Consider the following 115,343-nt stretch of genomic DNA (forward strand, 5'->3'; position numbering starts at 1 on the left):
TTCCGTGCCATAACGAAGAGGCTTCGGTCGCAAAGGTCGTCGCCGACCTACAGGCCGCCGTGCCGGGGATCGTCGTCTATGTCTACGACAATCTGAGTACGGACTCCACCGCCGAGCGGGCCCGCGAAGCCGGCGCCATCGTTCGGTTCGAGAACACCAAGGGCAAGGGCAACGTTGTGCGCCGCGCCTTCGCCGACATCGAGGCCGACGTGTACCTGATGGTCGACGGCGACGACACCTACGAGGCGTCGGCCGCGCCGCTGATGATCAAGACGCTGCTGGACGGCCCCTTCGACCATGTCCTGGGCGTGCGCAGACAGGACGAAGGCGCATCGGCGTACCGGGCGGGCCACGAGACCGGTAACAAGGTGCTCAACGGCGTCGTCGGAAAGGTGTTCGGCGAGAACGTCGAAGACATGCTCTCCGGCTTCCGGGTGTTCTCTCGGCGCTTCGTGAAGAGCTTCCCGGCGGTCTCCCGCGAGTTCGAAATCGAGACCGAGCTGACCGTCCACTCGCTGCATCTGCGCGTACCGAGGACCGCGGTGCCGGTCGGCTTCCGTGATCGTCCAGCGGGCAGCGAGAGCAAGCTGCGGACCTATCATGACGGTTTCAAGATTCTCGCCCTGATCATCGGGCTGGCCAGACATGAGCGGCCGGTCGCGTTCTACGGCCTGGTTGGCACGCTGAGCTGGCTGGTCTCGATCATCCTGACCATTCCGATCGTGGTCGAGTTCTACAACACCCACGAGGTGCCCCGGTTCCCGACTCTGTTCCTCGGCTTCACCCTGCTGTTGCTCGGCAGTCTGGCCTGGACGGCCGGCCTGATCCTCGACGGCATCCGCCGCTCGCGTCACGAGGCCGCACGCCTCGTCTACCTGCGATACGCGGCAGTGAGCGCGGATGACCTACCCGCGAACGACAACGGCGGTGACGCGCGCGGCGCTGGAGCCGAGCGTTGACGCCATCAGCGGATCGGGCTGCCGCGCAGACCGAGGTGCGCACCACTTCCCCGGACACCGCGCCACTGCCCACGGTGGACACCGCGCCACTGCCCGCCGCTGAACTGGACGCAGCCGGCACAGCTGACGCGAACCAGCAGCCCGAGGGTGCCCTGCGCAGGTTCGCGCAGCGGGTCACCACGCGTTTCGGCGCGGCGACGGTCGCCTTCACCGTGCTCGTCGCGATCTTCGGCGGGCTGTTCAGTGTCCTCACCCCGCCGTTTTGGGGCCATGACGAGATCACTCAGTTCGGCCGGGCCTACCAGGTGGCGCACGGCGGGTTCGGTCCGCAGCGAATTCACGACGACCGCGGCGTCGCCTATGGCGGCGACGTTCCATCCAGCATCACCGCGCTGATGGGCTACGCGCTGAAGGACTACACGACCAACCCGGACGAGCCGGACCCGATGGTGGGTAACCCCGGCGGCTATGAGCGCCTGGCCAGTGCCGACGTCTCCGACGCCACCGAACCGGTCTGGTTCACCAATACCGCCGCCTACTCCCCGGTCCCGTACGTGCCCGCCGCGATCGGCATCCGGCTGTCCGAGCTGTTCGGACTCGACGTCGGCGGACTGGTCCTGCTCACCCGGCTCGCCGGGCTGCTGGCCTACCTCACGGTGGTCGGGTTCGGTCTGTTCGCGCTGCGCGCACACCGGGTGCAATGGCTGGCATTCACCATCGCGGTGCTACCGATCGCGGTGTTCCAGGCGGGCACGGTCACGGCCGACACCATGACCAACGCATTGGCCATAATGGTCTCGGCGCTGCTGGTGAAGGCGCTGTTCCGCGGCGAGCGGCTCGGCCGGGTAGAGGTCGGCGCGTTGCTCGCCGCGACCATCCTGCTTCCGGTGAGCAAACCGACCTATGTGCTGCTCGCGCTGCTGATCGTGCTGGTTCCCGCCGACCGCTTCGGGTTCACCGGGCCGCGGCGCTGGATCCCGCTCGGCTTCGCCGCCGTGGGCGCGCTCGTCTTCGCGCTCTGGATGAAGATCGCCGCGCCGACCGGCGATGGCATGGGTCTGATGCGGCCCTCGCACCAGTGGCACTCGGTGCGCCCGGGTGACCAGCTCAGCGGCATTCTCGGCAACCCGCTGGAATTCGTGCACGTATTCGGCGAGAGCATCGCGCTGCGCGACCAGCGCTGGTTCAGCCAGTTCTTCGGCGAACTCGGCTTCGCCTACATCGACGTTCCCGCCGTCTCCATGTTGGCCTGCCTGCTCGCACTCGCGGTGAGCCTCGGTATCGCCGATCGGATGAACGCCGCCACTGCCGACTTTCGGCGCACCCTGATCGTCGCGCTCACCGTGGCGGCGAGCGTGGCGATGATCTACGTGACGCTCTACATGTCGTTCACACCGGTCGGCTACTACATCATCGACGGTGTGCAGGGACGCTACTTCGTGCCGCTGGCGATCATCGCGCTCGCGGTGGTGTTGCGCTGGATGCCGCTGCGGCTCACCGATGTCGCGGGGAGGACTCCGAAGACGGGCCCGGCCGTCACGGTGATCGTGGCCTCGACTGTCGCGCTCATCGCCGCCGCGGCGAAGTACTACACCATCGTTTGGGGCTGACCCGCAACGGGATTCGCGCAGCGCGTGCTCGGGTCAGTCCCGAACCGCGCTGATCGTCTGCTCGCCCGCCGTGACATACGCACGTTCGGTGCCGGCCTTGTCCGGGCGCCACCAGGATTCGTTGTCCCGGTACCACCGGATCGTCGCAACCAACCCGGCGCGGAAATCCGCATAGCGCGGTTCCCAGCCGAGTTCGGTGCGCAGCAGGGACGCGTCGATCGCGTAGCGCTGATCGTGACCGGGTCGATCGGTGACGTGATCGAAGTCGTCCGGTTCCCGACCGAACGACTGCAGGATCATCTGGACCACGGATTTGTTGTCCAGTTCGCCGTCCGCGCCGATCAGGTAGGTCTGCCCGATCCGGCCGCGCTGCAGGATATCCCACACGGCACGGTTGTGGTCGTCGACGTGGATCCAGTCACGCACCTGGTGTCCCGCGCCGTAGAGCCGGGGACGGACCCCATCGATCAGGTTGGTGATCTGGCGCGGGATGAACTTCTCCACGTGCTGGTAGGGCCCGTAGTTGTTGCTGCAGTTGGAGATCGTGGCACGCACGCCGAACGACCTGGTCCAGGCGCGCACCAGCAGATCGCTCGCGGCCTTGGTGGCCGAGTAGGGACTCGACGGGTTGTACGGGGTGGTCTCCGTGAACGAGGGAGCCTCCGGCGTCAGGTCGCCGTACACCTCGTCGGTGGACACATGGTGGTAGCGCACATCGTGCCGGCGCACCGCCTGCAGCAGCGAATAGGTGCCGACGATATTGGTCTGCAGGAACGGCCACGGCTCGGCGAGCGAGTTGTCGTTGTGCGATTCGGCGGCGAAGTGAACCACCGCGTCGACGCCGCTGACCAGTTCGTCGACCAGGTCGAGGTCGGCAATGTCGCCGTGCACGAAATCGATACGGTCGGTGACCGGATCCAGGGAAGCCTTGTTCCCGGCATAGGTCAACGCGTCGAGGACGGTGACGGTCGTGTCGGGATGGTCGGACACGGTCTGCTGGACGAAGTTCGCGCCGATGAATCCGGCGCCGCCGGTGACGAGCAATCGCACGACCACGACTCTACGTGCCGATCGGTCGTGCCGACGACGAACACTGTCGGCGGTGTCGCGGCATCGAACGCGGTCCCCACACTGTGAACCTTATCTCACACCCTTCGCGAGAATTCGGACAATCGGTTTGCTTACATAGTGAAACACCCCGGTCAGCGCATGCTTTTCCGCACCTCCCCCTGCCACGGGTCGCAATGGTGAACAAAATTTGAATAAACCGTCACAACGGGTTCACCACACGTTTGCTGGTCTAGATTTTGCTCTGCTAGTCCCCCCGAACGCTTCACATCGAGGTTCCAAAAAAATGCTGATGAGGAAATTTGCCGCGACGTCGGCGCTGGTGATTGCCGCCCTAGGCGTCACCGCAGGCACCGTGAACGCCGCACCGGCCCCCGAGGCCGACAACAGTGCGGTGAACTTCACCGCCCAGACCGTCGATTCGAAGTCCATCATCACGACCGATGCCGGTTCCATGGTCGTCGAGGATGACACTTTCAAGATCAAGGCCGCCAACGGCGACGTGCTTGCCGGCGCGCCGCTGACCTTCCGGTTGGACGACTTCGAGTTCCCGATCGCTGCCGAGATCGCGGACCACACCGCCACCCTGACCCCGCAGTTCGACTTGGAGCACGCGTCTTACAAGCCGGTCGCCCTTCCGTACGAGAACCAGGCGCCGTGGAAGACCGAGTACGACCGTGAACAGGCGGCGTGGAACCGCATGAAGGACACCATCTCGACCGGTGCCACCCTCGCCACCCTGATCGGTGGCCTCGGTGGCGCGGCCGTCGGTTGCGTCCTCGGCGGCATCGCCGGTGCGACCGTCGCGGCGGCGACCATCATCGGCCTGTTCGGCGCCTTCCTCCCGAGCGCGGTCATCGGCTGCTTCGGCGGCATCATCGCGGTCGGCGCCCTCGGCACCGTCGCGGGCCAGCTGCTGATCACCGCTCCGGTCGCGATCGGTGCGGCGATCCAGTACTTCACCACGATCAACCAGCCGTTCGTCGCGCCGAAGTAACCACAGCCGCACTCGCACAACAGAAACAAGTCGGGAGACCCCGTCCGCATCACAGCGGGCGGGGTTTCTTCTCCCGCCTCCACGGCCGTTTGCCAGCTGAATAAATACGGAATGCCACGTGGAAATAGCGGACCCTTGTGACCGGTTGCTCGATGACACTGAGAAACGGTCGTAGTCGATGAATCAGCTACCGAATATTCGGATTCGAAATCGTTCGCGGCCGACCCGACTACCCAACACCGCAGTACCGGTATGCGCAATCAGCATCGCTTGGTACCGATATCGCGATCGTTCGGCTCCACGCAGACGCGAGCCCCGTCCCGGCTGCCGCGGGGCGGGGCTCGCCTGGGCAGGCGCAGACATTTCACGCGATCTGCGCCTGCTGGCTCTCTGCTATCCGGGCACGCACGAACCGCGACGCCCGGGCCAGTGCCGCCCTGCTCTCCGGCAGGTTCGGCGCGATACTCATGAAGGCGTGCACCTGACCACGCCACAGTTCCAGCGAATTCGGCACACCCGCCGCGGTGAGCCGCTGCGTCATCAGTTCGCAGTCGAACCGCAGCACCTCATCCTCAGCAGCGATCAGCAGCACTGGTGGAAGCGCGGAAAGTGCCGCGTTCACCGGAGAGAGCCGCGGGTCGAGCATGCCGTCCGTCTCGGCGCCGATGCGCACCACCGCCTTCAACGCCGACAACGGTATGTACGGATCACGCGTGACGTTCAGGTAGTTCCGCTTCGCCGTATAGTCCAGGTCGAGCAGTGGGCTCAGCCCGACCAGCCCGCCGGGAGCGGGCAGGCCGGACTCGAGCGCGCATAGTGCGGTCGCGAAGGCCAGGTATCCGCCGGCGGAGTCACCTGCGAAGACGATCCGCGCCGGGTCCGCACCGTGGCGCAGCAACCAGCGGTAGGCGGTCAGGCAGTCTTGCACCGACTGGGCGATGCTTCTGTCAGGCAGTTGGCGGTACTCGACGTTGACCACTGGAAGCCCGGTGCGACGAGCCAGGCTCGCCGCCACCGGCCGGTGGCTGCGGGTACTGCAGATCGCGAAACCACCGCCGTGCAGATACAGCACAACACCGTGTCGCAATGCGCGGGCTGCACCGGCCGGACGGACGATCTCCAGGTGGAAACCGTTGAGTGACACCTGCTCCCGGTCGATCCCACGAGGCATGGGTCGCAGCCCCGCCAGTCCGTGCACCGCCGCGGCGGCGATCGGAATGGTCGCCCTGGTTACCGGCAACGTCCGCAGCACCGGCCGAACCACCCCCATACAGGCCGCCAGCAGCAGGCGCGATTGCGCACTCGGTCCGGCCGGATTCATCACAATGCCGGGTGCACCGACTTCGGTCGCTGACATCGCGCACCTACCTCACAACTGGTGCGCCGAGTCACGACCGGACCGGGCTGCCGGGCGAGCTGTCGGCGCTGACAACTCGTGGTGTCGTTTCCGAACACCAGGCATGACGTGATCTATGCAACAGAATCACCCTTTCGGTGCCGAAGCTAAACATCCGTAATCAAATCGAGGACTTCTCGGAACCTCACCGAATCCCGGCGCGGGGAGACTGGCACACTTCAAGGCATGCGCGGAATCATCTTGGCTGGCGGCACCGGCACCCGGCTGCACCCGATCACGCGCGGGGTGAGCAAGCAACTGGTCCCGGTCTACGACAAACCCATGGTCTACTACCCCCTCTCCACGCTCATGCTCGCGGGGATCGAGGACATTCTGGTGATCACCACCCCGGAGGACGCCCACGCATTCGTGCGGCTGCTCGGCGACGGGTCCCAGTTCGGTCTGTCCATCAGCTATGTGGTCCAGCCCGAGCCGGATGGCCTTGCCAGGGCCTTCGTCCTCGGCGCCGACCACATCGGCGCCGACTGCGCCGCGCTCGTGCTCGGCGACAACATCTTTCACGGCCCCGGCCTCGGTACCAGCCTCAACCGCTTCGACAAGATCGACGGTGGCGCGGTCTTCGCCTACTGGGTGTCGGACCCAGCGGCATACGGCGTCGTGGAGTTCACCGATGGCAGGGCGGTGTCCATCGAAGAGAAGCCGAAGACACCGCGCTCGAATTACGCCATCCCCGGGCTGTACTTCTACGACAACGATGTGGTGGAGATCGCTCGCTCACTACGTCCCTCGGCACGCGGCGAGTACGAAATCACCGACATCAATCGCACCTACCTGGAGCAGGATCGGTTGCAGGTGGACGTACTCGCCCGCGGTACCGCCTGGCTGGACACCGGAACCTTCGATTCCCTGTTGGACGCGGCCAATTACGTGCGCACCATCGAAGAGCGGCAAGGCCTCAAGATCGGTGTCCCCGAGGAGGCGGCCTGGCGGATGGGCTTCATCGACGATGACCAACTGCGCGCGCTCGCCGAACCGATGGTCCGGTCCGGCTATGGCAGTTACCTGCTCGGATTGCTCGACCGCGGACGGGATTGGTGAGCATGGAGTTCCGCGAACTGGCGGTGCCCGGAGCCTGGGTGATCACCCCGCGCCAACATGGCGACGACCGCGGCATGTTCCTGGAGGGTTTCAAAGCCTCCGAGTTCGAGAAGGCGACCGGCCGACAGTTCGACCTGAAGCAGGTGAACTGCTCGGTGTCGGCGGCGGGAGTGCTGCGCGGCATCCACTACACCGAGGATCCGCCGGGTCAGGCGAAATACGTGAGCTGCGTGCGCGGCGCGTTCCTCGACGTTGTCGTCGACCTGCGCCCTGGCTCACCGACCTACGGCCGCTGGGACAGCGTGCTGCTCGACGACGTCGACCGGCGCTCGGTGTTTCTGTCCGAGGGGCTCGGCCACGCGATCCTCTCGTTGGAGGACCGGTCGACCGTTACCTATCTGTGCTCGCTCGAGTACCAGCCCGAGTTCGACCGCGACATCGACGCCTTCGACCCCACACTGGGGATCGAATGGCCGGAGGTGGGCCGCGATGGCAGCACACTCACCTTCATCCGCTCCGCCAAGGACACGGTCGCCCCGCCGTTCTCCTGATGTGCCGAGCGCCATCACCCGGTCGAAGTGATGGCGCTCGGCTTCGCGACCCGCCGGATCAGCCGACCAGTTCCAACTCCCGCTCCTGCACGTCGACCGCCTGCTCCTGCCTGCGGTACTTCGGCACAAAGGCGAGCAACGCGACGAGCGCGCCGACGATGGCCACGCCTGCGGCGAACGCCAGACCAGGACGGTAGGTTTCGAGCATTCCGGCCGCGGAGATGTCGGCGTGCGCTCCGGAGGCGATGATCGCCGTGGTCACCGCGAGCACGATGGCCGCGCCGACTTGCATGGAGGTTTGCAGCACGCCTGCCGCCAGTCCCTGCTCGTCGTCATCGATGCCGTTGGTGGCCTGGATGTTGATGGCGGGGAAGCCTACCCAGCCGATACCGATGAGCAGTACCGCGGGCAGCAGCATTGTCAGGTAGGACGGCGCGGTATCCAGCCGTAGGAACAGCAGATAGCCGACGGCCATGACGACCATGGTGACCGCGATGATCGGCCCGGTGCCGAACCGGTCCACCATCTTGTCGGAGAAGAACGCCGACCCCACGACCAGCAGTCCGACCGGCAGCAGCGCCATCGCCAGTTTCAACGGCGACCAGCCGAGGGTGTCCTGTAGGTACAGGGTGACGATGAACTGCCAGCTGAAATAGGAGCCCGCCACCGCGACGATGGCGAGGCTGGCGCGCACCAACGAGGTTTTCCGCAGGATGCCCAGGCGCACCAGCGGGTACCGCACGCGCTTCTCCACGGTGACGAACCCGGCGAACAGGGCCACGACCGCGACGAACGAGCCGATGGTGCGCGGCGAGGTCCAGCCCGCTTCCGGTGCGGAGACCACGGTGTAGACCAGCAGCAGCATGGCCGCGGTGGACAGCAGTGCACCGAGGAGGTCGTGTCCGCCTTCTTCGGCGGGCTTGTCCTTCGGCACCAGTACGTAGGCGGCGGCCAGGGCGGCGAGCGCAATCGGCACCGGAAGCAGGAAGGTCCATCGCCAGCCGACACCGGTCATCAAACCGCCGAACAGCAGACCAGAGGAGTAGCCGCCGGCGCCGAACACGGTGTAGATGGACAGCGCCTTGTTCCTGGCGGGCCCTTCGGCGAAGTTGGTCGTGATGATGGACAAGCCGGTCGGCGCGGTGAACGCGGCGGCGAGGCCCTTGACGAAACGGGTGAGAATCAGCAGCGGACCGGAGCTGACCAGGCCACCTGCCAGCGAGGCGATCGCGAACACCGCGAGCGCGATCAGGAAGACCTTGCGACGGCCGAGCAGGTCGGCGGTGCGTCCGCCGAGTAGCAGCAAACCGCCGTAACCGAGGATGTAGCCGCTCACCAACCACTGCAGGGTAGCGGTCGAGAGATCGAGTTCTGTGCCAATGGACGGTAGCGCGACGCCGATCATCGACACGTCGAGACCATCGAGGAACAGCACGATGCACAGGGTGATCAGCATGCCCCAGAGCCGGGTTGACCATGTGGTCGGATCGGGCGCATGAGCGGCCGAGAGCCTTGCTGGTGAAGTCATGGGCGGTACATTACATGCGTGCGCATTAAATGCCAACACATCTAATGCAGTTGCATACAAAGTCGCGGAGCACTATTATGGGGCCATGTCGAAGCCGTCGACCATGGACCCAGCCCGGCGCACCGTCGCGCCGACCGGGCTGGTTGGGGAGTGGCGTGAGCTGCTCGACCGACACGCGACGGTAAGCTGCGCACTCGAGAAAGCGCTCCAGGGACAGCATCGAATCGGACTCAGCGAGTTCGAGACGCTCGACCGGATGATCGACGCCAACTGCGGCGACTACCGCATGAGCGACCTGGCCAATGACATCTACCTGAGCCAGAGCGCGCTGTCGCGGGCCGTTGCCCGCCTGGAGCGCGATGGCCTGGTGCGGCGCAGCATGTGCACCGATGACCGCCGCGCCGTGTTCGTCTGCCTGACCGACAAGGGCCGCGAGGTCTACGAACAGGCTCTGCCGACCCACCGCGCCGTGTTGAGCGACACCTGGGAATCGGCGGGGCCTGTCCACGTGCCAGCCCTAGCCTAGGCACCGTAGCGACGGCTGCCGGAGAAGGTATCGCACTCCGTCATGGCGCGCAGCGGCCGCGCTCCCGGCCCGTTCCAAGCCGTGCGACCATTCTTCCCGACATCCGCGGCGGATCCTCCGGGCACCCGAACCGCATTGTTTTACAGCAAAACTGACCAGCTCATGGCGCGTGGCGCAATCAGCCATCACTCCGGGGCCGAGCTTTGTCCGCGCCGGCCGCCATTTCACGAGTCAACTGCGTCGCCCACGCTTGCGAAGCCGCCAGAACTGCACCGCTCGAACGTCTTCGAAGCGCTGACCGATCGACTCGGCACGTGATCCACCGTGATTCCGCGCCGCGCTTCTCCGCGTTCGGCGCCGCATTTCCCGGGGGCGCGGCTATGCCTTCGAATTCGTCACTCATGCCGAAAGCCGCTCGGTTCGCACCGGCCCCTATCCAGCCGGAAAACGCCCGTGGCCAGGAAGTTATCGCCTTCGCACCACAGCCGACAGCATCCACAGCAGCCTCCCAGCATCGACACAGCGAGCGATGAGGTCGAAGGCCGAAAGTAGCCGCGTGGCAACAACTGCGAGCGGCCTACGGAGCCCGGCGGAACGCGGTCCACCCACGCTCGAAAATGAGACGTAGGCGACACTCCGGAAATAGTTTCGAAGATCGCGTAACGCTGCCGACGTCCTCCGCCGATACGACCCATGAATGCAGGACCAGATCCACCCCGGGGAATGGAGAAGACAGTGCGCACCACGTTTCCGACTTCCGTCTCGGCGGCCGACATGACCGCCGCTGCGCAGGACTACGCCCAGCGCGGATGGACGGTTGCCGAAACGGCCAACGGTCTCAGCCTGATCACCGATGAGGACGTGTCCGGCATCGAGGTCACCGGCGAACTGGCCGGCGAGGTCCGCCGCTTCTTGCGGGCGAACAACCTGTCCGGTCCGGTGATCGAGATCCCGGGCGCCGAGCGTCGTGAGATCCACCTGGTCACCGGTGTACAAAAGGCCGCGATGGCGCTCGCGGCACTGCGCGAGGCGGGCGCCACCGTATACACCGACGGCGCGGGCATCCCGCTGCCGCCCACCCAGCTCTCCGCCGGTTCGGCCTGCTGGGGCGTCTCGCCCGCCGAGGCCCGTTGGGTGCCGCCGGTGGTCGCGATCAGCGCCGCCGTGCGGGCCACGACCACGTCGCACCAGGCGAAACTGACCATCGCCTGCTGAGCCGCGCATGTCCCGACCCGTCGCACCCGCTGAACACAGGCAGGGGCCGCAGGTCGGATAACCGCTCTATTCGGGTCCAGCAATCATCGGGCCGAGCGAAGACGAACCAGCGTCCGACCAGACTGTCGACGACCGGTTTCCATGCCTGCGCCGTCGATCCCACCCCGGTAACGCAGCCGGATGCCTGTCATTCGGCGTCGTCGAATTGATCGTTCCTCTTTCAGTTCCACTATGAGGGGCCCAAGATGGGGTATGGCCCCGATCACGGACTCGCGTACGCTGCTGCGGACCTGCCCGCTCTGCGAGGCGGTCTGTGGACTCGAACTCACCCTGGACCTCGAGGACCACGTGACCTCGGTCCGCGGCGACCGGCAGGATCCCTTCAGTAGCGGGTTTCTCTGCCCGAAGGGAGCCAGCTTCGGCCACCTCGACGAGGACCCGGACCGGATCATCGATCCGCTGATCCGTGACCGTGCCACCGACACCTGGCGCACCGCGTCGTGGACCGAGGCCCTCGACCTCATCGCCGAGCGTTTCCCCGCGATCATGGCCGAACACGGAAATCAGGCTGCCGGCGTATATCTGGGAAATCCGAACGCGCACACCGTGGCAGGCGCCCTGTATGTGCCGATTCTGCTGCGCGCGCTGGGCACCAGAAACATCTACTCGGCGAGCACGGCCGACCAGATGCCCAAGCAGGTTGCCAGCGGGCTGATGTTCGGCGATCCGTGGACCGTGCCGGTGCCCGACCTGGACCGCACCGACTATCTGCTGATGCTCGGCGCGAACCCGCTGGAATCCAATGGCTCGCTGTGCACCGCACCGGACTTTCCCGGTCGGCTGAAGGCACTGCGGCGCAGGGGCGGCCGCTTCGTCGTGGTCGATCCCCGGGTAACGCGCACTGCGAAACTGGCCGACGAGCACCTGTTCATCCGACCGGGCGCCGACGCGTACCTGCTGTTCGGCATCGTGCATACGCTGTTCGCGGAAAACTTGACCGACGTACGGGTCGAGGCCACCGGAGTCGACGAACTGCGCACGACCGCAGCGGCATTCGATCCGGACACGGTGGCGGCCCGCACCGGAGTGCCGGCACCGACCGTCATCCGGCTCGCCCGTGAGCTGGCCGCCGCGCCGACCGCGGCCGTCTACGCCCGGATCGGCACCTGCACGGCTGAATTCGGCACGATCACGCAGTGGCTCGTCGAGGCGATCAACATGCTGACCGGAAATCTCGACACCCCCGGCGGCGCCATGTTCGCCACCGCGGCGGCGGGTGGCATCGCACGCAGCAGGCCGTTTCGCACCGGGCGCTGGACCAGCCGGGTCCGGGAACTGCCGGAGGCCATGGGTGAACTGCCGGTGGCCACGCTGGCCGAGGAGATCACCACTCCAGGCACCGGACAGATCCGCGCGCTGGTGACCGTAGCCGGGAACCCGGTGCTGTCCGCACCGAGCGGGGCGCGTTTGGACACCGCGTTCGCCCAGCTCGACTTCATGGTCAGCGTCGACCGGTATCTGAACGAGACCACGAGGCACGCCGACGTGATTTTGCCGCCGCCGCGTCCGACCCAGTCACCGCACTACGACTTCGCGCTGCTGCGATTCGCGGTCCGTAACTACACACGCTATTCGCGCCCGCTGGTGCCCCTGGGCGACCGGCCATCGGAGTCTGCGATCCTCGCCCGGCTCGCCGCCGCGCTGACCGGCCGCGCGCACGACGGCTCCGACGGCGTAGACCCGCTCACCGCGGCAGACGAACTCGTCATCGCGGGCACCCTGCACAAGGCCGGGTTCGCGAATCGGCGCGCCGAGTTGCACGGCGAGAACAGCACCGAGCAGCGCATCGATCTGATGCTGCGACTCGGGCCGTACGGCGAGTGGAACGGCGGCACGCTGAATCTGCAAGTGTTGCTGGACAATCCACACGGCATCGACCTCGGTCCGTTGCAGCCGCGCCTGCCGGGAGTCCTACGGACGGCGACCGAACAGGTGGACCTGGCACCGGCGCCGCTACTCGCGGACGTCGCGCGGATGCGCGCGAGACTCACCGACGCGGCGCCGGAGATCGTGTTGATCGGGCGGCGCCAGCTGCGGTCCAACAACAGCTGGATGCACAACATCGCATCGCTGGTCGGCGGTTCCAATCGCTGCACACTGCACATCAACCCAGCCGATGTCGCGCGGCTCGGCCTGGGCGACCAGGCAGTGGTGAAGTCCGCCGCGGGAACGCTGACGGTTCCACTGGAGCCGACCGAGACGATCATGCCCGGCGTGGTGAGTCTGCCGCACGGCTGGGGTCACAGCGACAGCGCGCAGACCGTAGCCCGCGCGCACGCCGGGGTGAACGCCAACGTGCTCACCGACGACTCCGTGGTCGACGTGCCCTCGGGCAACGCCGTGTTCAACGGGGTACCGGTCACCCTGATCCCGGTCTGAGGCCGGTCGCTCCCGCTCGAGTGGCTCGACCGACCGGAACAGTTCCAGCCGGGCGGACACACCTGAACCCGAACCAGCTCCGTCCACGGCCGCCCACGGGTACGACAAGTCGTCCTTTACCGCCGAAAGGTGCGCCGATCCTACGGCCATCCGCTTGGATTACCGCAGGTCAGACGAGTGGCTGCGGCTAACGTAGATGATCGAGGATGTAATGCCGCAACGAGGCGGTAGCCCTGCTCTCGGTGCGGGCCGTCGACCAGGTCAACACAATGGGGCGGGATGCGGGCGGGATGCCGATCGGGATTTCGATCGAGTCGGTCGCGTCCGGCGCGGCGGCCAGGATGCACACCCCGAATCCGGCGGCGGCGAGGCCGCGTAGCGTGGCGGCGTCCGTGCTTTCGAAGACGATGTGCGGGGTGAACCCGGCAAGAGCGCAGAGCTGTTCGGTCATGGCCCGCAGGCCGTATCCGCGCGGCAGGGCGAGGAAGTTGTCCGAAGCGACCTCGGCAAGCGCTACCTGACCGCGCGTGGCCAGCGGATGCTCGGGCGGGACGACAAGCACGAGCGGCTCAGTGCCCACCTGCGCGGTGGCGAACTCCGGGGAATTCGGCGCGGGCGAGGTCAGGCACAGATCGATGGTGCCTTCGCGCAGTGCATCGATCAGGAACTCGGATCCTCCTTGATGAAGGGTGATCTTCACGTCGGAGTGGCTGCCGCGGTAAGCGCGCAGAATTTCCGGCACCATGCGAGACCCCAGGTTGTTGAGAAATCCGAGGGCCACCACGCCCCCGTCGGTATCCAGGTTCTCGGCAACATCTGTGCTGGCCCGCTCGAGGCCCTCCGAGCATCGTTGCAGCGCATGCTGGAGAGATCGTCCGTGGCGGGTCAATCGGACAGACCGGCCGACACGGCTGGTCAGCGGCACCCCGAGTTGACGTTCCCATCGAACCAACGCACGGCTGAGGCTGGACTGAGCGACTCCCAGTTCCGCTGCGGCGTGTGTCAAGTTTTCGTGACGGGCTATCGCGAGGAACTGAACCAGCGGTGCGGCGAAAACGTCCGCCAGGTCGGGCTTGGTGCGGCGGAGGCCAGGCATCTGCTCATTATGCGCGCGCGCATCGATAGCTCGCCAAATCGCATTGGACGCATCAGTCAGACGCTGACAAGCTCGCAACCGTGTTCATCACTGCGCGATGCGATCGCGAGCATTCGATATCGACGAACGAACTCGGCATCGACAGACTGCCGCACATCACCGCGGTGGACCCGGTAGCCGTCTTCGGCCCTGTCGGCAGCGGAGTGGCCGGCCCGATGCCGGCTTCGATCCGATGACATGGGGTCATGCGGTGATCATTTTGATCGCCGGGATCTGGGCCGGCGCCATCAACTCGGTGGTCGGTTCCGGCACGTTGGTGACGTTCCCGGTGCTGGTAGCGCTCGGCTATTCGCCGCTGACCGCGACCACTTCGAACGCGATCGGGGTGGCACCGGGCTCGATCAGCGGCGCGATCGGGTACCGCAAGGTGCTGACGGGGTTCTGGCCACAGGTGGCCCGGCTCTCGGTAGCCTCGTTCCTGGGCGCGATCTGCGGCGCGATCCTGCTGCTGTCACTGCCGAAGGACGCGTTCGAGTCGATAGTTCCGGCACTCGTCGGCCTCGCCGTCGTGCTGGTAATCATTCAACCCAAGGTCTCCCGTTGGATCGCGAAACGCCGGGCGGTCGCAGGCGTAGCGGGCGCGGACCCCGATGGGATCCCCGCGCTGCTGCTGTTCTTCACGTTCCTGATCGGTATCTACGGCGGGTATTTCACCGCCGCGCAGGGCGTGTTGCTCATGGCGGTGATGGGTATGACACTGTCCGAGCCGTTGCAGCGGCTCAACGGCGCGCGAAACGTCCTATCCGCCATCGTGAACGTCGTCGCGGGCACGATTTACGCTTTCGTCGCGCCGATCAGCTGGCCTGTTGTCGCCATTCTCGCGATCGGTTCGACCCTCGGCGGGCAGATCGGCGCGAGGATCGGGCTCGAATTGAAGCCCGCCGTGCTGCGCGGCGTGATCGTCGTGGTTGGTGTCGCCGCAATGGTTCACCTGGTCACGGTCCCGAACTGAGGTCCGTACCACACCAGCAAAGTAGGCTCCGCGCGGGAATACACTCGACTATCAGCCGTTGTGACCGCAAGGATCGGAGAGCACGGTGACCCACGTGACATATGACAAGAAGATCACTGGCCTTGTGGTGATCGATCCTTACAACGATTTCATTTCCGAGGGCGGCAAACTGTGGAATCGTTTGAAAGGTGTTGCCGAGGCCAATCAGTGTGTCCCGCATATGATGCGAGTCCTCGAAGCTGCCCGACAGGCAGACATCCGCGTTTTCTATGCGCTGCATCATCGATATCGCCTCGGCGATTACGAGACCTGGAAGTACATCGCGCCGATTCAGAAGGCAGCGTGGTCGAACAAGACTTTCGAATACGGCACGTGGGGTGGCGAGATCCGCCCCGAGTTCCAGCCTCGACCAGGAGATATCGTGGCCCTGGAACATTGGTGTTCCAGCGGTTTCGCCAATACAGATCTGGATTTGCAGCTCAAGAAACACGGCATTCACCAGCTCATCGTCATAGGACTCATTGCCCATACCTGCGTCGAGGCGACCGTTCGCTACGCCGCTGAACTCGGCTACCAGCTCACGATGGTGACGGACGCGACCGCGGATTACTCGGAAACAGAAATGCACGCCGCACTAGAAGTCAATATCCCGAACTACGCCACCGCCATGGTGACCACCACCGAGATCGTCGACTCAATTTCTTCGATGCGAACTGTATAGCCGAGTTTGTTCGGCGAGCGTAGTCATAAGGCGGGCGATACGGCACCGGTCAACCACCATTCGACTACCGTCGACGACTCTCGACGGCAGCATCTGCGGGGTGGTCGGGAAGGGGATGGACAGCAGTTACGGCGAACTGGAGGTAATTGGGCCTCGAGGTATCGCCGGAGCGGCGCCGATCTTGAAGATCACCGCGCGTTGGACGACGAAGTTGATCACCGTCGCGGTGCCCTGGGCGACGACGAAGGCAAAAGGCTGGCGCCACCAGACCTCGTCGAAGGCGTGGTAGAGCGCAGAGTTGATGCCTACCTGCACCGCGAAGGTGAGGGCGTAGAGCGCGACCACCGCGAAGAAACGGATCCGGCTGGGTGGGGCTTGGAAGGTCCACCGGCGGTTGATCAGATAGGCGGTGGTGGTGCCCGCGACGAAGCTGATCGACTTCGCGATGCTGACCGGAAGGCCGACCAGGTTCAACAGCAGACTGTATAGCCCGTAGTCGACAACGGCAGACAACCCACCGGTGACGGTGAACCGGACGATCTGCGTCTTGAGGTCGACATCGGTGCCACCGGGCTCGTCGACCAACGGCAGTTCGGCCGGAAGCGGCAGGTGGGGTTCGGCTTGCACGCCGACGAGCGTAGCGCCGACCGGGGCGGAACGTAGATCCGGTGCTGAACCGACGCATACGTCCCTACCTCCGCGCCTGGCGACGACGACCGGATCCCGCGTTATACCTGTAACCTCTATGCCGATGTCCACGAAAGCTCCGACCGCCACCACGACAACCGGGAACGACAGCGGCGCCGTCGTCACAAAGGACGGCCCCGCCGCGGTGAACGCGTTCGCACTTCCGACGCGCACCCGAACGTTGACCGGGTGGGGTCGCACCGCACCGACCTCCTCCGAAGTGCTCTCGACCAGCGATCCCGAACTGATCGCCAAGGCTGTCGCCATGGTCGCCGAGGACAATGACAGCAAGCCCGCCCACCTACGCCGCGGTGTGATCGCACGCGGCCTCGGGCGCTCCTACGGCGACCACGCGCAGAACGCGGGCGGCTTGGTCGTCGACATGACCGCGCTACACAACATCCATCGGATCGACCGCGACACCAGGATCGTCGATGTCGATGGTGGCGTCAGCCTCGACCAGCTCATGAAGGCCGCGCTACCGTTCGGCCTCTGGGTGCCGGTGCTCCCGGGCACCCGCCAGGTGACCATCGGCGGCGCCATCGCCTCCGATATCCACGGCAAGAACCACCACAGCGAGGGAAGCTTCGGCAACCACGTCCGCTCGATCGATCTGCTCACCGCCGACGGGCAGGTGCAGCACCTCACCCCGAAGCGCAACGCCAAGCTGTTCTGGGCGACCGTCGGCGGCAACGGCCTCACCGGCATCATCCTGCGCGCGACCATCGAGATGGCGCCGACCGAGACGGCCTATTTCCGCAACGACGGCGTGAAGACCGCGACCCTCGATGAGACCATTGCCGCACACAGCGACGGCAGCGAGGCCGACTACACTTACTCGAGTGCGTGGTTCGACGTGATCAGCCCGCTGCCCAAGTTGGGCAGGGCCACCATCACCCGCGGCCGGCTGGCCAAGGTCGACGAACTGCCCAAGCGGCTGCAAAGCAAGCCGCTGAAGTTCGACGCCCCGCAGCTGATGACGGTGCCGGACATCTTCCCGAACTGGACCATGAACAAGCTGACGCTGATGTCCATCGGCGAGGCGTACTACCGGATGGGCGGCAACTACACCGGCAAGGTGCAGAACCTGACGCAGTTCTACCACCCGCTGGACATGATCTCGGAGTGGAACCGCGGCTACGGCTCCAATGGCTTCCTGCAGTACCAGTTCGTGGTGCCGACCGAGGCCGTCGAGGAGTTCAAGCGGATCATCATCGACATCCAGGCGTCGGGGCACTATTCGGCACTGAACGTGTTCAAGCTGTTCGGCCCGGGCAACCACGCTCCACTGAGCTTCCCGATGCCGGGCTGGAACATCTGCGTCGATTTCCCGATCAAGCCAGGCCTGAACCAGCTGGTCGGCGAGTTGGACCGGCGGGTGCTGGAGTTCGGCGGGCGGCTGTACACCGCGAAGGACTCGCGGACCACCGCCGAGACGTTCCATCAGATGTACCCGCGGATCGACGAGTGGATCAAGATCCGCCGCAGTGTCGATCCCACAGGCGTTTTCATGTCCGATATGGCGAGAAGGCTGGAGCTGCAGTGACAGTAGGATCGGCGAAATGATCAATGCCGTTGGCAACCCGCAGTCGATTCTGCTGCTGGGTGGAACTTCGGAAATCGGCTTGGCAATCTGCGCGGAGTACCTGAAGAAGGGACCCGCGCGCGTCATTCTCGCGGCGCTGCCGGGTGATCCGTTGCGTGAGGACGCGGTCGCTCAGATGAAGGCGGCCGGCGCGAGCGAAGTCGAGATCATCGATTTCGACGCACTCGACACCGGCAGCCACCCGAAGGTGATCGACGCGGCCTGGGACACCGGTGACGTGGACGTCGCGATCGTCGCGTTCGCCCTGGACGGCGATCCCGAAGAGCTGTGGCAGAACCAGCGCAAGGCCGTGCAGGTCGCCTCGATCAACTACACCGCGGCGGTTTCCGTCGGCGTGCTGCTCGGCGAGAAGATGAAGGCGCAGGGCTTCGGGCGGATCATCGCCATGTCCTCCGTCGCCGGTGAGCGGGTGCGGCGCTCGAACTTCGTCTACGGCTCGACCAAGGCCGGCTTGGACGGCTTCTACCTGGGGCTCGGCGAGGCGCTGCGCAAGCACGGTCCGCGCGTGCTGGTGATCCGGCCCGGCATGGTCCGGACCCGATTCTCGGCGCACGTCAAAGAGGCTCCGCTGACCGTCGACAAGGAAGACATCGCGGTGCTGGCGGTCTCGGCGTCGCAGAAAGGCAAGGAGCTCGTCTGGGCGCCGGGGCCCTTCCGCTACGTGATGATGATCCTGCGGCACATTCCGCGGCCGGTCTTCCGCAGACTGCCGATCTGATCCAGCGATCGAGCTCGGACCTGGTGCCCGCGTGATCCTCGATCACGCGGGCACCTATCGTTCGAGGGAGTCGACCCCCAGTGAATCCGGAGGCGCCATGCGAGTCATCGAGTGCGGAGCGGTCCGTTGAGCACGGCGACCGCGACGGACGAAGCGCACCCGCGCTCCGTGGATCCGGCGCCTAGGCCGCGACGGTTGGCTCCGCTGGCGCGGCAGATCGCCTCCGGCCTCGGGGAGGCGGCGCTGGCCGCGGTCGTCGCCGCGGTCGTCGCCGCGGTCGGGCTGATCGCGTTCTCGATGGTGCACTGGCCCGCGTTCAACTCCTCCAACGTGACCCGGGCGCTGACCACGGTCGGACAGGTGGTCGCGGCCGCTGTGCTGGCATCGGCGATCGCGCTGCTGCGCAGGCACAAGTGGCCATGGGTCGCGAAACTGTTGTCCTGGGTGGGCATTTCGACATTTGTCACGGTCACGCTCGGCATGCCACTCGCCGCGACCAAGCTGTATCTATTCGGCGTCTCAGTGGACCAGGAGTTTCGCACCGAGTTCCTCACCCGGCTCACCGACTCCGCCGCACTGCGCGATATGACCTACGCGCAACTGCCGCCGTACTACCCCGCGGGCTGGTTCTGGATCGGCGGGCGCGTGGCGAACCTGCTGGGGATCGCCGGCTGGGAGGTGTTCAAGCCGTACGCGATCGGCTTCCTCGCGGTGTCCGCGGTAGTCGCACTTGTGCTGTGGTCGAAGTTGATTCGCGCGGACTGGGCGGTCGGCGTCGCCGCGGCGATCACCGCGGTCGCGGTGGCGTACGCGGCGCCGGAAGCCTATGGCGCCGTCATCGTGATCGTGCTCCCGCCAGCGCTCGTCCTCGCCTGGGGTGCGCTGCACCGACCACTGGAACACGGGCGGGCGGGCACGACGGTCTCGACGGAAGGTGCTACCGGACGCCACACGGCTGGCGGCTGGGGCGCGGTTGTCGGTTCCGGATTGTTCCTCGGCGTGGCGGCCACGTTCTACACCCTCTACTTCGGCGTCGCCGCGTTCGCGATCGGGTTGATGGGCTTGACCGCGGCCGTTCTCGCCGTGCGAGAGCAGCGCACAGCCCGTAACCACGACGCGGCGGGTTCCGTTCGCCCGGTCTGGCGCGCCGCCGTGGCGCCGCTGCTGCGGTTGGTGGCGATCGGGGCGATTGCCGGGCTGGTCGCGTTGATCGTGTGGACGCCGTATCTGCTGAAGGCACTGCGCGGCACGACCGCGAGTACCGGTACCGCGCTGCACTACCTGCCCGAGTCGGGTGCGCGACTGCCGCTGCCGATGTTCGAGTTCTCCCTGGTCGGCGCCCTGTGCATGGTCGGAACCGTGTGGCTGGTCGTGCGCGCCGCCTCGTCGAGGCGGGCACAGGCACTCGCGATCGGTGTGCTGGCGATCTACCTGTGGACACTGCTGTCGATGGCGGCGACCGCGGCGGGCACCACACTCTTGTCGTTCCGGCTGGAGCCGATCCTGCTCGTCTTGCTCGCCACCGCGGGCGCGTTCGGGTTCGTGGAGGGCGCGCGGGGGATCTACCGGGCGTTGAACGAACCGAACCGGTTCCGGTTCGCGGTCGTCGTTGTCGCGATGGTCGGGGCGCTGGCGTTCACCCAGAACATTCCGCACATCCTCGGGGCCGAGATCACCACCGCCTACACCGATACCGACGGCGATGGGCAGCGCGCCGACCAGCGACCGGCCTCCGCGGTGTCGTACTACCGCCAAGTGGACGCGGCGCTCACCGCGCAGACCGGGCGGCCGCGCTCGGACACCGTGGTCCTGACCGCCGACACCAGTTTCCTTTCCTTCTATCCCTACTTCGGCTTCCAAGCGCTCACCTCGCACTACGCCAACCCGCTTGCCGACTTCGCGGGCCGGGCGGCGGCCATCGAGCGCTGGAGCAAGGTGAAGACTCCGGACGCACTGCTGGACGCACTGGCCGCGAGCCCATGGCGCGCACCGGATGCGTTCCTGTTCCGGCACAGTGGCGACGCCTACACACTGCGACTGGCCAAGGACGTCTACCCGAACGACCCGAACGTGGCGCGATACTCGGTGACCTTTCCCAAGAAGTTGTTCGCCGACCCCCGGTTCACCACCACCGATATCGGCCCGTTCACCCTCGTCACCGTTCGCCGTTGAACGGACGCTGACGTCCGAGCGCCCCTCTGCGCGGTGGGGAGGGTTGAACCCGTCGACAGTGGATAACCCCTCCGATTGTCAGTCCACGCACAGTGTGGTCGGTTACGGAGGGCGGCTGGTTCAGCGCTGTCGAGGAGTGATGCGCAGGTGGAACGGGCACAAGAGGTCGCACCCGCCGAGCTTGCGGGGACGACTGGGGTAGGCGTCGCGACAAGCGAACCGACACCGACCGAAGTGCTCCGCAACCCACCCCGCCCGCGCACACGTCGGTTCCCGCGAATCCGCGTCCACCGCACCGACCTGCTCGTCGCGACCGGCTACCTGGCGCTGGCAGCCACGGTGCTGTCGGGGCAGTGGCGTGACACCGACAGCGGCTACCTGATCAAGAGCGGTCAGGACCAGACGATGTGGGAATGGTTCTTCGCGGTGACCGCGCACTCGGTGGCCGCCCTGCACAGCCCGCTCGGCACCGACCTGCAGAACTTCCCCGCCGGGGTGAACATGATGGCCAATACGGCCATGTTCGGCGTCGGCGTGCCGCTGACCCCGGTCACCCTGCTGTTCGGGCCCACCGTCACCTTCGTGCTCGTGCTCACCCTCGGGCTGGCCGGGACGGCGTTCGCCTGGCATCGGCTGTTGCACCGCGAACTCGTCGCCTCGAGGTCTGCGGCCTTCCTCGGCGGGCTGTTCTGCGGTTTCGCGCCCGCGATGATCTCGCACGCCAGTGCGCACCCGAATTTCGTTGTGCTGATGCTGCTTCCGATCATCGCCGGACAGCTGATCCGGATGACGCGGCGGGCGAGCGCGGCCGGACCGGACCGGCCGCGCCGGCGGGTCCGCGATGCGGTGGCGCTGGGACTGCTCGTCGCGCTGCAGATTGCGCTGGGGGAGGAACCGCTGCTCATCTTCGCGCTGGCCTTCGCTCTGTTCGCCGTCGTCTATCACCTGCACGCGCCGCGCGTCATCGGTCGCATTCTGCACGGCATCACCCCCACTCTGGCCCTGGCCGCGGTGATCACGCTGGTACTCACCGAGATCCCGCTGTGGTGGCAGTTCTTCGGGCCGCAGAGTTATCGCTCGATCGACCACGGCCCGATGGGCAACGACCTGCGGGCCCTGGTGCAGTTCCCGTCCGAATCGCTGGGCGGCGTCTTCTCACCCGGCCAGAACGTGGCGATCAACCCGACCGAGCAGAACGCGTACTTCGGATGGCCGCTGCTGCTGCTGGTCGCGAGCACGGTGGCACTGCTGTGGCGCGACCGGGTGGTGCGGGCCGCGGCCGTGGTGATCACCGTTTTCGGCGTGCTCTCGCTCGGCTCGGTCGCCATGATCGGCAAGAAATCCACCGGCATCGAACTGCCGTGGCAGTGGGCCGAACATGTGCCACTGCTCAGCACGGTGCTGGAGTCCAGGCTGTCGATGGCCGCGATCCCGGCCATCGCGGCGGTGCTCGCGCTGGCCACCGACCGGGCGGTGGCGACCTGGAAGCAGTCGGTGGTGGACTGGAAGCCGCTGGCCTGGTTCGCGGCCCTCGTCGGCGCACTGCTGCCGTTGACCCCGACCATCCTTCCGGTGACCCAACGGGCCCCGACGCCGGACTTCTTCGCGGACGGGGCGATCCAGCGGTACGTCACAGGCGGTTCGGTGGTCATGGTGCCGCCGCCGCGTCCGCCCGACGCGCGGGCGCTGCGCTGGCAAGCCGACGCCGACTTCGATTTCCCACTCGCCGGCGGCTATTTCGTCGGGCCGACCGGCACCACCAAGAAAGGGATCTACGGCCCGGAGGCCCGGGCGACGACCACCCTGCTGGTGCGGGCGCAGGACACCGGGGTGGTGCCGCCGATCGACGCCGAGACCCGCGTTAGCGCGATGTCGGATCTGTGGTTCTGGCAGGCGGACGTGCTGGTGCTGCCCACGACCAAGAACCGTGACGTGCTGCGCGAGACCGTCACGCAACTGCTCGGATTCGCGCCGACCCAGGTGGACGATGTCTGGTTGTGGGACGTCCGCGCACTGCGGTAGTCGCCGATCACAGCACGCGGTCTATACCATCAACCCCCGTGCGACCGGACCGATCTTCTCGAGCGTTCACCCGTATCCGCCTGATCGCCCTCGTTTCCGGATTTCTCGGATTCGTGCTGGCGCTGTCGACCCCGCTGCTGCCCGTGCGTCAGGACCGGGCCACGCTGGACTGGCCCCAGCCAGGCGCCGCGAGCGTCGCGGCGCCCCTGGTGTCCTACGAGCCCCTGCGGTTGACCGCGACGCTGCCTTGCTCGTTGCTGCGGGAGGTGGGGGCGGCGGGCACTGTGCTGTCCACGGTGCCCGCGTCGTCCGGTCAGGCGGCCACCAAGGGGTTGGTCGTCTCGGTCGCAGACGGGGCGGTGTCAGCAGTGCTGCGCGATATCCCGCTGCTGTCGGCCCCGCTCGCCGAAGTCGGGTCCTGCGCGACACTCACCGTCGAATCGAGCGCGGCCGCTACGACCGTGCAGATCACCGGGGTGTCTCGACAGGACGGCACACCGTTCCGGTCGACGGTCACCCGAGACATCCGGCCGCAGGTGGTCGGGGTGTTCACCGATTTGGACGCCGGCCGCCTCGGCGGCGCGGAACTGCACGCGGACATCGACTCGCGTTTTTCCTCGACTCCGACCGCGATGAAGCTGGCCGCGATGATCGCCGCGGCCGTGTTCACCCTGATCGCACTGATCGCACTGCACCTGCTCGACACCAGCGACGGTCGCACGCCGCGCCGATTCCTGCCCGCGCACTGGTGGCGGGTCACGGTCGCGGACATTGTCGTGGTCGGCCTACTGGCGCTGTGGCACTTCATCGGAGCCAACACCTCAGACGACGGATACATCCTCAATATGGCCCGCGTCTCCGGGCACGCGGGCTATATGGCGAACTACTACCGGTGGTTCGCGGTACCCGAGGCGCCGTTCGGCTGGTCCTACGAGGTGCTCGCCTGGCTGACCCGCGTCTCCGATGCCAGCCCGTGGATGCGGCTGCCGACCCTGATCGCGGGCGTCGTGTGCTGGCTGGTGATCAGCAGGGAGGTGCTGCCCAGGCTCGGTGCCCGGGTGCGGCGGAACAAGGTGGCACTGTGGACCGCGGGCCTGGTGTTCCTGGCGTTTTGGCTGCCCTATGACAACGGTCTGCGACCCGAGCCGCTGATCGCGGCGGGCGCGCTGCTCACCTGGTGCTCGATCGAACGCGCCATCGCGACCGGGCGGCTGCTGCCCGCCGCGGTCGCGGTGCTGATCGCCGCCTTCTCACTCGCGGCGGGGCCGACCGGTCTGATCTGCATCGCAGCCCTGATCGCGGGCTCACGGCCGGTACTGCTGATCATCATCAAGCGGGCCCGTGGCACCGTCCCGACGCGGACCGGCCCGGACGCCGACGCGGCAGCCTCCGGTTCCAGCACTGCTGACGCCGCGGTGAACGCCGCGGCGGGCACGCGCCGCCCGACCGTCGCGAACACGGTCTTCCGTTTCGCCGCACTGCTCGCGCCGGGATTCGCCGCGGGCACGCTGGTCCTCGTGGTGATCTTCGCCGACCAGACGCTGTCGACGGTGCTGGAAGCGACACGGGTGCGCACCATCGTCGGCCCGAACGTGGCCTGGTTCGACGAGCGCACTCGGTGGGACTCGCTGCTGATGCTCTCCCCCGACGGCTCGCTGGCGCGACGGTTCGGCGTCTTGGTCATGCTGCTGTGCCTGCTGGTCTGTGTACTACAGGTATTGCGCAAGGGACGCATTCCCGGCACCTCGCGCGGGCCGTCGGTGCGCATTCTCGGCATCGTGTTCGCATCGCTGTTGCTGATGATGTTCACACCCACCAAGTGGACCCACCATTTCGGCGTCTATGCCGGGCTGGCCGGGTCGCTCGCCGCCCTCGCGGCGGTCGCGGTGGGCACCAACGGCATTCGCTCGCCGCGCAACCGCTCGTTGTTCGCGGCCGCGGTGCTGTTCCTGCTCGCGGTAACGTTCACCGGATCCAACGGTTGGTGGTACGTGTCCAGTTACGGTGTGCCGTGGTGGGACAAAGCTCCGCTGATCGCGGGCAAGGGGCTGTCCACGCTGTTCCTAGGGCTCAGCGGCGTAGCATTGCTGGTGGCGATCTGGCAGCACTACCGCGAACCGTATCGGCGCGAGAATGTCTCGGCTGCAACACGTTTCGACCGGTGGGCCTCCACGCCGCTGACCATCGCCGCCGCGCTACTCGTGCTGTTCGAGGTCGCCTCGCTGGCCAAGGCCGCGATCACGCAGTATCCCGCGTATTCGATCACCAAATCGAATCTACAATCGCTGCACGGTGATTCGTGTGGTCTGGCGACGGAGGTGCTGGTGGAAACCGACACCGCGGACTCGCTGCTGCTGCCCTACACCGGTTCCCCCGCGGACGGATTGGCCGCGAAGAATAAGGGATTCACGCCGAACGGGGTCGCCCGCGACCTCACCGCCGACGCCGAAGAGACGGTCGGCGGCGGTGCGAACTCGGTGGAATCCGACTCCGAGAACAAGACGACCAAGACCACCGGCGCCGGCACCGGCGGCGGCACCACCGAACAGCAGGGCATCAATGGCAGCACCGTCGCGCTGCCGTTCGGGCTCGACCCAGCCAAGACACCGGTGCTCGGCAGCTACCAGGACGGTGAGCAGCAGCAGACCCAGTTGACCACGCAGTGGTACCGGCTCGACCTGACCGACAGCGTGCGTCATGATCCCGCCTACCGGGTACTGGCGATCACCGCGGCGGGCCGCATCCGCTCGGTCGACGCCGACGGCGTGCTCACCTACGGCCAGGAACTGCATCTCGAATACGGCGTCCGCGGCGCGGACGGCGAGGTCCGCACGCTCGGCTCGATCGACCCGCTGGACATCGGCCCCGCGCCGTCCTGGCGAAACCTGCGGGTGCCGCTGGACCGGCTGCCCGCCGAGGTGAACGCGGTGCGCTTGGTCGCGGTGGACAACGACATCACGCCGAAGCAATGGCTGGCGATCACCCCGCCCCGGCTGCCCAAGCTGGCCACGCTGAATTCGGTGGTCGGCGCACACGACCCGGCGCTGCTGGACTGGCACGTCGGACTGGCCTTCCCGTGTCAGCGCACGTTCGACCATCGTGACGGCGTGGCCGAGGTCCCGCGCTGGCGCATCCTGCCCGACCGAGTCGGCTCCGACGCCTCCAACGCCTGGCAGGACGATATCGGCGGCGGCCCGCTCGGCTGGACGGGTCTGCTGCTGAAGTCGCAGACCGTGCCCAGCTATCTCGACCACGACTGGTCACGGGACTGGGGCTCGCTGGAGAAGTACACGCCCTATGATCCGAACGCCAAGCCGGCCGCCATCGATGTCACCGTCGAAACCCGTAGCGGAATGGCCGGTGACAACCCGATCCGAGTCCGCTGACGAGAGGCGGGGTGCCAACAATATGCGCCCCGCCTCCGCTTGCCAATGCGTCTGCTTCGTGATGCGTCACCGATGTGCGCAGCTCAGCGGAAACCTCACCAGCTATTGCTCCGCGAACCGACAGCATCGGCATGTCCGGGGCCGTCACCTAACCCGACGGTGATATCGACGACAAACCGTATCCAGTAACGCCGACCTCGCAAACCACGACTTCCTTGGTGACGCTGGCCCTCGGGGGGGCCTGTCCGTCCAGTTGTCACTATGGAATGGGATCAGGGAATGGGTTTACGCGAGTTCTTCGCGCGGCATCGCATGGCTTCGGCCGTTGTCGCGCCGGCAGTGCTGGGGGTGACGGCGATCGTCGCCGCCTCATGGGCATTGACATCTCCACCGCAGACCAGGGATACGCAACTCACGTCGTCCGTCACGGAGTGCCACGACATGGTGACCATCTCGGTCGCCGGCCGCGGCGACACTCCGGTCGCCGGGACCACCAAGATGCTCGTCGGGGCGAACGGTGAAGAATTGCCCGCCGCGCTGTCCGGCGACCACAACAGCAATTGGGTCGATCCGGTCGTCAACGCACCGGCCGATGCGGTCGATCCCGGGTCGTACGCGGCGGTCTACATCGCCTACCCCGCGAATATGGCCAGCTATGAAGACGCCGTCACCACCGGTGTCGCGAATACCGAACAGGTGATGCGGCAGATCAGCGCGGCGTGCCCCGATACCAAGTTCTCGATCGTCGGATACAGCGAGGGCGCCGATGTCGTCCGCCGGGTCGCGATGAACATCGGTCATCAGGAGGCCGACCGGGATGGCGGCTACGGGATCGTCGATCCGACCGATGTCGTCGGTGTCGTCATCCTCGCCGACGCCGGCCGGTCAGCGGGGGAGGGGCCGTTCCCCGGCGCGAAGGACCCGTTCGGCAATCCTGACGGCTTCGATCAGCAATATCAGAACGGCACGAACCCGGCGCCGGGTAAAGGGGCGCTACCGGGCACCAGCGGGGATTTCGGTGCGCTGAACGGCAAGATCGCATCGTTCTGCTCCGACGGCGATCTCACCTGCGCGGCGCCGGAGAACATCTCGCTGTTGCAATTGGCGGTCAATGTCGGTCGGCAGTTGAACGTCGACGCGCTGGAACGAGACGGCCTCACGCCGGCGACCGGACAGGACGTCGCGGTCGTCCTCAGCGATATCGCACTCGCGGCGTTCGCCGACATACAGTCGCAGCCGAACTGGATGCGGAGCGACGAGACCTTCCTCCAGGTGCTGCTGCGGGTGTCGGATCCGGCATACAAACCAGGCCAGACGCCGAAGTCCCCGGCGAACGCGGCATCGATCTCGACCAACGACATGTCGCCGTTGGCTTACCTGCCGCAGAAGGTGCTGAACGAGATCATCGGTCTGATCGTGACAAACCAGAACACGGTCCCCGTGATCATGAGCGATCCCTACCAGCTCACGCTGGGACCGAACGGAACAGGTCATCACTTCGACTACTGGCGCGACGCGGACGCTGCCGACGGCAAACCATTGACTTCCGCCGAGTACGCGGCCGCCTGGCTCACCCACCTGGCGAAGCAGGCGCAAGCGGGGACGCCGGTCGACCCGAGTGCCAAGCCGCAAGCGGCGGATCTCGCCGATGCGTACAAGGTGGTGGCCGCCACGTCTGCGGCACCGACGAGCCAACCGACCAAGGCGGCGGGCGCGTCACCGACGACCACCCGTGCTGCCGCCGCGAAGACCGGTGTCAGCAGCGAATCAACGACCCCGGCGCCTACCTCCGCGACGCCGACAACCACAACGCCGGCGACCGCAACGCCGACGACTTCGTTGCCGACGACCGCGGCATCGACGACATCGGCCCCGGTTTCCGAGAACCTCGTGACGGTCACACCACCAGTGGCAACTACACCGGCTCCCTCGCCGGTCGCGACACCCGCTGAGACCACCCGGCCGACCACCACGACAACGGAATCCACGACGCCGACCACCAGCGCACGGTGTGGACGTCACAACGACCGCCACGGCGAACCGTCGACCTGTGCGAGTAGCCGCGACGCTCAATTGCCGGCGGCGTGAGTTGATGCCGACATCTCCCGAAACTCCTGCGATCAACGACCTCCCGGTTGCCGACCGTCGGAATTCCGAGTTCTAGCTTCCATTTCCAGCTAGTCGGTTCTGAGCTCGGCCGGTTCAGTTAGACATCGTTCGACCTGAACCGCAGCCAGCTCGGGCCGCTCGGCCGCCACACCCCGCACCTCGTACTCCAACCTGGTCCGGCCACTTCCCCTCGGAAAGGCCTGAGCCATGCACAGTCTATGGCTACTGAATATGGCTTGGGCAGCCCCCATATCACTACGCTCGAGCGATCGAACGAGGGGTCGGGGCGCACAAGTGGCCTCCTTGCCGCCGGGAACTGGATCTGTCGGATCATCCGATCATCTGGCTAAGCTCCGGGACGTCGAAAGCGAGCGGAGCATGTCAGAGAGCAAGAGCGTCCCCGTCTTGGCGCACCGATCGGCGGTCGCGCGATGACGCGACGCGGGTGGGCGCTGTTCCTCGCGATGGGTGTGATCTGGGGTCTGCCCTACGCGATGATCCGGATCGCGGTTGCGGATCTGGACCCGATCGTCGTCGCGTTCGGACGGACGCTGATCGGCGGGCTGATCTTGTTGCCGATCGCGCTGTATACCAAGACACTTGGCCCGGTATTCCGCCGCTGGCGGCCGCTACTGCTCTACACCCTGGCGGAGATCACCGGTCCGTGGGTCCTCATCGGGTACGCGGAAACCACATTGAACAGTTCGACCGTCGGGCTGCTGATCGCCGCCGTCCCCTTGATCGCGGTAGTGATCGTGACCGTGCTGGGCCACGACAGATTCGACGCGCGCCGAATAGTCGGCCTGATGATCGGCTTCGGCGGCGTCGCGACGCTCATCGGGATGGACATCGACCTGTCCAATCCCGCGGCCATCGGCGCGATCGGGCTGACGACGATTGGATACGCGGTCGGCCCGATCGTCATCAACCGCGCGCTGGCCGACCTCCCACCAATGGGTGTGGTGACCGCCTCGCTGCTGCTCGCCGCTGCGATCTACGCCCCGTTCGCGAGCTGGCGGTGGCCGACGCGCATCACCGCCGACTCGGGTTGGTCGGTGCTCGGCCTCGCCATACTCTGCACGGCGGTCGCCTTTCTGTTCTTCTTCGCGCTGATCTCCGAGGTGGGCCCGGCCCGCGCCACCGTCGTCGCCTATATCAATCCGGGGGTGGCTATGCTGCTCGGCATCGTGGCGCTCGACGAGCCGATGACCGCGGGTATGGCGATCGGCTTTCCGTTGGTCATCCTGGGCTCGATTCTCGGCACCGCCCGCAGCCGCGACACGACCACATCGCACGTGGTCCCCGCCGCGCCGGAGGCCATTGCCGGATTACCCGAGAGGTAATCGCGCTGCGGCGCATCCCGTGCTGAGAATGAGAACGTGCCGCCCGACCGCCGTGGCGCTCTCATTAGGAAGGACCCGCCGATGTCTGCGCTCCCGCCACAACCCACCCGTGTGGTCGTCGAGGATTTGTTGCGTCGGATCGGTTCCGGTGATCCAGAGGCTATCGCGCAGTTGTACGCCGAACACACAGACTGGAAACTGGACTGGCCGTGCGCCGAACACGGTCGCGCGGCAACACCGTGGATTCGGCACCGCTCGACCAGGGCCGATGCGGCAGCGCACTTCCGCGCGATCGCCGAGCACCATGTGCCGGAGGAGGCGGCGACGCACGTCGAGCGCGTTCTGGTCGACGGCGACGACGCGGTAGTGCTCGGCGAGATCCGGCAGACCGCACGCCGCACCGGACGCGCGTACCGCGCACGCTTCGCCCTGCGTCTCACGGTGCAGAACGGCCTGATCACCCGCCATCACGTGTACGAGGACAGCCTGTCCGTCGCCCAGGCATTCGACCCGGCAGCGGGCGATGAGGTAATACCGGGCACAGGGTGCGGGACTGCACATACCCTGCCAGGGTGCAGGATTCCACCGATCATTCCGCAGCGACAGAACTCGCTGATATAACGACCACCCGCGCCGGCTATGACGGCGTCGCTCAGCTGTATGCGGATCTTTTCAAGCACAACCTCGAAAGTCGAGCTCTCGACCGGGCGATGCTCGCCGCATTCGCCGAATCGGTGGCCGATCTGAGTTCCGGCCCGGTGGCCGATCTCGGTTGCGGCCCAGGACAGGTAGCCGCGCACCTCGCAACACTGGGTGCGGAGGTCTTCGGGATCGATCTCTCGGCACGCATGGTCGCGCTCGCTCGCGCGGAATTTCCACACCTTTCCTTCGACCAGGGTTCGATGGAGCGGCTATCGATCGACGATGGCGCCCTCGGCGGGATAGTCGCCTGGTATTCCCTGATCCACCTTCCGCCTGATCGCGTGCCGATGGTGTTTCGCGAGTTCCATCGAGTGCTCGCCGACCATGGTCACGTGCTGCTGGCATTTCAAACCGCCGACCTGCCCGACACGGTGGAAGCCTTCGACCACAAAGTGGCTCGCGCCTATCGGTGGGCGCCCAAGCGCCTCGCGCGGTTGCTCACCGATGCCGGGTTCACCGTGATCGCCCGCATGGTCCGCGAGCCGCGTCCTGACGAACGGTTCGGCCAGGCATTCCTGCTGGCGTCAAAGGTCCGGTGATTCACCGAACACGCTGGGTCCGGTCCGGGTAGCGCGCCGACTTCGTCCAACGGACCTACGAAATCCTTTGGGCCACACCATCATCGTTACGACCTTTCGCAAACTTCCGGGAGCCCTGCTCGGCGCACCTCGGCTGGTGTGGACATAGGACGGGATATCCAACTCGACCATCACCTCCGGCGCCCACGACGATCGGCCGAATCGCGCGAAGGGTCCGCCGGCATGCGCACATCCGGGCAGGTGACTTGCTGACCCACGCGCCGCAATGGCAGTTATTTCTACACTCGCCGGCGACGAGCGGCCACTGCCGCGCTGATCGGCCCCTTAGGCCCCGGGTGGGGCGCCAGCGACCTGTCGTTCGACCGCGCAGCCACCTGATCGCGGCGCGGCCGATCGCCCGGTATGGCACGCGAATATCCCCGACTAAACTAGAACGTGTTACCGTCAATGCACGGTGTCGCAACCAGTCGAAGAGGCCGGGGCCGCATTATGGCGATATCTGCGGCTTGCGGCCGATTCGACGTGCAGTGACCACCGCGGATGAGGCAGTATTTATGTAACTCGTTCTACGACATTTGCGCCGCGCCGTTCGCGGCGGAGCAGCGAGGGAGACCAGCACGCTATGCGAACTGAAATCTGCGAACGGCTCGGGATCGAATTTCCCCTCTTCGCGTTCACCCATTGCCGCGACGTGGCGGCCGCGGTCAGCAACGCCGGCGGGCTCGGCGTGCTAGGCGCGGTCGGCTTCGCCGCCGAAGAACTCGAGGTCGAACTCACCTGGCTCGACGAGCACGTTCCGGGCGTCTACGGCGTGGACCTGGTGATTCCGTCCAAGTACGAGGGCAAGGGGATCGACGGCCTGACCCCCGAGCAGTTAGAGGCCAAGCTGGCCGAGATGGTCCCACAGGGACACCGCGACTTTGCCGAGAAGATCCTCGCCGATCATGGTGTTCCACATTTGCCCGAGGGCGAACGGCACAGCCAGCTCCTCGGCTGGACCGCGACCACCGCGGGCCCGCAGGTGGAAGTGATCCTGCGGCATCCGAAGGCGAAGCTGGTGGCCAACGCACTCGGCACCCCGCCCGCGGAGGTGATCAGGCAGGTGCAGGCCTCCGGCAGGCTGATCGGCGCGCTGTGCGGCTCGGTCAAGCACGCGCTCGACCACAAGAACGCGGGCTTGGACTTCGTGGTCTGTCAGGGCACCGAAGGCGGCGGACACTGCGGCGAGATCTCGTCACTCGTGTTGTGGCCGCAGGTGATCGACGCCGTCGGCGATCTCCCGGTGCTCGCGGCGGGTGGCATCGGCAACGGTCGGCAGGTGGCCGCCGCGCTGGCGATGGGCGCCGCGGGCGCCTGGACCGGATCCCTGTGGCTGACCGTCGAGGAGGCGAATGTGCCACCCGCACAGATGCAGACCTATATCGAAGCAAGCAGTCACGACACCGTGCGTTCTCGCGCGTGGACCGGCAAGCCCGCCCGCATGCTGCGCAACGACTGGACCGACGCCTGGGAGCGGGCCGACACCCCCGACCCCCTACCGATGCCGCTACAGATGATGGTCGCGCTGGATGGCGTCAAACGCGGACACAGCTACCCGGAGGCCGCCAAGGACGTCAATTTCAATCCGGTCGGCCAGATCGTCGGCATGATGAATCGGGTGGAACGCTCCGCTGACGTGGTGAACCGACTGGTGGAGGAGTACGTCGAGGCCTGCGACCGCCTCGACAAGCTCAACGGCGGGCGCTGACCACCCGGAAATTCGGCCACGACCTCGGGTCGATCGCGCTGCCCCCCAGAAAAACTCGCGCATCGCGGTCGGTCCATTCGCCGCGTCGCGAACACACATGGCAAACCGAGGCATAACCGAACCCGGCTGTGACCAGATCGCATTCTCGGCGGCGCCGACCAGGTCGGTAGTTCGGCAACGCAGACGCCACGAGAGGGTTATTTGTCTGAGACAATAAACGCCCACATCCGCGCCGGCAGCCGATATAAGGCCCGAACCAACGAGTAAGACTCAGCACATGAACCATTCGCGACTCAGACGGTTCGTGCAGTGTACGAAACCCCGCTACGCCGTGGCGGCGTGCACCGCTCCGGACTGCTCTGCTACCGCACCGATGATCTCCTCGAACCGCAGAACGACCTTCTCGTGATACGTCCCGAGCAGGTCTTCGAACAGAGCGATCTGCGCGTCGGATGGTCCGGAGCCGGAGTCCCACACCGCGGCAAGTGCCCGCCACACCAACACGTGCAGATCCGGGGCGCCGGCGAAGTACGCCTCGACCGCTTCCGGCACCTCGAGCACCATCGCACCGATCGAATTCAAGATCGCCCGCTGCATGGTGCGGCCGAGCGCGGAGAGCAGCCTACGCACCAGTGCGACCTCGATGGCGAGAATCTGCGAAAAGTCCGGATCATCCTGGCGGGCCAGAGTTTCGAGCTCGTCGATCGATGCCTTCAGCTCGGCCGCATCGGCCTTGTGCGCGCTGCCGGTATACGCGAGTAGCGTCTCGAGCACCAGAGTGCGCTCGACCTCGACGATGTCGCGGAACATCTCGATCGCGAGATCCGGCATCGGGATCGAGAACCGGAACAGTTGGCGATATACCTCGACGCCGCCCGTCCGACGGACATCACGAATCGTAAATCCCTTGCCGCGCTCAGCCTCGGCGAAGCCGTACGACTCCAGCCGGCCTAAAGTCAGCTGTGCGGTAGCACGATTCATGTCGAATTCCTCGGCGACCTGACGCACCGACGGCATGAGATCTCCCGGCTGATATTCCCCCGCGGCAACCCGGCGCGCCAGCTCATCGGCAACGTCGGCGACCACCGTCTGGGATCCCATCGAAGTCACCTTTCGACTGCTCTCGTACACGTCCCAGACAGTCTAAGGCCTACCGAGGGGTACCGCACCTCTCCCATCGGGCGCCACGTCGCGCGCCTGGACATCGAGGCGTAGCCACACGCCCGCCCCACGGTTACCGAAATGGTCAGTGCGACAACCAGTCCCGCCACTGCGGTGCTATCAGCGCGGTGATCTCGTCGTAGCCCGCCGCGCCAGGATGCGCCCCATCACCGGCGCGCACCTCGGCCATCCACCGTCCGTTCTCGCGCAGTTGCTGGTGTACGCGCACATACGGAACACCGGTCAACGCGCAGGTCCGGGCTAATCGCTCATCGAGCGCGGCGGTGCGGATATTGTGGTCGGCGTCGTCGATCGGGGGCGGGGCGACCATCAACACCCGCCAACCACGCTCGCCGGCCTGTTCGAGCAACTTCGCCGCGGTGGCCACCGACTCATCGGGGTCCACCCGCGGACGGCCGTTGTCTTGCATCGCGTCATTCACGCCGAACGACAGCACGATTCGCGCATCAACGCCCTCGGGAAGCCGGGGGCCGCACTCGGCGAGCCACCGGCCACGGACCTCAGCCGAGGTCTGTCGACGAACGCCGAGGTTGTAGGCAGTGAGCGGCATGCCCTCCGCGTGCGACATGGCTGCGAGACGACCCGGCCAGCCGAGGCATCGAGGGTCGCCGACACCGGCGACGAACGAATCTCCGACGAAACACACACGGACGTCCGCGTTCATCCTGCGATCGTCGCACGGATTACGGCCTATCCGGGCCGGGCAATATGATCGCCGAGAGTTCGACCGGGAGGGAGTGAACGTGACAGCCGAGCCGGCGCTCGCGACACCAGCCATTCCGCAGTGGTTCGCGGAGTTGTTCGCCCACCGGCGCTGGGTCCGCCGCACCCAACCGTTTCCGCATGTGTACGCACGCGATGTCTTCGTCCCCGAGTTCTATCAACGGCTGACCGACGAACTGGACCGGGTGCGCGACCATCCCGCGCTGTTCGGGTCGATCGCCGAGGGATACAGCGCGGACGGGGTCCGGCTGGCCGAGGTGCGCGACGGTCCCCTCGCGGTATTCACCTCACGCGAGTGGCATGACTTGATCGCCAGGGTCGGCGGAGTCGACGCGACCGGCGATGTCGAGGGATCCGTACACCACCACTCCCCGGGTAGCCCGTTCGGCTGGCCGCACAACGATCTGAATCCGGCCTGGTTCCCCGGAGCAGCACCAGGCGCCGACGAGGTGCGGCTGCCGGACGACACCGTGGATACCAAAACCGGGGATCGAGCCCCGGGCGTGGTGGCACGAGAGACCGTGCGCGCTGTCGCGGTACTGTTCTATTTCGGCAATCCGGGCTGGGCGCCCGGTGACGGCGGCGAGACCGCCCTCTACGATCACGTCGCGGACGCTGGCGCGCTGCCTTCGGTGACTTTGGTACCGCCTCTCGATAATTCGCTCATCCTGTTCGAGGTGACGCCACGCACATGGCACACCTTCGCAGGCAACAACGTCAGGGACCGCAACAGCGTGGTGATGTGGGTCCATCGCGCCAAGGACGATGCCGAGCGACGCTGGGGAGGAGAACAGATTGTCCACTGGTGAACGACGGGTCTGCCTGCTCACCGGGGCAAGCGGCACACTGGGCGATGCCTTCTGCCGTGCCTACTACCGGGATTACGACATCGTCGCCGTGTGCCGCACGCGCACGCCGGCCGCGCCGTCACAGCTGGAATGGTTCGTCGATCCGTTCGCGCCGAAAACTGCGTTACCGGAGAATGATCGGCGCTTGTTCGTAGTGCGTGCCGACCTGACTCAGCCTGGCGAGGTGGAGCGCGTGGTCGACCTCGCGCTCGCCCGGTTCGGCCACGTCGATCTGCTGGTGAACAACGCCGCGCAGGTTCGGCTGCACCCGCGCGGCATCGTCGACGGGGACGCCGCACTGGAGCAGTTCGATCCGCATTTCATGCTCAATGTTGGTGTGCCGCTGCATCTTTCGGCACGTCTCGCCCAGCGTTGCTGGCTGCACCGCGGCGCGGAGAACCGCGCACGCAACCGCAATATCGTCAACGTCTCCAGTATTTCCGGCTCGGAAGTGTATCCCGGACAGACCGTGTACTCGGCGTCGAAAGCCGCACTCAACCAGGTGACCCGCAGTGTCGCCGCCGAGTTCGCCGAGTTCGGCGTCCGTGCCAATGCCATCGCACCCAATAGTTTTCCCGCCCTGGTGTCCACTGAGCGGGTCGCGCAGGCGATCGTCGAATTGGACGCGAGCACCGTGTCCGGTGGTGTGTACGGGGTCGGCGTCGAGCCGGACGCAGCGTCGGGGAGCCGGAGCGTCCGACTCCCCGACGCCATGCCCACCTGAGCGCAACGCCTGCTATCCGGTCGAACCGATGCCGGTGACCGTTTCGGACAGCGTCCACAGACGCTGCGCGAGATCGGCGTCGATCGCCTGTTTGTTACGCGGCGGTTCCAGGTCGAAACGGTGGAAGTATTGCCCGTTGATCGCCGCGGCGTTCGCGGCGGTGGCCAAGTGCACCAACGGCTCGGCGCCCTGGTCGGCGCGCAGGACGAACGGGCGCGACAGTGGTGACCGGATGAGCCTGCCGAGCCCGAATGGGGCGTTGTCGTACACATGGGTGGCGACCGCGCCGGGATGGAACGCCACGGCGGTGAGGTAGGTGTCCGCGGCGCGACGGGCCAACTCTCTGGTGAACAGGATGGTGGCCAGTTTCGTCGCCGCGTATGTGCCGAGTTGGTTGAACGACCCCGCAGGCGCGTTGATCGTATTCAAGTCCAGCCTTGCCATCCGGTAGGTCGTGCTCGCGGTGTTCACCACTCTGGCCCGCGACTGCTGCAAGCGTTCCAGCAGCAGGTTGGTCAGCAGAAACGGCGACAGATGGTTCACCTGGAAAGTCAGCTCGTTGCCGTCGACGGTGATAGTGCGCTCGCGCCAAGCGCCGCCCGCGTTGTTGGCGAGCACGTCGATCCGCGGGTAACGGTCGAGCAGCGCGGCGGCCAGTTCGCGCACCTCGTCGAAGCAGGCGAAATCGGCGATGAACGAGACGCCTGCGACCCGCGCGGCGACCTCGGCCGTGCGTTGCGGCGTCCGCCCGACCACAGCGACGGTGGCGCCACGGTCGGCGAACCGGGCCGCCGCCGCGGCGCCGATGCCGGAACTCGCACCGGTCACCACCACGGTCATCCCGGTCAGATCCGGTTCCTGCAGTGCCATTTATGCCTCCAGAGCATCGGCTACCGACCCGATCGTTATCGGTTCGCCCGTATTCGGCAAGACCACACGCCTATTGCTCGACCAGTCATGGTGGACCCGACACCACTCGCCGGTATGCCCAGAACTCCGCCGCGCCATGAACCGTCGGCTCGCAACGGTAGGTTAGGCGCACCCACGACCGGCGAAAGGCGCGGAGAGGCGGAGGAGACATGCGAGTCGACGGGCGGGAGATCCCGGTCACCGGCAACCTGCTACAGCCGCTGGTCCGGCGGACAAGTGACATCGTCCGCGTCGTCCTCGCGGCGCTGTGGGTCGCGGTCGTCATCGCGGCGTCGCTGATCACCCGGCCGGAATGGCTGGCGCTGGAGCGTTCGGTTTCCAATATCGTCGGGTTCCTCAACCCGGACCAATCGAACCTGGTGTATCTGGTCTACGGCACCGCGATCCTGGCACTGCCGTTCGCCATCCTGATCGAACTGATCATCACCAGGCAATGGAAGCTGTTGGCGGGCTACACCGCGGCCGGTCTGGGAGCCCTGCTGCTGCTGTCCATCACCGGCACGGGGCTGTCCGCGCCGAAGTGGCACCTGCAGGTGCCCGACCGATTGGACACCTTCCTCTCCCAATTCCTCGACGACCCTCGCTGGATCGCGATGCTCGCGGCAGTGCTCACCGTCTCCAGTCCGTGGCTACCCACTCGGCCACGGCGTTGGCTGTGGGTGCTGCTGCTCGCGTTCGCGCCCATCCACCTGGTGGTCAGTACCGTCGTACCCGCACGGGCGATGTTCGGCCTCGCGGTCGGCTGGCTGGTCGGCGCGGTGATCGTGCTCGCGGTCGGCACGCCCGCGCTGGAGGTGCCGCTCGACGCCGCCGTCCGGGTGCTCGCCAAGCGCGGGCATACGGTTACCGGGTTCACGGTGGTGCATCCGGCGGGCCGAGGGCCACTGGTGCTGGCCGCGGCCATCGATGGTCCGGAGCGCGAGTTGATCATCGAGTTGTACGGAAAGAACCAGCGCAGTTTCGGTGCGCTGCGCCAGCTGTGGCGCTGGCTCACCTTCCGCACGAGCGAAACCGCGGCGCTACACGGTTCCATGCACCGCGTCGTCGAGCACCGCGCGCTGATGGCGATCGCGGTGGGCGACCTCGGACTGGCCAGTTGCACCCCGGTCGGGGTCGCGGCACTCTCGCGCGGCTGGGTACTCTTCGCGCACACCAAGCCGCGGGGAACATCGATCACCGAACTGCCCAGCGACGTGCTACCCGAGGTGTGGCAAGCTTTGGACGCACTGCATCGGGGCCAGATGGCACACGGTGACTTACGCCCGACCGATATCCGAATCGAGAACGGCGCCACCATCTTCAGCGGCTTCGGCAGCGCCGAGTTCGGCGCGTCGGACGCTCAGTTGCAGTCGGACATCGCACAGTTACTCGTCTCGACCACCGCGGTCTTCGGCAAGGAATCCGCCGTTCGGGCCGCGATCGACGTCCTCGGCGGACAACGGGTGCTCACCGCGGCGAGTCGACTGACCAAATCCGCCATACCGACCGGGATCCGCAAGGCGATACCGGAATGGAAGGCGGCACTCTCCAGTGCCCGCGAGGAGGTACGCAAGCAAACCGGGCAGGACCGGATCGAGGCCGAGCAGATCACCCGGTTCTCCCGTAACCAGATCATTCAGCTGGTGTTGCTGATCGGACTCGTGTACGTCGCCTATCCGTTCATCAGCGCGGTGCCGACCTTCTTCACCCAACTGAAGACGGCCAACTGGTGGTGGGCGGTGTTCGGGCTGGCGGTCTCGGCACTGACCTATGTCGGTGCGGCGGCTGCCCTGTGGGCCTGTGCCTCCCGTGCCGTCAGCTTCCGGAATCTGCTGATCATGCAGATCGCCAACACCTTCGCCGCGACGACCACACCGGCACGGGTCGGCGGCCTCGCGTTGAGCGTGCGCTTCCTACAGAAGGGCGGTATCGGCGCGGTACGAGCCACCGCCGCGGTGGCGCTACAGCAAGCGGTGCAGGTGATCACACACATCAGCCTGCTCGTCGCATTCAGCATCGCGGCGGGCACCTCGACGGATCTCTCGCACTTCGTCCCCGACGCGACGGTGCTGTATCTGCTGGCCGGTGTCGGCGTAGGAATCGTCGGCACGTTCATGTTCGTACCGAAATTGCGCCGCTGGCTGAACACCTCGGTTCGTCCGCAGTTGCAGGAGGTGCTCGGTGAACTCGTCGACCTCGCGCGTGACCCGAAGAGATTCTCGGTGATCATTCTCGGCTGCGCGGCGATCACCCTGGGGCTCGCGGGCGCGCTGTGGGCCAGCGTGGCGGCGTTCGGCGGTGGCACCACATTCATCACCGTCACCATCGTCACCATGATCGGTGGCACGCTGGCCTCGGCCGCTCCGACCCCCGGCGGGGTCGGAGCGGTCGAGGCCGCGCTGATCGGCGGGTTGGCCGCGTTCGGCCTGCCCGCGGGTGTCGCGGTGCCGTCCGTGCTGCTGTACCGCGTACTCACGTGCTGGCTTCCGGTCTTCTGCGGATGGCCGACCATGCGCTGGCTGGCGGCGAGGAATTTGGTCTAGGGCTTGGCGGCTAGCAGGACACCGGTCGCCGGCCGAACCGCGATGAACTCGACGGACTCGAATCCCGCTGCGCGCAGCATATCTCGATAGCCGCGGATATCGACGGCAGACACCGGGTCACCGAGATCACGCGCGGCGGCGTGCGCGCGGTGCACGGCGACGCGCGCCATGACACGCATGACCGAGCGAAGGATCGGGCCGGTTGGATGGGTGTCGGCGAGTAGCAGTCTGCCACCTGGTCTCAGCACCCGGAACATCTGCGCGACTGCGGCAGGACGATACGCTGCGGGGATGTGGTGCATGGCGAAGGTCGAGGTCACCACATCCACCGAGGTATCGGGCAGCGGGAGTGATTGCGCCGTACCGAGTTCGAACCGGCAGTTCGCCAGTCCACGAGACCGTGCGGTGGCGTAGCCGATCATCTGATCGGACGGATCCACCCCGGTGACGCGCCCGGCCTGGCAAGCCAGGACGCGAGCGAGATCTCCTGGGCCGCATCCGATATCGACGACCGACGCACCGGGCACCGGGCAGGCCAGCCGGGCGAGTCGAGCATTCAGACGGCCGCCACGGCCGAGCAGAAACGCCGCCTTGAGCATCCGATATCGCCGGGGCTGGGTGAGCAAGACGCCGACTTCGGTGGTGTCGTCCAGGGGAGGAATGGAAGGGTGGGGTTCGTTTCCGGTCATGGATTCATGTTCGGGCGACGCCGCCTCGGCGACCAGAGACAATGCGGCGGACACCGTCCGGAACCGGACGGATTCGCGACATTTGTTCGGGAGGTACCTTGTCAGTCGGGCAGTCTGCGGGACGCGGCACCGACCGCCGGGTTCGGCGCACCAGGAACATGCTGCACCAGGCACTGATCGAACTCATGCTCGAACGCGGCTACGACCGGATCACCGTCCGCGACATCCTGATCCGCGCCGACGTCGGGCGGTCCACGTTCTACACGCACTACCGTGACAAGGATGACCTGCTCATGCTGAGCAGCACCGACTACCTGCGCACAGCGGTGTCCGCGACAGCCGCGGACACCGACACCTCCGAACCGCTCGCGCCGGTCCGGACTCTGTTCCGGCTGGCCGCCGACAATCCTGAGGTGTACCGGGCACTACTCGGCCGCAAGAGCGGCGCCGTGCTGCTCCGCACAACCAAGGAGATAGTCGCCGAGATCATCGCCGAACGGCTGCGCGATCAGCTCGACATGTCCGAAGCAGAGTTTTCCGCGATCATGACATTCCTGTCCTGGGGCGTGATCGGACTGCTCGGCGCCATCGCCGAGGCCGACCCGCCGCTCGCGGCCGACGAGGCGTACCAGCGCTTGACCCGACTGGTCGGCCCGGGCCTGACCAACCGGGTTCGATCTGGCGACTGAGTCCGAGGCCGTCGGGCATCAGCTTCTGGTGACAGTCGCGGAGATCTACGGTCACGTCGGTTCGGCGGCGCGCTCAGGGAGTGCGGTCGTTCGCCTGGCCACGTCAGCCTTGCCCGAGCAGCCCCAACGCACGCTCAGCGGTCACGCTGCCCGCTGTGACCAGTTCGAGGTCGGCCAGCGCGGCTTCGTGCGTTCCTGCGCTGGCCGCGGCCACGCAATCGGCCACCGGATGCACGGTGAACCCGAGATCGGTGCCGTGGCGCGCAGTCTGCTCGACGGTGAGGTTGGTCGCGACCCCGGTAACGAACAGTGTCCGGATGCCCTGGTCGGTCAACCACTCCGGAAGCTTGCTCCCGGCCAGCCCGGACAGTTTCTGATTGTCGAACACTTCGGTCGGCTGGGCCGCCATCTCCGAAATGATTGCCGTGCCGGATGAATCGGGCCGGAACTCGGTCTGCGCCGCACCTACCGAGCGCATGAAGCCGGTGTTGCGCACGAATTCACCCTCGCCCACCGGAATGGTGAACCGGGTGAAGACCACGGGCACTCCGAGTGCGAGTGCCGCCGCGTGGAACTCGATCGCGCGCGGCATCACGCCGCTGGCCGCCACGGGCGCGGCCAGCATGGGGCCGAAAAAGCCCTCCGGCCGAATGACATTCACCTGCCAGTGCAGGGCGAGCACCGCGGCGCGGACACGTCGAATCGCCATGGGACGACCCTACGCATCCGCGACGACTCCCGTCATTCGATTCACGTGAAACCGACCGCTGTCCCGTTCAGGACGAATACTCCTTGCGCAGTTGTGCTTTCACTACCTTGCCGCTCGCGTTGCGGGGCAGCTCTGGCACCAGCACCAGGCCTTTGGGGTGTTTGTAGCGGGCCAGGTTCTCGTTCAGGAACGGCTCCAACTCGGCGAGAGTCAACTCGTCATCGGGGTTGTGCAGCGCCACAACCGCGACCGGCACCTCGCCCCACTTCTGGTGCGCACGTCCCAGCACGGCGGCCTCCCGGATCTTCGGGTGCGCGAACAGAACATTCTCCACCTCGGCGCAATAGATGTTCTCGCCGCCGGAGATGATCATGTCCTTCTTGCGATCCACCACATAGACGAAGCCCTCCTCGTCCTGACGAACCAAGTCGCCGGAGTGGAACCAGCCGCCCGCGAAGGCCTCCGCGGTCTCCTCCGGCTTGTTCCAGTAGCACTGCATGAGAGTCGGTCCGCGGTAGACGATTTCGCCGACCTCGCCGGGCGCGACGTCGTTCATCTCCTCGTCGACGATGCGTACCTGGATCGTCGGGATGGGTGTGCCGACCGAGCCGATCTTGCGGATCGCGTCCTTGCCCTCCAGCACGCAGGTGACCGGCGACATCTCGGTCTGGCCGAACAGCGCCACGTTGCGCGCGTTCGGGAAGCAGTCGGCCATGGCGCGCAGCACAGTGTCCGACGCGGGCGCGGCTCCCCAGCTCAGCACCTCGAGCGCGAGCGAGCGTTCGCGCACGGTCGGGTGGTCGCAGACCAGCTGCCACTGCGCGGGCACACAGAACGCCGAGGTGGCCCCCTCACGCTCGAGCACGTCCAGGAACTCACCGGCGTCGAAGGCGCCGAGCGGGTGCAACACGGTCTTCGCGCCGAGCTGGAAAGCCGGTGCGAAACTGCCGAGTCCAGCGATATGAAACAGCGGCGAGGTGCACAGTCCGACCGAATCCGGTGTGATCGTGAGGGCCCGGATAGCGGTCAGCGCCTGCGCGTTCATGTTCGCGTGGGTCAGCACCGCGCCCTTCGGGCTGCCTGTGGTGCCCGAGGTGTACATGATCAGGCTCGGGGTGTCCTCGGGGATATCCCGCGGGGTGTGTGGCTCGCCTGCCTCCGCGAGCAGGTCATCGAAACCGGTCACGCCGTCACCGGACTTGCCGCCGATCACCACGCAGGTGGCCAGAGCGGGCGCCTGCGCCCGCACGGCGGTGGCCAGCGGCCGCAACACGGCGTCGGTGACAACCGCTGTGGCGCCGCTGTCGTTCACGATGTAGGCGACCTCGGGTGGCGTGAGCCGGAAGTTGACCGGGACCGCGATGGCGCCGAGCGCGCTGATGCCGACCACCGCCTCGAGGTACTCGGGGTGGTTCAGCGCGAGGATCAGAACGCGATCGCCGAAGCCGATGCCCCGACGGGCGAGTCCGTCGGCGAATTTCTGCGACCGGTCATGCAACTCCCGCCAGGTGGTGTCCACGCCGCGGAACCGCACCGCGACCGCGTCCGGGCGCATCTGCGCATGCACGGCGATCTGGTTGTTCCAGTGGTTTCGCCGCGACCTGATCGGCTCGTCGAGCGCTCCTGCACCGGTGGGCATGCCACGAACTCCTCTCGGACCGTCCCCGAGGTCGCCGGGATATCCGACGACGGCGGCGGACTGGATTGATGCAGAATAGCAACTAACTTATTTGTGCAGCAAGAGATCAGAGGATGATTCGGCGTCAAAGCAAAGTCGCGGTGTGACACCAGCGGTCAGCAAAACTATCGGGAACTGGCGGCCGGTAGGGGAGACACAACGAAACGGTACTTGCCGGACTCTATTCGACCGTTGCGAACCTGGACTCACTTATGAATTCGAATGCGACGCGCGCTCAGTGCCACCATCGCCGCCGGCGGGCGGACCGGCGCGCCCACCGAGCAGTGTGTTCGAGGACGGCGACCTCGACACGGGCATCTGCTCGGTCGAGCCGTGTCAGGGCCCAATCCACGACATTCCGATCTTCGCCGAACTGATCACCCGAATGGTCACCGAGACCGAAAAACTGATCTCCCGTCCACCTCGCCGATCCCGTCGTCGGCCCGGGGTGTCGACTACCCGGCCGCGCGTGCGGTGATCGCCGCGTAGTCGTGGCCGGCGATGAGTTCGATGCCGTCGGGCAGCGCGTGTAGACGGTGGATCGTCGTGAACGCCGCGTCCCGGTCGGCGTCGAACAACTGGCCGGGCATCGGGGCTTTCTCGCGCAGCAGATCGACCTGCAACTTGCTCCAGACGGCATCGCCCGCCAACAGCACCCGGCTGCCGTCGCCAACCGCGAGCAGCACACCGATGCTGCCCGGTGTGTGGCCCGCGAGATCCACCAGCAGCACCGAACCGTCGCCGAACAGGTCCTTGCTGCGCGGAAAACTCAGCACCGGCGGGCCGTCCAACTCGAAGCGGTCGAATACCCGATCCCGCAGTGGGCCACGCGCCACACCGACCGGAGCGTGTGGACCGCTCATCGCCCACTCGTGTTCGACCGCCAGCAACCGGACCTCGACCGACGACGGCAGTTCCAGCAGTCCGGATACATGGTCCCAGTGCAAGTGGGTCGGCACCACGAAGTCGATGTCGGAGCCCGCGATATCACGGGCCGCGAGCGCGTCGGACAGGCCGAGCACCGGCTTGTCCGGCGCGGCGAGCAGCGGGATCGGGAACGGCAGTTCCGGAAGCACCCGGTCGTGTACCCCGGCACACAGCGCGGGATCGACCAGGAAGCGCGCCTTGGGATGCTCGACCAGGAACGCCGCCATCGACAGCGGCATAGCACGCAGGCTGCGCACACCCTCGGCCACGAGGGTCGTCGGCGCCGACATCGTCGCCTGCGTCAGAACGGTGAGGCGGACGGTGGCACTCGCCGACGGTAGCGGCACCACCTCGAGGTTCGCCAGCAGTGCGGTATCGGGGCGGCGCGGGCGTAACAGCCGGCCTGGCGTCACGGCCAGCGCGGCGCAACAGCGCAGCACGGTGGACAGGGTTGGGGCGCGCTCCGCACGGGCCACGGTACCGCTGTCCGGTTCGGTCACCATGCCACCGTAAGTGATCACCGAGCTTCCCGAAAGAGGTGGGCAGGCAGCGGATATGCGCCCTTCGCTCCAGCGGATTTCTCCGGCATAATCGCGTGGGTACCGTTCTCAGTGAGTAACTGCAACCGGGAGACGGGTAGGGAGGACGCGATGCGGCCCAGTTTTCCGGGTGGGCATGGTGGTGCGCAGGAAGCTGACGGTTCGCTCGGCGATCGCCGACGTGCCGTATTGACCTGTGCCGCCGTCATGGCCGTCGCAGATCTACTCGGCGTCGACACCGCAGTCGTGTCGACGAGTTCGCCCTTCACCGATCTCGGCCTGAGTTCCAGCCAATTGGCCAGGCTGACCGCCCATCTCGAAGACGCCATGGGAGTCGAGGTTCCGCTGACCGCGATCTACGACCATCCGGACATCGAACAGCTTGTCGAGTATCTCGCGATGCGATGAGCACCGCGTCCTCTGATTCGGTCGGCCCCCGACCCCCGGTCTCCATCGTCGGTATCGGCTGCCGACTGCCTGGGGCGGCGCGCGTCGCCGACTTCTGGCAGCTGCTGCTCGACGGCCGCGATGCCACCGCCACACCGCCGGCCGGACGGCTCGGCGTCCGGCGCGGTGGCTACCTCGACGATGTCGAATCGTTCGACAACACCTGGTTCGCCATCTCCGATCGGGAGAGCGCGGTCATGGACCCGCAACAGCGGCTCGCCATGGAGGTCGCGGTGGAGGCGCTCGACGACGCCGGGATCGGTTATCGCGCACGCGGTTCCGGTGCCGCAGTCGTGTTCGGAGCCTCGGGCTACGATCATGGCATCACGGTGCTCGGCCAAGCGGGCCACGACGCGCCCTACGCGGTCACCGGTTCCGCACTCAGCATCATCGCCAACCGGTTGTCCTATGTCCTGGATCTGCATGGGCCGAGCCTGGTGCTCGACAGCGCCTGCTCGTCGTCGCTGACCGCGGTAGACCTCGCGGTCCGGCTGCTCGCCGACGGCACGGTGCCGTTCGCGATCGTCGGCGGGGTCAACCTGATGCTGCTGGAACATACGACGAACTATCTGGCCGAGAGCGGTTTCCTGTCCCCTGGCGGACGAGCGACGCCGTTCGACGCCACCGCGGACGGCTACACCCGCGGCGACGGGTGCGCGGTGGTGATCCTGCAGCGCACCGCGGACGCGCTGAGCGAGGGCAACCGGATATACGCGGAGATCGTCGGCACCGCCATCGGATCGGACGGACGCTCGAACGGTCTGTACGCGCCGAACGGCCGCGCGCAGCAAGAGACGCTGCGCACCGCGTGGACGCGCGCTGGACTGGTGCCGGGCGCCGCCCGCTACATCGAATGTCACGGAACCGGAACGACTTTGGGTGACGCGGTGGAGGTCGGCGCACTCGCCGCGGTGCTCGGCGACAACGCCGGGGATCCCCGGTGGATCGGGTCGGTGAAATCCAACATCGGGCATCTCGAGGCAGCCGCCGGGGTCACCGGAATGGTGAAGACCGCGCTGTCCATTTACCACGGTGTGATCGCACCGACCATCCACTTCCGATCCGAGAACCCGCTACTGAAACTTGCCGAACGTGGACTGCGGGTGCCGATCGAACAGGTCGACTGGAGCGACGTGCCCGCGTCACAACGAACGGCGGGCGTCAGTTCGTTCGGATTCGGCGGCACCAACGCGCACGTGGTGCTACGCGGCATCGAGGCGGCGCGGCACGACCGAGGCGAGCAGGCGCCGATGCTGATCCCGCTGACCGCTCGGGACCACGCCGAGTTGCGCGAGCACGCACTGCTGCTCGCCGACGAACTGAGTGGCGCGGACAACGCCACGCAACGGTCGTTACGCGGCTTCGCCTCGGCCACCGCCCGATTGCTTCCCGAGCACACACGCGCCGCAGTCCTGGTACGCGACCGTGCTGACGCGGTAGATCGGCTGCGCGCCCTCGGCCGCGGCGATACCGAGGTAGCGCTCGGCCCAGTGACGAACCGCCGCCGCGGCGGCGTGTTGTTCCTGTTCTCCGGGCAGGGTGGCCAGCATCCGAAAATGGGACGGGCGCTGGCGGCACGGTATCCGGTCTTCGCCCACGCACTCGCCGAGGCCGCCGACGCTGTCGTCGCGGCAGGCGGGCCGCGGATCTGGACTCCGCGGCACGGCTTCGCGCTCACACCGCCCGGCAACGGCGACACACACGCCACCGAACTGGTGCAGCCCGCGCTCTTCGCCTTCCAGGTGGCGCTGGCGAAACTGTTGGCAGCGTGGGGGATCGAGCCGGACGCGGTCGCTGGACACAGCATGGGCGAAATCGCCGCCGCCGCCGTCAGCGGCGCGCTGCCCCTCGCCGACGCGGCCCGCGTGGTAGTGCTGCGCAGCGCCACCCTCGCCCACCTGGACGGGCACGGCGCGATGGCGGTGCTCGAAGCGGCCCCCGAAGAGGCGGCGAAACTCGTCGAACCAATGCACACCGAGGTGGGCATCGCCGCGGTCAACGGCCCCCGGTCGGTGGTCGTGTCCGGCACGCCGCGCTATATCGACACCCTGGTGCGCAGGGCCAACCGCCGCGACATGTTCGCGCACCGGCTCGCGGTCGACTTCGCCGCGCACAGTCCGCAGATCGCCGCGGTGCTCCCGACTTTCGTCGCGGCACTGGACGAACTCACCGCGCGGGCCCCGCGCGTCCCGGTGTACTCGACGGCGCGGCGCGGCGCGAAGATCACCACCGCGGCCATGAACGCCGAATACTGGGCCGACAACACCGCGGGCACGGTGCAACTCGCCGCCGCGATGGAACGCGCGGCGGAGGACGGGATCGCGACCGTACTGGAGATCGCGCCGCATCCGGTGCTGATCTCAGCGGTACGGGAGTATCCGGACTTCCGCGCGGGTGCGCACCCGGTGGCATTCCGCGAGGACGAGGCGAGTGGATTCCTCACATGTCTGGCGCGGTTGTACCTGGAGGGACGACCGGTCAACTGGTCGGCGCTCGGGCCCTTCGGCACACCGCCACCGCGGCAGTGGCGCAAGCGGCGGTTTCCTTTGCTGTTCTCGGCCAGCACACCCACGAGCATCGCCGAAACCACCTTCCCGGCAGACGATCTCACCGACCACGTCGTGCGGGGCGCCGTCACGGTGCCCGCGGCGTTTTGGCTGCACAGGCTGCTTCGGGTGGCCCGCGACTCGACCGCGGCGGCCACGCTCGTCGACTTCGCCGTACACCAGCGCACCGATCCGGGCGCGCTACCGGAGGTCACCTATCGTGGCGACGGAACCGACGCGAATGTGCGGGCGGAGGTCACGGGCACCGGAACGCTGGCTTCGGCCCGGCCCGCCGGTGACCCCACACCCGCGGATATCGTCGCATGGATGCGGGTGGTCGATGCAAATCGGGCGGCCCGACACCGGATGCGGATCATCGCCACCGGCGCTTTCTACGAAGAACTGCGCCGTCGAGGTCTGCAGTACGGTCCGCGTTTCCGTGCGTTGCGCGGCATCGCGACAGGCACCGAGGTGGCTCTCGGCCTGTTCGACGCCGCCGAATTGCACCGCACGGCAACGCTGGACGGCGGCCTGCAGTTACTCGCCGCCGCAGTCATCGATGACCTGCCCGACTCGGCGGTCCCGCTGCCGATCGGCGTGGACTCGGCCTGGCTTTCGGCCGAACCGAACAGGGTTGTGCTCGAGGTGCACGCGCTCATTCGGGAACGTACCGGCACCGGACTGGTCGGCGACGTGATCGGCACCGACCAGCACGGCGTTCCCTGCCTGGTCTTCTCCGGTGTGCGGATCCGCTATGCGGAAAACGGCGTACTGGGCAATCTCGGCACGCATCCGCCGACGGAAGTCGAACCGCCCGCGCCGTTCCGGCAGGAGACGTGGGAGTCACGCGAACCCGAGACACTTCGGTTCGGCGCACCGGAGACGGCCGCGCAGCGTGTGCTGGTGATCGGCGCCTCCGACCTCGCAGTTCGGCTGGCCAGGGCGCTGGACACCGAAGTGCCGACCGAGCGGGTCGCGCGCGAGCCCGACGCCGCGAGTGGGATCGTCACCTCGATCCTCACCGGCGGCGCGCTGCCCACCGCCGTAGTGCTGGTCTGGCCTACGAACACAGCGTCCGACACGAAGGATCCCATCGCTTCGATCGGTCGGGTACTCGATCTGCTACAACGCCTACACGCCGACGAGAGCACCGCGTCCGTAACGATCGTGCTGCCGGAACGCGGTGACGCCGCAACGCCACCCGTGCCCGACGAATCCAGCTCGCGGGCAGCGAGCGAGCGTGCCGCGATCGCCGGCTTGGCACGTTCGTTGCAGCTCGAATCGAGCAGAACGGTGCGGCTGATCTGGGCGGATACCGACCCGAGGAATATCCCCCTGCTGTGCCGCCTGGTGCCATCTACCGACACCGAGGTCCCCGACGAACTGCGCCTGTCCGCCGGCGATATCGCCGTTCGGCGCTTCGCGCCAGCTCGACCGCGCGCGCTGCCCGTCGCCACCATCGACGCGGGCGGAACCTATGTCGTCACGGGCGGGCTCGGGTCGCTCGGCTCGGTCGCCGTGCGCTGGCTACTCGACGCGGGTGCGCACGACGTCGTGGTGCTGACGCGGGCACCCCGCCCGGTGCCCGCGCTGCTGGACGGTCTGGAGGATCGCATCGTGGTGGTTCGCTGCGACGCCGCCGACCGCGACGATCTGGCCAACGCGTTGCACGATATTCGCGAATGCGGCTCGAACATCCGTGGCATCGTGCACGCCGCGGGCGCGTTGGAAGGCGCTGGATTCGACGCGGTCACGATGGGCCAGCTAGCCAGGATGTTCTCGCCGAAGCCGACCGCGGCGGTCAATCTGATCGAGCTCACCGCGACCGATCCGACCGATTTCGTCCTGCTTTTCTCCTCGGCGACGGGCGCGCTCGGTGCGCCGGGTCAAGCCGCCTACGCCGCCGCGAACGCGGCAATGGATTCCTTGGCGGCCAACACTCCGGGTAGGCGCGTTCTCAGCATCGGCTGGGGCGTCTGGGATTCCGGTCTCGCCGCGGCGGCCGGCGGCGCGAGCCATCTGCGGCGGGCGGGCATCACGGCCTACGACCTACGCCGCGGAATGGCCGTGTTGCCCCAGGCCCTGCGCTACGACGGCGGACATCTTCTCGCACTGGACTATGCCCCAACCACCGATCCGTCCCCGGTCTCGGTCCGGTTGGTGAATCTTCTCGGTCCACGCGAAAATTCGATCAGGACGCCGAGTCCTGTCATCGGTGCGAGCGGGCCCGCCCGCACGCCGACGCCACCGGACACCATCGAACCACTGACCACCACCATCCGCCGCGTCCTCGCGAGTACGCTCGATCTGCCCGCCGAACAGATCAACGCCACCGACAACTTCAACGACCTCGGGCTCAGCTCGCTGCTCGCGATCGAGATGCGGCGCAATCTGGAAGCCCGGCTGCGCATTCGGATCTCCACCGCCGAGTTGTTCAAGCACCCGACGATCACCACCCTCGGCGCCGCCCTGTTGGATCGGATCGCCGCGAAAACCAGCGAGGCGCCACCGTGACAGCGACCGACCCGGCCCCCGGCAACATTCTCGCGGAGCGTCTCGCCGAATGGGCCACGACCAGGCCGGACGAGAACGCCTTCACCGAGCTGCGCTTCCGCATGCAGGAACGTGTGCCCCGCACGATGACATACGCGAGCCTGCACGCCGCGGCGGGCACGCTCGCCGGGCGACTGCGGCAAGAAAGCGCGCCCGGCGATCGGGTGGCTATTCTCTGCGCGCACGGCGTCGATTACGCGATTGCCTTTCTCGCCTGTCTGTACAGCAATCGCGTCGCGGTGCCGCTGTTTCCCGCGGCGGGAGCGCGCCATCGAGAACGGCTGCACGCGGTGCTCGCCGACGCCCGGCCCGCACTCACCCTCTTATCGGCGCACGATGACGTCAGCGCCCCGATGCTCGGACAGGCGCTGGGGCAAGCGCTGGTGTTGCCGAGGAACGGTACCGTTCCACCGGCGGATTCGGCCGCGGTGATCGACCCGACGTGCGGCGAACTCGCCTACCTGCAGTACACCTCCGGATCCACCAAGTCACCCGCCGGGGTCCGGGTCACTCACGCGAATCTGGCGACGGCGTTGGCTCAGTTGCGACACGCCCTGTCCGCGGCCAAGGATCGACCGATCGTGACCTGGCTGCCGTTCTTCCACGATATGGGCCTGATCCTGGGCCTTTCACTACCCCTGTCGCTCGGCATTCACGCCGTCACCTTGGCGCCCGCGGAGTTCGTCAAACGTCCGATCCACTGGCTACGTGCGGTCAGCGACTACCGCGCCGGCGTCACTGCTTGCCCCAATTTCGGTCTGGCACTGGCAATTTCGGGAACGACGCCCGAGGAGCGGGTCGGCCTCGACCTGTCCGGGCTGGAGATCCTGATCAACGGCTCCGAGCCGGTCCGCGCCGACGTGCTGGACGAGTTCACCGAGATCTTCGACCCGCACGGCTTCCGCAACCACGCGCACACCCCCGGCTTCGGCCTCGCCGAGGCCACCCTCACCGTCACCATGTGCGATCAGCGGGAAGAGCCGGTGTGGCACCATTTCGACCGGGGCGCACTCGCCGAGGGACGCGTGGTCCCGCTGCCCACGGATATCGCCGGGGCCACGCCCCCAGACGGCGTATCGCTCGTCGGCTGCGGCACACCCGTGGGACAGGTGGTGCGGGTGGTCGACCCGGCCGGCCGGACAGCGCTACCGCCCGGGTACGTCGGCGAGATCTGGGTGGCGGGAGACAATGTGTGCGACGGCTATTTCGGCAGGCCCGACGCCACCGAGGAGACCTTCGGCGCGACCCTGGTCGGTGCTGACGGACGCTGGCTGCGCACCGGCGATCTGGGGTTTCAGCACGAGGGCCAGCTCTACCTGGCAGGACGCCGCAAAGACGTCATCGTCGTCGACGGACGCAACCACTATCCCGCCGACATCGAGGCGACCGTGCAGGCGTGCACCCCGGAGATCCGACCTGGCCATGTGGCGGTGTTCGGGCACGATGACGGTCGGCGGGAAGATCTGGTCGTAGTCGCCGAACTCACCACCGTGGTTGTCGCCGAGCCCGCCGAACTCTCTGTGCTGGCCCGCCGAATCCGGACCGCCATCGCGTCCGCACACGAGGTGATGCCGGGCGCGGTAATGCTGGTGGAGACGGGCCGGATTCCCAAGACCACAAGCGGAAAGCTGCGCCGCGGCGAATGCCGGGCGCGCTATCTCGCGGGCAATCTCCAGCCGGTTGCGATGATCTAACCGACCCGGCGGCCCGTACTGTGCGTCGGTGCCGTTCAGGCGGATGCCGAGCGGGCAATCAGGACTCGGCTCGGCCGAGGAGCCGATCGGTCTCGCGACGTTCACGCTTGGTCGGTCGCCCCGATCCCCGATCTCGACGGGGCATGGTCGCCAGGATCTCCCGCGGAGGCGGCGGCGGGCTGCGGTCGATGAAGCACTGCGCTGCGATGGGAGCGCTGACTCGCTTGGTGACAAGGCGTTCCACGATGACGATGCGCTCGAGACCTGTCACCCGGATGCGCACCTCGTCGCCGGGACGCACCGGCTGCGCGGGCTTTGCGGTCGCGCCGTTCACCCGAACATGGCCACCTCGACACGCTTCGGCAGCTGCCGATCTGGTTTTGAACAGGCGCACCGCCCAGGTCCACGAATCGACGCGGGCCTGTGTTGCGATGTGCTGGATGCCGTGTTCGGCGCGGGCCACTCGTTAGACGATACGGCGTGCGGTAACCACCATGTCAGGACGCAACGGGGTGAACGACACCGGCTGACCCGACTGGACCGCATTCAGCAGCTTGCCGTCGCCCGCGTAAATGCCTACGTGACCGCCGCCGTTGGTGACGACGATGTCGCCCGGCTGCAGGTTCTGGAACGCGACCGGAGCACCGACATGTGACTGCTCGAAGCTGGTGCGAGGCAGTTGGACTCCCGCCTGGCGGAAGGCCCACTGAACGAGGCCGGAGCAGTCGAAGGACTGAGGGCCCGCGGCACCCCACGAGTACTGGGCGCCGACCTTGGTCCTGGCGGCGTCGAGGGCGATGTCGCCCGGGGTGTTCGGCTGCGCGAACAGACCAGGCAGCAACGGCGCCAACCCGGGAGGCTGGGGAGCCGCCTGCGGCGCCGAGGGGGCGGGGGCGGACGGAACGGCCGCGAGCGCCTGCTGGATCTGCTGGCTGAGTTGCTGGGCCGGCTGCTCATACTCCTGGGGGAGCGGAACGTCGATGTTGCCGACACCGGGAACGTTGATAGTCGCGGCCATGGCTGGGATCGCCGGCATCGCGCCAGTCGCGGCAACCGCTCCCATGACTATGGCACCTTTGACGGAATTCGGAACCCGAGAATCCCGCTGCAAGCTGTGTTTACCCACCGGCTACGTCTCCGATCTTGCTGCTCTCCCGCCGACCGGGTCAACTGACGAGTTCGGGCCGGGAGGACGGCCCTACCTTGCGACCGAATTCGGCCGCGCGGATTCACCCCAGACAAACCTGTGGTCCCCCGGTACGACAGCCGAAACCGGTTGGTTCCGACGGCCGTTGAGGCGGTACCCAGTGGCGCCGTTTCTCTTACGAAGCGACTGACTCCACTAAGTCACGAAGAGATTACGACGCCGACGCAATGTTGTCCAGCGCACAGCGTGGATACTTCCCTTTTCCTGCCGAAATCCCTGCATGGGCGGCCGAAAACTGAAACTTGCGATCGGTCACGACGCGATCTCGGCCGACCGCGCTCGGTCACCACTGGACAACGTTCGCCCGAATCGCGGCGGGCCGATCAGGATTCGCCGGCGCGCAGGGCGCGCTCGAGTTCGTCGATTCGGCGCCGAGCGTCGGCGAGTTCCACCTCGAGCCTGCCGAATGCCATGACCAGCGGACCAACCGCAAGGTCCGCGACCAACTGGGGGTCGTCGAGGCCGCGTCCGATCGCGACGAGGATGTTGGACCTGATGCGCTGCGCCACCGCGGCGCCCGCGGGAACGTTCCACGACTCGACCACCTCGGCGGTGGATTCGGGGATGGGCTCGTCGGACATGCCTCTCCGTTCTCGCACGGAATGCCGCGCAACCGTTCTGGCGAACCGCCGCCAGCGTAGTGCGAGCAATAGTGCAATACCGAACGCTAAGCCTCTCTAGGACACGCCGTAGATGAGCGCAGATTATCCGGACCAAACGCGCTACGGTGTCTGGGCATGGACCCCGTGCGGAATCCGTATGCCCCCGGAGCGGGACAGCGCCCACCCGAACTCGCCGGACGCGACAAACAACTCACCGCCTTCGACATCGTGCTCGAACGCATCGCGCGCGGCCGTCCGGAACGCAGTGTCATGCTCACCGGTCTGCGCGGTGTCGGAAAGACGGTACTGCTGAATCAGCTTCGCTCAGCGGCGGTATCCCGCGGCTGGGGTACCGGCAAGATCGAGGCGCGGCCGGACCAGGAACTGCGCCGCCCACTGTCCTCGGCGCTGCACATGGCCGTCCGCGCGATCGCCACGACGCACCCCAATCCGGAGCGGGTCGACGACTTCCTCGGCATTTTGAAGGCTTTCGCGTTGCGGGTCACCGCTGACAAGGGCATGCGAGAACGCTGGCAGCCAGGAATCGACGTACCCGCGGTCACCGGTCGGGCCGATTCCGGCGACATCGAGATCGATCTGGTGGAGTTGCTGATGGAGGCGGCCGCGCTGGCCAGCGACATCGGCGTCGGGATCGCGATCTTCATCGATGAGATGCAAGATCTCGGCGCTGCCGACATCTCCGCGATCTGCGGCGCGTGCCACGAACTGAGCCAGGACACTTCGCCGCTGATCGTGGTCGGCGCCGGCCTTCCGCATCTGCCCGCCGTGCTGTCCGCCTCGAAGAGTTACTCAGAGCGACTATTCAGCTATCACCGAATAGACCGATTGGACCGGGAGTCCGCAGACCAGGCCCTGATCGCTCCCGCCCAGCGCGAAGACGTGAAGTTCGCCGACGAGGCTCTCGATGCACTATACGACAGGGCCGATGGGTACCCGTATTTTGTACAGGCCTACGGCAAGGCCGTGTGGGACCAGGCACCGGAGAGTCCGATCACCGCCGAGGATGTCGAGGTGGCCTCGCCAACCGCGGAGGAAGAGTTGGCGGTCGGCTTCTTCGGGTCTCGCTACGAGCGAGCAACGCCTGCGGAGCGGGAGTATATGCGTGCCATGGCCGACCTGTCCGGCGACGACGGCCCGGTGGCGACCGCCGCCGTGGCCAACGAACTCGGCCGCAAGCCGGCCTCGCTGTCGCCTGCGCGCGACGGACTGATCAAGAAGGGCCTCATCTACTCGGCCGAGCGCGGGACGATCGGCTTCACCGTGCCACACTTCGGTCGCTACCTGCGCTCGGTCTGATGCGGTCGCGAGGCCGTGGTGTTCTCCCATTGACGGATGGACGACGGCGTCTGACGGTCGCCGCATATCCACCTCTCTTACAAGATCGGTAGAGATTCATAGATTTATCTCGACCGCGAGATCTACCGGCGGGTAACAAACCCTCCTACACTCGAATGTGATCCCGATCACGTCCGAGGAGGACATCATGGCGACTACCGCGAAAGTCGACGCCACCGAAGAACAGGCCCGCGCACTGGTCGAGGAGTCCCGTGAAACCAGCTGGGCCAAACCATCATTCGCCAAAGAGATGTTTCTGGGGCGATTCCAGCTCGATCTGATCCATCCTTACCCGCAGCCCAGCCCCGAAGACGCAGCGCGCACCGAGGCGTACCTGGCGCGACTGCGGTCGTACTGCGAGACGATCGACGGAGCGGTGATCGAATCCGAAGGCCGGATTCCGGACGAGTATGTGCGAGGCCTTGCCGAACTCGGCTGCTTCGGCTTGAAGATTCCGGAAGAATATGGTGGCCAGGGCCTTTCCCAGTTCGGCTACAACCGGGCACTGATGCTGATCGGCTCAGCGCACCCGAGTCTCGGCGTCCTGCTCTCGGCGCACCAGTCCATCGGAGTACCCGAACCACTCAAGCTGGCCGGCACCCCCGAGCAGAAGGCCGAGTTCCTACCCCGCTGCGCGGCGGGCGCGATCAGCGCCTTCCTGCTCACCGAGCCCGACGTCGGTTCTGATCCGGCCCGGATGGCCAGCACCGCGACGCCGATCGAAGACGGCGAGTTCTACGAACTCAACGGTGTCAAACTGTGGACGACCAACGGTGTCGTCGCCGAACTGCTCGTGGTGATGGCGCGCGTACCGAAGAGCGAGGGACATCGAGGCGGCATTTCGGCCTTCGTGGTCGAAGCCGATTCACCGGGTATCACCGTGGAGCGGCGCAACGCTTTCATGGGGCTGCGCGGCATCGAGAACGGTCTCACCCGGATGTACAACGTCCGTGTTCCCAAGCGCAATCTGGTCGGCCGCGAGGGCGACGGCCTCAAGATCGCGCTCACCACGCTGAACGCCGGCAGGCTCGCGATTCCCGCGCTGTGTACCGCGGCCTCGAAGTGGTCGCTGAAGATCGCTCGGGAGTGGAGCGCGCAGCGGGTGCAATGGGGAAGGCCGGTCGGCGAGCACGCCGCCGTCGGCGAGAAGATCTCGTTCATCGCGGCCACCACCTTCGCCTTGGAGGCGACGCTGGACCTGTCGGCGGCGATGTGCGACGAGGCGCGCAACGACATCCGGATCGAAGCGGCGCTTGCCAAACTGTGGGCAAGCGAGATGAGCTGCCGGATCGCCGATGAACTCGTGCAGATTCGCGGCGGTCGCGGATACGAGACGGCGGCCTCGCTCGCCGCCCGTGGCGAGCGCGCCGTCAGCGCCGAGCAATTGCTGCGGGACCTGCGGATCAACCGCATCTTCGAAGGATCGAGCGAGATCATGCGGTTGCTGATCGCCCGGGAGATGGCCGACGCGCACATGGCGGCCGCGGGCGCGCTGGTCGACCGCAATGCCGAGTTCAAGGACAAGGCGAAGGCGGCGGTCGGTGCGACCGGTTTCTACGCCAAATGGTTCCCACAGCTGGCCGTCGGGGCGGGCACGGTACCGGCCGCATATGCCGAATTCGGAACGCTGGCGCGTCATCTGCGGTTTGTCGAGCGCAGTTCACGCAAGCAAGCCAGGTCGCTGATGTACGCGATGGGCCGCTGGCAGGCGGGACTCGAGTACCGGCAGAACTTCCTCGGCCGGGTCGTCGACATCGGCGCCGAACTGTTCGCCATGTCGGCGGCCTGCGTGCGCGCGCAGGCGTTGCGCAGCGCGGGCGCGCCGGAGGCCAAGGCCGCCGAGGAACTGGCCGACAGCTTCTGCAGGCAGTCCCGGGTACGGGTACGCACCCTGTTCGACGCGCTGTGGGACAACACCGACGATGACGACCGCACCCTCACCCGCGGCGTGCTCGACGGCCGCTACCAATGGCTGGAGCAGGGTGTGCTCGATCCGAGCGAGGGAACCGGGCCGTGGATCGCCGAGTGGCAGGTCGGCCCGTCCGCCGAAGCGAACCTGCTGCGCCCATTCCTGCCGTCCACCCGCAGCCACGCGGACGCTTAGCGACGGCGGTCAGGAAGTTCGTCACGTTCGGGAGCGCGGCACCCGAACGTGACGAACTGAGGGCGTGTCGCTCTCTATTCGGATGTATCGGAGTATCCGTAGAAAGGCACAGATTCTGTCGACATATCGGCGATAAGGCACCAATCTCCTGGGCAACAGGATCTGAATCCGCCGACGTGAACGATGGACAATTCCCACTTTCTAACGATAGAGTAACGTTACTAACGATACAGTAACTGGCCTTGCGTTTTCCGGATAAGTCCGGTACGAACAATGGCCCCACGCTGTCGATGACCGGCGTCGGTTGGACAACGTGTCCATAACAGCAGGTATACGCCGTTAACGACACGGAAATCCAGATCGACAACTGGGCAAGAAGCTCCGAAGGTCAGGGAGCCTCGCCCACAGGAGAGTGTCATGCGCACGACGATCGCCCGCCACGCCGCCGATTACGGCGGCCACCGTGTCACCGTGTCGGCCGAAGACGGCGTGCCCCTCTCGGTCCGCATCTTCGGCGCCGACGACGCCCCCGCGACAGTCGTCTTCGTCCACGGCCATTGCTTGCGCACCGAATCCTGGTTCTTCCTGCGCGACCAGTTGCTCCAGCACTTGGGCAGCGGCGTCAGGATGGTGTTCTACGACCACCGGGGCCACGGCACATCTGGCGTGGCGCACCCTTCGACGTACACCATCGACCAGCTCGGACACGACCTGAATGCCGTGCTGCGGACAGTCGCGCCAACCGGTCCGGTGATCCTGGTCGGACACTCGATGGGCGCGATGGTCCTACTCTCCTACGCCCGACTGTTCCCAGAGGCGATCGGCACGCGCGTGGTCGGTGTCGGACTGCTCGCGGGAGCGGCCAATGGCCTCACCGAGGCCGGTCTCGGCCGTCTACTGAACCAGCGCGCGGTGCGCTCACTGCAGGTCGCCGTCACCCGCGCGCCACGCATGATGCAGGCGTCCAAACGGATGACGCGACGGTTCTTCGAACCACTCATCCGTGAAGCCAACTTCGGCACGAGGAAGACGAATCCTCGGATGGTCGCGGTCGCCACCGCGATGCTGAACGACACCCCACTGCTGACGATGTCCAGCTTCCTACACTCGTTGATCACCTTCGACGAGTCGGCGACACTGCATCGCCTCGGCGCGATTCCCGCACTGGTACTGGCCGGCACCGCGGACATCGTCGTTCCGTTCACACATTCCATCGTGCTGGCCTCCCAGCTGGCAGGTTCACAACTGGTACGCCTGGAAGGAGCCGGGCACAGCGTGATCCTCGAACGGGCCGAAGAGGTCGCGTTGTCCATCGTCGCGCTCGTCGAGCGTGCCGTCGGCGCGGCGAGCCAGGGGACCGAGTTCGCCGTCGCGGGCTGATCGCGGATAACCGGGGTATCAGCGGATCCGACATCCGACGCGCCAGAATCGAATTCTTTCTGTACTGTGTTGTAGATCACGTTGTGTGGTGGGTCACACAGCTTGGTGTAGTGCGGCCACAGGCAGGCAATCACGCACCGACCCGAGTTGTGCTGCCCATCAAAGTACAGAGGAGGCATCGATGACACGCAGCGAATTCGCGGAACTCCGCTACACGGTCGGCCAGCTCCGGCAATCCATCGGCGCGCTGCGCGCTCATTACGGCGACGCCAACACCGTGCGCCGGCTGGAGAACGATCTCGAACGGCTCGTCATCGATGCTGACGAACTCGAGCAGTCACCGCCCCCGGCGATACCACGTCAGGCACAGGACACGATCTACGTTCCAGACAGCAAATCCGACGAGGCCGCCTGGATGGGCGCCCAGGACGAGGGGCTCGGCTTCCACTCCCGTCCCCGAACCAAGTAGGACGAAACGCGGGACCTCGCGGCCCCTTGATCGGATCGAGCCCGCGAGGTGTCTCGTCAGTACCCGCCACACCGGAGCATGCACAGCACCAGACACAGCGCGATCCCCGCGATCCCTGGTAACACCGCGCACGACGTGTCGCTCGGTTCCGCATCGATCCGGGTTGGCGCCGTTCGCGAGCCAGCCTTGAATACGACAGCGCCGAACGGCATTCAGTCCAAACTGCCGCCCGCCGCGACAACCGGCAGACCGCCGAAGGCGGGACCGTCTACTACGCCACAGCATCCGACATCTACCCACCCGCCCCGCTTCACAACACCCACCCACCGCGCGATCGCTCGAGCGTAGTGACATGGCGGTCGCCCATGCCGTCAGTCCGCGGCCGTAGGACTGCGCTCAGCTAAGGCATGCTCGACGGGAGCTCCGGGACCAGGTGGGGTGGTGCGGGCGGGGGAGCAGGCGGCAGCGCGGCCCCAGGCGTCGATGCGGCGCCTCCCCCGCGCATATATCCCCAGGAGAGATAGCCACACATTTGTTGCCCATGTGCGACGGTCACCGACGCGAAAAATCGACCGCGAGTTTCCTTGGCCGCACCCAAACGTCGAACACATTCTGCTCTAGTCGAGTTCGACGTGTTTGCGGTTGGTTCACCGACCTCCGACAGTCGAGCCATCCAGCCTCGATGTGGCGTAAATCACGGGCAATCAGGCAGGTTGGGATTGCCGGGACCCCGCTCACTCCATAGCCGGGGTGTCGTATGGTGCTCAGCATCACATTCGACTGCGGAGGTAACGATGACCACCCGCACAGCAGATCAGCGAGGCATCCACCTGTGAGTGCCGCACCGACCGCCGCCCCGGAGACGGGCACCGGCGTATTCAACAGAACACGGGCCCGAATCGCGCAGCGCACTCTGCGCACCGACCGGTGGTGGATTCCGCCACTCTTCACAGTGCTCGGGCTAGCCGCGTTCGTTATCTACGCGACGACCAGATCCTATGTGCGCACGGCATATTGGGTAGCGGATTACCATTACCTGACGCCGTTCTACTCACCGTGTCTGAGCACCTCGTGCGTCGAGGGTTCGTCCCATTTCGGCACGCCGTTCGGTGAGCTCCCCGCAATTCTGCCGCTCGGCTTCGTCGTACTGCCCTTCCTGCTCGGCTTCCGGTTGACCTGCTACTACTACCGCAAGGCCTACTACCGGTCGGTGTGGTTCTCTCCGCCAGCGTGCGCCGTAGCCGAACCACATGCCAAATACACCGGCGAGACCAGACTTCCGCTGATCATCCAGAACGCGCACCGTTACTTCTTCTATGTAGCCCTGTTGGTTTCGGTGATCAACACCTACGACTCGATCGTCGCGTTCCACGGCAAAACCGGCGGCTTCGGTTTCGGCCTCGGCAATATCGTGCTGCTGGTCAACGTGATCCTGCTGTGGGCCTACACACTGTCGTGCCACTCGTGCCGGCATATCGCGGGTGGACGGCTCAAGCACTTCTCCGCGCATCCGGTGCGCTATTGGTTTTGGACTCAGGTCTCCACGCTGAACACTCGGCACATGGCGCTGGCCTGGACCACCCTCGGCACGCTTGTGCTGACCGACTTCTACGTCATGTTGGTTGCCAGCAAGACGATTTCGGACCTGCGGTTCATCAACTGACCGCCTCATCGAGGAGTTTCTCTGCATGGCAGAAGTGGAACGGCACAACTACGACGTCGTGGTGATCGGCGCGGGCGGCGCCGGATTGCGGGCGGTGATCGAGGCCAGGGAGCATGGACTGTCCGTCGCCGTGGTGTGCAAGTCGCTTTTCGGCAAAGCGCACACTGTGATGGCCGAGGGCGGCTGCGCCGCGTCCATGGGCAACGCCAACGAAAAGGACAACTGGCAAACCCATTTCAAGGACACGATGCGCGGTGGCAAGTTCCTGAATAACTGGCGCATGGCCGAATTGCATGCTCAGGAGGCGCCCGACCGGGTGTGGGAGCTGGAAACCTATGGAGCGCTGTTCGATCGGACTCCGGACGGTCGCATCAGTCAGCGCAACTTCGGCGGTCACACCTACCCGCGGCTCGCGCACGTCGGTGACCGCACCGGCCTGGAAATCATCCGCACCATGCAGCAGAAGATCGTCTCGCTGCAGCAAGAGGACTTCGCGGAGACCGGCGACTACGAGACGCGCATCAAAGTCTTCTCCGAATGCACGATCACCGAACTGCTCAAGGACGGTGACCGGATTTCCGGCGCGTTCGGATACTGGCGGGAATCCGGCCGCTTCATTCTGTTCGAGACGCCCGCGGTGGTGTTGGCGACCGGCGGCATCGGCAAGTCGTACAAGGTGACCTCGAACTCCTGGGAGTACACCGGCGATGGGCACGCCCTCGCGCTTCGTTCGGGCGCGACGCTGATCAATATGGAATTTTTGCAGTTCCACCCGACCGGAATGGTCTGGCCGCCCAGCGTGAAGGGCATCCTGGTCACCGAGGGGGTACGCGGCGACGGCGGCGTGCTGGTGAACACCGAGGGCAAGCGGTTCATGTTCGAATACATTCCGCCGGTCTTCAAGGGACAGTATGCCGAGACCGTGGAAGAGGCCGACCAATGGCTGCGCGACAATGATTCAGCGCGCCGTACGCCGGACCTGCTGCCAAGGGACGAGGTCGCCCGGGCGATCAACGAAGAGGTCAAAGCAGGTCGAGGAACCGAGCACGGCGGTGTCTACCTCGACATCGCCTCCCGAATGCCGGCCGAGGAGATCATTCGGCGGCTGCCTTCGATGCACCACCAGTTCAAAGAGCTCGCTGATGTGGATATCACAAAGGAGCCCATGGAAGTCGGCCCGACCTGCCACTACGTGATGGGCGGGGTCGAGGTCGATCCGGATACCGGCGCCGCCACCGTCCCCGGTCTGTTCGCCGCTGGTGAGTGTTCCGGCGGGATGCACGGATCGAACCGGCTCGGCGGCAATTCCCTCTCGGACCTGTTGGTATTCGGCCGTCGGGCCGGACTCGGCGCCTCCGCCTATGTCGAGGGTCTCACCGAGCGTCCGTCGGTCTCCGAGAACGACATCACGAAAGCCGCGAAAGCCGCCTTGGCGCCGTTCGATCCACCCACCGAAGGCGGCGGCGAAAATCCCTACACTTTGCACACCGATCTGCAGCAGTCGATGAACGACCTGGTCGGCATCATCCGCAAAGAAGACGAGGTGCGCGCGGCAGTCGACAAACTGGCCGAGCTGCGCGCCCGATTCCGGCAGGTCACCGTGGAGGGACACCGCCAGTTCAACCCGGGCTGGCATCTCGCGCTCGACCTGCAGAACATGCTGCTGGTCAGCGAGTGCGTCGCGCAGGCCGCGTTGCAGCGCACCGAAAGTCGCGGCGGGCACACCCGCGACGACTATCCGTCGATGAATCCCGACTGGCGCAACAAACTGCTGGTCTGCGCGGTGCGGTCGGAGACAGCCGACGACCCGATTCCCACCGTCACAGTGACACCGAAAGATCAAGTCCCGATGCGTCCGGAGCTGCTCGGCCTCTTCGATCTCGGCGAACTCGAAAAGTACTACACCCCGGCCGAACTCGCGGGGCACCCGACCGCGAGCACGACTTCGACGGAGCGAGAGGCGTAGCGATGGGATACGACGCCAAATTCCGAGTGTGGCGCGGCGACCTCGAGGGCGGTGCACTGCAGGACTTCACCGTGCTGGTGAACGAGGGTGAGGTGGTGCTCGACATCATCCACCGCCTGCAGGCAACCCAGGCGCCCGACCTCGCGGTGCGCTGGAACTGCAAGGCGGGCAAGTGCGGTTCCTGTTCGGCCGAGGTGAACGGGCGCCCTGGCCTGCTGTGCATGACGCGCATGTCCACCTTCACCCAGGACGAGGTGATCACGGTGACACCGATGCGCACATTCCCGGTGGTCAAGGACCTGGTGACCGACGTGTCCTATAACTATGAGAAGGCGAGAGAGATACCGTCGTTCACCCCGCCGGACGATCTGAAACCCGGCGAGTACCGAATGCAGCAGGTAGACGTGGCGCGCTCGCAGGAGTTTCGCAAGTGCATCGAATGCTTCCTGTGCCAGAACACCTGCCATGTGGTGCGTGACCACGAGGAGAACAAGCAGTCGTTCGCGGGGCCGCGGTTCCTGATGCGGATCGCGGAGTTGGAGATGCATCCGCTGGATGTCGCCGACCGCACCGATCTAGCGCAGGACGAGCAGGGGCTCGGGTTCTGCAACATCACCAAGTGCTGCACCGAGGTCTGCCCGGAACACATCAAGATCACCGACAACGCATTGATCCCACTCAAGGAACGGGTGGCCGACCGGAAATACGATCCACTGGTCTGGCTGGGCAATAAGCTGTTTCGCCGCTAGCGCTGCAAGGCGACCGGCCGGGGGCACGCCCGGCCGGTCGGTGCACCGTTAGAGCATCGCCACCACGCCGATGGCGACGATCCATACGAGCAGGCCGACGAACAACGCCGACAGCACAGAGCTGGTGAGAATGAAGACACCGATCGCCGACACCGCGAACAGCAGTGCGACGATCAGCCATTCCACCCAATCGCCGGGCCACAGCTTCTTGTACCCGGGATGGGAGCTCTTGAGCCCACGGTCCACACAATGTCGTTTACCCGCGACAGGCCGTGACAAACATGATTCTGTTGCTGAATCTGTGTCGTTTCGTGATCTTCGCGCAGATTCGATCACATCAGTCATCGAACGGGAACGTTCGCTCCCTCGCGCCGTCTCGCGGCAGATCGTCGCTCGCTGCCGGGCGGCACCCGGCCTATTTCGGCCGGTCGAACTCACCGTCGTGGACGCCCGCGGTGAAGGCGGCCCACTCCGCCGGCGTGAAGACCAGCACCGGTCCGTCGGGATCCTTGCCATTGCGAAGGCCGACGTGCCCGTCGGCCAGCAACGCAACCTCCACACTCTCACCCGCGCTTTCGCCCGAACTCCGCCAAATGGCGTTCGTCAGATCGACGTTCGTGTTGCCTTCGATGCTCACGACATGGACTCCTTTGCTCTCTGCGTCGTCTTTCAGCACTGCGCCCCAACCGGATCGAAACTTCATGCCGCGTACGCTCTCGGCCCCGTCGGAGCAGACCTCTACTCGACCGAATATCCAGCGCGCAGCGCTGCCGGCACTCGTGCGCCCGATCGTACCGCCGTGCCTCGGCGTGACTTTCCAGGTAGCGAACTTGGGTGAAACCCGGTGCCACCACACCGACGGTGGCGGACGATGTTTTCTCGGTGCCGCAACAGGACACGGCTGAGCCCGGCTCCGAGGGCGTCCCCTGCTCCGGTGCGCCGATCCCTGGAGGTATCTGCCGAGTTGCCAGCGGAGTAGAATTGAGCGGGCCATATGGGAAATGGCTGGCCTGTCGGATGATCCGGGTGTTTCCCGGATGTCGCTGACGTTCGTGCCGGCCGTGGTGACACAGTACGCTCCGTTCTGTGCTCCTATTGCTCGTCCACGGGCGATCGGAGGTGACCTTCCAGCTCGCTTCCGCGCGCTTCGCGTGACAGAGACCCATTCGGCCCGGTCTCTGCAGAATCATCCTCTACCAGCTGGTTTTCGTGTTGGGAAATGCGCAAGAACTGGGGATGGCTAGGACGGGCACTGTCTGTCCTAGAGCTGACGGCGTGTCGGCGATATGCCCGGAGACTTTCCAGTCGAATCGCCGCTTCGCTACGAATCCCTCTGGCATTTGCAAGGAGTCGCAGGGAGAAACGGGGAGTCATGACAGCACACGTCCACATGTCGTCGAGGACCGGCGATCTCATCCTGCCGCGGACGCGTAGCATCGGCCGGGACAGTTGGATGGTGTCATACCGGCCCGGTCGCACCGTGACTCGCGCCAAGGCTCTGACGGCGCCGCCGGCCGCTGAAATCGCACCCGCCCTGCCGGATTCGGTCGGCACGGGTCCGTTAGCGGCCATCGCCGCGCGCCAGTCGACGTGGGGTCCTGCACCGCTTCGGCAGCGCGGGATCGGCGCCACGCACAGAGTTGGAACCGCCTGATGTCATGGACGAAGCGGTACCCGCCCGTGGTCGCGCTGCTCGCCTGCGAAGTCGACCCCGGTATCCTGACCGTCGAACAGGCGCACGCCGCAATGCAATTACACATCGACTGCACCGTGGATCGGTGCCAGGTGCGCCGCCGTGCGCGCACGACACTGGTCCAGGCGGGTAAGTGTGTGCTCGACGCACGTGCACTGCCCTGCTGACGAGGTGGAAAGCTTCGTGGCCGACGATCGAACCCGGTACCTGCGGCTCTCTCAGTGCCAGGTGTGATCCGTGAGCGGCGTACGCGGGCCGAACTTCGGCCGGTGGAAGTGCCCGCTGATCTCGAGCAGCCGAATCGCCCGGTAACGGTGTGGGCGTAGCGGTTCGAGATAGTCGATCATCGCATCGTCGTCGAGCGGGTGACCCAACAGGGTCCAGCCGACGGTCGCAGCAAGGTGATAGTCGCCGACCGACAACGCGTCCGAGTCACCGAATGCGCGCTGCGCGATCTCCGCGGCAGTCCACCCGCCGATACCGGAGATGGTCCGCAGCATCCGCGCAGCCTCGGCCGGACCGACTTGTGCCGCCCGCTCCAGCGAACCCGCCACCCGGGCCGCACTCACGATGGTCTGCGCGCGCTGCGGGCCAACATTGGCGCGGTGGTAGGTCCAGGACGGAATCCGGCGCCAGGTGTCGGCATCCGGTGGCAGCCGCATGCCCTCCGGCGCTGGGCCGGGCGCGGGCTCACCGAACCGCCGCACCAGGGTGCGCCACGAGGCATGAGCCGAGACGGTGTGCACCTTCTGTTCGAGTACGGCAGGCACCAGCGCCTCGAAGACCAGACCTGTGCGCAGCATGCGCAGACCAGGAAAACGGCGGTGCGCGTCGAGGAGCTTCGGGTGCTCGGGAGCGAACGCGGAGACGTCCTCGTCCAGGCACAGCATGTGCTCCAAGCGGTCGAGGAATTCCGCCGCACCGGGACCCCAGGCGCGGGCCTCGACCGCGCATGGACCGGATTGAGCCAGTCGGTAGGTAACCGGGCCGGTCGGCAGTCGGGAGGCGTGCCACCGCGCGCCGTCGCTGGTGACCCGGTGGCACGGATCGCCGGCGCCGCGACCGAGCGGGGCGATCGTGTACGCCAGATCGATCGGCCGATCCGCCGTCACGATCCTGGCCGAACCGGTTCGGCCCGCTCCCGGCTCCGCCATCGCATTACGCACCCGACCATTCTGCCCGGCGTTCACTCTCCCGCGAGGATGGGCCGCATCTACCTCGGCACACCACGGACGACGACGCGATCAGATGTTTATTCCGCATGGTCCGAGCTGTGCTCTATTTTGTAACGCCCAGAAAATGGGTTGCGATATCGGCTTCGGATCCGCAAACAACTGGCAGCGCCATGATGGAGGTTCTGATGATCACTACCGTGCTCAACTGGTTGCTCAATGCCTGGGGTGGCGTTTCCGCGGGCAGTTCGGGTTACCAGATTCCGCCAGGTTCCCTGCCCTTCGGCAGCTGAGCCGCGCGCGCACTCGTCGGGACCGGTCGCGATGAGTGCGCGAAAGTCTTATGGACCCACCAGGAACTGCGCAAGATGTCGACATCGGCGCTCTGCCAGCGCAGCTGCCTGGGTACGACAGGAGAACCCGTCGGCGAGGACGATCGCCTCGTCGCCAGCGCTACGCAACGCGGGCAGCATGCCATTCTCGGCCACCGAGACCGAAATGTCGTAATGGCCGATCTGCATTCCGAAGTTTCCCGCCAGACCGCAGCACCCGGCGATTTCCGTCACCTCGACTCCCATTCTGGCTAACAGCTGGCGATCTTTGTCGAATCCCAATACCGCATGCTGATGACAATGCGGCTGAACCACCACCCGCTGTCCCGATCGTGCCGGCGGACGCCAGTTCGGCTGATCGGCGAGAAACTCGGCCAGCGTCCGCACCGCCGCGGCGGTCGCGGCCGATCTCGGGTCGTTCGGCAGCAACTCTGGGAGGTCCGCACGCAGTACCGCGGTACAGGACGGTTCCAACCCGACCACGACGCCGCCCGCGCGCACGTGCGCGTCCAGCGCGTCCAGCGTGGCGCGCAGCCGCGCGCGAGCGCCGTCCAACTGTCCCGTGCTGATCCAGGTGAGCCCACAACAGACCCGGCGCTCGGGAATGTGGACGCGGTAGCCGAGCGCACTCACCAGACGAGCCGCAGCAAGCGCGATCTCGGGGTCGAAGGCATTGGTAAAGGTGTCGATCCACAGCATCACTTCGCCGGATCCGCCATCGGTGCTATCCGCCCTCGCCGGGTACGCCGACTCGGGGAGCCGAGCGCCCTCCTCCAGCTGACGCCACATCCGCCGAAAGCTGCGCTCGGCGAGGCGCGGCACAGCACGACGTGCGTCGATGCCTGCCGCGCGCAGTCCACTTCGGCGTAGCGCGGCGCGACCAGCCAGCGCGTTGACGACCCGCGGCATTCGACTCGCGACGGCGAGCCACCACGGCAGCCAGCCCAACGAGTAGTGATCGATCGGGCGCGGACGGTGCCGGTAGCGGCGGTGCAGCGCCTCCGACTTGTAGGTGGCCAGGTCGACGCCCGCCGGGCAGTCCGAGCGGCACGCCCGGCAGGACAGGCACAGATCGAGTGATTCGGCCACGGCTTCCGATGACCACGGCAGCGCACCGCGAACCACTTCCTGCAACACCCTGGCCCGCCCACGCGTGCTGTCCTTCTCGTCCCTGGTGGCCAGATAGGACGGGCACATGAACCCACCCGCGGCGCTGGTATCGGCACGGCACTTGCCGACGCCGACGCAGCGATGAACGGCCGTGCCCAAGTCGCCGTCGTCGGCTGGGAACGCGAATCCCTTCCGCGGCCCGACCTGCGGCAGCCCGACCAGCCGCAGATCGGCGTCGACCGGACGCGCAGCGACGAGCACTCCCGGATTCAGCAGGTCGCCAGGATCGAAAAGCGCCTTGTATGCGGCGAAGACGTCGAGCACAGTGCGGGAGTACATGACCGAAAGCAGTTCCGAGCGGGCGCGGCCGTCGCCGTGCTCGCCGGAGAGCGAACCGCCGTACCGCACAACCAGTTCGGCCGCGTCGACCAGGAAGGCGCGGAAACGCTGCGGTGCGTCCGCGATCGGCAGATCGAGCCGGACGTGGATACAGCCGTCACCGATGTGCCCGTAGAGCACGCCGTCCACGCTGTGGTCCTGGGTCAGCGCGGCGAAATCGCGCAGATACGCACCGAGCCGGGCAGGCGGAACAGCCGCGTCCTCCCATCCCGGCCAGGCCGGGCGTCCGTCCGGCGTGCGGCCGGCGAGTCCGGCGCCGTCGGCGCGGATGCGCCAGAGTACCGCTGCGGCACGAGGGTCGGTGACGATCCTGGAGTCGAGCGCGTCCACGGTCCGGACCAGCCGCCGAGCTACCGCTATCGCCTCGGCCTGCGTCGCACCCGCGGTCTCCACGAACAGCCATCCGCCGCCGCGCGGCAGGTCGGGGACCCGTCCCCACTGCGCGCGGACCACGTCGACCAGCCGCGCGTCGATTCCCTCGACCGCGATCGGCGCGCAGGCGATGACCGCGGCGACGTCATCCGCCGCGGTGGCGATGTCGGGGTAGCCGAGCACGGTGAGCACGGTCGCCGCGGGGAGCGCGACCAATTCGACCGTGGCGTCCAGCAGCAGGCCGCAGGTTCCTTCGCTGCCGACGAACGCCTTCGCCGCCGACGCGCCCCGCTCGGGGAGGAGATGTTCCAGACCGTAGCCGGAGGCCTGGCGGTCGAAACTCCCCAGATCGGTGCGGAGCACGGCCAGATGCGCAGCGGTGAGTTCCGCCAAACCCGGCACGTCCGACAAGCGGTCGGCCAGGGTGCGCTCGGTGCGGGTGCCGTCCAGAATCCGGAGCGCGCGCACGGTGTCGGAGGTGCGGCCCCACGCGACGGCCCGCGGCCCGCAGGCGTTGTTGCCGATCATGCCGCCGAGTGTGCAGCGGTCCTGGGTGGAGGGGTCCGGCCCGAAGCGCAGACCGTGTGGGCCGGCCGCGGCCTGCAACTGCGAAAGCACCACGCCCGGCTGCACCCTCGCGAGGCGCTCCGCGGGATCCAGTGCCAGGATCCGGTTCATGTGCCTGCTGAAATCGAGCACCAACCCGGGACCGATCGCGTTGCCCGCCACCGAGGTTCCCGCACCACGCGCGGTCACCGGTATGCCGTGGTCCCCGGCGAATTCCAGGGTGGCCGCGACGTCCTCGTCGGTGCGCGGAAACACGACCGCCGCCGGGCGAACACGATAGTTCGAGGCGTCCGAGGAGTACTCCGCGCGGCGACGCGCGGAGGTGTCGACCTCACCCGCGATCCTGCCGTTCAGTGCCGCCATCCGGTTCTCGGTCACCTCGCCAGCCTAGGCCGCTGCCCGGCCGTCGCTCGGCGCGGCGCGGGCTGCCGACCGACGGTGTCCAACCAGGTCTGATCGGCGCGGCGACCGATTTCGCTGTCGGCGCAACGATACCGCGCCAGGAACGACTTGCGGTCAACCTTTGTTGAGGTCTTAGTGTCGGTGGCCTGGTCTTTGATGGGTGCGAACGAGAGGGAAAATGACGTGAGCATCGAATCCGTGGCGTGGAGCCAGATGTACCGACGGGCGAACGCGCCATTGGAGCAGCGGCCGTTCCGCCGCGCCACCGCCGAACGGATCATCCGGTTCGCCGCACCGCACCGGCGGCGGATCGGTGCGTTCTTGCTGTTCAGTGTGTTGTCGGCCGTGCTCACGGTGGCATCGCCGGTGCTGGCCGGCCGGGTGGTCGACAACATCGTCGGCGGTGCGGCACCCCGAGTGGTGGTCACCCTCGCGCTACTGATCGGCGCACTCGCAGTGTTCGACGCCGGGCTCGGCCTGATGATCCGGTGGCTGTCGTCCCGGATCGGCGAGGGTCTGATCCTCGACCTGCGCACCGCCGTGTTCGACCACGTGCAGCGGATGCCGGTCGCATTTTTCACGCGGACCAGGACCGGTGCGCTGGTCAGCCGCTTGAACAGCGACGTGATCGGCGCGCAGCGCGCGTTCAGCGACACCTTGTCCGGGGTGGTGGCCAACCTGGTGACGCTGGCCCTCACGCTCGGCGTGATGGTCGGCATCTCCTGGCAGATCACGCTGCTCGCACTGGTACTACTCCCGGTATTCGTGATCCCCGCGCGCAGCATGGGCAACCGCTTGGCGAGCATGCAACGCGAGGCGGCCGGGTTGAACGCGGCGATGAGCACCCAGATGACGGAGCGGTTCTCCGCGCCGGGCGCGACGTTGGTCAAGTTGTTCGGTCGTCCGGAGCAGGAATCCGACGAGTTCGCGTTGCGGGCGCGCCGGGTGCGCGACATCGGTGTCCGAACCGCGATGCTGCAAACCGTGTTCGTCACCTCGCTCACGCTGGTGTCGGCGCTGGCGATCGCCCTGGTGTACGGGCTCGGCGGCTGGTACGCGTTGCGCGGGCAATTGGACGCGGGCGCGGTTGTCGCGCTGTCGCTCCTGCTGACCAGGCTCTACACGCCGCTGACCGCGCTGGCCAGCGCTCGGATGGAGATCATGGCCGCGCTGGTGAGCTTCGAGCGAGTCTTCGAGGTGCTCGATCTGAAGCCTCTGATCGAGGACGCGCCCGGCGCGCAGCCGGTACCCGAAGGTCCGGTCGCGGTGGAACTGGACGAGGTGACCTTCGGTTACCCCGCGGCCGACAAAGTGTCGCTGGCCTCGTTGGAGGACGTGGCCACTTTGGACACCCGCGGCGGGGTCGAGGTGTTGCACAACGTGTCGTTGCGCGCCGAACCGGGCCAGTTGATCGCGCTGGTCGGGTCGTCCGGTGCGGGCAAATCGACCATCGCCCAGCTGGTTTCCCGGCTCTACGACGTCGACAGCGGCGCGGTGCGGCTGAACGGGGTGGATGTCCGCGAGTTGAGCACCCGGTCGATCCAGGAGTCCGTCGGACTCGTCACGCAGGACGGGCACCTGTTCCACGACACCATCCGCGCCAACCTGTTGCTCGCCCGGCCGGATGCCACCGAGGACGAACTGTGGGACTCGTTGCAGCGCGCACGCCTGCGCGCCCTGGTCGCGGCGCTACCGGACGGGCTGGACACGGTGGTCGGGGAGCGCGGCTACCGGCTTTCCGGCGGTGAGCGCCAGCGTCTGACCATCGCGCGACTGCTGCTCAAGCAGCCGAAGGTGGTGATCCTGGACGAGGCGACGGCGTCGCTGGACTCGACTTCCGAAGCCGCGGTGCAGGAAGCGCTCGCCGAAGCGTTGGACGGCCGGACCGCCTTGGTGATCGCACACCGCTTGTCCACGATCCGAGCGGCCGACCAGATTCTGGTGCTGGAAGACGGTCGAATCGTGGAGCGCGGCAACCACACTCAACTATTGTCTGCCGACGGACGCTACGCGGAGCTCTACCGCACCCAGTTCGCCGACGACAGCACCACGGTCGCAGCCTGACGATCCGTCTGGTGGGCTGGGTGAGCGGGTAGCAGTGGTGTCGGCGCCGGGCAGAGTTCCCACGCTGAAGTATGTGTTGATCGTGTTGTTCAGGCAGCCACTCAGTCCGGACCGAAGTGCCAGTGTGCTCTGCGCCGCCAACTCGTCAGTGGCGAGCAGCGCGACCGCTTCGGTTGCCCGACGGACGCGACACGGTTGCGCGCCCGGCCATGAGCACGACGGCCCCGGGTTTCGCCTCGGACGGATCAAAACTCGCCCGCGACGCCGAATACTGTTCGACCGGAGTGGGTTCCGCGCTGTATCGACCGCAGCACTTGCTCCGCCTCGGTGATCGGCGCGGAGTTCGTCACGGTGGAAAGGTGCTGCGGGCGCAGCTCTTTCCCGAGCGCGGTCCACACCTCGCGGCGTTTCTCGATCGGGACATTGGCGGAATCGATGCCCAGCAGCGCGACCCCGCGCAGGATGAACGGCAGCACGGTGGTGGGCAGGTCGGCCCCGCCGGTGAGCCCGCTGACCGCGACCGCGCCGCCATAACCGATGGCGCTGAGGATGTAGGCGAGCGAGGCACCACCGACACTGTCCACCGCGGCGGCCCACCGTGCCGAGGTCAGCGGCCGACGTGCCGCGCTGGGATCTTCCGGTAGGCGGCCGATCACCTCGTTCGCGCCGATCTCGCTGAGCAGATCGTCCGCGTCGGCCTTGCCGCTGGACGCGACGACCTCGAAACCAAGCTTGGAGAGGATATCCACGCTCACGCTGCCCACACCGCCAGTCGCACCTGTGACCAGCACCGGGCCATCGTCCGGGGTGAAACCGCGATCGAGCAGGGCCTGCACGCTCAGGGCTGCGGTGAACCCCGCCGTGCCCAGCGCGGCGGCATCGCGCGGGTTCAGGTCTGCCAGCTGGACCACCCACTCGGCGGGCACCCTGGCGTATTCGGCGAAGCCGCCATTGTGCGACATACCGATGTCATAACCGTGCGCGATCACCTGATCACCGCGGGCGAAGTCGTCGTCGGACGACGAGACCACCTCGCCGATGATGTCGATGCCGGGCACAATCGGGTAGTTGCGGACTACTCCGCCCCCCTTGGTGATCGCCAGGGCATCCTTGTAGTTCGCGCTCGTGTACTGGACTTTGATCGTCACGTCGCCCGGCCCGAGGAATTCCTCGTCGACCTGCTGCCGGGTCAGGACGATCCCGCTCTCCGATTCGTGTGCCACCATCGCCCAGAGCTCCATGTCGACGAGCATACGAGTGTCCACCCGGTCCGAGGAGGAGGCGCGGCTACTCCGGGACGAGCTCCAGCCGCACACCGAGGAGGCGCACCGGGCGCTCGAGTACGAACCGATCGATGATGTGCAGGGCCGTCTCGGCGATTCGTGCGACATCGATACTCGGTTCCGGCAACTTCTCCTGCTTGCTGCGGGTGTAGAAGGTGTTGGTGCGCACCGTCACCGAAACGCGGGTGGCGACCCGGCCCGCGGCCGCCATCTCCTCGGCGACTTCGGTAGCCAGCCGCGCCACCTGGGCGCGAATCTCGCTGGGATCGGTGAGGTCCGTTGGAAACGTCTCGGATCTGCTGCGACCGACCGGAGTTCGCGGCACGGTGGTGACGTCGGTGTCGCCTTTACCCCGGCCGAGTACCCAGAGATAGGGACCGGTCTTGGGCCCGAACTCGGCGGCGAGGCGCTGCCGATCGGACGCCATCAGGTCGCCGACCGTGACGATCCCGAGGTCGGCCATCCGGGCGGCGATCCGGCTGCCGATACCCCACAGCGCGTTCGTCGGGCGATGCGCCATCACCGCGGTCCAGTTCGTGGCGGTGAGCCGGAAGACGCCCGCGGCGGCGCCCGGACCGGCGGCCGGTTCACCCGATGACTTACCCGTCGATTTGGCGAATCCGGTAGCCAGCTTGGCCGTGAGCTTGTTATCACCGATGCCGACCGAGCAAGTCAGGTCCAGTCGGTCGATGGCGGCGCGGATCTCGTGAGCCAGGCCTTCCGGGTCGTCGGTATCGGCGGCGAGAAACGCCTCGTCCCAACCCCACACCTCGACCCGCCCGGGGAAGCTGCGCAAGAGCGACATGACCTCGTCGGATGCCTCTTCGTAAGCGGCCATGTCGAGCGGAAGGAACACGCCTTCCGGACACTTGCGCTGCGCGCTGCGCAGCGCCATTCCGGCGCGCACTCCGAAAGCACGCGCCGGATAGGACGCGCAGGTCACCACTTTGCGCGGTTCGGCGGGGTCGCCGTTCCCGCCGACGATCACCGGCAGACCGCGCAGTTCCGGATGACGACGGAACTCCACCGCTGCTTGGAACTGGTCGAGATCGACATGCAGCAGCCACCTGGCCATATGCCGTTCTTACCGCACGACTCCGACATATTGCCGGAATTGCCGCCGGATCGTAGCCGTTCCTACCGCGGCGCGGGCCGTACGATCGCGAGAAGAACGACAAGGGAGTCCCGCGATGACCAACGCCCGAGACGATGCTTCGAAGGCACTGCCCGCGATTCGGATCGGCGATGCCGATCGCGAGATCGCGGCGCGCCAACTACAGCTCGTGGTTGAGGGAGGTCGGCTGGACCTGATGGAACTGGATAGGCGGCTGGTCGCGGTTGGTTCGCCGCTGCTACGCATAGATGGAGAAGTGGGAACCGGCGTGATCACCGCCCGCTATCCGCACCCGCCGCGACGCTCCTTCTTGGCGTTTCTGCTGCGCCATCCCCGACCGGTGGCCTGACGCTTCCCGCGCACATTCGTCCATTGCGCAACCGGACGCCGGACAGGAGGCAGGATGCGCACTTTCCACTCGTGGATCCTGCAGGCCCATATGTTTCGCCTCAGGGATCTCCTTGTAAACAGCTTTCAGAAGGTCGGTCGCCACCAAGGCGAGACATTACTTGCGTACGGCCGGGAATTGAATAGGAGCGCAATAGGTCTCACCGACATCGATCACGCGATGAAACAACTCAGCCACGGATCGAACGTCTTCCCGGCACTGGATAAGCCGCGGGGCGTATTGCCGGAGGACCCCAGGCACCTTCATGGCCTGTGGTCACAACTTTCGTCTGCCGACAAGGATGCGCTGTACCGCGTCGACCCGTTCATCGGAAATCGCGACGGTATTCCGCATGTCGATCGCGATCATTACAACCGCAAGAACCTCGCCGCCTGGTACGAGCAAGCGCTGACGATGCCCTACGAGCCGCTGAAACGCGCGCAGGCCATCAATCGTTGCGGCCTGATCGATCGCACCCTCGAATCCCCGGAGGGATCACCGCGGCGCTACCTCACACGGCTGGACGAGGATTTTCGAGTGGCCATCTCGGTCGGAAACCCGGATAAGGCCGCCTATGTGGTCACACAGGCTCCCGGCACCGGCACGAATCCTTTCGGAATCATGAATGCGACAGCCAGGTCGGAGAAGATCCGCCAAGCAGCTCTAGCGATCGACCCGAACGTGGAAACTGCCGTGACCACGTGGTTCGGTGACCGGCCACCGCTGCCCAGCAGAGCCGGGGACACTGTGCCCGCGCAGAACGACGCGCAACCGCTGCGCAGCTACCACGAGGGACTGCGCGCAACCCACGAGGGACCAGCCGCGCAACACACTGCCCTCGGCTATTCTTCTGGCGCGGTCAACATCGGCCACGCCGCCATGCAACCTCTGCATGCCGACAATCTCATCTTCGCCGGGGGTTTCGGCACCGGCGTCGAACGCGCCGCCGACCTGCGCCTGGCGGGCGTCGACGCCGAGGACATCGGGCGGCATGTCTTCGCCACCGTCGCCCGGCACGACTCCATTCTGCTGATGCCCAAGGTGCATGGCCCACCCCCGACCGCTGCCGAGTTCGGCGGCACCGTATTCAGCTCCGACACCGCCCGCGGCCCATGGACTTCGTTCGGCTGGAATCCGGATATCCACACGTCCTACTTCGACAGCAACAGCCGATCCATGCGCAATATCGGTCTCATAGTCACCGGTAACGGTCACCTCGTCACGTGACCGCACCGGGTGCGAGGAGGACAACGGACATGCCCACAGCAATCTCGGAAGCCATCGCGCGTCAACAGCTACATCAGTACTTCATCGAGACTCTGCGCAGGCTTCCGCGGGAACTGTCTCTTTCCCGAAGCAATCCGGCGGTGCCGCGAGCGGAATTCACCACAGGAATCACTCTGCCCTGCGACGACGGCGATGCCGGACCGAAGTACTTCGATATCAGATACTGGCTGATCGGTGTCACACCCGCGACGTCTGACACCCATTTCGACCTTGTGGTCACCGCATGGGCCAGTATGCGATGGCCGACGGGAACCGATCGCGCGGCTCGGCCCCGGGCCGCGTTCTGCCGCACACCCGACCACTACGGACTGACCATTCAGCAAAGTGTTGACGGGCACCTCAGCCTGTCCGGTTCCACGCCACCCTTTCTCACCGACGCTACGGGCGGGGAACCCTTGCCGGCTTCGATCGCGCATCCGTGACCGGATTCGGCTTCGCAAATCTCATTCTCGTACCTGCCAGGCGAGATCCCGTCTGCCCGAGCGCTGCCGGGCGGGCGGTGACGGCTGGATACACGGCGAGCGGGCAGATATCCGCGCCCGGCCCGTTCGATCTGTCAGGCCGTAGCCGCGAAGGCCTGATCCAGGGCAGGCTCAGCGACCGGCTCGATCGCGTAACCCAGGATGTCGGCGACGTCGGCAACTGGACGGACGTCCAGTGCGGCAAGCACTTCGGCGGGGACGTCGTCCAGGTCCGGCTCGTTGCGTGCCGGGATGAACACTGTCTGCAAACCGGCTCGCTGGGCGGCGAGCAATTTCTGCTTGACGCCGCCGATCGGCAGCACCCGTCCGTTCAGAGTGACTTCACCGGTCATACCGACATCCGAGCGGACCTGACGGCCGAGCGCCAGCGACACCAGGGCGGTGACCATGGTGACGCCCGCGGACGGACCGTCCTTCGGCACCGCGCCGGCGGGGAAGTGGATGTGGATATTGCGATCCAGTACCGACGGTTCGATGCCGATCTCCTCCAGGTGCGAGCGGACGTAGGTCAGCGCGATCTGCGCGGATTCCTTCATGACGTCACCCAACTGGCCGGTCAGCGTCAACGAGCGCTCACCTTCGGCGGCATTGGCCTCGATGTAGAGGACGTCGCCGCCCGCGCCGGTCACGGCGAGGCCGGTCGCCACGCCCGCAACCGCGGTGCGTTCCACTGAATCCGGGGTGAAGCGCGGACGACCCAGGTAGTCCTTCAGATCACCGAGACCGATGGTGAGGGACTGCGCGTCACCACCCGCACCACGCGGGGATTTCGTCAGCGCCTCCTCACCCAGGTCGGGGTCGGCGCCCGATCCCACCGGGACGGTTCCCTTCTCGGAGAGTCGGGTCGCGGCCTTGCGCAGCGCCTTGGCAATCAGCCGCTCCATCTGCCGAACACCGGCTTCCCTGGTGTAGTTCGCGGCGATTTCTCGCAGTGCCTCCTCGGTGATGGCCACCTCCTCGGCGGTCAGTGCGTTGCGCTCCAGTTGCCTGGGCATCAGGAAGTCACGCGCGATGGCCACTTTGTCGTCTTCGGTGTAACCGTCGACTGTGATCAACTCCATCCGGTCCAGCAGCGGGCCCGGGATGGTCTCCATCACGTTCGCCGTGGCGATGAACAGCACGTCGGACAGGTCGAGGTCCAGGTCGAGGTAGTGGTCGCGGAATGTGTGGTTCTGCGCCGGGTCCAGCACCTCGAGCAGGGCCGCCGCCGGGTCGCCGCGGAAGTCCGAGCCGACCTTGTCGATCTCGTCCAGCAGCACGACCGGGTTCATCGAGCCGGCCTCATTCATGGCGCGCACGATACGACCGGGCAGTGCTCCGACGTAGGTGCGCCGGTGACCACGGATCTCCGCCTCATCGCGGACACCGCCGAGGGCGACACGGACAAACTTGCGTCCGAGCGACCGCGCCACCGACTCGCCCAACGAGGTCTTGCCGACCCCGGGCGGGCCGACCAGCACGAGTACCGCGCCCGAGCCACGTCCGCCGACGACTTCCAAACCTCGGGCGGCCCGGCGAGACCGGACGGCCAAGTACTCGACCATGCGGTCCTTGACCTCGTCCAGGCCGTGGTGATCGGCGTCCAAGACCGTGCGGGCAGCCGAGACGTCCGTGCTGTCGGTGGTCTTCACCGTCCACGGCAGCTCGAGCACGGTATCCAGCCAGGTCCGGATCCAGCCGGACTCCGGACTTTGATCGCTGGCCCGCTCCAGCCTGCCGACCTCGCGCATGGCCGCCTCGCGGACAGTGTCTGGCAGGTCGGCCCGCTCCACTCGGGTGCGGTAATCGTCGGCGCCGTCGGGCTCGTCTTCACCGAGTTCCTTCCGGATGGCGTTGAGTTGCTGGCGCAACAGGAACTCGCGCTGGCTCTTCTCCATGCCCTCGCGGACGTCTTCGCTGATCTTCTCGCTGATCTCGGATTCGGCGATGTGCTCCTTGGTCCAGTCGATCAGGATGGTGAGCCGCTTCGCCACGTCCGGGGTTTCGAGCAATTCGCACTTCTGCTCGGCGGTCAAGTACGGCGCGTAACCCGCGGTGTCGGCGATCGCGGACGGGTCGGTCAGCTGGTTGACCGCGTCGATGATCTGCCAGGCCTCGCGCCGCTGCAGCACCGAGACGACCAGCTTCTTGTACTCGGCGGCCAATTCCTTCGTTCGGCCGTCCGCGGTAGGCGCCTCGACCGGCTCGGCCTCGACCCATAGTGCGGCGCCGGGGCCGGTCACTCCATGTCCGATCTTGGCGCGCCGCTCGGCCTTCAGCACGGCGGCGGGCGCGCCACCGCGCATCCGGCCGACCTGCTCGATCGTGGCGACCACGCCGTAGGAGGCATAGCCCTCGGTCAGCCGCGGCGCGAGCAGTACAGCCTCGGTTCCGGCCGCGCGGGCAGCATCGATCGCGGCCTGCGCCGATTCGTCCAGTTCGATGGGCACGACCATGCCCGGCAGCACGATCGGATCGGTCAAGAACAGCACCGGCAGGTTCTGTGGTGTAGTCACGTGTTCGACCCTTCCAAAAGTTGAGCGATGCCTACTCAACCCCGGGTCCATCGGGTTTGTTCCGCCCTGCTCAGGTGGTTCGCTGAGGGCGAACTATCGGTCCTCCGCCACGGTGACGTCGGGTCGGCGACTTGTCCCCTCATCGCACGTTGTTCCCGGCGAAGAGGTCTTTGGTCGCGGTGGTCACAATCGCCGTGGTCGCGTAGGCGAGCTCGCCCGATGCGCCTGCGTTGCGCCGCTATCGCATGGGTCGTCCTCCGACGCGCCGACCGAGATCGCGCCTCCACGATTTCGCTGTGCTCACCCCGGAGAAGGCCGCTGATCTACTCGCGTTGACCTATACGCACTGCGGGACAACGACAACACAGCCCACAGCACGACCAGAATTCTCCGGGGTGAAACTCGGTGTCCGCCGCGGTGGAACAGCTGACGATCAGCGGGCGTTGCCCATCCACTGCCGCTGCGCACGCCGCCCGCGGCGGAACAGCAACCATCCCACACCCACAAACAGCAGTCCCAGCACACCAGCGACCCCGCCAATCGCGAGATCTTCAGAATTCATCCCATAGTTGATATTCCGAGGCGTACCGTCGTCTCCCGGTCCGAAATGGACACCGGCCCCTTCTTTTCCGACCGCGAGCGCGGGGCTTTCCGGTCGCAGGCTCGCGGCGCCCCGCAGTGCCGCTTCCGCGTTGATCACGCCGTAACCGGTCAACGGGTTGTGACCCTGACCGTACGTGGAGGCGGTGCTTTGCAGGAGTTGCTCCACCTGTCGCGGCGCGAGTTCGGGGTACTTGGCGAGAATCAGTGCCGCAACCCCAGCGGTGAGTGCCCCCGAGCACGAGGTGCCGTCGACCGGAGCCCGCCCGTTCGTGCTGGTTTCGGCTTCGTTGATGCCGACACCGGGCGCGGCCACGTCCACGTAGTCGTGCACGGAAGAGAACTCCGCCCGCGACCCGTCCGGATTCGTGGCGGCCACCCCGATGACCCCTGGGTATCCGACCGGGTAGGCCAGGTGATTGTCCCCGTCACCGTCGTTACCGCCGGAGGCGATCACCACCACGCCTTTGCCCAGCGCGTATTGCACGGCTTTCATGGTTTCGTCGCTGTACGCACCGAGGCTGACCTGCGAGCCCAGGGACAAGGAGACCACTCGCGCGCCGTGGTCGGTGGCATATCGGATGGCTTTGCCGATCGGATCGGCCTGACCGGACAGACTTCCGTGCTCCATCGACTGTTCCCAGGTCTGGAAACTCGGATCGTCCGCGTCGCGGAGCGCGCGCAGGCCGAGCACCTTCGCGCCCGGCGCGACGTCGAGCACGCTGGAGGCCATCGACGTGCCATGGGCGCCGTACCACGGCTGGGAGTTCTGCCCCGTAGCGCCTAGGAAGTCGGGGCCCTCGGTCGCGCGACCCGCCAATGCGGGGTGTTCGGTCCGAATCCCGGTGTCTATCACCGCGACCGTTATTCCGTCGCCCCTGCTGATCGCCTGTGCCGCGGGCACCGACAGGACAGGTAGTTCCCAGCCGTTCTCCGCGGCGGCGGCGACCGGAGAACCGATAGCCAGCGACGACGCCGCCACCAACGTGCCTATCGCGAGGTGGCACTTCATTTCACATCTCCCCTCAACAATGTCGACCGGCAGTAGGCGCCGAGGACCTGGCTCGAGACGTTCCGGAAGATGCCCTGCTGCGACTTGGCGGCATAGGACCACTGGTCGGGCAGGGAAGTCCAGGTGCGCGAGTCGTCGACCGGGCCGACACTGATCGCAGCGAGGTAGGGCGGCGAGGTTGTCGACAGCCCGACGAGCTCCGCGCCACCGGTCATGGCCAGGTTCTTGTTCCAGGACGCGGCCGGTGTATTCGCCACGGCGACCGGGTTCACCAGCGGCCCGGGGCCTGCGGACCAGTTGAACTCCTGGTTCACGGCGTAGGCCTCGTCATAGGAACTCACCACGGCCACACCGAGAGTCAGTGCTACCGTCCCGCCGATGTCCACATAGGTCGCACGCAGCGCGGTTTTGCACCCGGCATCATCCAGCACATCGGAGAAGTCCTGACGGAACGCCTCCGCGCAGCTGGTTTCCGTCGCGATGCCCTGCCGGGACCAGCCCGGCGAGTTGTCGTGGGTGTCTCTATCGGCGAGATAGTCGGGGAAGATCTCATCACTGGTCAAGTTGTGCCAAGCGACCGCGGCGAAGGCGTCGTTGGTGGTCACCTGCCGGGCGTTGATACTCCCGTTGACCAACACCGCGCAGCTGAGTAGCAGAGGAAAGACGCCGAGAACGATCAAGAAGATCCCGCTGATCTTGGCGCCCTTCGGCTTCCGAGCCCGGACCGGCGGCACCGGCGGGTAGGACCGCGCTGGCGGACCCGGCGGAAAGCCGGGATAGTTTTGATGAGGACTGTGCACGGTTCTTCCCATCGGTGTTCTCAAGTGCTGGTACGTGCCCATACCTAACCATCCCGGCCATCCGGCGGCAACGCCCTCTTCACCCCACCGGTGGGCTGCCCGATCACGAGAGCGTCGAGGTGACCGGCGATCTTCGACCAGCTGACAGCCGGTCGGCACGAAAGCTCGACCTCGAATGGCAACCTTCAGGACTGCGACCTCGACAGCGCCGTCGCGGGGCCACACGATGCCGATCCGGAATCCTCCCGGGACGATCCGATCTGCCGGTAGACCCGAGATGCCGCACGGGCAGATCCACGAATCAGCGCTCCTTACAAAGCTTTTCGTCGCACCGGTTAATTGGTAGCATTCGACCGGCCGTCGGACCATAACATCGGCGACAGGTAAGGGGCGTTGATGGAAGTGGAGGACGTTCACCACTCATATGGCAAACGATCGGTGCTGCGTGGCATCGACTTCGTATTGCCTACGGGGGCACTGGTGGGCATTGTCGGTGAGAACGGGGTCGGCAAGTCGACGTTGCTGAAGGTGTTGTCCGGAGCGCTGCGACCGAACCGAGGAGCGGTCCGCCACCGTGGGCGGTTCGGTTACTGCCCGCAACAAGTGATCTTGAACGACGCGTTCACGGTCCGCCAGCACCTGGACTTCTTCGCTGCGGCTTATGCGATTCCAGACTTGCGGCGGGCCGAGGAGACCATGGCGATTCTCCGTTTCTCCGAGTACGCCGGAGAGCGAGTCGGGACGCTCAGCGGCGGTACGCGGCAGAAACTCAACCTCACGCTGGCGGTGATGCACGACCCTCAGGTTCTGCTACTCGACGAGCCGTACCAGGGTTTCGACTGGGAGACATATCTGCGTTTCTGGGATCTGGTCGCAGACTTCCGTGACACCGGCCGCTCGGTTCTGGTCGTCTCGCATCTGGCCCACGACACCGAGAAACTGGATCAGGTATGGCGGTTGCGCGACGGCGTCCTCCAGGGCGGACAGGAGAAGGCCGGATGACCGACAGTGCACGACTGTTCGTGATCGCCACCCGCTACGGCCTCATCGAACATGCGCGTAATCGGTTCGCCATGTTGTTGGTAGTCGTCTTCGTTCCCATGCTGGTCACGTTGGTGCGCGTGGCCGTCACCGACATCCAACTCCCGTTCCGGCTTCGAGACACCGGTCTGGTTCTACTCGCCAACGGCAACAAGCTCGCCCAGATCAGCGCGGCACTGATGGCGGTCTCGCTGATCACTGGGTTCATGATGTTCGCGGCGACCTTCGGCAGCGGAGAATTCGACCGGCGCCTGTCCATGGCCGGGTTTCCCAGGGTTGCACTGGGTCTGGCGAAAGTCGCCTGTCTGATGGTGGCTTCGGTGGCGGTCAGCGCATACGCCACCGTCATCATCTGCGGTTATTGGTCGCCTCGACAGCCCCTCGTGCTGGCCGCGGCGCTTTTCTGTGCCGCGATGACCTACGGAGCGCTGGGTGTCGCCTTGGGCACGCTGCTTCGCCGCGAGGTGGAGGGTATGTTCGCCCTGGCGATGATCAGCGCCGTCGACATGGCCGTGCAGAACCCGATCGCGAGCAACGGCGCCGACACCGATATCGTGCGCTGGCTGCCGTCCTACGGCGCCATGCAGGCCGCGACCGCCGCCGGCTTCTCCGACGCGACGCTGTTCAAGGATTTCGCCGTGCAACTGACCTGGTTCACCGCGAGCGCCCTTGTCGGACTGATCGTTTTTCACCGGCGTACCCGCTCGACTCTCGGGCCCACGATGCGGATCGGCCGGTCGAGACCTCGCCTCCCGGGAACCGACCCGGCCGGAAGAGACGGCCATGCGCTAACGGTGTCACACGCGATCTCTCGGGTGGTTGGGATGAACACCTCCCGGCCGGCCGTTGTGGATGCGGTAGATGACGACGACGCATACCCGAGCCCATGAGCAGTGACTGAGGAAGCAGCCGGCGGGTGGGCCCTATCGCGGGCCGGAGGACGCGTCGGCGCCGTTCGCCCCCGCTTCATTTCGTCTGATGGTGGCGTTCAGCAGTGGCGATCCCGTGAATGCCAGTTTCAGACGATTCAGTAAGGGCGCGCGCGGGCCCGGATCGATGCCGTGCAGTGCCTCGGTGAGTAGGCGGATCGGTTCGGTGCACGAGTCGTAGCGGGCACCTGGGTGCTTCGCGAGCGACCGGTGCAGGATCGCGTCGACCTCGGGCGGGATCCACGGTTGTCGTTTCGAGATGGCCGGGGGTGGATCGTAGAGCTGGGCCTGCGCCGTGGCCATGAGATTCGCGCGGGGGAACGGCGGGCGTCCGGTGAGCAGCTCGATGGCCGAACACGCCAGTGCGTACTGATCCGTCGCCGGCGACACAGTGTCCGCTCGCAGCAGTTCCGGCGCGGCATACGGCACCGAGACGGTGATGAAACCGTTGGTGGCCAAGGGCGGTTCGGGCCGGTGCAGCCACCGCGCCTGATCGAAGTCCGAGATCTTCACCGTCGCCGGTTCGCCCGCGCCGACCAACACATTCGCCGGTTTCACGTCGAGATGGACCACCTCGTTGGCGTGCGCGAAATCCAACCCTGCCGCGATATGGGTCAGCACATGTAGCACCCGCGGCAGATCCGGGTGCTGGTGCGGCTTGCGCACCAACGTCGCCCCCGTCGCTCCCGCCACGTACTCGCGCGCCGACCACAACCTGCCGTCGATGTCACCGTGGGCGTACATTCGGACGATGTCGGGGTGCCGCAACGCGGACAAAATGTCGAACTCGTGCACGAATCTCGCACGAGCCGTGGGGGATTTGCTGTCATCCGGTCCCAGGATCTTCAGTGATACCGGCCGCAACCGTTCCAGATCCTCGGCGAGATAAACCTCGCTGCTGCCGCCATGGCCCAGCCGAGCCCGCACAACAAATCCCGCAAACCGGTCACCAGGCTCGAGTGCCACGGGCTAACCATAGTTCGCCGGGGTGCGTCATTGTGATCGCGCCGGTGAACTTCGACGTCGCTCGCTGGCGCACCGTGGCGTCAGCCGGTGGCGCGCAGAGTTGTTCTCATCGTCGGAAAGTGTCGTCACCAGCGCGGTGGGTCTGAGCCGATCGGGCGAGTCAGCACACGAAGCCAGCAGAGCACGTATGTGGCGCTTGACGCGCGGGCTCAGCCGTTAGGGCGAAATCTGTGGCCCAACAGATGGTGGCACGGCAGCCGGCGGCGCATTGGGCGATGGTGCGACCGCCTATGGCAGGGTCGTTCATCGACAGCCACCGCCACAGTCAACTCAGGGCTCGATGACGAGCCGTTCGATCCGGCCGTCACCGAGGGTGAACTGATAGCGCAAGTCGACGGTTCCGCCGGGGAAGTTGCCTTCGAGATGGTGCGTAGCGGTGTAGTGAGTCGCGTCCGCTTGCTGCGCGCCGGTGAGCTCGGTGGTGTAGGTGAACTCGCCGGCGGCGCGGGTCAGCCACTGCTCGATCGCTGCGGTTCCCCGATACGTCTTGCCATCGTCGATCACGGTGGCGTCGGCGTTGAATGCGGCGATCGCGGTGGCGGTGTCGCGCGCCCGGTGCGCCGTCAGGTAGCGAGTGACCACGTCGGGCAGCGCGGCGGCAATGTCCTGGGGTCGGCTGACATTCATTGTTGGGTGTCCTTTACGGTGTTGCGCGAATCAGACAGTGGGGGTGGTGCCGCCGTCGATGACATATTCGGCACCGACGATGGCCGATGCGCGATCGGAGACGAGGAAGGCGACCAGTTCCGCCACTTCCTCGGGCCGACTGGGACGGCCGAGGGGTATACCACCGAGGGTGTCCATGAGTTGGTCGAGTGCCGCGGCGTGGCCGATACCGGCGTCCTCGGCGATTCGGGCGACGAGGTGGTCGGCGGCGGCGGTCTGGATGAAGCCCGGCGAGACCGTGTTGACGCGTACTCCGTGCGGGGCGACCTGGTTGGCCAGTCCCTTGCTGTAGGCGGTCAGCGCGGCCTTGGCGGCGGCGTAGGCGAGCGTGCCGTTCCACAGCGGCATCCGGCGCTGAATGGAGGAGACGTGCACGATCACCCCTTTGCCGGCCTGGATCATGCCGGGCAGCAGGCCACGATCCAGCCGGACAGCGGCCAGCAGATTCGTGTTCAGTTCCCGGTTCCAGTCGTCCTCGCCCAACACGGCGAACCCACCCGCAGGCGCCGCGGAGCCGCCGAGGTTGCTGACCAAGATGTCGATGCCACCCAGGCGGTGCTGCGTCTCGGCGACCACCGCGCTCACCCCATCGGAGGTGGTCAAGTCGGCGGCGATGAAGGCCTCGGAGGCCATGCCATCCGGCCGGCTGCGGGCGGTCACCAGCACCGTGGCCCCGGCTCGGGCCAGACGACGGGCGATAGCCGCCCCCGCGCCTTTGGTGCCACCGGTGACCAGGGCACGCCGGCCGTGCAGGGAGTCGCTGCGGGCGACAGTCATGCTGTTTCCATTCTTGGGCGGCGGCGCGCAAGGCCCAACACCCACAGTCAGTGCTAAAATAGAAGAAAGTAACTTTTACTTTAGCAGTAACTACGAGGAGTGGCGCGATGGCGAGCCGGATCAGGCTGGAAGACCGGGAATGCCCGCTGTCCACAACGGCGCAGCACGTCGGCGAGTGGTGGACGCTGCTGCTGCTGCACGACGCTTTCGATGGCTATACGCGCTTCGATCAGTTCCAGCACAGCCTGGGCATCTCCTCCAGCATGCTCACGACACGCCTGAAGACTCTCGTCAACGACGGGCTTTTAGCACGCCGCCCCTACCAGACCAACCCCGTCCGGCACGAGTACGTCCTCACCGACCTGGGCCGCTCACTGCGTCCGGTGATCATCGCCCTGGCTGCCTGGGGTAACTCCCGCCTCACGCCCGAGCAGCGCAGCATGATCCTCGTCGACGCGGGCAGTGGCGAAGAAGTCGTACCCGTGGTCGTCGACGCCAGAACCGGCCGACGCCTCGATGACAGTGCCGCCTACGTGTTCACCGCCGGACCTGCGGCGAGTCGAGCGATGCGCGCGCGCTACCACCCCACCGACAGTGCCGCCATTGCGCAGCGGTAGACGGAAAAGGCCAGGCCGATCACCGCGTCGTACCGGTGCACTCGGTCGGTAGATCCCACGGTCGAGAGCCCAATTGCCCTGACAGCCTTCGGTATACGCACCCCTGCGACTAAAATTAGGCCCAGAGGTGACACCGATGACTCGAGACGCCCCTGACAGCGCAACGATCGACTCGATGCCCCGTGGCGGTCCGGATGCATCCTGGTTCGACCGCCGCCTACAGACCGATAGGCGCGAATACCTCGACCGATACGACGTGCCTGACGAACGAAAACAGCGGATCGTCGCATACCTCGACCGTGTCGGCGAGCGCACCGGCCACCACAAATGCAACGCACAATTGGTCCTCGAGCAGATCGCGGGCATCGTGAATCCGCAGATCCTCGAGCTGGGGGCCGGACACGGCAAACTTTCGGCATACATCCTGGCGCTACATCCGACCGCCGAAGTAACCGTGACCGACCTGGACCCGAAATCGGTCGCCACCATCGAAGCCGGCCCGCTCGGCGCGCATACCCGCGCCACCGCGAAGGTCACCGACGCCACCGGCATCGACGCACCCGACCACAGCTATGACCTGGTCGTGTTCGCCTCGGCTTTTCACCACCTGCCGCCGCGCGCCGCCCACCGAGCCATCGCCGAAGCCACCCGAGCCGGGAAGCAATTCCTCGTTTTCGACTTGCAACGGCCGCCTTCGATCGCGGCCGCGCTTCTTCCCTTGCTCATCCTCATCCCCGCTATCGTGCTCGTCCTGGCCAACTCCTCACCCGCCGCGGTCTTCCCCGTTCTCCATGACGCCTACATCAGCATGCTGCGCTCCTACAGCAAGTCGGCGTTCACCGCGCTCGGCGCGGCAGCAGACCCGGCGATCACCGTCGAGTTCGTCCCAACCAAACGGCAAGTCGCGGTGATCTACACCAACCCGCGAGCGGGCTCCCCAAGTTGAACCGTTCGCTTTCCGGTGAGTATGCGCAGGGTGCGTTTGTGCACTATGTCGGGGTGTTCGACGGCTTGTGCCCGGGCGGGGTCGGTGGTCCGAGCAAGCTGAAACAGTGGCCACCTATTGATCGTGCCGTTGGTTGACGGTACATTCAGCAGCGATGTGATAGCCGTCACCTGAGAGAGGCCCTGGCCATGACAACAGTGCGACCTCCCTCGGAGGTGTCGACGTCCACGGACGCGCTACATGCGGAAGATGCGGGATACCACAAGACCTTGCGCCCGCGTCAGCTACAGATGATCGCGATCGGTGGCGCCATCGGCACCGGACTCTTCCTCGGGTCGGGCGGCCGTCTGGCCAACGCCGGCCCCGGCTTATTTCTGGTCTATGCCGTCTGCGGGGTGTTCGTATTCTTCATCTTGCGAGCGCTGGGCGAGCTGGTGCTGCACCGTCCGTCCTCGGGGTCGTTCGTTTCCTATGCCCGTGAGTTCTACGGCGAGAAACTGGCTTTCGCGGTCGGCTGGATGTACTTCTTCCAGTGGTGCATGACCGGAATCGTGGACATCACCGCCGTCGCCACGTATGTCCATTACTGGGGGGCATTCGAAGCGTTACCGCAGTGGCTGATCGCTCTGGTCGCCCTGGCGCTGGTGGTGAGCATCAACCTCATCTCGGTGAAGTGGTTCGGAGAGTTGGAGTTCTGGGCCGCGCTGATCAAGGTCGTCGCGCTGGTCGCCTTCCTGATCATCGGCACGGTCTTCCTCGCGGGCCGGTTCACCGTCGACGGACAGCACACCGGACCCAGTGTCATCGTCGACAACGGCGGACTGTTCCCGAGCGGTGTCCTGACACTGGTCATGGTCACCACCGGCGTCGTATTCGCTTACGCCGCCGTGGAACTCGTCGGGACAGCGGCCGGCGAGACGGAAGACCCGGAGAAGATCATGCCGCGCGCGATCAACTCCGTCATCGCCCGCATCGCGCTGTTCTATGTCGGATCGCTGGTGCTGCTCGGCCTGCTGCTGCCCTACGTCGTCTTCAAGTCCGGTGAAAGCCCGTTCGTCACCTTCTTCACGCGAATCGGTGTGAACGGCGCCGGGTCGGTCATGAATCTTGTGGTGCTGACCGCGGCGTTCTCCAGCCTGAACGCCGGCTTGTATTCGACCGGCCGAATCCTGCGGTCGATGTCGATGAACGGCAGTGCGCCGGCGATCGCGGCACGGATGTCGAAGGGTGGGGTGCCTTATGTCGGCATTCTGGCGACCGCCGCGATCGCGCTGATCGGTGTCGGGCTGAACGCGGTGGTGCCCGAGAAAGCGTTCGAGATCGTGCTCAATATGTCGACACTGGGCACTATCACGTCCTGGGGTGCAATCGTGGTCTGCCAACTGCAACTGTGGCGTTGGTGGCGCAAAGGGCTGGTTGAGCGGCCATCGTTCCGGTTGATCGGCACGCCTTATACGAGCGTCGCGACGCTGGTTTTCCTGGCGGCCGTGGTCGTCTTGATGGCGTGCAGCGACGACGAGGTGCAGCGCGGCGCGGTGCTCGCCGCGGGCGTCATCATGGTTCCGGCGCTGGTCGGCGGGTGGTTCCTGGCCCGCAAACGAGTGGCGAGCATCGCGCAGCAGCGCGAGGGCATCACAGGCAAGTTCCCCGTCGTGGCCGAGCGTCCGCTGCGCCAGCCCGAGGCAAGCGAATCGGTCGCCGTCCTCGACGAACGCGAGCAAGAGTAAAGCCTCGACAAAGATGCCGAGCGCCAAAGGCCGGGGAACGCTCTATCGAACGGCGCTTCCCGGCCCTTCACCGGAGGATCGGCGTGACAAGATCCAATATCCGCACACCCCACTCGATGACACCCTGATTCTCCCCCCGGAGTGTCACGATTTCCTCGTCGTCGACGAAGAGGCTGGTCGGCGGTCGAAAATCGTCCTGGCGGCTCATCAGATCCAGTCGCCGCCCGAACAACGCGTACGCCGCACGCGTCGCCGGTGGAAACCGCCGACCGAGCATGTCCTCGACCGGCGCGAGTTCGGCCCCTCAGCGGGTCAAGGTCTCGACCGACACCTGCCACAGTCGGGCGGCCGCATCAGGATCCAGCGCGTACTCGGCCACCCCGCTACGTGCACCGAGCTTGCCGACCTCGGCTTCGGCGCAGTCTTCGAAATAACGTCCGCCGATGCCGTCGAGCAGCGGTGACGTCGCGACGAGAATCGACGTGGCCGCGCCCTGTTCAGGTGTCTTCCACCGCAGTTCGGCGCCGCCCGCCGCCGCGCGCAGTCGATCGAGTTCCTCGTCCGATATGTACCGCTGCAAATTGGTGCGAATGCCACCGGGCATCAGCGCGTTGACGGTGATCCCGTCGCCTGCCCATCGTTTGGTCGCCTCGACGGCGAAGAGCACGTTGGCCGTCTTGGACTGCCCATACGCCGACCACGGATCGTACGGGCGGCGCTCGAAGTGGATGTCCTCGAAGACAACCGGAGAACGGTGATGCGCGCTCGAGCTGACCGACACGACGCGGGCGCCGTTCGCGTCGGCCAGCGCGCGATGCAGGCCGGTGGCGAGCGCGAAGTGGCCAAGGTGGTTCGTGGCGAATTGTATCTCCCACCCCTGCGCTGTGCGCAGGAGCGGCGAGGCCATGACGCCCGCATTGTTGACCAGGATGTGCAGCGGACCATCCCACCCTGCGACGAACGTCGCGACGGAGGCCTGGTCGGCGAGATCGAGCGGAGCGATGAGCACTTGTTTGTTGCCGGTGCTGTCGATGATGTCGGCGGCGGTGCGCTCGCCTGCCTCGACATTGCGCACCGCGAGGGTCACCTCCGCGCCGGCGCCGGCCAGGGCGCGCGCCGTCTCGACGCCGATACCGGACGCGCCGCCGGTGACGATGGCGCGACGGTCGGTGAGGTCGATGCCAGCGATCACCTCGGCGGCGGTCGACTGCGCACTGAAGGGGGTTGTGATGCGATCGCTCATGACGTGTCCCGTCTCGGTAGAGTAGTACCGGAGGATTCTCCGGTACCTAGTACAAACCGGAGGCTACTCCGTTTCATTCCCGGGAGGCTCTGATGGCAACCGAACGCCCACTTCGCGCGGACGCGCAGCGCAATCGGGACCGACTGCTCGAGGTCGCCGTCCGCGCGTTCTCGCGCGACGGTCCGGATGTCACGCTCGATGCCATCGCGAAGGAGGCAGGTGTCGGCATCGGCACGCTGTACCGCCACTTTCCCACCCGCGAGGCACTGATCGACGCGGCCTACCGCAACGAACTCGCCCGGCTGTGCGACTCAGTCGGCGACCTCTTACGCGATATGCCTCCCGACCAGGCGCTACGCACCTGGATGGACCGCTTCGTCGACTACATGACCACCAAGCGCGGCATGGGCGACGCGCTGCGCGCGCTCATCGCCTCCGGTGGCAACCCGTTCTCCGAGAGCCGCGACCAGCTCACTGCCGCGGTGTCGACATTGCTGCGAGCCGGAGTGGCTGCCGGCCTGTTGCGTACGGACATCGAGCCCGACGACGTGCTGGTCGGCTTCAGTGGAGTGTCGCTCGCCACCGCGGGCCCGGAACGCCGCGAACAGGCCGGCCGCCTACTCGATCTATTCATGGACGGACTACGCCGCCAGCGCTGAGCATCTGCGGGCTCCGGACAGTCCGCCCACCACCGCGTCTCCGGTCGAGGTCGGCGACATCATCCCGTCGCTAACTCACTCATTTTTGCAGGTAAATGGGATAATCACTACGCGGCAACAGGGCTCATCGAATACAAGCACGCACGATTGCTTTTTTCTGCGCCCGCTGCAAAGCTGAACCGCGACAGCACACGGGCGGTGTGCCTCGATCGGCAAAGGGAACAAATGGCTGACCTCGAAGCGCTGCTCAATGATTTCGCCGACGAATGCGCGGATCTGGAACGACTCGTCACCCCGCTCGCACAGGTGGACTGGGCGCGGACGACCCCTGCGACCGGTTGGACCATCGCGCACCAGATCGGCCACCTGGCCTGGACCGATGAGGTAGCGACCATCGCGGCCGCGGACGCCGCCGGTTTCCGGAAGCTGCTGGCCGAAGCGGGCCCGCGGGCGCTCACTTTTGTCGACGAAGCGGCCGAGGAAGCCTCGAGCACACCTCCCGCCGAACTGCTCGATCGATGGCGGCGCGGCCGCGCGGCGCTCAGCGACGCGCTTCGCGCGGCACCCGCCGGCGTCAAGTTGCCGTGGTTCGGCCCGCCGATGAGCACCGCCTCGATGATCACCGCCCGAATCATGGAGACCTGGGCACACGGCCAGGACGTGGCCGATTCCCTTGGTGTCGCCAGACCCCCTACTACGCGACTTCGCACCGTGGCCCACATCGGCGTGCGGACCAGGAACTTCGCGTTCACGGTGCATGGAAAGACACCACCCGCCGAGGAGTTCCGAGTGGAATTGACCGCACCTGACGGCACGATCTGGGCGTGGGGCCCGGTGGATGCCGCGCAGCGAGTGATCGGACCGGCGTTGGATTTCTGCCTGCTGGTGACCCAGCGCCGCCACCCGAACGACCTCGCGATCGAGGCACAGGGAGACGACGCCGCCGAATGGCTCACCATCGCACAGGCTTTCGCAGGGCCAACGGGAGAAGGCAGGACAGCGGGCCAGTTCGACTGACCCGCCGATACCCGATCCGGTCCCGCGAATCGGAGCGGGCGAGCGCCACACTTGGGTGCGCCGTTCGTGTCGACGACCGGACGCCGTTGGCCGGATGTCTCGATGTGGCAGTCGAGAATGACGCTCGCCAGCTAGACGGTCTTTACCCGCTCGCACCGCGGCGGAAACATGAAGACCTGGAATTGAGCCCACCGTCGCGAGTGCGGTCGCCCGGGCCGCAATGCTTCGCTCACCCACCGCCTACTGTGCTCGGCATGAGCGCCTACGACTTCTGCGTCATCGGCGGCGGCATCGTCGGTGTCGCCACCGCACACCGGATACTGGCGCGCCACCCCGGCGCGAGCCTCGTGCTGCTGGAGAAGGCGCACGCGCTGGGAACCCACCAGACCGGGCACAACAGCGGCGTCATCCATTCCGGAATCTACTATTCGCCGGATAGCTTGAAGGCCGCGTTGTGCCGCCGCGGCGCGCAATGGACCAAGGATTTCGCTGCGGCACACGATATTCCGTACCAGGTGTGCGGCAAACTGCTGGTCGCCACCGACGACGTCGAATACCACCGAATGCTCGCGCTACACGAGCGCTCGGTGGCCAATGGTGTGGACGTCGAGCTGATCGACGCCGCGGAACTCGCCCGCCGCGAACCACGGGTGACCGGCGTAGGAGCGCTGTTCGTCCCGAGCACCGGCATCATCGACTACACCGGAGTGACCACCACGCTCGCCGCGCAGGTCCGGGCCGCGGGCGGTCTGTTGGTACTCGGCGCCGAGATCACGACACTCACCGAGTCCGCGGATGCGGTGACCGCCGCGGGCCGCACCGGCTCGTGGACGGCTCGCCGCTTGGTGGTCTGCGCGGGACTGCAGGCCGACCGGATTGCGCGAGCAGCCGGATTGCGCACCGATTTCCGCATTGTTCCGTTTCGCGGCGAGTACTATCAACTTCCGCCGAACCGCGCGGGGTTGGTGCGCACACTGATCTATCCGATCCCCGATCCCGATCTACCGTTCCTCGGCGTGCATCTGAGCCCGATGATCGACGGAACGTTGACCGTCGGCCCGAACGCGGTGCTCGGCCTGGCCAGAGAGGATTACCGCAAAGGCGGCTTCGACGCCAGGGATGCGCGAGAGGTGCTGGGATACCCCGGGTTTCATCGAGTCGCCCTGGCCAATGTGCGCACCGGTTTACGGGAACTGCGCAATTCGCTGTTCAAGCGCGGCTATCTGGCGCAGTGCCGTCGCTACTGTCCCGAACTGACGGCAGCCGACCTGCTCCCACGTGAGGCAGGCATCCGCGCCCAGGCGGTCCTGCGCGACGGAACTTTGGTGCACGACTTCTTGATCGAACGCACCGACCGTTCGATCCACCTGCTCAATGCTCCGTCACCAGCGGCAACCTCGGCTATGCCGATCGCGGAGTACATCGTCGACCAGCTCTGAGAACACGTGGTCGGCTCGCGCTTTCAACCAACCGTCCGGTCCCTATCTGGAAATCCGTCCTGCCCGAATCCGGCTCAACCCTCGAATAAAGAGGAGATCTGTAGTACTTTTAACGCCAGTCGTGGGACAGGGAGGGCCTATGGGCCACATCAAGTACGCGAGTGACGTCGGAGCGCCTGTAGAGGTCGCATTCAGCTACGCGGACAACCATCTCTTCGTGCCGGATTGGATGTTCGGCATCGCCAGATTCGCGCCGACCGGCGAAATCGACCACGGCCTCGGCGCGGTATTCGCGACCACCGCCTGTGTCGCACTCTGGCGAACGACCATGACATGCGAGATCACCGAATACCGCCGCAACGTGGTAATCGGGTATACGCTCCGTGGGCGATTGTCCGGGACGCTGACACTGCGATTCGACCCGCTCGGCTATGGGCGGTCGGTGCTGACATCCGAGGCGGAGTACGTTCCACCGCGCGGATTCGTCGGGCGCATGTCCGTCGGTCTGATGGATTCCGTCGTGAAATCGGCGCTCCGCCGGACCGAGTCCCAATTGCGAAGGGAGATAGAGGAATTCCACGGTACCGATCTTGTCGGTCGGATTGCGTAGGGTGCCAACCATGATCATAGTGAGCACCGACGGATCCTGCCTCCGCAATCCCGGCGGCGCCATCGGCTGGGCTTGGGTCAATCATCAGGGCTCCTCCGCGAGTGGGGGAGCCGCGTCCGGAACCAACCAGGTCGCGGAGTTGCGCGCAGTGCTGGAGGCGATCGTCGCCCACCCAGGCCCCGACCCCCTGCTCATCGAAAGCGATTCGCTCTACGCGATCAAGTGCGCCTCGGAGTGGGTGGCGGGGTGGCGAATCAACGGCTGGCGCACGTCTACCGGCGGCGCGGTGAAGAATGTCGAACTCGTCCGACAGATCGACCAGGCCATCGCGAGCAGGCCGGGCCCGGTCCGGTTCCGTTGGGTCCGTGGACATGTCGGCAACTACTTCAATGAGCAGGCCGACGCGCTGGCCGGCGAAGCAGCTCGAAAGGCCGCGGTCACAGCGGCGGTCGCCGAGGCGAACACCGCGGAAATCCCCGTGGTGCCGATGGAAGATACGCCGACGGCACCGGAATCGATGAAGAACAAGGCCGCGGCGAAGCCGGCCGCACCGTCGGCGCCACAAACATTGACGCTGTTCTGATCCGCTCGCGCGGATCGCGAAGACCGCCCGAATGCCCTCCGGCGGTGGTGGCTCGGCCCACCGCCGGAGGCACTCGGCTCCGTAACCGTCGAGAGACCTCGACGGTAGTCGCATGGTCGTTGGCCGGTGCTGCATCGCAGCGATATGATTACGCTCACCGACAGGTTGGTTGGTGGCTCGCCTACCGGCCGGAGGCGGCTCGGCTAGTTGCCCGGCTGCGGACCAGGCTGGCCTGAGGGTGTGGGCTGCTGGCCGCTGCCCGGGGCGGCCGCGCCGGGAAGGCCGGTGCCCGCGCCCTTCAGCATCGGCGAGTCGAGTTTCTCGACCAGCCACTTGTCACCGGACTTCCGCAGCTGCGCGATCACCACTACGAACTGCCGTTCCGGGTTGGTCTGGGTGAAGTTGGTCCGGTACTGCGTGAGCGTCACCAGCACCTTGGCCGAAGTGGTGTCTCCGGACTGGTAGCCGCACTGGACGTCGTCGACCCAGGACTTGACCTTCGCCTGGACCATTGCGTCTTTGAGCGCTTTGGTCGCGTCGTCGAACTCCTGGAGGAACTCGCCGGTCGCGCCGGTCTTCACGGTCGTGAAGTAATCGTCGAGGTTCTTCGAGTAGTCGTAGACGGAGACGTCCTTGCCGAATGCGCATGCTGCGCCGCTCGATTCGCTGATCGCGTCGAGCTTGTCCCCGCGGTCCTTGCCCTGCAGGAAGAACACGACAACAGCTGTGATCGCGGCCACCGCGAGGACACCGGCCACGAACGCGGCCACCAGGGGCAGCGAGCTCGATCTTGCTGGCGCAGCGGTGCGGACGCCCGCCTTGGAGCTGTCGGCTTTCGCGTCCGCCTTGTCCTTGGCCGCTTTCTCCGGTTCGGGCGCATCCGTCTTCGCCGCAGCGGCGGCGTAGTCCGACTCAGCCGCAGCGGCGGCATCGTCCGACTCAGCCGCAGTTGCCGCATCGTCCGGCTCGGTGGTCACCTCGTCGGTGAGGTTGTCGTTGTCGGCGGCCTTCGTTTCGGCGTCTTTGTCGGGCTCGGTCTCGTCGGTAGACATCGATACAAACCTGCACTTTCCCGGCGCGCGTCAGCGCGCACCGATCGGCTGGCCCGGCCCGCCAGCGGCGAACCATAGGCGTTCAACCAGCGAGTATGCCCGGATGACGGAATGGCCGCCGGACCGGGTACACACTCACCGCACCGGAGGAAGGGTCCGCTCGTTCGGATCCACTCCCGGCGGTATATGCGCGCCGTTGTTCGGCACATCGGGCCGCGGCGCATTCGCCGCACCACGAATCTGCTGCCCGGGCGGCGGGTTCTCACAGTAGAGCCACCTCGGAATCGTGCCATCCTGCACGACCTCGTTGCGGATCTTCGGGGTGTTGTAGGTGCAGAACGGGCGCGGCCAGATATCGACGATCGCGTGGAACTCGCCGTCGTGCGCCGGAATGCCCAGCGCCTCACCGCCGAGCGCGAGCGAGGGGAACAGCGCACGCAACGCGGGCAACCGCAACTGCGCGGCCTTGGTAATCGCCTGGAAGTTGGTCGCCAGGCTGGTGATCGGATCGGCCGTTTTGTCCAGCACCGCCCCGAGGCTGCTCAGCTGGCCGGGCGCCTGCTCGAGCACCCGTTGCAGCTCCGCGTTGGCGTTGTTGAACTGCTCGAACAGCACACCGGAATTGCTGGTCAGGGTGGCCAGGTCCGGCTGCGCATGCGACGTGGTTTCGGCGATGGTGCGCAAGTTCGTGATCAGATTGGTGGTCTGCGGCAGCAGGGAGTCGAAGCCGGCCATAGCCAGGCTGATTCCATTGACCATGCCGCGCAACTGATCCGGTCCACCACTGAGCGCGATGTCCAACTCGTTCAGGATGACCTTGAACTTGTCCGGCTCGATCTGCGCGATCAGCGCACTGGAGTTGTCCAGGACCGACCACACCGGCGTCGGCGTGTGAACTCTCGCCGGATCGAAGGTGATCACCGCGCCGTCGGCCAGGTACGGCCCCTGCTCAGCGTTCGGTCGGAAGTCGATGTACTGCTCGCCGGCGCCGGAGAGCGCCTGCACCGCGATCGCCGTGTCCACCGGGATCCGGTACTTCGAGTCGATCTGCGCGATGGCGGTGATGGCCTGGCCACGGTCGGTCAGCTCGATCGAACTGACCTTGCCGATCCGCCAGCCGCGCAGGGTCACATCGTTGCCGGGTTGCAGACCACCCGAACGATCCAGGTTCACCGTGACGGTGTAATCGGATTGCAGCGGGTTGACCCGCATGACGTACACCATCAGGTAGGTGGCGCCGACCACCAGCACCAGGACCAGGCCGAGATTCGACAGCAGCAGCTTGCGCCCGAACAGCTTGGACAGCAACGTCATCGGTGCCCTCCCGCCACCCGGCCCTGCACCAGTTGCAGCACCTGGATCAGGCTGCCAGCGAAGTCCTGCAGATCGTTGAGGTCCTGGAGTTTGCCGTGCTCCGGGTCGGTGAGCGCGCTGATGTCGAGGTTGGTCGCGGTCGCGTACACCGCGAAGCTGTTGCCGCGGAAGGTCGCGTCGACCTTCGGCCGTATTACTCGCAACCGATCGAGCAGAACGCCGAATCCATCACCGGTCCTGGCCAAGGCGTCCATCAGCTTCTGGGTGTTGTCCAGCAGACTGCCCAGCTGCTGGCCGGTGGTATCGGAGTAGTCGCCGAGCGCGGCGCTAGTGGTGGACACCTTGGTCAGCAGGTCACCGATAGCCCGGTTGTTCTCGGCGATGGCGCCGATCATCTGAGGTAGCGTGTCGGCCACCTCGCCGAGCTCGCCACGACGCGACTCGATGGTGTTCGCCAGCGTGCTGAACTCGTTGAGCACACTGTCGACCCGGGCGGTGTTGTCATTCAAACTACCGACCACCCCGGTCATTTCGGTGATCAGATGCGACAGTTGCCCGCCCCGACCGCCCACGATGGAGTCCAGCTCCGAGGCCAATTTCGACAGGCTGGCGATGCCGCCGCCGTTGAACAGCATGGAGACCGAGATCAGCAACTGCTCGACGGTCGCGCCCGCGGAGGTGCTGTCCAGGGTGAGCGTGTCGCCGCCGCGCAGCATCTGTGCGCCCGGCTCGGCCTTCGGCTTGGACACCGCGACGAACACGTCACCGAGCGGAGTGCCCTGGCGCAGCTCCGCTGTGCTGCCCTTGGGCAGTTCGATGTCTTTGCGGATGGTCAGATCCACGATGGCCTGAAAGTTCTTCGTCGTGATTCTGGAGACCACGCCGACATCGGAACCGCCGATCTTCACCTTCGCCTGATCAGGCAGGTTCAGCGCGTTGTCGAACACCGCGTGCACAGTGTAGGTCTCCCCGGACAGGCCCGGCTTGGGCAACGGCAGCCGCTCCACCGTGAGCCCGCACCCCGAGCTGACCCCGACACCGGCCACCGCGGCGACGGTGACCAGCGCCCTGCGTGCCTTGATCGTCATGCGGGCCGTCATTTCGTCAGTCCGAGCAGCGCCGCGGTGAGCCCGTAATCGGGGCCGAAGTCCTGCATATTTCCGCTTCGGCAGCCATCGGCCTTCATTTGGATCCGTTCGCAGAACAGGCTGACGATCTCACCGTTGAGCGCCGTGCCGATCACCGCGTGCAACCGGACGTACTGATGCTCGCGGTTCATGATGCCGTCGATGTTCTGCATCACCATCGGCGCCACGTCGACGACTTCGATGAGTCCGTCGGCGTTGTCGCGCAACTGTTGGGTGACGTTGGTCAGGCCGGTCATGGCGCCCGACAACTGATCTTGATACTGCGACAAGGTGGTGCTCGTGTTGACCAGGAAGGCGTTGAGCTGATCCAGGGTCGCCTGCAGGCCAGGCGATTGTTCGGCGAGCAGCCCGGTCATCTGGGTGACCCGCTTGCTGAAATCTCGCACCGACTGGTCGTTTTCGGCCAGCATGGTAGTGAGTTCGTTCAACTTGATGATGATGTTGGCGACCGCGTCCTTGTTGTCCACGCCGACCTTCAATGCGCCGGACAGCGCGTTCAGAGTGTCGCGCATCTTCGCGCCGTTACCGTTCAACATCGGGTACAGCACCCGGCCGGACAGCGGGCCGATGCCTTCCTGGCCCGGCTCCGGTTTCAGCGCGGCGGCGAACTGATCGATCGTCTTGATCATCGTGTCCAGTTCGACCGGCGTCTTGGTTCGAGCCTTGGGCAGATGAGCGCCATCGGACAGGGTGTCACCACCGGTGTAGACGGGGGTGAGTTCGATGTGCCGGTCGGTCACGATGGACGGCGAAATGATCACGGCTAGTGCGTCTTTCGGGATCTTCACGCCCGATTCGATGGACATGTGCACCTCGATGAAGGTGCCTTTCGGCACGATCTTGCCGACCCTGCCGACATCGAGCCCGAGCACCGTGATCGGGTTGCCCTCGTAGATACCCGCGATGTTCTCGAAGTCCGCGGTGATCTGGATCGTGGTGCCCAGGGCATTGTTCACCGAACTCGGCAGCAGTGAGCAACTGCCGACTGTCAGGGCGGCGGCGCTGATCATCACCGTCTTCGCGACGGTCTTCAGCGGCGAGGCCGTGCGGAATCTCATCCCTGGCACCCTTCGATGACTTGGGCGAAGCACAACCAGTTGTCCGGGAACAGCCAGGGCAGGCCGACGTCGCCGTACGGACCGCTGCTACCCCAGGAGTTCGCCATGTAGCGCAGGGACGGTGGCATGAGCGACAGCATTCGATCCAGGTTGTCCTTATTCTTCTGCAGGCCCTCGGCCATGGTGTTCAACTGCTGGATAGTCGGGCCGAGCTGGTCGTTGTTCTGCGCGCCGATCTGCTGCAACTGCTTGGATAGCGCCGCGATGTTGTCCAACAGCTGACGCAGCAGGCCCTGGCGCTCCATCACCCGGTTCGCGATGGCCTCACCCTGGGTGATGACCAGCAGCACACTGTTTCGGTTGTCGCCCAGAATCTGGGTGACCCGATCGAGATCCTTCAGCAGGCTGTCTACCTCGCCTTTGCGCGTGTCGATCACCTTGGCCAGCGCGCCGACGCTGTCGAGCGCCTGTGCCGCGAGCGCGGGCGAGTCGCCGATCTGCTGATTGATCAGGCTCAGCGATTCCGACAGTTTCTTGGTGTCGAGCGCCTCGAACTTCGGCGTACCGATCTGCACCACGTCGGCTAGGTTGTAGGGAACCGCGGTGTGGGACAATCGGATTCGCCCGTCCTTCACCCCAGAACCGTCACCCGGATCGAGGTCGACGTAGCGTGCGCCGAGCAGCGTCGCCATCTTGATCGAAGCACGTGCGTCCGGGCCGAACTGCACGTCGTTGTTCACGTTCAGCGTGAGCAGCACGTGGTCGCCCTCGAGCTTCGCACCGGCCACCCGACCGGAGGCGACGCCCGCGACATTCACCCGGTCTCCGACCCTGATCCCGGCGGCCTGGACGAACTCCGCCTCGACCGACTGCTCGCCGATCCCAGCGAACTTGACGACGCTGGAGGCCACCAGTAGCACCACGATGAGGGTGCCACCAAGCATGCCCAACCAGAAATACCGGTTGCTGTCGAACCTGGACCTGAGTTTCGTCATCATGGGCGGCACACCGCCGAGTGTGATGTGCCACCGATCTGCGAGAACAAACCGCGGGGGAACAGGACGCCGTAGAGCGAGACGTCCAAGCCACAAAGGTAGGCGTTGGCGTAAGCGCCCTCGGAGGTGAACCTGCCCGCGGCCGACAGCACATTCGGCAGGTCGATCGCGGCTTGGTCGAGTTTGGCCCCGTTGTCCAGCAGCAGGGTCAGCGCCGCGCTGGTGGAGTTCTGCGCGGTCTGCAACTTCGGCTGGATCCGGCCCATCATGTCGACCAGGGACGTGGTCGCGTTCGCGATCTGCTCGGTCGAGGCCTGCAAGGACTGGCCCTGCTCGTACAGCCCGCCGATCAAGGCCCGGGTCTGGGTCACCAGGGTCTCCAATTCATCACCTCGTTTGGCCAACCCCGACATCACACCGGACAGGTTGGAGATCACATCGGACAGAATCGCGTCCCTGCGCTGGAAGTCGGTGGCCAGTTGTGCGGCCTGAACGATGAACGCGCTCAGAGAGACACCGTCACCCTGCAAGGCCTGGATGAAGGTCTCCGACAGTCGGTTGACCTGCTCGGGCTGCAACACCTGGAACAGCGGCTGGAATCCGTTGAGCAGACCCGACACGTCGAACGACGGCTCGGTCCGTTCGATCGGGATCGAGCCCTTGTTCTTCAGCGGCGCCGAGGTCGACGCCTTGCCGGGAGCCAGCGCCACGTAGCGCTGACCGATCAGATTCTGGTAACGGACAAGCGCTTTGGTGTCGTCGAAGATCGTCTGATCGCGCTGCACCACGAAGGTCACTCGTGCGACGGACTTCTTCAGGCTGGTGTCGCGGGCCAGCTCGATCTTCTCGACCTTTCCCACCCGCACACCGGCCATGCGTACGTCGTCGCCCTGGTGCAGACCGAGCACGTCGGAGAACGTCGCGGTGTAGGTGTTGGTGTCACCGTCGACTATGCGCGCCAGAGTGTTCCAGACGAGCACCGTCACCAAGATCGATACCACGGCGAAGATGCTGAATCCGATCAACGGCTTCCGAATGCTCATCGGCGGGCACCATTGTCGGACACCTGCATGGTTCCGCCCTTCAGAATCGAGCTCAGCAGCAGGTATTCGGCGGTGGTCGGCTGGCGGCCGAGCATCGCGACGATCGCGGCGTCACCCTGATAGGAGATCGGTCGCGCCGCCGGTGCGCCCTGAGGGTCCGCGGCCGGAGCGGCCGGCGGCAACAGGCCCGGCGCCAGCATCGGGAACAGACCTTCCAGCGGAGTACCCGCGAACGGAGCGAGCACGCCGCCGGTCGGAGCGGCCGCGGTGGCCCGCTCCGGATCCGGAGTGGTGACACCCGGGATCAGCGGCAGCCCTGGCATCGGCACCACCGGCGGCAGTCCGGCGGCCGAAGCGAGTGCGCGCGGCTTCAACTGCTCCGGCATCTCGCCGACATCGGCGACGGCAGGGGCGGTGTAGCAGCTCGGGCCCGCCAGTTCGCCGTAGCGCGGGCAGTCGGCCACGGTGTAAGGCCGATACGGGGTGAGTGTGACGCCCGCATCCCAGACCTGCTGCTTCTGCGGGCCCCAGGTGAACGTGGTGTCCATCCTGCGCACGGTCTCACTCAGGTTCAGCAGGGACCTCGTGATCGCGTCCGGGTCCGCCGCGAGTGCGCCGAACGTGTCGCTGGTACCCACGGTGACCGCCTTCCCGACATTCGGGTTGCGGGCGAACAGTTCGTTCACCGTGTCCACGGTGCCGCTGGTCCCGGTGATCAGCGCGACCAGTTCGCCACGACGATCGGCGATGGTGCGCGCGGTCTGGACCGAGCTGCCCAGCACGTCGACCAGTTCGGGCGCGGACTGGTTGAGCGCGTGGAACGAAGTCGAGAAATCGTTCAGTAGCACGCCGAGATCGGGAATGGATTCATCGACCGTCAGCAGCCAGCGGTCGAGCCGCTCGACCGTGGAGCCCGGCATCCGGCCACTGCCGTCCAGCGCCTGCGACAGCGTGCCGAGCACCCGACCGAACTGCACCGGGTCGATCTGGTCGAGGATATTGCGCACCGTGGTGAGCGTGTCCTGCAGCGCGATGGTGCCCTGGCTGCGGTCCTCGTCGATGGTGGAGCCCTCGTGCAGGTACTGGTCGGCGGGGCCATTGAAGACCAGCTCGACAGAGGTGACCGCGAACAAGTTGCTCGGCACCACACGGGCGGTCACGGTGGCCGGTATGTCGCCGGCGAATTCCGGCTTCATCTCCATCCGGACCTTCTGTAGCTCGCCCTTGGCCGCGATGTCGACATTCTTCACCGCACCCACGAGCACACCGCGGAATTTGACGTCGGCCTGCTCGGGCAGTCCGTCACCGGTGGTGGTCAGGTTTGCGGTCACATTGACCTTGTCCTGAAAGTAGCCCTGGTAGCGAAGCATCAAAAAGGTCAGCACCAGTGCGAAGACGACCAGACCGCACACTCCTGCGAGGAGAAGCTGCCGCATGGTGGGTCCGCGCCCACTGGGATCGATGATCATCTGGTGATTACCCCGAGATCCGGATGCCGGGGTTGACGCCCCAGATCGCCAATGTCATAAACAGGTTCGCGAAGACGACCGCGATGATGCTCATCTTGATCGCCCGGCCGGCGGCAACGCCGACACCCTCCGGACCGCCGGAGGCGAAGAAACCGTAATAGCACTGGATGAACGTGGTGATCGCAACGAAAAGGATCGCCTTGATCAGCGAATAGATCACGTCGGCCGGAATCAGGAACTGATAGAAGTAGTGCTGGTAGATGCCACTCGCGGTGTTACCGATCAGCCGCACAGTCAAGGCACAAGATATGTAGGCCATGGTGAGGCCCAGGCAGTAGAGCGGGATGATCGCCACCATCGCCGCGAACATCCTGGTGCTGATCAAATAGGGCAGCGGCCGGATGGCGATGGACTCGAGCGCGTCGATCTCCTCGGAGATGCGCATGGCGCCCAACTGCGCGGTGAATCGGCAGCCTGCCTGCGCGGCGAATGCCAGCGTCGCCAACAACGGGCCGAGTTCGCGGGTTGTGGCGAATGCCGAGATGGCGCCGGTGATCGGACTGAGCCCGAGGAGGTTCAGCGAGTTGTACCCCTGGATGCCGACCGTCATACCACCGAAGGCACTCAGGATGACGACGACGCCGATGGTGCCGCCACCGACGACCAGATTGCCGTTGCCCCACGTCACGTCGGAGAGCAGACGCCACACTTCCTTGGGATAGTGCTTGAGCGCCAACGGAATCGAGCTGATCGAGCGCAACAGGAAGAACACCTGGTGGCCGAGGCGGGCGAGCAGATCGACCGGCGCTCGAGCGGATTTCCGGATCGCATGGAAGGGCCGCAGCAGCGGAGGTACGTAGGTTGAGGACACCTGCTCAAACCACCTGTGACGGAAATAGTGCGTTGTACACCTGGGTGATGATGAGATTCACCCCGAACAGCATGATGGCCGAGCTCACCACCGCGGAATTCACCGAGTTCGCGACGCCGCCCGGGCCGCCCCTGGTGTTCAAGCCGGTATCACAGGCGATGATTGCCGCCAGCAGACCGAAAATCAGTGATTTGACCAGCGCCACAAGAAGATCAGCCGTCACGGCGAACGACGAGAAGGTGCCGACATACGAGCCCGGCGTCCCGTCCTGCGCGAAGATATTGAAGATATAGCCGGTCAGGAAACCGACGAAGACGACGAAACCGCACAGCAGCACGCTGACAAGCATCGCGGCGCCGAGCCGCGGCGCGACCAACCTGCGCAGCGGGTCGACGCCCATCACCTTCATGGCATCGATTTCCTCGCGGATGGTGCGGGAACCGAGGTCGGCACAGACCGCGGACCCGACCGCGCCTGCGATCATCAGCGAGGTGACCAGCGGAGCACCCTGCTGGATGATGCCAAGGCCGTTGGCTGCACCGATGAACGAGGTCGCGCCGACCTGGCCGGCGACGGAGCCGACCTGGATAGAGACGATCACGCCGATCGGAACGGCGACCAGCAGGGTAGGCGCCGCGGCGACACTCGCCATGAACGCGCACTGCCGGACGAATTCGGCATACGGAAACCGCCCGCGAAAGATCGAAACAAACAGTTCGGCGACGGCAGCGATGCCCATGGTGATCTGACGACCGAAGGTCTCCAGTGATCGCTTCGGATGGTCTGTCCAGTACGCCTTCGTCCACTCGACCGCATCACTGACCCGTGATCCCGCAGGTGGACTTTTGGTCGACTGCACCAGCTAACCCCTCTCGACGCCGGTTGCATACCCCGACGACTCGTTTGCTTGACGCACCTTACTACGGAGTAGTGCCGAACACAGCACTACCTTGTGATTGCAGTCATAGATCTCGATCACTGTCCACGAAAGGCATCGACAAGGGACACTGAGATTGGGATAGGCCCCAAAGCCACGGATCAAACTTCTGGAGCAAGTTACAGCTCACCTGCGCGAATCCATCCCTATCACCGGCCGACACATAGAATTACTCAGGACAATTTTCATTTAAATTCGCATTTGATCCTGGATCTCGACGAGTTCGGCACCTCAACCTCGAACGACAAACTCGAACGCGACTTTCGCAATTCCAATAGCCGCCCGCTATTGTTTGCTATAAGGTACATAAGGTCTCATTTGTATTAAATAGGGGTTGAAGTAGGTCACACCGGGACAACCCGGAGTAGATGACGCGCCCGGGCCTGTTTACTGACACGATGGGTGCGACAGATTGATATCGTGCGGACTTCCGACGTCTGGAGGGACATGTTCAGCAAATTCGCCAAGGTGGCCAACGCCGCCTTCGCCGTCGCCCTTGGCGCGGCGCTGCTCGGCACGGGCGCAGGGGCAGCACACGCCCAACCGGGCCCGCCGGTCGTGGGCGGTGGATCCGGGATCATCATCGACAACCAATTCGAGTGCACCGTTACCACCGTCGGCCATGACAACGCAGGGCGTCTGGTCGGTCTGACCGCTGGACACTGTGGCGATCCGGGTGCGAAAGTCTTCGCCGAATCCGATCGCGGCGCCGGCATGATCGGCAAATTCGTCTACTCCAACCACGACCTGGACTACGCCATCATCCAGTTCGAGCCGGACAAGATCGTCCCGGTGAACCGGATCGGCAATGTGACCATCACCGGAATCGGCGCGCCCGCCAGCTTCCCGCAGATCGTCTGCAAGGAAGGGCGCACCACCGGCAACACCTGTGGCCTGGCCTGGGGCGATGTGTTCGGGACGAACGTCGAAACCTGGAGCCAGATGTGTGTGGTTGAGGGCGACTCCGGCGCGCCGGTGGTCGTCGGCACCACATTGGTCGGCATGGTGAACGCCTACCTGGCCATCGCCTGCTTCGGCCCGGAGGTCGGCACCAACATGACCGCCATCATGGCCGACATCAACGGGCGCGGCAGCGTCGGCGCGGGATACGTTCCCATCTGATCGACGCCGGAACACAGTCGATGAGCGGCCCGCACGGACACCGATCCGGCGGGCCGCTCATTTTTCGTCGTGGGCTTCGTGGGCCGGTGCTACCGCAGGACCTGCCACCGCGCACTGCAACAGACAGTCGACGTTGTCCAATGTGGGTGCGTGCCGCACGGGCCGCAGCAACACGGCGGCGAGCACCGCGCCCGTCACCAGCAAGCCGATGCAAATCGACATCGCGGTGACGAACCCGTCGCCGAACGCGGCCGAATTGCCCAACCCATCAGAGACACCGGCGAGTCCGGGCAGTGCCGCGACGGCGAGCAGTTGCGCGGTGCGGGCGACGGCATTGTTCACGCCGGAAGCGATGCCGGCCTCGCTGGAAGGCACCGCACCGAGCACGGCCCCGGTCAGCGGGGCAACGAGCACCGAGAGCCCCAGCCCGAAGACGAGCACGCCGGGCAGGACGTCGGTCAGGTAGACCGTCTCGGGGTCGATGCGCAGCAACAGCAGCAAGCCGACCGCAGCCAGTAGTGGACCCGCGGTCATCGGAATGTGCGGACCGTGCACCTGCGCCCAGCGTCCGGCGGGTGCCGAGAGCACCAGCATGATCAGGGTGACCGGCACGGTCGCGACACCCGACATCAACGGCGAATAGCCCGCGACCAGCTGCAATTGCAACACCAGAAAGAAGAACACGCCGCCGAGCGCCGCGTAGACCGCGAAGGTCACAAGGTTGGCCGCGGTGAACACCCGCGAGCCGAACAGTGATGGCGGCACCAGCGGGTGGGCGCTGCGCATCTCGATCACGACGAACACGGCGAGCAAGAGAATGCCCGACACGACGAGCAGTGGCATGGTGTCGATCAAGCCGAAGGTCAACGCACCCAGAGCCAGGGCGACCACGCAGGCACCCGGCACGTCGAGCCTGGTCGCGGCATTCGGATCACGACTCTCTGGCACATGCTTCAGCGCGACGAGCACGACGACCACGGTCAGCGGCACATTGAGGAAGAAAATAGACCGCCAGCCCGCCACCTCGATCAGCCAGCCGCCGAGGAACGGCCCGAGCGCGCCCGCCAAACCGCCGAACCCCGACCATAAGCCGATCGCCGCGCCCTGGTCACGCTGATCAAGCGACGAGGAGATCAGCGCGAGGCTGCCCGGCGTGAGCATCGCGCCCGCCACGCCTTGCAGAATGCGGGCGGCTACCAGCATCTCGATGCTGGTAGCGGCGCCGCACAGCACCGAGGCGAGCGCGAAAGCGATGATGCCCCAGACGAAGACCTTGCGCCTGCCGAGACGATCGCCGAGCGAGCCGCCGAGCAGGATGAACGACGCGAGGGTCAGCGTGTAACCGTTGAGGGTCCATTGCAGCCCAGCGACACCGGTGTGCAGTGATTCCCCGATCCGCGGCAGCGCAATATTGACAACCGTCGCGTCGAGCGAAGCCACCGACGAGCCGAGAATCGTGGCGAGCACAATCCAGCGCCCGGTGGCCGATCGCAGTCGGGGCAGCTCGATGTCGCTCACAACACCAACCTAGCGCCGGGCCGAGGCCTGCTCAGAGCTCCTGGACGCAGACGACGAAACGGCGCTTGTCGTAGACATACCCGGTGCCGCTGCCGCAGACGCTGACGTCGTCGGCGTTCTGCTGGATCTTGACCACCTTCACGCCCTTGGCGGGAGCCGAGCCGGTGCAGTCGACGCGCTTGGGATCCTCGCCGCCGACGTCCATACACCCGCCGACGACCCAATCGATGTCCAGGCACAGCGCGCCCTGTTCGATCCCGTTGATGGTCTCGGCGTAGTAGTTGTCGGTGTCACTGATGCACTGCGAACTCTTGGACTTCTTCTCGACCACCTTGTAGTTGGCTACCCGGCTGCCGCACGACGCTTTATCGATGGTGGCGTCAGTAGTGGTGCCGCCGAGGGTCACACAGTCACCGACGTTGGCTTCGAAATCGGTTTTGCCACCGTCCTTGCTGGTCGGCGCTGGCTTGCTGGTGCTCGGGGCCGGCTTGCCCGAGGATGGCTTCGGCGTGCTGGTGACCGAGACGGCGTCGATCGTCCCGTTGTTCACGGCAGGCTGGGCGGTGCCACTGATGGTCGAGCTGCACCCCACCACCGCCAGCCCGGACGCGACGGCAAGTCCGGCGAACGCGAGACGACCCCAGGTCAGTTGACGAGACACGTACAGTCCTCCCGAGCTGTAACGCTCCGAACTCACACCCCGTAAGAATCCGAAGTTGGCATGGCTGTGCTTGAAATACCACGCCATGAATACACTATGGACGGAGCGCACGTCGAGCTGAAAGCGCGAGCGGGACCGTCGGTCACCGATCCAGGCGTGATGGAATTCCGGTGCGAGAGGACCTCCTCGGGAAGCTGATCAGCGCATTGCTTGCTCGACCGCCGCGACCCAGACCTCTTTAGTTCTTTCGGTCATGACATCCGCCACCAACGTGCGCTGCGACGCCCGCTCGGCGCCACCGCCGCCAGCGACGACGCGCTCGAAACCGCGGGCAGGTTTCCGGTAGAGATCGGTTCGGCCCCGCACGCCGTCGCGCTGAACGCCCTATCGGGCGCCCCCGAGGCGTCGGTCCCGCCTCCGCTCGACAGGTCGCGGGCCGGAGCGCAGACCGCCGAGTCGCGGGGTCTACCAGGGCGCGGCAACGTTCGCGTGGAATGCCCGATCCAGCGCTGTGTGCCTCGTCGCGCCCTCGGATCGTCGGCAGATGGCGTAAATCCGGTTACGCTGGTGGACCGGCCCGACGATCGGCGGTCAGGAGGTGACCCCATGGTTTCGGCAATGGCGGCGGGCGAGTTCGAACCTGCCCATCCTGCGGACAAGAAACCGATCACACCACGCGAGATGCTGGTCGACCCGCGATTCATCCGGCTGGCCGATCAGTTCTTCGGCATGTTCACCCAATCCGAGCGTGGTGGCGGCGCGCTGGCGGTCTATCTCGACGGCAGACCCGTGGTCGATATGTGGGCGGGTTGGGCGGACACGGATCGCCGCTGGAACAGCGAGACCGTCGCACTCACCTTCTCCACCGGCAAGGGTGTGGCGTCGACCGTAGTGCACCGGCTTGCCGAACGCGGACTGATCGGCTACGACACGCCAGTCGCCGAGTACTGGCCGGAATTCGCCGCGCATGGCAAGGACGACATCACGGTACGCGACGTGCTCTCGCATCGAGCTGGCCTGCATCGGGTGCGCGGCCTGGTTCCCGGTCGCGAAGGCATCCTGCACTACGACGCCGTGGTCCGCGCGTTGGCCGAGAGTCCGCCGGATCCGCGCCGCATCCGCACCTCCGGCTACCACGCGATCACTTTCGGCTGGCTGGTCGCCGAAATCGTGCAGCGTGTGACCGGCACCTCGTTCATCGAGGTGGTGCGCGCCGAGATCGCCGAGCCGCTCGGCCTCGACGAATTCTGGTTCCGGGTACCGGAATCGGAGCGGTACCGAATCGCGAAGATATTTCGGCCGCTGAGTCCGCCGGGGATCCGCTGGAACACTGCCTCGTCGGTGCTGTCCTGGGTGCGGCCAATCCGTGGGCTGGCCGAGGCGGGCATGCCGGAAAGCTTCGACGAACTCGTTCGCGACCCGCGCGTGCACGATGCGGTGATGCCGGGATGGAACGGCGTGTTCTCGGCACGCGCGCTGGCGCGAATGTACGGCGCGCTGGCCAACGGCGGCGTGGTCGACACCGACCAGCCTAACGTCGTACGCGGAATCGGCGCCGCCGGGCCGGACCACGGTGTGCGCTTGCTGCGGCCGGAGACGATCGAGACGATCGGGCAGGTCCAACCGGCGCCGAGCCGGGATTACGTGCTCGGTGTGCCGATCCGCTTCACCCTCGGCTATCACCGGCCGGTGCTGATGACCAAGCAACAGCCGCGAACGGCGTTCGGCCACTACGGCATCGGCGGGTCCGGCGCTTACGCTGATCCAGAGCTCGGCATGTCGATCGCATTCGTGACCAACCGACTCGGCAACGCGGTCACCGCGCTCGGGGACGCCAGGCTCGCCCGACTGGCGGCGACGGCACAGGCCACGGTACGCAGGCAGAAGTTCGGTCAGGGCGAACGGTAACGGCGCAGTCGTCGGGCCGACCGGCAATTCGAACCCCACGGGTTGCTCGTTCGTATCTTTCGGCATGGACGTGTGTACGGCATGAGCGAAGACAGCGCCGCGCCGCGCGTGCCGCGACTCACCGCACTGCACGCGCTGGCCGCAGGCATGGATTTCGATCGGTACTTTCGGTGGCGCAGGGCGCGCGACGGCGATCCGTTCTACGTTCGTTTTCCCGGGCTCGGCGCGGCACTGTTCACCGGAACGGCCGAGGGGGCGCGCGAAATATTCCGCGCGCCAATCGAATTCCTGGAGCCACCGCGCCCCAATCCGATCGAACCGCTGGTCGGCGCCGCGTCGCCGATCCTGACCTCGGGACTGCGGCACCGACAGGACCGGGCGCTGCTCGGACACGCGTTCCACGGCCCGCGGATTCGCCGGTACGGCGAGATCATCCGGGAGTCCACGCTGCGTGAGATGTCCGGAGGCGGTGGCTTGGTGTGGCAGCGGGGCGCGCGGATCGATTCGCGGGCGGCCGCGCGAGCGATCACGCTGCGGGTGATCCTGGCGGCGGTGTTCGGGGTGGACAGCCACGAGCAGCAAGCGAACTACACCCGTGCCGTCGCGGACTTCCTCACCGCGTTCTCCGGGCCGTTGCTGCTGGTCCCCGCACTGCGGCGCGGACTGCTCGGGCACGCGCCGTGGGACCGGTTCGTCGTCGCACGCGACCGGCTGGACCGCCTGATTCGTGCCGACATCGCGCGTCGACGGCCGGCCGTCGACGCCCGCCGCCCAGATGTTCTCGGCATGCTGCTGTCCACCCGGTACGACGACGGCGGCGCGGTCACCGACGACGACCTGTGTGAGCAGTTGCGTACCCTGCTGGTCGCCGGCCACGAGACCACCGCCACCACCCTGGTGTGGGCGCTGTTCCGGCTGCACCGCGCACCCGAGGCCCTGCGGCGGTTGCGCGCGGAGTTGCGCGAGGCCGGGCCGAACGCGAGCCCGATCGAGCTGGCCGGACTGCCCTACCTCGATGCTGTGACCCAGGAGACGCTGCGCCTGCATCCCCCGGTGCCGATCGTCCTGCGCAGGCTGACCGGACCGTGCACGCTGCGCGGTGTGGCGCTGGCGCCGGGAAACATCATGGGGATTGCGTTGCCCTTGCTGCACTCCGACCCAGAGGTGTGGGACGACGCGGAGCGTTTCGACCCGGACCGGTTCGTCGAGCGCAGGTATCGGCCTTTCGAGTTCGCTCCGTTCGGGGGCGGTCACCGGCGCTGCGTCGGCGCGTCGCTCGCGGACTACGAACTGCGGATCGCGCTGGCCACCATTCTCGGCCGGGTGCGCCTTCGCCTCACGCAGCGATATCGGCGCAGTCGCCCGCCGATATCGGTGCCACACAACATAGCGACCGGTCCGCAGCGCTCGATTCCGTTCATTGTGGAGTGATTTACCTCACCAACACGTTTGAGGTGAATCACCCTCCAGTGACCGGCCGAACAAAGGCGAACGCCGAACTCACCCGCGTGACCCGGATATTGGCCGAATTGATAACCATTCGAGACGACTGTGACGGTCACCACATATTGCATTACTTATGCATGACTCAGAATCGCCACTGGCTTCGAGCCATATCGGGCCGGTAGGAATGGATGCCAGGGGTCGGGCCGTCAATACCCGTGGGGCGCACATCTGGCTCCGCGCCAAATGAGAGATCTCGTTACGCGCGCGTGCGAGAGATGGAATGGACGAGAAACCTATGCATGCCGCTTTTCACACCAGGTCGCTGCCTGCTCGCCGCCGGGGACGCGACCTGACCCGCCGGATGCGCGAAGGCGCCCTGTTGTCTGCCGCGATCGCGGCGGCGGGCGTCCTGCTCATCACGCCCGCGCACGCCGAGACCATCGCGGGCATCGACACCGGCTCGGCCTCGTCGGCCACCGATCCCGGGGCGAATTTCGCCCCGCCGTCGATCAACATCGCCGACGGTGATGTCGTCGGCGTCGCGCAGCCGATCATCATCAGCTTCAAGGAGCCGGTGGCGGATCGCACCACTGCCGAGCAGGCCATCCAGATCACCGCGTCGAAGCCCGCGCCCGGCCACTTCTACTGGCGGGGAGACCAGCAGGTGCGCTGGCGGCCGGATGCGTTCTGGCCGGACAACACCGACGTTCAGGTGCAGGCCGGTGGCACCACCAGTGCGTTCCGGATCGGCGACGCGTTCGTCACCACGGCCGACGACAACACCCACACCATCACCATCACCCGCAACGGCGAGGTGGTGAAAGAGATGCCGACCTCAATGGGCAAGGTGAAGCATGAGACCCCGAACGGCACCTACATCGTGGGCGAACAACTGCGCAAGATGACCATGGATTCGTCCACCTACGGCGTGCCCGTCACCGATCCCGAGGGTTACAAACTCGAGGTCGAGTACGCGACCCGGATCTCCAACAGCGGCATCTTCGTGCACGCCGCTCCCTGGTCGGTCGCCCAGCAGGGCGTGTCCAACTCCAGCCACGGCTGCCTGAACGTCAGCACGGAAGACGCCAAGTGGTTCTTCGAGAACGCGCACCGCGGCGACCCGGTGCTCGTCGAGAACACCCAGGGCGGCACGCTCAGCACCGGTGACGGCCTCGGCGACTGGAACTAGCATCCCGATCGTCTTCCGCGCGTTCCGGCTGTCATAGCTAGACGCCTGGCATTCCGGGGCGCAACGCCCGGTCGGTTTGCTGGCGTATTCGGCGAGGCACCCGGTTCCGCTCGCGTCCGGTTGTTCGTCAGCGCCCCAGCAGGCGCTGACGAACAAAACGATCAATTAGTACGAAGTCGACCGTCGAAGCCCGCGTTTTGCTTCACTTGGCCGGTGCTCGATAAGTTCAGCGTACCGACGGGCAACATTAACCGACTGTTTGCTCCCGTCCGTAAAGTACGCACTGTGCGAAGCAGGCCGGAGCGAGTCCTACCCCTACCGCTCGGGCGCGGTATGCGTCACCGGCCGTGGCAGGACTACGCGCTGTTCTTGGTGCTGGTGGTGCCGAATCTCGCACTGCTCGCGCTTTTCGTGTACCGGCCGCTGATCGACAACATCCGGCTATCGTTGTTCGATTGGAACATCTCCGATCCGGTCGCCACATTCATCGGGTTCGACAACTACCGGGAATGGTGGGGACGCGCGGACTCCTGGGACATCGTCACCAATACCGTGCTGTTCACCATGGCCGCGGTGGTCGGCAGCATGGTGCTCGGGCTGGCACTCGCCCTGCTCCTGGACCGCAAGCTGTTCGGCCGCAACGTGGTCCGCTCGGCGATCTTCGCGCCGTTCGTCATCTCCGGCGCCGCCATCGGCGTCGCCTTCCAATTCATCTTCGATCCGAGCTTCGGCTTGATCCAGGACATCCTGCACCGGATGGGCATGCACGACGTGCCGGACTTCTATCAGAACCCGCGCTGGGCGCTGTTCATGGTGACAGTGACCTATATCTGGAAGAACCTCGGCTATAGCTTCGTCATTTATCTCGCGGCGCTGCAAGGAGTTCGGGCCGAGTTGATGGAAGCCGCCGAGATCGACGGCGCGAGCCGCTGGACCACCTTCACCAAAGTGTTGCTGCCGCAACTGCGCCCGACCACGTTCTTCCTGTCCATCACGGTGTTGCTGAATTCGTTGCAAGTATTCGACATCATCAACGTGATGACCCGCGGCGGCCCGCTCGGCACCGGCACCACGACGATGGTCTACCAGGTCTACGAGGAATCCTTCCGCAACTTCCGCGCTGGATACGGCGCGACCGTGGCCACCATCATGTTCCTGGTCCTGCTGGTCGTCACGCTGGTACAGGTTCGCATCATGGATCGAGGCGAGCAGTGAAACACCCGAGCGTATCGACACTGTCCTACCGGCGTCGCCAGCGCACCGTCACGCTGCTCGGCTACGCCGCGATGGTGTGCGTGCTGGTTATCGTCGGCGTCCCGCTGTTCTGGATCATCATCACCTCGTTCAAGGCCCGTCCGGATATCTACGTGCAGCCCGCGGTGTACTGGCCGCACAGTTGGCACCCGGAGAACTACGGGGAAGCCACCACGACCCTGCCGTTCTGGACGTTCCTGCGCAACTCACTGATCGTCACCGGGATCGTCTCCGCGGTGAAGTTCGTGCTCGGCGTGTTCAGTGCCTATGGCCTGGTATTTGTGCGATTTCCCGGAAAGACGGTGGTCTTCCTGGTCATCATCGCCGCACTGATGGTGCCCAACCAGATCACCGTGATCTCCAATTACGCGCTGATCGCCCAGCTCGGCTGGCGAAACACCTTCCAAGGCATCATCGTCCCGCTCTGCGGGGTCGCGTTCGGCACCTTCTTGATGCGCAACCACTTCCTCTCGCTGCCCTCCGAAGTGATCGAGGCGGCACGGATGGACGGCGCGAACTGGTGGCGACTGCTCACCAGAGTGGTGCTGCCGATGTCCGGGCCGACGATGGTGGCGTTCGCGGTGGTCACGCTCGTGAACGAATGGAACGAATACCTCTGGCCGTTCCTCATGGCCGACGACACGACGGTCGCCACGCTGCCCGTCGGTCTGACCTTGCTGCAGAACACCGAGAACCCGAGTGTCACGAACTGGGGGCCGGTGATGGCGGGCACGTTGCTGACGATGCTGCCGATTCTGCTCGTCTTCCTCGTACTGCAACGCCACATGATCAAGGGCCTCACCTCGGGTGCGGTCAAGGGTTAACCAAAACAGGAGATTCCACGTGTCCACTTCACAGTTCCCCGCGCTGACCCGACGCGGATTCATCGGGCTGGCCGGCGCTGTCGCCGCAGGCGCCGCGCTGACCGCGTGCGCGGGCACCGGCGGTGGCTCCCAGAAATCCGGCGACGGCAAGACCTTGACCTTCTGGTCCAACCACCCGGGCAGCTCGAAAGAGCTCGAGACCGAGCTGATCAACCGGTTCCAGGCCAAGTACCCCGACCTGACGGTGAATCTGGTCGACGCGGGCAAGAACTACGAGGAGGTGTCGCAGAAGTTCAACGCGGCGCTTTCCGGCGGCGATCTCCCGGATATCGTTGTGCTGTCGGATGTCTGGTGGTTCAACTACGCACTGAACGGCACGATCGAACCGCTGGACAGCCACTTCGCCGACGCCGGGGTACGGCTGGACGATTACGTCGACTCGCTGGCTACCGACTACCAGTTCAACGGCAAGCACTACGCGCTGCCCTACGCCCGTTCGACGCCGCTGTTCTACTACAACAAGGACGTATGGAACCAGGCTGGTCTGCCCGACCGCGGCCCGGAGAGCTGGCAGGAAT

Annotated in this window: 96 protein-coding genes and 1 riboswitch (2 of these 97 cut by a window edge); of the genes, 56 read left to right on the forward strand and 40 right to left on the reverse strand. The window is 66.0% G+C overall.

Annotated elements, in window-relative coordinates; all coding sequences use genetic code 11:
• A protein-coding gene (locus AB0C34_RS07680) for a glycosyltransferase (RefSeq protein WP_357068660.1) crosses the window boundary here: on the forward strand, window positions 1-959 show its 3' portion. The gene continues 34 nt to the left of window position 1, outside the view; 959 of the gene's 993 nt are visible here — the last part of the coding sequence; its start codon lies beyond the left edge, outside the window; the stop codon is at window positions 957-959.
• Window positions 956-2,569: a DUF2142 domain-containing protein gene (locus AB0C34_RS07685; protein WP_357068661.1), complete on the forward strand. Its 1,614-nt coding sequence runs from the start codon at window positions 956-958 to the stop codon at window positions 2,567-2,569. The genes AB0C34_RS07680 and AB0C34_RS07685 overlap by 4 nt, the downstream gene beginning before the upstream one ends.
• A gap of 33 nt (window positions 2,570-2,602) precedes the next feature.
• On the opposite strand, the gene rfbB is transcribed toward AB0C34_RS07685, so the two are convergent.
• On the reverse strand, window positions 2,603-3,619 hold the full coding sequence (gene rfbB / locus AB0C34_RS07690; RefSeq protein WP_357068663.1) for a dTDP-glucose 4,6-dehydratase: 1,017 nt from the start codon (window positions 3,617-3,619) through the stop codon (window positions 2,603-2,605).
• A gap of 304 nt (window positions 3,620-3,923) precedes the next feature.
• Between rfbB and AB0C34_RS07695 the strand changes: the two genes are divergently transcribed.
• Window positions 3,924-4,634, forward strand: coding sequence for a hypothetical protein (locus AB0C34_RS07695; RefSeq protein WP_357068665.1), 711 nt, complete (start codon window positions 3,924-3,926; stop codon window positions 4,632-4,634).
• Between the two features lie 364 nt (window positions 4,635-4,998).
• Here the strand turns inward: AB0C34_RS07695 and AB0C34_RS07700 are convergent, their stop codons facing one another.
• Complete coding sequence (locus AB0C34_RS07700; protein WP_357068666.1) at window positions 4,999-5,991, reverse strand: alpha/beta hydrolase; 993 nt, start codon at window positions 5,989-5,991, stop codon at window positions 4,999-5,001.
• Window positions 5,992-6,216: 225 nt separating this feature from the next.
• On the opposite strand from AB0C34_RS07700, the gene rfbA reads away from it, so the two are divergent.
• Window positions 6,217-7,089 carry a glucose-1-phosphate thymidylyltransferase RfbA gene (gene rfbA / locus AB0C34_RS07705; RefSeq protein ID WP_357068668.1) on the forward strand — a complete coding sequence of 291 codons (873 nt, stop codon included), beginning with the start codon at window positions 6,217-6,219 and terminating at the stop codon, window positions 7,087-7,089.
• A gap of 2 nt (window positions 7,090-7,091) precedes the next feature.
• A complete protein-coding gene (rfbC, locus tag AB0C34_RS07710) occupies window positions 7,092-7,640 on the forward strand; it encodes a dTDP-4-dehydrorhamnose 3,5-epimerase (protein WP_357070038.1) in 549 nt (182 codons plus the stop codon).
• A gap of 58 nt (window positions 7,641-7,698) precedes the next feature.
• Here rfbC and AB0C34_RS07715 read toward each other — a convergent pair whose 3' ends face one another.
• Window positions 7,699-9,168: an MFS transporter gene (locus AB0C34_RS07715; protein WP_357068670.1), complete on the reverse strand. Its 1,470-nt coding sequence runs from the start codon at window positions 9,166-9,168 to the stop codon at window positions 7,699-7,701.
• A gap of 85 nt (window positions 9,169-9,253) precedes the next feature.
• On the opposite strand from AB0C34_RS07715, the gene AB0C34_RS07720 reads away from it, so the two are divergent.
• The 3 genes from AB0C34_RS07720 to AB0C34_RS07730 all read left to right on the forward strand — a co-directional run bounded on the left by AB0C34_RS07720 (window position 9,254) and on the right by AB0C34_RS07730 (window position 13,348).
• On the forward strand, window positions 9,254-9,694 hold the full coding sequence (locus AB0C34_RS07720) for a MarR family transcriptional regulator (protein ID WP_357068672.1): 441 nt from the start codon (window positions 9,254-9,256) through the stop codon (window positions 9,692-9,694).
• 735 nt (window positions 9,695-10,429) lie between these two features.
• On the forward strand, window positions 10,430-10,909 hold the full coding sequence (locus AB0C34_RS07725) for a hypothetical protein (protein WP_357068674.1): 480 nt from the start codon (window positions 10,430-10,432) through the stop codon (window positions 10,907-10,909).
• Between the two features lie 252 nt (window positions 10,910-11,161).
• The gene (locus tag AB0C34_RS07730; protein WP_357070040.1) at window positions 11,162-13,348 is read left to right on the forward strand and encodes a molybdopterin oxidoreductase family protein; all 2,187 of its coding nucleotides are present in this window, start codon (window positions 11,162-11,164) and stop codon (window positions 13,346-13,348) included.
• 187 nt (window positions 13,349-13,535) lie between these two features.
• Here AB0C34_RS07730 and AB0C34_RS07735 read toward each other — a convergent pair whose 3' ends face one another.
• Complete coding sequence (locus tag AB0C34_RS07735; protein WP_357068676.1) at window positions 13,536-14,444, reverse strand: LysR family transcriptional regulator; 909 nt, start codon at window positions 14,442-14,444, stop codon at window positions 13,536-13,538.
• Window positions 14,445-14,676: 232 nt separating this feature from the next.
• Between AB0C34_RS07735 and AB0C34_RS07740 the strand changes: the two genes are divergently transcribed.
• Window positions 14,677-15,456: a sulfite exporter TauE/SafE family protein gene (locus tag AB0C34_RS07740; protein ID WP_357068678.1), complete on the forward strand. Its 780-nt coding sequence runs from the start codon at window positions 14,677-14,679 to the stop codon at window positions 15,454-15,456.
• 94 nt (window positions 15,457-15,550) lie between these two features.
• Window positions 15,551-16,177 (forward strand): isochorismatase family cysteine hydrolase, encoded by a 627-nt coding sequence (locus tag AB0C34_RS07745; protein ID WP_357068680.1) that lies wholly within the window; start codon window positions 15,551-15,553, stop codon window positions 16,175-16,177.
• A 126-nt stretch (window positions 16,178-16,303) separates the two neighbouring features.
• Here the strand turns inward: AB0C34_RS07745 and AB0C34_RS07750 are convergent, their stop codons facing one another.
• The gene (locus AB0C34_RS07750) at window positions 16,304-16,804 is read right to left on the reverse strand and encodes a GtrA family protein (RefSeq protein ID WP_357068682.1); all 501 of its coding nucleotides are present in this window, start codon (window positions 16,802-16,804) and stop codon (window positions 16,304-16,306) included.
• A gap of 118 nt (window positions 16,805-16,922) precedes the next feature.
• On the opposite strand from AB0C34_RS07750, the gene AB0C34_RS07755 reads away from it, so the two are divergent.
• From AB0C34_RS07755 to AB0C34_RS07800, 10 genes are all read left to right on the forward strand, one after another.
• A complete protein-coding gene (locus tag AB0C34_RS07755) occupies window positions 16,923-18,410 on the forward strand; it encodes an FAD-binding oxidoreductase (RefSeq protein ID WP_357068684.1) in 1,488 nt (495 codons plus the stop codon).
• Between the two features lie 16 nt (window positions 18,411-18,426).
• On the forward strand, window positions 18,427-19,188 hold the full coding sequence (locus AB0C34_RS07760) for a decaprenylphospho-beta-D-erythro-pentofuranosid-2-ulose 2-reductase (RefSeq protein ID WP_357068686.1): 762 nt from the start codon (window positions 18,427-18,429) through the stop codon (window positions 19,186-19,188).
• A 195-nt stretch (window positions 19,189-19,383) separates the two neighbouring features.
• Window positions 19,384-21,360 carry a galactan 5-O-arabinofuranosyltransferase gene (locus tag AB0C34_RS07765; protein ID WP_357070042.1) on the forward strand — a complete coding sequence of 659 codons (1,977 nt, stop codon included), beginning with the start codon at window positions 19,384-19,386 and terminating at the stop codon, window positions 21,358-21,360.
• Window positions 21,361-21,507: 147 nt separating this feature from the next.
• Window positions 21,508-23,382: a glycosyl transferase gene (locus AB0C34_RS07770; RefSeq protein ID WP_357068688.1), complete on the forward strand. Its 1,875-nt coding sequence runs from the start codon at window positions 21,508-21,510 to the stop codon at window positions 23,380-23,382.
• A 38-nt stretch (window positions 23,383-23,420) separates the two neighbouring features.
• Complete coding sequence (locus AB0C34_RS07775; RefSeq protein ID WP_357068690.1) at window positions 23,421-26,768, forward strand: arabinosyltransferase domain-containing protein; 3,348 nt, start codon at window positions 23,421-23,423, stop codon at window positions 26,766-26,768.
• A 279-nt stretch (window positions 26,769-27,047) separates the two neighbouring features.
• Window positions 27,048-28,856 (forward strand): cutinase family protein, encoded by a 1,809-nt coding sequence (locus AB0C34_RS07780; protein WP_357070044.1) that lies wholly within the window; start codon window positions 27,048-27,050, stop codon window positions 28,854-28,856.
• A 452-nt stretch (window positions 28,857-29,308) separates the two neighbouring features.
• Window positions 29,309-30,220, forward strand: coding sequence for a DMT family transporter (locus AB0C34_RS07785; RefSeq protein WP_357068692.1), 912 nt, complete (start codon window positions 29,309-29,311; stop codon window positions 30,218-30,220).
• Window positions 30,221-30,301: 81 nt separating this feature from the next.
• Window positions 30,302-30,841 carry a nuclear transport factor 2 family protein gene (locus tag AB0C34_RS07790; RefSeq protein WP_357068694.1) on the forward strand — a complete coding sequence of 180 codons (540 nt, stop codon included), beginning with the start codon at window positions 30,302-30,304 and terminating at the stop codon, window positions 30,839-30,841.
• Window positions 30,793-31,461, forward strand: coding sequence for a class I SAM-dependent methyltransferase (locus tag AB0C34_RS07795; RefSeq protein ID WP_357068696.1), 669 nt, complete (start codon window positions 30,793-30,795; stop codon window positions 31,459-31,461). Before AB0C34_RS07790 ends, AB0C34_RS07795 begins: the two co-directional genes overlap by 49 nt.
• Window positions 31,462-32,083: 622 nt before the next feature.
• Complete coding sequence (locus AB0C34_RS07800) at window positions 32,084-33,208, forward strand: nitronate monooxygenase family protein (protein ID WP_357068698.1); 1,125 nt, start codon at window positions 32,084-32,086, stop codon at window positions 33,206-33,208.
• Window positions 33,209-33,532: 324 nt separating this feature from the next.
• Here the strand turns inward: AB0C34_RS07800 and AB0C34_RS07805 are convergent, their stop codons facing one another.
• Window positions 33,533-34,309 (reverse strand): GntR family transcriptional regulator, encoded by a 777-nt coding sequence (locus AB0C34_RS07805; protein WP_357068699.1) that lies wholly within the window; start codon window positions 34,307-34,309, stop codon window positions 33,533-33,535.
• Window positions 34,310-34,454: 145 nt separating this feature from the next.
• Entirely contained in the window at window positions 34,455-35,054 is a 600-nt protein-coding gene (locus AB0C34_RS07810; protein WP_357068701.1) for a GDSL-type esterase/lipase family protein, read from the reverse strand.
• A 79-nt stretch (window positions 35,055-35,133) separates the two neighbouring features.
• On the opposite strand from AB0C34_RS07810, the gene AB0C34_RS07815 reads away from it, so the two are divergent.
• Window positions 35,134-35,922, forward strand: a complete 789-nt coding sequence (locus AB0C34_RS07815) for a 2OG-Fe(II) oxygenase (protein WP_357068703.1) — start codon at window positions 35,134-35,136, stop codon at window positions 35,920-35,922.
• Window positions 35,909-36,685, forward strand: coding sequence for an SDR family oxidoreductase (locus AB0C34_RS07820; protein ID WP_357068705.1), 777 nt, complete (start codon window positions 35,909-35,911; stop codon window positions 36,683-36,685). The genes AB0C34_RS07815 and AB0C34_RS07820 overlap by 14 nt, the downstream gene beginning before the upstream one ends.
• Window positions 36,686-36,697: 12 nt before the next feature.
• On the opposite strand, the gene AB0C34_RS07825 is transcribed toward AB0C34_RS07820, so the two are convergent.
• Entirely contained in the window at window positions 36,698-37,555 is an 858-nt protein-coding gene (locus tag AB0C34_RS07825; protein WP_357068707.1) for an SDR family NAD(P)-dependent oxidoreductase, read from the reverse strand.
• Between the two features lie 209 nt (window positions 37,556-37,764).
• On the opposite strand from AB0C34_RS07825, the gene AB0C34_RS07830 reads away from it, so the two are divergent.
• Window positions 37,765-40,137: a flippase-like domain-containing protein gene (locus AB0C34_RS07830; protein ID WP_357068709.1), complete on the forward strand. Its 2,373-nt coding sequence runs from the start codon at window positions 37,765-37,767 to the stop codon at window positions 40,135-40,137.
• On the opposite strand, the gene AB0C34_RS07835 is transcribed toward AB0C34_RS07830, so the two are convergent.
• The gene (locus tag AB0C34_RS07835) at window positions 40,134-40,826 is read right to left on the reverse strand and encodes a methyltransferase domain-containing protein (RefSeq protein ID WP_357068710.1); all 693 of its coding nucleotides are present in this window, start codon (window positions 40,824-40,826) and stop codon (window positions 40,134-40,136) included. The genes AB0C34_RS07830 and AB0C34_RS07835 overlap by 4 nt on opposite strands.
• Window positions 40,827-40,924: 98 nt before the next feature.
• Between AB0C34_RS07835 and AB0C34_RS07840 the strand changes: the two genes are divergently transcribed.
• The gene (locus AB0C34_RS07840; RefSeq protein ID WP_357068712.1) at window positions 40,925-41,515 is read left to right on the forward strand and encodes a TetR/AcrR family transcriptional regulator; all 591 of its coding nucleotides are present in this window, start codon (window positions 40,925-40,927) and stop codon (window positions 41,513-41,515) included.
• Between the two features lie 103 nt (window positions 41,516-41,618).
• On the opposite strand, the gene AB0C34_RS07845 is transcribed toward AB0C34_RS07840, so the two are convergent.
• From AB0C34_RS07845 to AB0C34_RS07855, 3 genes are all read right to left on the reverse strand, one after another.
• Entirely contained in the window at window positions 41,619-42,224 is a 606-nt protein-coding gene (locus AB0C34_RS07845; protein WP_357068714.1) for a cysteine hydrolase, read from the reverse strand.
• Between the two features lie 67 nt (window positions 42,225-42,291).
• Window positions 42,292-43,863 (reverse strand): fatty-acid--CoA ligase FadD5, encoded by a 1,572-nt coding sequence (fadD5, locus tag AB0C34_RS07850; protein WP_357068716.1) that lies wholly within the window; start codon window positions 43,861-43,863, stop codon window positions 42,292-42,294.
• Window positions 43,864-44,357: 494 nt separating this feature from the next.
• A complete protein-coding gene (locus AB0C34_RS07855) occupies window positions 44,358-45,350 on the reverse strand; it encodes an MBL fold metallo-hydrolase (protein ID WP_357068718.1) in 993 nt (330 codons plus the stop codon).
• 129 nt (window positions 45,351-45,479) lie between these two features.
• Here AB0C34_RS07855 and AB0C34_RS07860 point away from each other — a divergent pair, with 129 nt between their 5' ends.
• From AB0C34_RS07860 to AB0C34_RS07870, 3 genes are read left to right on the forward strand one after another with little or no spacing between them, the layout of a single operon-like run.
• Complete coding sequence (locus AB0C34_RS07860) at window positions 45,480-45,776, forward strand: acyl carrier protein (protein ID WP_357068719.1); 297 nt, start codon at window positions 45,480-45,482, stop codon at window positions 45,774-45,776.
• Complete coding sequence (locus AB0C34_RS07865) at window positions 45,773-50,875, forward strand: type I polyketide synthase (protein ID WP_357068721.1); 5,103 nt, start codon at window positions 45,773-45,775, stop codon at window positions 50,873-50,875. The genes AB0C34_RS07860 and AB0C34_RS07865 overlap by 4 nt, the downstream gene beginning before the upstream one ends.
• Window positions 50,872-52,608 carry a fatty acyl-AMP ligase gene (locus AB0C34_RS07870; protein WP_357068723.1) on the forward strand — a complete coding sequence of 579 codons (1,737 nt, stop codon included), beginning with the start codon at window positions 50,872-50,874 and terminating at the stop codon, window positions 52,606-52,608. The genes AB0C34_RS07865 and AB0C34_RS07870 overlap by 4 nt, the downstream gene beginning before the upstream one ends.
• Before the next feature lie 58 nt (window positions 52,609-52,666).
• On the opposite strand, the gene AB0C34_RS07875 is transcribed toward AB0C34_RS07870, so the two are convergent.
• The 3 genes from AB0C34_RS07875 to AB0C34_RS07885 form a co-directional block, all read right to left on the reverse strand.
• Window positions 52,667-53,071, reverse strand: a complete 405-nt coding sequence (locus AB0C34_RS07875; RefSeq protein ID WP_357068725.1) for an RNA-binding S4 domain-containing protein — start codon at window positions 53,069-53,071, stop codon at window positions 52,667-52,669.
• Between the two features lie 3 nt (window positions 53,072-53,074).
• The gene (locus AB0C34_RS07880) at window positions 53,075-53,671 is read right to left on the reverse strand and encodes an NlpC/P60 family protein (protein WP_357068727.1); all 597 of its coding nucleotides are present in this window, start codon (window positions 53,669-53,671) and stop codon (window positions 53,075-53,077) included.
• A gap of 77 nt (window positions 53,672-53,748) precedes the next feature.
• Window positions 53,749-53,906: riboswitch (cyclic di-AMP (ydaO/yuaA leader) on the reverse strand.
• A gap of 232 nt (window positions 53,907-54,138) precedes the next feature.
• Window positions 54,139-54,396 carry a hypothetical protein gene (locus AB0C34_RS07885; protein WP_357068729.1) on the reverse strand — a complete coding sequence of 86 codons (258 nt, stop codon included), beginning with the start codon at window positions 54,394-54,396 and terminating at the stop codon, window positions 54,139-54,141.
• Window positions 54,397-54,552: 156 nt separating this feature from the next.
• Between AB0C34_RS07885 and AB0C34_RS07890 the strand changes: the two genes are divergently transcribed.
• The 7 genes from AB0C34_RS07890 (at window position 54,553) to AB0C34_RS07920 (ending at window position 64,104) form a co-directional block, all read left to right on the forward strand.
• Window positions 54,553-55,734 (forward strand): ATP-binding protein, encoded by a 1,182-nt coding sequence (locus AB0C34_RS07890; protein ID WP_357068731.1) that lies wholly within the window; start codon window positions 54,553-54,555, stop codon window positions 55,732-55,734.
• Window positions 55,735-55,921: 187 nt separating this feature from the next.
• The gene (locus AB0C34_RS07895; protein WP_357068733.1) at window positions 55,922-57,877 is read left to right on the forward strand and encodes an acyl-CoA dehydrogenase family protein; all 1,956 of its coding nucleotides are present in this window, start codon (window positions 55,922-55,924) and stop codon (window positions 57,875-57,877) included.
• A 417-nt stretch (window positions 57,878-58,294) separates the two neighbouring features.
• Window positions 58,295-59,257, forward strand: coding sequence for an alpha/beta hydrolase (locus tag AB0C34_RS07900; RefSeq protein WP_357068735.1), 963 nt, complete (start codon window positions 58,295-58,297; stop codon window positions 59,255-59,257).
• A 181-nt stretch (window positions 59,258-59,438) separates the two neighbouring features.
• Window positions 59,439-59,726, forward strand: coding sequence for a hypothetical protein (locus AB0C34_RS07905; RefSeq protein ID WP_357068736.1), 288 nt, complete (start codon window positions 59,439-59,441; stop codon window positions 59,724-59,726).
• Window positions 59,727-60,558: 832 nt separating this feature from the next.
• Complete coding sequence (locus AB0C34_RS07910) at window positions 60,559-61,389, forward strand: hypothetical protein (RefSeq protein WP_357068738.1); 831 nt, start codon at window positions 60,559-60,561, stop codon at window positions 61,387-61,389.
• A 25-nt stretch (window positions 61,390-61,414) separates the two neighbouring features.
• A complete protein-coding gene (locus AB0C34_RS07915) occupies window positions 61,415-63,355 on the forward strand; it encodes a fumarate reductase/succinate dehydrogenase flavoprotein subunit (RefSeq protein ID WP_357068740.1) in 1,941 nt (646 codons plus the stop codon).
• A gap of 2 nt (window positions 63,356-63,357) precedes the next feature.
• On the forward strand, window positions 63,358-64,104 hold the full coding sequence (locus AB0C34_RS07920) for a succinate dehydrogenase/fumarate reductase iron-sulfur subunit (protein WP_357068742.1): 747 nt from the start codon (window positions 63,358-63,360) through the stop codon (window positions 64,102-64,104).
• A gap of 48 nt (window positions 64,105-64,152) precedes the next feature.
• Here the strand turns inward: AB0C34_RS07920 and AB0C34_RS07925 are convergent, their stop codons facing one another.
• Together AB0C34_RS07925 and AB0C34_RS07930 are read right to left on the reverse strand one after the other, a co-directional pair.
• Window positions 64,153-64,350 carry a hypothetical protein gene (locus AB0C34_RS07925; RefSeq protein WP_357068744.1) on the reverse strand — a complete coding sequence of 66 codons (198 nt, stop codon included), beginning with the start codon at window positions 64,348-64,350 and terminating at the stop codon, window positions 64,153-64,155.
• Window positions 64,351-64,519: 169 nt separating this feature from the next.
• Window positions 64,520-64,807 carry a DUF397 domain-containing protein gene (locus AB0C34_RS07930; RefSeq protein ID WP_357068746.1) on the reverse strand — a complete coding sequence of 96 codons (288 nt, stop codon included), beginning with the start codon at window positions 64,805-64,807 and terminating at the stop codon, window positions 64,520-64,522.
• A 950-nt stretch (window positions 64,808-65,757) separates the two neighbouring features.
• Here AB0C34_RS07930 and AB0C34_RS07935 point away from each other — a divergent pair.
• The gene (locus AB0C34_RS07935; protein WP_357068748.1) at window positions 65,758-65,964 is read left to right on the forward strand and encodes a hypothetical protein; all 207 of its coding nucleotides are present in this window, start codon (window positions 65,758-65,760) and stop codon (window positions 65,962-65,964) included.
• 51 nt (window positions 65,965-66,015) lie between these two features.
• Here the strand turns inward: AB0C34_RS07935 and AB0C34_RS07940 are convergent, their stop codons facing one another.
• Window positions 66,016-66,951, reverse strand: coding sequence for a DNA-3-methyladenine glycosylase 2 family protein (locus AB0C34_RS07940; protein WP_357070046.1), 936 nt, complete (start codon window positions 66,949-66,951; stop codon window positions 66,016-66,018).
• Between the two features lie 359 nt (window positions 66,952-67,310).
• Entirely contained in the window at window positions 67,311-70,112 is a 2,802-nt protein-coding gene (locus AB0C34_RS07945) for an FAD-binding and (Fe-S)-binding domain-containing protein (RefSeq protein WP_357070048.1), read from the reverse strand.
• Between the two features lie 222 nt (window positions 70,113-70,334).
• Here AB0C34_RS07945 and AB0C34_RS07950 point away from each other — a divergent pair, with 222 nt between their 5' ends.
• Window positions 70,335-72,215 carry an ABC transporter ATP-binding protein gene (locus AB0C34_RS07950; protein ID WP_357068750.1) on the forward strand — a complete coding sequence of 627 codons (1,881 nt, stop codon included), beginning with the start codon at window positions 70,335-70,337 and terminating at the stop codon, window positions 72,213-72,215.
• Between the two features lie 245 nt (window positions 72,216-72,460).
• Here AB0C34_RS07950 and AB0C34_RS07955 read toward each other — a convergent pair whose 3' ends face one another.
• Window positions 72,461-73,456: an oxidoreductase gene (locus tag AB0C34_RS07955; RefSeq protein WP_357068752.1), complete on the reverse strand. Its 996-nt coding sequence runs from the start codon at window positions 73,454-73,456 to the stop codon at window positions 72,461-72,463.
• Window positions 73,457-73,502: 46 nt separating this feature from the next.
• A complete protein-coding gene (locus AB0C34_RS07960) occupies window positions 73,503-74,573 on the reverse strand; it encodes a DNA polymerase IV (protein WP_357068754.1) in 1,071 nt (356 codons plus the stop codon).
• Window positions 74,574-74,688: 115 nt separating this feature from the next.
• Between AB0C34_RS07960 and AB0C34_RS07965 the strand changes: the two genes are divergently transcribed.
• The 3 genes from AB0C34_RS07965 (at window position 74,689) to AB0C34_RS07975 (ending at window position 76,709) form a co-directional block, all read left to right on the forward strand.
• A complete protein-coding gene (locus tag AB0C34_RS07965; RefSeq protein WP_357068756.1) occupies window positions 74,689-74,961 on the forward strand; it encodes a DUF1707 domain-containing protein in 273 nt (90 codons plus the stop codon).
• Between the two features lie 219 nt (window positions 74,962-75,180).
• Entirely contained in the window at window positions 75,181-76,227 is a 1,047-nt protein-coding gene (locus AB0C34_RS07970; RefSeq protein ID WP_357068758.1) for an alpha/beta hydrolase, read from the forward strand.
• Between the two features lie 29 nt (window positions 76,228-76,256).
• Window positions 76,257-76,709 (forward strand): hypothetical protein, encoded by a 453-nt coding sequence (locus AB0C34_RS07975; RefSeq protein WP_357068760.1) that lies wholly within the window; start codon window positions 76,257-76,259, stop codon window positions 76,707-76,709.
• A 134-nt stretch (window positions 76,710-76,843) separates the two neighbouring features.
• Here the strand turns inward: AB0C34_RS07975 and lon are convergent, their stop codons facing one another.
• The 3 genes from lon to AB0C34_RS07990 all read right to left on the reverse strand — a co-directional run bounded on the left by lon (window position 76,844) and on the right by AB0C34_RS07990 (window position 81,676).
• The gene (lon, locus tag AB0C34_RS07980) at window positions 76,844-79,204 is read right to left on the reverse strand and encodes an endopeptidase La (RefSeq protein WP_357070050.1); all 2,361 of its coding nucleotides are present in this window, start codon (window positions 79,202-79,204) and stop codon (window positions 76,844-76,846) included.
• 493 nt (window positions 79,205-79,697) lie between these two features.
• A complete protein-coding gene (locus AB0C34_RS07985) occupies window positions 79,698-80,876 on the reverse strand; it encodes a S8 family serine peptidase (RefSeq protein WP_357068762.1) in 1,179 nt (392 codons plus the stop codon).
• On the reverse strand, window positions 80,873-81,676 hold the full coding sequence (locus AB0C34_RS07990; RefSeq protein WP_357068764.1) for a hypothetical protein: 804 nt from the start codon (window positions 81,674-81,676) through the stop codon (window positions 80,873-80,875). Before AB0C34_RS07990 ends, AB0C34_RS07985 begins: the two co-directional genes overlap by 4 nt.
• A 396-nt stretch (window positions 81,677-82,072) precedes the next feature.
• On the opposite strand from AB0C34_RS07990, the gene AB0C34_RS07995 reads away from it, so the two are divergent.
• Together AB0C34_RS07995 and AB0C34_RS08000 are read left to right on the forward strand one after the other, a co-directional pair.
• Complete coding sequence (locus AB0C34_RS07995; RefSeq protein WP_357068766.1) at window positions 82,073-82,678, forward strand: ABC transporter ATP-binding protein; 606 nt, start codon at window positions 82,073-82,075, stop codon at window positions 82,676-82,678.
• Window positions 82,675-83,607 carry a hypothetical protein gene (locus AB0C34_RS08000; protein WP_357068768.1) on the forward strand — a complete coding sequence of 311 codons (933 nt, stop codon included), beginning with the start codon at window positions 82,675-82,677 and terminating at the stop codon, window positions 83,605-83,607. Before AB0C34_RS07995 ends, AB0C34_RS08000 begins: the two co-directional genes overlap by 4 nt.
• Window positions 83,608-83,640: 33 nt before the next feature.
• On the opposite strand, the gene AB0C34_RS08005 is transcribed toward AB0C34_RS08000, so the two are convergent.
• The 3 genes from AB0C34_RS08005 to AB0C34_RS08015 form a co-directional block, all read right to left on the reverse strand.
• The gene (locus tag AB0C34_RS08005) at window positions 83,641-84,612 is read right to left on the reverse strand and encodes a serine/threonine-protein kinase (RefSeq protein WP_357068770.1); all 972 of its coding nucleotides are present in this window, start codon (window positions 84,610-84,612) and stop codon (window positions 83,641-83,643) included.
• Between the two features lie 330 nt (window positions 84,613-84,942).
• On the reverse strand, window positions 84,943-85,299 hold the full coding sequence (locus AB0C34_RS08010; RefSeq protein ID WP_357068772.1) for a nuclear transport factor 2 family protein: 357 nt from the start codon (window positions 85,297-85,299) through the stop codon (window positions 84,943-84,945).
• 30 nt (window positions 85,300-85,329) lie between these two features.
• Window positions 85,330-86,115, reverse strand: a complete 786-nt coding sequence (locus AB0C34_RS08015; protein ID WP_357068774.1) for an SDR family oxidoreductase — start codon at window positions 86,113-86,115, stop codon at window positions 85,330-85,332.
• Window positions 86,116-86,222: 107 nt separating this feature from the next.
• Here AB0C34_RS08015 and AB0C34_RS08020 point away from each other — a divergent pair, with 107 nt between their 5' ends.
• From AB0C34_RS08020 to AB0C34_RS08030, 3 genes are all read left to right on the forward strand, one after another.
• Window positions 86,223-86,732 carry a helix-turn-helix domain-containing protein gene (locus tag AB0C34_RS08020; protein WP_357068776.1) on the forward strand — a complete coding sequence of 170 codons (510 nt, stop codon included), beginning with the start codon at window positions 86,223-86,225 and terminating at the stop codon, window positions 86,730-86,732.
• Between the two features lie 136 nt (window positions 86,733-86,868).
• On the forward strand, window positions 86,869-87,678 hold the full coding sequence (locus AB0C34_RS08025) for a class I SAM-dependent methyltransferase (protein ID WP_357068778.1): 810 nt from the start codon (window positions 86,869-86,871) through the stop codon (window positions 87,676-87,678).
• Between the two features lie 188 nt (window positions 87,679-87,866).
• Window positions 87,867-89,405, forward strand: a complete 1,539-nt coding sequence (locus tag AB0C34_RS08030) for an amino acid permease (RefSeq protein WP_357068780.1) — start codon at window positions 87,867-87,869, stop codon at window positions 89,403-89,405.
• Window positions 89,406-89,472: 67 nt separating this feature from the next.
• Here the strand turns inward: AB0C34_RS08030 and AB0C34_RS08035 are convergent, their stop codons facing one another.
• Together AB0C34_RS08035 and AB0C34_RS08040 are read right to left on the reverse strand one after the other, a co-directional pair.
• Complete coding sequence (locus tag AB0C34_RS08035) at window positions 89,473-89,682, reverse strand: hypothetical protein (RefSeq protein WP_357068781.1); 210 nt, start codon at window positions 89,680-89,682, stop codon at window positions 89,473-89,475.
• Between the two features lie 27 nt (window positions 89,683-89,709).
• Window positions 89,710-90,648 carry an SDR family NAD(P)-dependent oxidoreductase gene (locus AB0C34_RS08040; RefSeq protein WP_357068783.1) on the reverse strand — a complete coding sequence of 313 codons (939 nt, stop codon included), beginning with the start codon at window positions 90,646-90,648 and terminating at the stop codon, window positions 89,710-89,712.
• A gap of 92 nt (window positions 90,649-90,740) precedes the next feature.
• Here AB0C34_RS08040 and AB0C34_RS08045 point away from each other — a divergent pair, with 92 nt between their 5' ends.
• The 5 genes from AB0C34_RS08045 (at window position 90,741) to AB0C34_RS08065 (ending at window position 94,956) form a co-directional block, all read left to right on the forward strand.
• Entirely contained in the window at window positions 90,741-91,307 is a 567-nt protein-coding gene (locus AB0C34_RS08045) for a TetR/AcrR family transcriptional regulator (RefSeq protein WP_357068785.1), read from the forward strand.
• A gap of 225 nt (window positions 91,308-91,532) precedes the next feature.
• A complete protein-coding gene (locus tag AB0C34_RS08050; RefSeq protein ID WP_357068787.1) occupies window positions 91,533-92,324 on the forward strand; it encodes a TIGR03084 family metal-binding protein in 792 nt (263 codons plus the stop codon).
• A gap of 254 nt (window positions 92,325-92,578) precedes the next feature.
• A complete protein-coding gene (gene lhgO, locus AB0C34_RS08055; RefSeq protein WP_357068789.1) occupies window positions 92,579-93,763 on the forward strand; it encodes an L-2-hydroxyglutarate oxidase in 1,185 nt (394 codons plus the stop codon).
• 139 nt (window positions 93,764-93,902) lie between these two features.
• On the forward strand, window positions 93,903-94,373 hold the full coding sequence (locus AB0C34_RS08060) for an SRPBCC family protein (protein WP_357068791.1): 471 nt from the start codon (window positions 93,903-93,905) through the stop codon (window positions 94,371-94,373).
• A gap of 10 nt (window positions 94,374-94,383) precedes the next feature.
• On the forward strand, window positions 94,384-94,956 hold the full coding sequence (locus AB0C34_RS08065) for a ribonuclease H (RefSeq protein WP_357068793.1): 573 nt from the start codon (window positions 94,384-94,386) through the stop codon (window positions 94,954-94,956).
• 203 nt (window positions 94,957-95,159) lie between these two features.
• Here AB0C34_RS08065 and AB0C34_RS08070 read toward each other — a convergent pair whose 3' ends face one another.
• The 9 genes from AB0C34_RS08070 to AB0C34_RS08110 all read right to left on the reverse strand — a co-directional run bounded on the left by AB0C34_RS08070 (window position 95,160) and on the right by AB0C34_RS08110 (window position 104,765).
• Window positions 95,160-96,008, reverse strand: coding sequence for a hypothetical protein (locus tag AB0C34_RS08070; RefSeq protein WP_357068795.1), 849 nt, complete (start codon window positions 96,006-96,008; stop codon window positions 95,160-95,162).
• 135 nt (window positions 96,009-96,143) lie between these two features.
• The gene (locus tag AB0C34_RS08075) at window positions 96,144-97,322 is read right to left on the reverse strand and encodes an MlaD family protein (protein ID WP_357068797.1); all 1,179 of its coding nucleotides are present in this window, start codon (window positions 97,320-97,322) and stop codon (window positions 96,144-96,146) included.
• A complete protein-coding gene (locus AB0C34_RS08080) occupies window positions 97,319-98,410 on the reverse strand; it encodes an MlaD family protein (protein ID WP_357068799.1) in 1,092 nt (363 codons plus the stop codon). The genes AB0C34_RS08075 and AB0C34_RS08080 overlap by 4 nt, the downstream gene beginning before the upstream one ends.
• 8 nt (window positions 98,411-98,418) lie before the next feature.
• Window positions 98,419-99,528 carry an MlaD family protein gene (locus AB0C34_RS08085; protein WP_357068801.1) on the reverse strand — a complete coding sequence of 370 codons (1,110 nt, stop codon included), beginning with the start codon at window positions 99,526-99,528 and terminating at the stop codon, window positions 98,419-98,421.
• Window positions 99,525-100,523 (reverse strand): MCE family protein, encoded by a 999-nt coding sequence (locus tag AB0C34_RS08090; protein WP_357070052.1) that lies wholly within the window; start codon window positions 100,521-100,523, stop codon window positions 99,525-99,527. The genes AB0C34_RS08085 and AB0C34_RS08090 overlap by 4 nt, the downstream gene beginning before the upstream one ends.
• Entirely contained in the window at window positions 100,523-101,566 is a 1,044-nt protein-coding gene (locus AB0C34_RS08095) for an MCE family protein (RefSeq protein ID WP_357068803.1), read from the reverse strand. The genes AB0C34_RS08090 and AB0C34_RS08095 overlap by 1 nt, the downstream gene beginning before the upstream one ends.
• Window positions 101,563-103,002 carry an MCE family protein gene (locus AB0C34_RS08100; protein ID WP_357068805.1) on the reverse strand — a complete coding sequence of 480 codons (1,440 nt, stop codon included), beginning with the start codon at window positions 103,000-103,002 and terminating at the stop codon, window positions 101,563-101,565. The genes AB0C34_RS08095 and AB0C34_RS08100 overlap by 4 nt, the downstream gene beginning before the upstream one ends.
• 40 nt (window positions 103,003-103,042) lie before the next feature.
• Window positions 103,043-103,906: an ABC transporter permease gene (locus AB0C34_RS08105; RefSeq protein ID WP_357068807.1), complete on the reverse strand. Its 864-nt coding sequence runs from the start codon at window positions 103,904-103,906 to the stop codon at window positions 103,043-103,045.
• A 4-nt stretch (window positions 103,907-103,910) separates the two neighbouring features.
• Complete coding sequence (locus tag AB0C34_RS08110) at window positions 103,911-104,765, reverse strand: ABC transporter permease (RefSeq protein ID WP_357068809.1); 855 nt, start codon at window positions 104,763-104,765, stop codon at window positions 103,911-103,913.
• A 525-nt stretch (window positions 104,766-105,290) separates the two neighbouring features.
• Here AB0C34_RS08110 and AB0C34_RS08115 point away from each other — a divergent pair.
• Entirely contained in the window at window positions 105,291-105,965 is a 675-nt protein-coding gene (locus AB0C34_RS08115; protein WP_357068811.1) for a serine protease, read from the forward strand.
• A gap of 57 nt (window positions 105,966-106,022) precedes the next feature.
• Here the strand turns inward: AB0C34_RS08115 and AB0C34_RS08120 are convergent, their stop codons facing one another.
• Both AB0C34_RS08120 and AB0C34_RS08125 read right to left on the reverse strand, forming a co-directional pair.
• On the reverse strand, window positions 106,023-107,483 hold the full coding sequence (locus AB0C34_RS08120; protein ID WP_357068813.1) for an MFS transporter: 1,461 nt from the start codon (window positions 107,481-107,483) through the stop codon (window positions 106,023-106,025).
• 31 nt (window positions 107,484-107,514) lie between these two features.
• Entirely contained in the window at window positions 107,515-108,231 is a 717-nt protein-coding gene (locus tag AB0C34_RS08125; protein ID WP_357068815.1) for a hypothetical protein, read from the reverse strand.
• A 531-nt stretch (window positions 108,232-108,762) separates the two neighbouring features.
• On the opposite strand from AB0C34_RS08125, the gene AB0C34_RS08130 reads away from it, so the two are divergent.
• The 6 genes from AB0C34_RS08130 to AB0C34_RS08155 form a co-directional block, all read left to right on the forward strand.
• The gene (locus tag AB0C34_RS08130; protein ID WP_357070053.1) at window positions 108,763-110,052 is read left to right on the forward strand and encodes a serine hydrolase domain-containing protein; all 1,290 of its coding nucleotides are present in this window, start codon (window positions 108,763-108,765) and stop codon (window positions 110,050-110,052) included.
• Between the two features lie 81 nt (window positions 110,053-110,133).
• Complete coding sequence (locus AB0C34_RS08135; protein WP_357068817.1) at window positions 110,134-111,483, forward strand: cytochrome P450; 1,350 nt, start codon at window positions 110,134-110,136, stop codon at window positions 111,481-111,483.
• A gap of 295 nt (window positions 111,484-111,778) precedes the next feature.
• Window positions 111,779-112,687 (forward strand): L,D-transpeptidase, encoded by a 909-nt coding sequence (locus AB0C34_RS08140; RefSeq protein ID WP_357068819.1) that lies wholly within the window; start codon window positions 111,779-111,781, stop codon window positions 112,685-112,687.
• 285 nt (window positions 112,688-112,972) lie between these two features.
• A complete protein-coding gene (locus AB0C34_RS08145) occupies window positions 112,973-113,902 on the forward strand; it encodes a sugar ABC transporter permease (protein ID WP_357068821.1) in 930 nt (309 codons plus the stop codon).
• Between the two features lie 71 nt (window positions 113,903-113,973).
• Window positions 113,974-114,765: a carbohydrate ABC transporter permease gene (locus AB0C34_RS08150; protein WP_357070055.1), complete on the forward strand. Its 792-nt coding sequence runs from the start codon at window positions 113,974-113,976 to the stop codon at window positions 114,763-114,765.
• A 19-nt stretch (window positions 114,766-114,784) separates the two neighbouring features.
• Window positions 114,785-115,343: the beginning of an ABC transporter substrate-binding protein gene (locus AB0C34_RS08155; protein WP_357068823.1), read on the forward strand. Its footprint extends 770 nt past the window's final position; 559 of the gene's 1,329 nt are visible here — the first part of the coding sequence; its start codon is at window positions 114,785-114,787; its stop codon lies off the right edge, out of view.

Origin of the sequence: Nocardia sp. NPDC049220, from assembly GCF_040647855.1 — a bacterium.
GTDB lineage: Bacteria > Actinomycetota > Actinomycetes > Mycobacteriales > Mycobacteriaceae > Nocardia.

Bases quoted from the DNA above. Each gene is read 5' to 3' on its own strand.
- AB0C34_RS07695 (WP_357068665.1), top strand. From the start codon at position 3,924: ATGCTGATGAGGAAATTTGCCGCGACGTCGGCGCTGGTGATTGCCGCC.
- AB0C34_RS07700 (WP_357068666.1), bottom strand. From the start codon at position 5,991: ATGTCAGCGACCGAAGTCGGTGCACCCGGCATTGTGATGAATCCGGCC.
- rfbA (WP_357068668.1), top strand. From the start codon at position 6,217: ATGCGCGGAATCATCTTGGCTGGCGGCACCGGCACCCGGCTGCACCCG.
- rfbC (WP_357070038.1), top strand. From the start codon at position 7,092: ATGGAGTTCCGCGAACTGGCGGTGCCCGGAGCCTGGGTGATCACCCCG.
- AB0C34_RS07715 (WP_357068670.1), bottom strand. From the start codon at position 9,168: ATGACTTCACCAGCAAGGCTCTCGGCCGCTCATGCGCCCGATCCGACC.
- AB0C34_RS07720 (WP_357068672.1), top strand. From the start codon at position 9,254: ATGTCGAAGCCGTCGACCATGGACCCAGCCCGGCGCACCGTCGCGCCG.
- AB0C34_RS07730 (WP_357070040.1), top strand. From the start codon at position 11,162: ATGGCCCCGATCACGGACTCGCGTACGCTGCTGCGGACCTGCCCGCTC.
- AB0C34_RS07735 (WP_357068676.1), bottom strand. From the start codon at position 14,444: ATGCCTGGCCTCCGCCGCACCAAGCCCGACCTGGCGGACGTTTTCGCC.
- AB0C34_RS07740 (WP_357068678.1), top strand. From the start codon at position 14,677: ATGACATGGGGTCATGCGGTGATCATTTTGATCGCCGGGATCTGGGCC.
- AB0C34_RS07755 (WP_357068684.1), top strand. From the start codon at position 16,923: ATGCCGATGTCCACGAAAGCTCCGACCGCCACCACGACAACCGGGAAC.
- AB0C34_RS07760 (WP_357068686.1), top strand. From the start codon at position 18,427: ATGATCAATGCCGTTGGCAACCCGCAGTCGATTCTGCTGCTGGGTGGA.
- AB0C34_RS07780 (WP_357070044.1), top strand. From the start codon at position 27,048: ATGGGTTTACGCGAGTTCTTCGCGCGGCATCGCATGGCTTCGGCCGTT.
- AB0C34_RS07785 (WP_357068692.1), top strand. From the start codon at position 29,309: ATGACGCGACGCGGGTGGGCGCTGTTCCTCGCGATGGGTGTGATCTGG.
- AB0C34_RS07790 (WP_357068694.1), top strand. From the start codon at position 30,302: ATGTCTGCGCTCCCGCCACAACCCACCCGTGTGGTCGTCGAGGATTTG.
- AB0C34_RS07800 (WP_357068698.1), top strand. From the start codon at position 32,084: ATGCGAACTGAAATCTGCGAACGGCTCGGGATCGAATTTCCCCTCTTC.
- AB0C34_RS07805 (WP_357068699.1), bottom strand. From the start codon at position 34,309: ATGGGATCCCAGACGGTGGTCGCCGACGTTGCCGATGAGCTGGCGCGC.
- AB0C34_RS07810 (WP_357068701.1), bottom strand. From the start codon at position 35,054: ATGAACGCGGACGTCCGTGTGTGTTTCGTCGGAGATTCGTTCGTCGCC.
- AB0C34_RS07825 (WP_357068707.1), bottom strand. From the start codon at position 37,555: ATGGCACTGCAGGAACCGGATCTGACCGGGATGACCGTGGTGGTGACC.
- AB0C34_RS07830 (WP_357068709.1), top strand. From the start codon at position 37,765: ATGCGAGTCGACGGGCGGGAGATCCCGGTCACCGGCAACCTGCTACAG.
- AB0C34_RS07835 (WP_357068710.1), bottom strand. From the start codon at position 40,826: ATGACCGGAAACGAACCCCACCCTTCCATTCCTCCCCTGGACGACACC.
- AB0C34_RS07845 (WP_357068714.1), bottom strand. From the start codon at position 42,224: ATGGCGATTCGACGTGTCCGCGCCGCGGTGCTCGCCCTGCACTGGCAG.
- fadD5 (WP_357068716.1), bottom strand. From the start codon at position 43,863: ATGCCCACCGGTGCAGGAGCGCTCGACGAGCCGATCAGGTCGCGGCGA.
- AB0C34_RS07860 (WP_357068719.1), top strand. From the start codon at position 45,480: ATGCGGCCCAGTTTTCCGGGTGGGCATGGTGGTGCGCAGGAAGCTGAC.
- AB0C34_RS07865 (WP_357068721.1), top strand. From the start codon at position 45,773: ATGAGCACCGCGTCCTCTGATTCGGTCGGCCCCCGACCCCCGGTCTCC.
- AB0C34_RS07880 (WP_357068727.1), bottom strand. From the start codon at position 53,671: ATGGGAGCGGTTGCCGCGACTGGCGCGATGCCGGCGATCCCAGCCATG.
- AB0C34_RS07885 (WP_357068729.1), bottom strand. From the start codon at position 54,396: ATGTCCGACGAGCCCATCCCCGAATCCACCGCCGAGGTGGTCGAGTCG.
- AB0C34_RS07890 (WP_357068731.1), top strand. From the start codon at position 54,553: ATGGACCCCGTGCGGAATCCGTATGCCCCCGGAGCGGGACAGCGCCCA.
- AB0C34_RS07895 (WP_357068733.1), top strand. From the start codon at position 55,922: ATGGCGACTACCGCGAAAGTCGACGCCACCGAAGAACAGGCCCGCGCA.
- AB0C34_RS07900 (WP_357068735.1), top strand. From the start codon at position 58,295: ATGCGCACGACGATCGCCCGCCACGCCGCCGATTACGGCGGCCACCGT.
- AB0C34_RS07905 (WP_357068736.1), top strand. From the start codon at position 59,439: ATGACACGCAGCGAATTCGCGGAACTCCGCTACACGGTCGGCCAGCTC.
- AB0C34_RS07915 (WP_357068740.1), top strand. From the start codon at position 61,415: ATGGCAGAAGTGGAACGGCACAACTACGACGTCGTGGTGATCGGCGCG.
- AB0C34_RS07920 (WP_357068742.1), top strand. From the start codon at position 63,358: ATGGGATACGACGCCAAATTCCGAGTGTGGCGCGGCGACCTCGAGGGC.
- AB0C34_RS07930 (WP_357068746.1), bottom strand. From the start codon at position 64,807: ATGAAGTTTCGATCCGGTTGGGGCGCAGTGCTGAAAGACGACGCAGAG.
- AB0C34_RS07935 (WP_357068748.1), top strand. From the start codon at position 65,758: ATGTCATGGACGAAGCGGTACCCGCCCGTGGTCGCGCTGCTCGCCTGC.
- AB0C34_RS07940 (WP_357070046.1), bottom strand. From the start codon at position 66,951: ATGGCGGAGCCGGGAGCGGGCCGAACCGGTTCGGCCAGGATCGTGACG.
- AB0C34_RS07945 (WP_357070048.1), bottom strand. From the start codon at position 70,112: ATGGCGGCACTGAACGGCAGGATCGCGGGTGAGGTCGACACCTCCGCG.
- AB0C34_RS07955 (WP_357068752.1), bottom strand. From the start codon at position 73,456: ATGGAGCTCTGGGCGATGGTGGCACACGAATCGGAGAGCGGGATCGTC.
- AB0C34_RS07960 (WP_357068754.1), bottom strand. From the start codon at position 74,573: ATGGCCAGGTGGCTGCTGCATGTCGATCTCGACCAGTTCCAAGCAGCG.
- AB0C34_RS07965 (WP_357068756.1), top strand. From the start codon at position 74,689: ATGACCAACGCCCGAGACGATGCTTCGAAGGCACTGCCCGCGATTCGG.
- AB0C34_RS07970 (WP_357068758.1), top strand. From the start codon at position 75,181: ATGAAACAACTCAGCCACGGATCGAACGTCTTCCCGGCACTGGATAAG.
- AB0C34_RS07975 (WP_357068760.1), top strand. From the start codon at position 76,257: ATGCCCACAGCAATCTCGGAAGCCATCGCGCGTCAACAGCTACATCAG.
- lon (WP_357070050.1), bottom strand. From the start codon at position 79,204: ATGGTCGTGCCCATCGAACTGGACGAATCGGCGCAGGCCGCGATCGAT.
- AB0C34_RS07985 (WP_357068762.1), bottom strand. From the start codon at position 80,876: ATGAAGTGCCACCTCGCGATAGGCACGTTGGTGGCGGCGTCGTCGCTG.
- AB0C34_RS07995 (WP_357068766.1), top strand. From the start codon at position 82,073: ATGGAAGTGGAGGACGTTCACCACTCATATGGCAAACGATCGGTGCTG.
- AB0C34_RS08000 (WP_357068768.1), top strand. From the start codon at position 82,675: ATGACCGACAGTGCACGACTGTTCGTGATCGCCACCCGCTACGGCCTC.
- AB0C34_RS08010 (WP_357068772.1), bottom strand. From the start codon at position 85,299: ATGAATGTCAGCCGACCCCAGGACATTGCCGCCGCGCTGCCCGACGTG.
- AB0C34_RS08015 (WP_357068774.1), bottom strand. From the start codon at position 86,115: ATGACTGTCGCCCGCAGCGACTCCCTGCACGGCCGGCGTGCCCTGGTC.
- AB0C34_RS08020 (WP_357068776.1), top strand. From the start codon at position 86,223: ATGGCGAGCCGGATCAGGCTGGAAGACCGGGAATGCCCGCTGTCCACA.
- AB0C34_RS08025 (WP_357068778.1), top strand. From the start codon at position 86,869: ATGACTCGAGACGCCCCTGACAGCGCAACGATCGACTCGATGCCCCGT.
- AB0C34_RS08030 (WP_357068780.1), top strand. From the start codon at position 87,867: ATGACAACAGTGCGACCTCCCTCGGAGGTGTCGACGTCCACGGACGCG.
- AB0C34_RS08035 (WP_357068781.1), bottom strand. From the start codon at position 89,682: ATGCTCGGTCGGCGGTTTCCACCGGCGACGCGTGCGGCGTACGCGTTG.
- AB0C34_RS08040 (WP_357068783.1), bottom strand. From the start codon at position 90,648: ATGAGCGATCGCATCACAACCCCCTTCAGTGCGCAGTCGACCGCCGCC.
- AB0C34_RS08045 (WP_357068785.1), top strand. From the start codon at position 90,741: ATGGCAACCGAACGCCCACTTCGCGCGGACGCGCAGCGCAATCGGGAC.
- AB0C34_RS08050 (WP_357068787.1), top strand. From the start codon at position 91,533: ATGGCTGACCTCGAAGCGCTGCTCAATGATTTCGCCGACGAATGCGCG.
- lhgO (WP_357068789.1), top strand. From the start codon at position 92,579: ATGAGCGCCTACGACTTCTGCGTCATCGGCGGCGGCATCGTCGGTGTC.
- AB0C34_RS08060 (WP_357068791.1), top strand. From the start codon at position 93,903: ATGGGCCACATCAAGTACGCGAGTGACGTCGGAGCGCCTGTAGAGGTC.
- AB0C34_RS08065 (WP_357068793.1), top strand. From the start codon at position 94,384: ATGATCATAGTGAGCACCGACGGATCCTGCCTCCGCAATCCCGGCGGC.
- AB0C34_RS08070 (WP_357068795.1), bottom strand. From the start codon at position 96,008: ATGTCTACCGACGAGACCGAGCCCGACAAAGACGCCGAAACGAAGGCC.
- AB0C34_RS08075 (WP_357068797.1), bottom strand. From the start codon at position 97,322: ATGACGTTGCTGTCCAAGCTGTTCGGGCGCAAGCTGCTGCTGTCGAAT.
- AB0C34_RS08080 (WP_357068799.1), bottom strand. From the start codon at position 98,410: ATGACGATCAAGGCACGCAGGGCGCTGGTCACCGTCGCCGCGGTGGCC.
- AB0C34_RS08085 (WP_357068801.1), bottom strand. From the start codon at position 99,528: ATGAGATTCCGCACGGCCTCGCCGCTGAAGACCGTCGCGAAGACGGTG.
- AB0C34_RS08090 (WP_357070052.1), bottom strand. From the start codon at position 100,523: ATGACGAAACTCAGGTCCAGGTTCGACAGCAACCGGTATTTCTGGTTG.
- AB0C34_RS08095 (WP_357068803.1), bottom strand. From the start codon at position 101,566: ATGAGCATTCGGAAGCCGTTGATCGGATTCAGCATCTTCGCCGTGGTA.
- AB0C34_RS08100 (WP_357068805.1), bottom strand. From the start codon at position 103,002: ATGCGGCAGCTTCTCCTCGCAGGAGTGTGCGGTCTGGTCGTCTTCGCA.
- AB0C34_RS08115 (WP_357068811.1), top strand. From the start codon at position 105,291: ATGTTCAGCAAATTCGCCAAGGTGGCCAACGCCGCCTTCGCCGTCGCC.
- AB0C34_RS08125 (WP_357068815.1), bottom strand. From the start codon at position 108,231: ATGGCGTGGTATTTCAAGCACAGCCATGCCAACTTCGGATTCTTACGG.
- AB0C34_RS08130 (WP_357070053.1), top strand. From the start codon at position 108,763: ATGGCGGCGGGCGAGTTCGAACCTGCCCATCCTGCGGACAAGAAACCG.
- AB0C34_RS08135 (WP_357068817.1), top strand. From the start codon at position 110,134: ATGAGCGAAGACAGCGCCGCGCCGCGCGTGCCGCGACTCACCGCACTG.
- AB0C34_RS08140 (WP_357068819.1), top strand. From the start codon at position 111,779: ATGGACGAGAAACCTATGCATGCCGCTTTTCACACCAGGTCGCTGCCT.
- AB0C34_RS08150 (WP_357070055.1), top strand. From the start codon at position 113,974: ATGGTGTGCGTGCTGGTTATCGTCGGCGTCCCGCTGTTCTGGATCATC.